This window comes from Peteryoungia aggregata LMG 23059 (assembly GCF_030814435.1).
In the GTDB taxonomy this organism is placed as follows: Bacteria; Pseudomonadota; Alphaproteobacteria; order Rhizobiales; family Rhizobiaceae; genus Allorhizobium; species Allorhizobium aggregatum.
Map to the genome: position 1 here is coordinate 1 of NZ_JAUSUW010000002.1, position 115343 is coordinate 115343.

102 protein-coding genes, 1 tRNA gene and 2 pseudogenes (1 of these 105 running past the window's edge) are annotated in these 115343 nt (G+C 61.7%); 41 read left to right on the top strand and 64 right to left on the bottom strand.

The annotated features are described in order from the left end of the window. On the top strand, positions 1-710 hold a 710-nt coding region (locus tag J2045_RS02960; protein ID WP_307369257.1), incomplete at its 5' end, for an IS110 family RNA-guided transposase. A gap of 317 nt (positions 711-1027) precedes the next feature. Here the strand turns inward: J2045_RS02960 and hisG are convergent. The 3 genes from hisG to J2045_RS02975 form a co-directional block, all read right to left on the bottom strand. Next, entirely contained in the window at positions 1028-1723 is a 696-nt protein-coding gene (hisG, locus tag J2045_RS02965) for an ATP phosphoribosyltransferase (RefSeq protein ID WP_307369259.1), read from the bottom strand. Then, on the bottom strand, positions 1723-2841 hold the full coding sequence (locus tag J2045_RS02970) for an ATP phosphoribosyltransferase regulatory subunit (RefSeq protein WP_307369261.1): 1119 nt from the start codon (positions 2839-2841) through the stop codon (positions 1723-1725). Before J2045_RS02970 ends, hisG begins: the two co-directional genes overlap by 1 nt. Positions 2842-3330: 489 nt before the next feature. Then, positions 3331-5034 (bottom strand): histidine--tRNA ligase, encoded by a 1704-nt coding sequence (locus J2045_RS02975; protein ID WP_307369262.1) that lies wholly within the window; start codon positions 5032-5034, stop codon positions 3331-3333. Between the two features lie 154 nt (positions 5035-5188). Here J2045_RS02975 and relB point away from each other — a divergent pair, with 154 nt between their 5' ends. Continuing rightward, the gene (relB, locus tag J2045_RS02980) at positions 5189-5422 is read left to right on the top strand and encodes a type II toxin-antitoxin system RelB family antitoxin (RefSeq protein WP_307369264.1); all 234 of its coding nucleotides are present in this window, start codon (positions 5189-5191) and stop codon (positions 5420-5422) included. A gap of 51 nt (positions 5423-5473) precedes the next feature. On the opposite strand, the gene J2045_RS02985 is transcribed toward relB, so the two are convergent. Beyond that, positions 5474-6687 (bottom strand): IS3 family transposase gene (locus J2045_RS02985; protein WP_307369266.1). Its coding sequence is split into 2 segments (ribosomal slippage): positions 5474-6351 and positions 6351-6687, totalling 1215 coding nucleotides; the frame shifts between segments, so codons are not numbered across the junction. Positions 6688-6774: 87 nt separating this feature from the next. Between J2045_RS02985 and J2045_RS02990 the strand changes: the two genes are divergently transcribed. From J2045_RS02990 to J2045_RS03010, 5 genes are all read left to right on the top strand, one after another. Continuing rightward, positions 6775-7017: a type II toxin-antitoxin system RelE family toxin gene (locus tag J2045_RS02990; RefSeq protein WP_307370075.1), complete on the top strand. Its 243-nt coding sequence runs from the start codon at positions 6775-6777 to the stop codon at positions 7015-7017. After that, positions 7014-7760 carry a hypothetical protein gene (locus J2045_RS02995; protein ID WP_307369268.1) on the top strand — a complete coding sequence of 249 codons (747 nt, stop codon included), beginning with the start codon at positions 7014-7016 and terminating at the stop codon, positions 7758-7760. The genes J2045_RS02990 and J2045_RS02995 overlap by 4 nt, the downstream gene beginning before the upstream one ends. Positions 7761-7813: 53 nt before the next feature. Continuing rightward, a complete protein-coding gene (locus J2045_RS03000) occupies positions 7814-8209 on the top strand; it encodes a hypothetical protein (RefSeq protein WP_307369270.1) in 396 nt (131 codons plus the stop codon). A 64-nt stretch (positions 8210-8273) separates the two neighbouring features. After that, positions 8274-8672: a CopM family metallochaperone gene (gene copM / locus J2045_RS03005; protein WP_370872967.1), complete on the top strand. Its 399-nt coding sequence runs from the start codon at positions 8274-8276 to the stop codon at positions 8670-8672. 97 nt (positions 8673-8769) lie between these two features. Beyond that, a complete protein-coding gene (locus J2045_RS03010) occupies positions 8770-9474 on the top strand; it encodes an HAD family hydrolase (protein ID WP_307369273.1) in 705 nt (234 codons plus the stop codon). Here the strand turns inward: J2045_RS03010 and J2045_RS03015 are convergent, their stop codons facing one another. Further along, a complete protein-coding gene (locus J2045_RS03015; protein WP_307370077.1) occupies positions 9475-10104 on the bottom strand; it encodes a DNA-3-methyladenine glycosylase I in 630 nt (209 codons plus the stop codon). 212 nt (positions 10105-10316) lie between these two features. On the opposite strand from J2045_RS03015, the gene J2045_RS03020 reads away from it, so the two are divergent. The 3 genes from J2045_RS03020 to J2045_RS03030 all read left to right on the top strand — a co-directional run bounded on the left by J2045_RS03020 (position 10317) and on the right by J2045_RS03030 (position 12727). Next, positions 10317-11135 (top strand): L,D-transpeptidase, encoded by an 819-nt coding sequence (locus J2045_RS03020; RefSeq protein ID WP_307369275.1) that lies wholly within the window; start codon positions 10317-10319, stop codon positions 11133-11135. 91 nt (positions 11136-11226) lie between these two features. Next, complete coding sequence (locus J2045_RS03025; RefSeq protein ID WP_307369278.1) at positions 11227-11913, top strand: L,D-transpeptidase; 687 nt, start codon at positions 11227-11229, stop codon at positions 11911-11913. A 151-nt stretch (positions 11914-12064) separates the two neighbouring features. Then, positions 12065-12727: an outer membrane protein gene (locus J2045_RS03030; protein ID WP_307369280.1), complete on the top strand. Its 663-nt coding sequence runs from the start codon at positions 12065-12067 to the stop codon at positions 12725-12727. A 3-nt stretch (positions 12728-12730) separates the two neighbouring features. Here J2045_RS03030 and J2045_RS03035 read toward each other — a convergent pair whose 3' ends face one another. From J2045_RS03035 to J2045_RS03055, 5 genes are all read right to left on the bottom strand, one after another. After that, positions 12731-13207, bottom strand: coding sequence for a hypothetical protein (locus J2045_RS03035; RefSeq protein WP_307369282.1), 477 nt, complete (start codon positions 13205-13207; stop codon positions 12731-12733). Positions 13208-13267: 60 nt separating this feature from the next. Next, on the bottom strand, positions 13268-14581 hold the full coding sequence (gene glcF / locus J2045_RS03040; protein ID WP_307369284.1) for a glycolate oxidase subunit GlcF: 1314 nt from the start codon (positions 14579-14581) through the stop codon (positions 13268-13270). Continuing rightward, positions 14464-15012 (bottom strand): DUF4870 family protein, encoded by a 549-nt coding sequence (locus J2045_RS03045; RefSeq protein ID WP_370872968.1) that lies wholly within the window; start codon positions 15010-15012, stop codon positions 14464-14466. Before J2045_RS03045 ends, glcF begins: the two co-directional genes overlap by 118 nt. Continuing rightward, positions 15009-16217, bottom strand: a complete 1209-nt coding sequence (gene glcE, locus J2045_RS03050) for a glycolate oxidase subunit GlcE (protein WP_307369286.1) — start codon at positions 16215-16217, stop codon at positions 15009-15011. Before glcE ends, J2045_RS03045 begins: the two co-directional genes overlap by 4 nt. Before the next feature lie 280 nt (positions 16218-16497). Continuing rightward, positions 16498-17931, bottom strand: coding sequence for an FAD-binding oxidoreductase (locus J2045_RS03055; protein WP_307369288.1), 1434 nt, complete (start codon positions 17929-17931; stop codon positions 16498-16500). Positions 17932-18069: 138 nt separating this feature from the next. Between J2045_RS03055 and J2045_RS03060 the strand changes: the two genes are divergently transcribed. Further along, positions 18070-18966: a LysR family transcriptional regulator gene (locus J2045_RS03060; protein WP_307369290.1), complete on the top strand. Its 897-nt coding sequence runs from the start codon at positions 18070-18072 to the stop codon at positions 18964-18966. On the opposite strand, the gene J2045_RS03065 is transcribed toward J2045_RS03060, so the two are convergent. Both J2045_RS03065 and J2045_RS03070 read right to left on the bottom strand, forming a co-directional pair. Further along, complete coding sequence (locus J2045_RS03065; RefSeq protein WP_307369292.1) at positions 18963-20381, bottom strand: DUF6880 family protein; 1419 nt, start codon at positions 20379-20381, stop codon at positions 18963-18965. The two genes, J2045_RS03060 and J2045_RS03065, sit on opposite strands and share 4 nt — an antisense overlap. A 66-nt stretch (positions 20382-20447) precedes the next feature. Beyond that, complete coding sequence (locus J2045_RS03070; protein ID WP_307369294.1) at positions 20448-21719, bottom strand: DUF3422 family protein; 1272 nt, start codon at positions 21717-21719, stop codon at positions 20448-20450. A 166-nt stretch (positions 21720-21885) separates the two neighbouring features. Here J2045_RS03070 and J2045_RS03075 point away from each other — a divergent pair, with 166 nt between their 5' ends. The 11 genes from J2045_RS03075 (at position 21886) to J2045_RS03125 (ending at position 33475) form a co-directional block, all read left to right on the top strand. Then, on the top strand, positions 21886-22722 hold the full coding sequence (locus J2045_RS03075; protein ID WP_307369295.1) for a FadR/GntR family transcriptional regulator: 837 nt from the start codon (positions 21886-21888) through the stop codon (positions 22720-22722). Beyond that, positions 22719-23492, top strand: a complete 774-nt coding sequence (locus tag J2045_RS03080) for a (Fe-S)-binding protein (RefSeq protein ID WP_307369297.1) — start codon at positions 22719-22721, stop codon at positions 23490-23492. Before J2045_RS03075 ends, J2045_RS03080 begins: the two co-directional genes overlap by 4 nt. A 24-nt stretch (positions 23493-23516) precedes the next feature. Beyond that, positions 23517-24941, top strand: coding sequence for a LutB/LldF family L-lactate oxidation iron-sulfur protein (locus J2045_RS03085; RefSeq protein ID WP_307369299.1), 1425 nt, complete (start codon positions 23517-23519; stop codon positions 24939-24941). Between the two features lie 3 nt (positions 24942-24944). Beyond that, positions 24945-25628 (top strand): LutC/YkgG family protein, encoded by a 684-nt coding sequence (locus J2045_RS03090; protein WP_307369301.1) that lies wholly within the window; start codon positions 24945-24947, stop codon positions 25626-25628. Between the two features lie 108 nt (positions 25629-25736). Continuing rightward, entirely contained in the window at positions 25737-27074 is a 1338-nt protein-coding gene (locus J2045_RS03095) for a glycosyltransferase family 4 protein (protein ID WP_307369304.1), read from the top strand. Continuing rightward, a complete protein-coding gene (locus tag J2045_RS03100; protein WP_307369306.1) occupies positions 27056-27820 on the top strand; it encodes an HAD-IIB family hydrolase in 765 nt (254 codons plus the stop codon). The genes J2045_RS03095 and J2045_RS03100 overlap by 19 nt, the downstream gene beginning before the upstream one ends. Before the next feature lie 184 nt (positions 27821-28004). Continuing rightward, entirely contained in the window at positions 28005-28517 is a 513-nt protein-coding gene (locus J2045_RS03105) for an NUDIX hydrolase (protein WP_307369308.1), read from the top strand. A gap of 167 nt (positions 28518-28684) precedes the next feature. Continuing rightward, entirely contained in the window at positions 28685-30190 is a 1506-nt protein-coding gene (locus tag J2045_RS03110; RefSeq protein WP_307369310.1) for an inorganic phosphate transporter, read from the top strand. A 19-nt stretch (positions 30191-30209) separates the two neighbouring features. Next, a complete protein-coding gene (locus J2045_RS03115; RefSeq protein WP_307369312.1) occupies positions 30210-30947 on the top strand; it encodes a 16S rRNA (uracil(1498)-N(3))-methyltransferase in 738 nt (245 codons plus the stop codon). A gap of 142 nt (positions 30948-31089) precedes the next feature. Then, entirely contained in the window at positions 31090-32463 is a 1374-nt protein-coding gene (locus J2045_RS03120) for a glutamate--cysteine ligase (RefSeq protein ID WP_307369314.1), read from the top strand. Positions 32464-32575: 112 nt separating this feature from the next. Further along, the gene (locus tag J2045_RS03125) at positions 32576-33475 is read left to right on the top strand and encodes a DUF937 domain-containing protein (RefSeq protein ID WP_307369316.1); all 900 of its coding nucleotides are present in this window, start codon (positions 32576-32578) and stop codon (positions 33473-33475) included. A 76-nt stretch (positions 33476-33551) separates the two neighbouring features. On the opposite strand, the gene J2045_RS03130 is transcribed toward J2045_RS03125, so the two are convergent. Both J2045_RS03130 and J2045_RS03135 read right to left on the bottom strand, forming a co-directional pair. Next, positions 33552-36050 carry a methyl-accepting chemotaxis protein gene (locus J2045_RS03130; protein ID WP_307369318.1) on the bottom strand — a complete coding sequence of 833 codons (2499 nt, stop codon included), beginning with the start codon at positions 36048-36050 and terminating at the stop codon, positions 33552-33554. A 207-nt stretch (positions 36051-36257) separates the two neighbouring features. Continuing rightward, positions 36258-36569 (bottom strand): YjiS-like domain-containing protein, encoded by a 312-nt coding sequence (locus J2045_RS03135; protein ID WP_307369320.1) that lies wholly within the window; start codon positions 36567-36569, stop codon positions 36258-36260. 192 nt (positions 36570-36761) lie between these two features. Here J2045_RS03135 and J2045_RS03140 point away from each other — a divergent pair, with 192 nt between their 5' ends. Then, positions 36762-37715: a LysR substrate-binding domain-containing protein gene (locus J2045_RS03140; protein ID WP_166601856.1), complete on the top strand. Its 954-nt coding sequence runs from the start codon at positions 36762-36764 to the stop codon at positions 37713-37715. Positions 37716-37720: 5 nt separating this feature from the next. Here J2045_RS03140 and J2045_RS03145 read toward each other — a convergent pair whose 3' ends face one another. Continuing rightward, positions 37721-38347: a TetR/AcrR family transcriptional regulator gene (locus tag J2045_RS03145; RefSeq protein ID WP_307369323.1), complete on the bottom strand. Its 627-nt coding sequence runs from the start codon at positions 38345-38347 to the stop codon at positions 37721-37723. Between the two features lie 128 nt (positions 38348-38475). Further along, a complete protein-coding gene (locus J2045_RS03150; RefSeq protein WP_307369324.1) occupies positions 38476-39624 on the bottom strand; it encodes a DUF3734 domain-containing protein in 1149 nt (382 codons plus the stop codon). A gap of 189 nt (positions 39625-39813) precedes the next feature. Between J2045_RS03150 and J2045_RS03155 the strand changes: the two genes are divergently transcribed. Then, a complete protein-coding gene (locus tag J2045_RS03155) occupies positions 39814-40269 on the top strand; it encodes a hypothetical protein (RefSeq protein WP_307369327.1) in 456 nt (151 codons plus the stop codon). 72 nt (positions 40270-40341) lie between these two features. Here the strand turns inward: J2045_RS03155 and adhP are convergent, their stop codons facing one another. From adhP to guaB, 5 genes are all read right to left on the bottom strand, one after another. Beyond that, positions 40342-41370 carry an alcohol dehydrogenase AdhP gene (gene adhP / locus J2045_RS03160; protein ID WP_307369329.1) on the bottom strand — a complete coding sequence of 343 codons (1029 nt, stop codon included), beginning with the start codon at positions 41368-41370 and terminating at the stop codon, positions 40342-40344. Between the two features lie 160 nt (positions 41371-41530). Next, on the bottom strand, positions 41531-42406 hold the full coding sequence (locus J2045_RS03165) for a dienelactone hydrolase family protein (RefSeq protein WP_307369331.1): 876 nt from the start codon (positions 42404-42406) through the stop codon (positions 41531-41533). 114 nt (positions 42407-42520) lie between these two features. Beyond that, positions 42521-43306, bottom strand: a complete 786-nt coding sequence (locus tag J2045_RS03170; protein ID WP_307369333.1) for a dioxygenase family protein — start codon at positions 43304-43306, stop codon at positions 42521-42523. A gap of 25 nt (positions 43307-43331) precedes the next feature. Next, a complete protein-coding gene (locus J2045_RS03175) occupies positions 43332-43841 on the bottom strand; it encodes a hypothetical protein (RefSeq protein ID WP_307369334.1) in 510 nt (169 codons plus the stop codon). Between the two features lie 56 nt (positions 43842-43897). Then, positions 43898-45388: an IMP dehydrogenase gene (gene guaB / locus J2045_RS03180; protein WP_307369336.1), complete on the bottom strand. Its 1491-nt coding sequence runs from the start codon at positions 45386-45388 to the stop codon at positions 43898-43900. A gap of 304 nt (positions 45389-45692) precedes the next feature. On the opposite strand from guaB, the gene J2045_RS03185 reads away from it, so the two are divergent. Then, the gene (locus tag J2045_RS03185; RefSeq protein WP_166601848.1) at positions 45693-46004 is read left to right on the top strand and encodes an ATPase inhibitor subunit zeta; all 312 of its coding nucleotides are present in this window, start codon (positions 45693-45695) and stop codon (positions 46002-46004) included. Positions 46005-46044: 40 nt separating this feature from the next. Here the strand turns inward: J2045_RS03185 and J2045_RS03190 are convergent, their stop codons facing one another. Further along, on the bottom strand, positions 46045-47034 hold the full coding sequence (locus J2045_RS03190) for an MBL fold metallo-hydrolase (protein ID WP_307369338.1): 990 nt from the start codon (positions 47032-47034) through the stop codon (positions 46045-46047). Between the two features lie 242 nt (positions 47035-47276). Between J2045_RS03190 and J2045_RS03195 the strand changes: the two genes are divergently transcribed. Continuing rightward, a complete protein-coding gene (locus tag J2045_RS03195) occupies positions 47277-48683 on the top strand; it encodes a DHA2 family efflux MFS transporter permease subunit (protein WP_307369340.1) in 1407 nt (468 codons plus the stop codon). On the opposite strand, the gene J2045_RS03200 is transcribed toward J2045_RS03195, so the two are convergent. From J2045_RS03200 to J2045_RS03210, 3 genes are read right to left on the bottom strand one after another with little or no spacing between them, the layout of a single operon-like run. Further along, positions 48684-49067 carry a VOC family protein gene (locus tag J2045_RS03200; protein ID WP_307369342.1) on the bottom strand — a complete coding sequence of 128 codons (384 nt, stop codon included), beginning with the start codon at positions 49065-49067 and terminating at the stop codon, positions 48684-48686. It lies immediately after the preceding gene. A 12-nt stretch (positions 49068-49079) separates the two neighbouring features. Continuing rightward, entirely contained in the window at positions 49080-49856 is a 777-nt protein-coding gene (locus tag J2045_RS03205) for an RlmE family RNA methyltransferase (RefSeq protein ID WP_166601844.1), read from the bottom strand. 2 nt (positions 49857-49858) lie between these two features. Then, on the bottom strand, positions 49859-51547 hold the full coding sequence (locus J2045_RS03210; protein ID WP_307369345.1) for a Ppx/GppA phosphatase family protein: 1689 nt from the start codon (positions 51545-51547) through the stop codon (positions 49859-49861). A gap of 287 nt (positions 51548-51834) precedes the next feature. On the opposite strand from J2045_RS03210, the gene J2045_RS03215 reads away from it, so the two are divergent. After that, a tRNA-Gln gene (locus tag J2045_RS03215) sits at positions 51835-51908 on the top strand. 265 nt (positions 51909-52173) lie between these two features. On the opposite strand, the gene J2045_RS03220 is transcribed toward J2045_RS03215, so the two are convergent. The 11 genes and pseudogenes from J2045_RS03220 to J2045_RS03270 form a co-directional block, all read right to left on the bottom strand. Then, complete coding sequence (locus J2045_RS03220; protein ID WP_307369347.1) at positions 52174-52707, bottom strand: hypothetical protein; 534 nt, start codon at positions 52705-52707, stop codon at positions 52174-52176. Between the two features lie 532 nt (positions 52708-53239). Next, positions 53240-54346 (bottom strand): annotated as a pseudogene (locus J2045_RS03225) (DEAD/DEAH box helicase); the annotation flags it as partial. 689 nt (positions 54347-55035) lie between these two features. Further along, on the bottom strand, positions 55036-56535 hold the full coding sequence (cysG, locus tag J2045_RS03230; protein ID WP_307369349.1) for a siroheme synthase CysG: 1500 nt from the start codon (positions 56533-56535) through the stop codon (positions 55036-55038). After that, the gene (locus tag J2045_RS03235) at positions 56507-59164 is read right to left on the bottom strand and encodes a nitrate reductase (RefSeq protein WP_307369351.1); all 2658 of its coding nucleotides are present in this window, start codon (positions 59162-59164) and stop codon (positions 56507-56509) included. The genes cysG and J2045_RS03235 overlap by 29 nt, the downstream gene beginning before the upstream one ends. Positions 59165-59194: 30 nt before the next feature. Beyond that, positions 59195-59530 carry a nitrite reductase small subunit NirD gene (nirD, locus tag J2045_RS03240; protein ID WP_307369353.1) on the bottom strand — a complete coding sequence of 112 codons (336 nt, stop codon included), beginning with the start codon at positions 59528-59530 and terminating at the stop codon, positions 59195-59197. A gap of 4 nt (positions 59531-59534) precedes the next feature. Continuing rightward, positions 59535-61982: a nitrite reductase large subunit NirB gene (gene nirB / locus J2045_RS03245; protein ID WP_307369355.1), complete on the bottom strand. Its 2448-nt coding sequence runs from the start codon at positions 61980-61982 to the stop codon at positions 59535-59537. 5 nt (positions 61983-61987) lie between these two features. Then, a complete protein-coding gene (locus J2045_RS03250) occupies positions 61988-62785 on the bottom strand; it encodes an ABC transporter ATP-binding protein (protein WP_307369357.1) in 798 nt (265 codons plus the stop codon). 11 nt (positions 62786-62796) lie between these two features. Then, on the bottom strand, positions 62797-63693 hold the full coding sequence (gene ntrB / locus J2045_RS03255) for a nitrate ABC transporter permease (protein ID WP_307369359.1): 897 nt from the start codon (positions 63691-63693) through the stop codon (positions 62797-62799). A 122-nt stretch (positions 63694-63815) separates the two neighbouring features. Further along, complete coding sequence (locus J2045_RS03260) at positions 63816-65114, bottom strand: CmpA/NrtA family ABC transporter substrate-binding protein (RefSeq protein ID WP_307369361.1); 1299 nt, start codon at positions 65112-65114, stop codon at positions 63816-63818. A gap of 353 nt (positions 65115-65467) precedes the next feature. Then, a complete protein-coding gene (locus tag J2045_RS03265; RefSeq protein WP_307370079.1) occupies positions 65468-66739 on the bottom strand; it encodes a CmpA/NrtA family ABC transporter substrate-binding protein in 1272 nt (423 codons plus the stop codon). Positions 66740-66773: 34 nt separating this feature from the next. Continuing rightward, complete coding sequence (locus J2045_RS03270; RefSeq protein WP_307369363.1) at positions 66774-67367, bottom strand: ANTAR domain-containing response regulator; 594 nt, start codon at positions 67365-67367, stop codon at positions 66774-66776. A 918-nt stretch (positions 67368-68285) separates the two neighbouring features. Between J2045_RS03270 and J2045_RS03275 the strand changes: the two genes are divergently transcribed. Together J2045_RS03275 and J2045_RS03280 are read left to right on the top strand one after the other, a co-directional pair. Then, on the top strand, positions 68286-69194 hold the full coding sequence (locus J2045_RS03275) for a tyrosine-type recombinase/integrase (protein ID WP_307369366.1): 909 nt from the start codon (positions 68286-68288) through the stop codon (positions 69192-69194). Positions 69195-69198: 4 nt separating this feature from the next. Next, a pseudogene (locus tag J2045_RS03280) lies at positions 69199-70392 on the top strand (IS91 family transposase). 401 nt (positions 70393-70793) lie between these two features. Here the strand turns inward: J2045_RS03280 and J2045_RS03285 are convergent. After that, positions 70794-71189: a YybH family protein gene (locus J2045_RS03285; protein WP_307369368.1), complete on the bottom strand. Its 396-nt coding sequence runs from the start codon at positions 71187-71189 to the stop codon at positions 70794-70796. Between the two features lie 28 nt (positions 71190-71217). After that, entirely contained in the window at positions 71218-71844 is a 627-nt protein-coding gene (locus J2045_RS03290; protein ID WP_307369370.1) for a TetR/AcrR family transcriptional regulator, read from the bottom strand. Between the two features lie 142 nt (positions 71845-71986). On the opposite strand from J2045_RS03290, the gene J2045_RS03295 reads away from it, so the two are divergent. The 5 genes from J2045_RS03295 to J2045_RS03320 all read left to right on the top strand — a co-directional run bounded on the left by J2045_RS03295 (position 71987) and on the right by J2045_RS03320 (position 76776). Then, positions 71987-73060, top strand: a complete 1074-nt coding sequence (locus J2045_RS03295) for an ABC transporter substrate-binding protein (protein ID WP_307369373.1) — start codon at positions 71987-71989, stop codon at positions 73058-73060. A 231-nt stretch (positions 73061-73291) separates the two neighbouring features. Beyond that, positions 73292-74155 (top strand): ABC transporter permease, encoded by an 864-nt coding sequence (locus tag J2045_RS03300; RefSeq protein ID WP_307369375.1) that lies wholly within the window; start codon positions 73292-73294, stop codon positions 74153-74155. Positions 74156-74157: 2 nt separating this feature from the next. Further along, complete coding sequence (locus J2045_RS03305; protein ID WP_307369377.1) at positions 74158-74946, top strand: ABC transporter permease; 789 nt, start codon at positions 74158-74160, stop codon at positions 74944-74946. Then, positions 74943-76028: an ABC transporter ATP-binding protein gene (locus tag J2045_RS23130; protein ID WP_370872970.1), complete on the top strand. Its 1086-nt coding sequence runs from the start codon at positions 74943-74945 to the stop codon at positions 76026-76028. Before J2045_RS03305 ends, J2045_RS23130 begins: the two co-directional genes overlap by 4 nt. A 10-nt stretch (positions 76029-76038) precedes the next feature. Beyond that, positions 76039-76776 (top strand): MBL fold metallo-hydrolase, encoded by a 738-nt coding sequence (locus tag J2045_RS03320; RefSeq protein ID WP_307369379.1) that lies wholly within the window; start codon positions 76039-76041, stop codon positions 76774-76776. Positions 76777-77193: 417 nt separating this feature from the next. Here J2045_RS03320 and J2045_RS03325 read toward each other — a convergent pair whose 3' ends face one another. The 13 genes from J2045_RS03325 to J2045_RS03385 all read right to left on the bottom strand — a co-directional run bounded on the left by J2045_RS03325 (position 77194) and on the right by J2045_RS03385 (position 90579). Then, positions 77194-78345 (bottom strand): AGE family epimerase/isomerase, encoded by a 1152-nt coding sequence (locus J2045_RS03325; protein ID WP_307369381.1) that lies wholly within the window; start codon positions 78343-78345, stop codon positions 77194-77196. 40 nt (positions 78346-78385) lie between these two features. Then, positions 78386-79699 (bottom strand): glycoside hydrolase family 130 protein, encoded by a 1314-nt coding sequence (locus tag J2045_RS03330; protein WP_307369383.1) that lies wholly within the window; start codon positions 79697-79699, stop codon positions 78386-78388. Positions 79700-79737: 38 nt separating this feature from the next. Next, a complete protein-coding gene (locus J2045_RS03335) occupies positions 79738-82017 on the bottom strand; it encodes a glycosyltransferase family 4 protein (protein WP_307369385.1) in 2280 nt (759 codons plus the stop codon). 97 nt (positions 82018-82114) lie between these two features. After that, a complete protein-coding gene (locus J2045_RS03340; RefSeq protein ID WP_102019249.1) occupies positions 82115-82318 on the bottom strand; it encodes a hypothetical protein in 204 nt (67 codons plus the stop codon). Between the two features lie 16 nt (positions 82319-82334). Beyond that, positions 82335-82613 carry a hypothetical protein gene (locus tag J2045_RS03345; protein ID WP_307369388.1) on the bottom strand — a complete coding sequence of 93 codons (279 nt, stop codon included), beginning with the start codon at positions 82611-82613 and terminating at the stop codon, positions 82335-82337. A gap of 246 nt (positions 82614-82859) precedes the next feature. Next, entirely contained in the window at positions 82860-83162 is a 303-nt protein-coding gene (locus J2045_RS03350; protein WP_307369390.1) for a hypothetical protein, read from the bottom strand. Between the two features lie 118 nt (positions 83163-83280). Beyond that, a complete protein-coding gene (locus tag J2045_RS03355) occupies positions 83281-83568 on the bottom strand; it encodes a DUF1488 family protein (RefSeq protein ID WP_307369392.1) in 288 nt (95 codons plus the stop codon). Further along, entirely contained in the window at positions 83565-83813 is a 249-nt protein-coding gene (locus J2045_RS03360; RefSeq protein ID WP_307369394.1) for a hypothetical protein, read from the bottom strand. Before J2045_RS03360 ends, J2045_RS03355 begins: the two co-directional genes overlap by 4 nt. 409 nt (positions 83814-84222) lie before the next feature. Continuing rightward, positions 84223-85026 (bottom strand): inositol monophosphatase family protein, encoded by an 804-nt coding sequence (locus tag J2045_RS03365; RefSeq protein WP_307369396.1) that lies wholly within the window; start codon positions 85024-85026, stop codon positions 84223-84225. Between the two features lie 32 nt (positions 85027-85058). Beyond that, complete coding sequence (locus J2045_RS03370) at positions 85059-86117, bottom strand: ABC transporter ATP-binding protein (RefSeq protein WP_307369398.1); 1059 nt, start codon at positions 86115-86117, stop codon at positions 85059-85061. After that, a complete protein-coding gene (locus J2045_RS03375; RefSeq protein ID WP_307369401.1) occupies positions 86114-88345 on the bottom strand; it encodes an ABC transporter permease in 2232 nt (743 codons plus the stop codon). Before J2045_RS03375 ends, J2045_RS03370 begins: the two co-directional genes overlap by 4 nt. Positions 88346-88422: 77 nt before the next feature. Then, on the bottom strand, positions 88423-89448 hold the full coding sequence (locus J2045_RS03380) for an ABC transporter substrate-binding protein (protein ID WP_307369404.1): 1026 nt from the start codon (positions 89446-89448) through the stop codon (positions 88423-88425). Positions 89449-89556: 108 nt separating this feature from the next. Next, positions 89557-90579 carry an ABC transporter substrate-binding protein gene (locus J2045_RS03385; RefSeq protein ID WP_370872973.1) on the bottom strand — a complete coding sequence of 341 codons (1023 nt, stop codon included), beginning with the start codon at positions 90577-90579 and terminating at the stop codon, positions 89557-89559. 213 nt (positions 90580-90792) lie between these two features. Between J2045_RS03385 and J2045_RS03390 the strand changes: the two genes are divergently transcribed. The 3 genes from J2045_RS03390 (at position 90793) to J2045_RS03400 (ending at position 96132) form a co-directional block, all read left to right on the top strand. Beyond that, a complete protein-coding gene (locus J2045_RS03390; RefSeq protein WP_307369406.1) occupies positions 90793-91533 on the top strand; it encodes a response regulator transcription factor in 741 nt (246 codons plus the stop codon). Next, positions 91530-93674 carry a sensor histidine kinase gene (locus tag J2045_RS03395; RefSeq protein ID WP_307369408.1) on the top strand — a complete coding sequence of 715 codons (2145 nt, stop codon included), beginning with the start codon at positions 91530-91532 and terminating at the stop codon, positions 93672-93674. The genes J2045_RS03390 and J2045_RS03395 overlap by 4 nt, the downstream gene beginning before the upstream one ends. A 541-nt stretch (positions 93675-94215) precedes the next feature. Continuing rightward, a complete protein-coding gene (locus tag J2045_RS03400) occupies positions 94216-96132 on the top strand; it encodes a putative bifunctional diguanylate cyclase/phosphodiesterase (protein WP_307369410.1) in 1917 nt (638 codons plus the stop codon). Between the two features lie 85 nt (positions 96133-96217). On the opposite strand, the gene J2045_RS03405 is transcribed toward J2045_RS03400, so the two are convergent. The 10 genes from J2045_RS03405 to J2045_RS03450 all read right to left on the bottom strand — a co-directional run bounded on the left by J2045_RS03405 (position 96218) and on the right by J2045_RS03450 (position 109598). Next, positions 96218-98053: a methyl-accepting chemotaxis protein gene (locus J2045_RS03405; protein ID WP_307369412.1), complete on the bottom strand. Its 1836-nt coding sequence runs from the start codon at positions 98051-98053 to the stop codon at positions 96218-96220. Between the two features lie 50 nt (positions 98054-98103). Continuing rightward, the gene (locus J2045_RS03410) at positions 98104-99753 is read right to left on the bottom strand and encodes a GMC family oxidoreductase (RefSeq protein WP_307369415.1); all 1650 of its coding nucleotides are present in this window, start codon (positions 99751-99753) and stop codon (positions 98104-98106) included. A 60-nt stretch (positions 99754-99813) separates the two neighbouring features. After that, the gene (locus J2045_RS03415; RefSeq protein WP_307369418.1) at positions 99814-101313 is read right to left on the bottom strand and encodes an FGGY-family carbohydrate kinase; all 1500 of its coding nucleotides are present in this window, start codon (positions 101311-101313) and stop codon (positions 99814-99816) included. Then, on the bottom strand, positions 101306-102148 hold the full coding sequence (locus J2045_RS03420) for a class I fructose-bisphosphate aldolase (protein WP_153763527.1): 843 nt from the start codon (positions 102146-102148) through the stop codon (positions 101306-101308). The genes J2045_RS03415 and J2045_RS03420 overlap by 8 nt, the downstream gene beginning before the upstream one ends. Beyond that, complete coding sequence (locus J2045_RS03425) at positions 102148-103875, bottom strand: glycerol-3-phosphate dehydrogenase/oxidase (protein ID WP_307369421.1); 1728 nt, start codon at positions 103873-103875, stop codon at positions 102148-102150. The genes J2045_RS03420 and J2045_RS03425 overlap by 1 nt, the downstream gene beginning before the upstream one ends. Before the next feature lie 61 nt (positions 103876-103936). Then, positions 103937-104935: an aldo/keto reductase gene (locus J2045_RS03430; RefSeq protein ID WP_307369423.1), complete on the bottom strand. Its 999-nt coding sequence runs from the start codon at positions 104933-104935 to the stop codon at positions 103937-103939. Between the two features lie 4 nt (positions 104936-104939). Beyond that, a complete protein-coding gene (locus tag J2045_RS03435; protein ID WP_307369425.1) occupies positions 104940-105905 on the bottom strand; it encodes a sugar-binding transcriptional regulator in 966 nt (321 codons plus the stop codon). A 32-nt stretch (positions 105906-105937) separates the two neighbouring features. Next, positions 105938-106939, bottom strand: a complete 1002-nt coding sequence (locus tag J2045_RS03440) for an ABC transporter permease (RefSeq protein ID WP_307369426.1) — start codon at positions 106937-106939, stop codon at positions 105938-105940. A gap of 13 nt (positions 106940-106952) precedes the next feature. Continuing rightward, complete coding sequence (locus J2045_RS03445; protein WP_307369429.1) at positions 106953-108509, bottom strand: sugar ABC transporter ATP-binding protein; 1557 nt, start codon at positions 108507-108509, stop codon at positions 106953-106955. A 75-nt stretch (positions 108510-108584) separates the two neighbouring features. Continuing rightward, on the bottom strand, positions 108585-109598 hold the full coding sequence (locus J2045_RS03450; RefSeq protein WP_307369431.1) for a substrate-binding domain-containing protein: 1014 nt from the start codon (positions 109596-109598) through the stop codon (positions 108585-108587). 177 nt (positions 109599-109775) lie between these two features. Here J2045_RS03450 and J2045_RS23135 point away from each other — a divergent pair, with 177 nt between their 5' ends. Next, positions 109776-110042: a putative quinol monooxygenase gene (locus J2045_RS23135; protein ID WP_370872975.1), complete on the top strand. Its 267-nt coding sequence runs from the start codon at positions 109776-109778 to the stop codon at positions 110040-110042. A gap of 178 nt (positions 110043-110220) precedes the next feature. Here J2045_RS23135 and phnE read toward each other — a convergent pair whose 3' ends face one another. The 3 genes from phnE to J2045_RS03470 form a co-directional block, all read right to left on the bottom strand. Next, positions 110221-111012, bottom strand: coding sequence for a phosphonate ABC transporter, permease protein PhnE (gene phnE / locus J2045_RS03460; RefSeq protein WP_307369436.1), 792 nt, complete (start codon positions 111010-111012; stop codon positions 110221-110223). Then, positions 111005-111751 (bottom strand): phosphonate ABC transporter ATP-binding protein, encoded by a 747-nt coding sequence (locus tag J2045_RS03465; RefSeq protein WP_307369438.1) that lies wholly within the window; start codon positions 111749-111751, stop codon positions 111005-111007. Before J2045_RS03465 ends, phnE begins: the two co-directional genes overlap by 8 nt. 78 nt (positions 111752-111829) lie before the next feature. Further along, positions 111830-112687, bottom strand: a complete 858-nt coding sequence (locus J2045_RS03470; protein WP_307369440.1) for a PhnD/SsuA/transferrin family substrate-binding protein — start codon at positions 112685-112687, stop codon at positions 111830-111832. Positions 112688-112805: 118 nt separating this feature from the next. Here J2045_RS03470 and J2045_RS03475 point away from each other — a divergent pair, with 118 nt between their 5' ends. The 3 genes in view from J2045_RS03475 to J2045_RS03485 are tightly spaced (at most 41 nt apart) and all read left to right on the top strand, a layout consistent with a single transcriptional unit that may run on beyond the window. Next, complete coding sequence (locus J2045_RS03475) at positions 112806-113972, top strand: alpha-D-ribose 1-methylphosphonate 5-triphosphate diphosphatase (RefSeq protein ID WP_307369442.1); 1167 nt, start codon at positions 112806-112808, stop codon at positions 113970-113972. 13 nt (positions 113973-113985) lie between these two features. Then, on the top strand, positions 113986-114759 hold the full coding sequence (gene phnF, locus J2045_RS03480; protein ID WP_307369444.1) for a phosphonate metabolism transcriptional regulator PhnF: 774 nt from the start codon (positions 113986-113988) through the stop codon (positions 114757-114759). A 41-nt stretch (positions 114760-114800) separates the two neighbouring features. After that, positions 114801-115343: the 5' portion of a phosphoethanolamine transferase gene (locus J2045_RS03485; protein ID WP_307369447.1), read on the top strand. The gene runs 1185 nt beyond the window's last position; 543 of the gene's 1728 nt are visible here — the first part of the coding sequence; its start codon is at positions 114801-114803; its stop codon lies off the right edge, out of view.

Consider the following 115343-nt stretch of genomic DNA (forward strand, 5'->3'; position numbering starts at 1 on the left):
TGGTCAATCCCGCCCAGGTGCGCGCCTATGCCAATGCGCTCGGCCGACGGGCCAAGACCGACGCCATCGATGCGGCGGTGATCGCCGCTTATGTGTTGGCGACCAGGCCTGAACTTCGGCCGCTCAAGGATGCCGAAACCCAGGCCCTCTCGGCGCTCGTTGCCCGCAGGCGGCAGATCGTCCAGATGATCGTGGCCGAGGAGAACCGGGAACGGATGGCCTTGGCGAAAGAGGCGCAGAAGAGCATCAAACGCCTGCTCGCGGCTCTGAGGCGCGAGCTCGAAAGCCTCGACAAGGACCTCGACGACCACATCCGCAAGTCGCCCGTCTGGCGGGTGCGCGAGACGCTACTGACATCGGTGCCCGGCGTTGGGCCGGCAACGGCGCGCACGCTTCTCGCCGAGATGCCGGAACTGGGCAGCCTCGACCGACGGCAGATCGCGTCCCTTGCGGGGCTTGCCCCTTGGACCCGGCAATCGGGCACGTGGAAAGGCAAGAGCTTCATCGGCGGAGGTCGGGGCAAGGTGCGCGCCGTGCTGTTCATGGCCGCTCTCGTTGCCAGCCGGCACAACCCTGTTCTCAAGGCCTTCCGTGACCGTCTCGTTGCCGCCGGCAAACCCAAGATCGTCGCCGTCGTCGCCACGATGCGCAAACTGCTCACCATCCTCAACGCAATCATCCGGGACGAAAAACCATGGCAAAACGCTTGACTGCCAAGACAGTCGCTCTCCCCAGCGGGGAGAAGGTGGCCCGCAGGGCCGGATGAGGGGGGCGCGAAGCGCTAAAGCTGTGCCGGGCAGCCCCCTCATCGCCTCGCATACGCTCGGCACTTCTCCCCGCTGGGGAGAAGAGGGAGCCCGGAACCGCCGCAGCTATCCATATGCGATAGCCCTGCCCACATGGGGGAGAGCAGAGGGTGTGCGCGGCACCCGCCCCGGATCGATCTCCCCCCTTATGGGGGAGATGCCCGCCCTTCGACAGCCTCAGGAGGGCAGAGGGGGGTACGGCACGACGACGAGTGTGCCCCTCAGAGGACGCCGCGCACGGCCTCGACGATCCGACCGATCATCGCATTGCCCTCATGCTCCGGCTTCCGCGCCCGCACAAGGCAGGCTTCCGAGCGCAGGATCACGCCATCCGAGAGCACCTTGAGATGATTGGCGCGTAGCGTCGAACCGGTCGAGGTGATGTCGACGATGATGTCGGCCTGGCCGGCAGCGGGGGCGCCTTCGGTGGCACCTAAGCTTTCCACGATGCGATAGAGCTGGATGCCGTGGCTCCCGGAAAAATGCTGTTGGGTCAGGCGCCAGTATTTGGTGGCAATCGCCAGGCGGCGGCCATGGCGGGTGCGGAATTCGGCAGCGACGTCGCCGAGATCAGCCATGGTGTCGACGTCGTACCAGACCTCGGGAACGGCAACGATGACATCGGCATGGCCGAAGCCGAGGCGGGCCGCGATCTCAACGCGGCTGTCTGCCTCTGCCAATCCCTCGCGGATCAGGTCTTCGCCAGTGACGCCGAAATCGACCGTGCCATTGCCGATCTCGCGCGAGATCTCGGAGGCCGAGAGATAGGCGATCTCGACATCGTCGAAACCTTCGACGCGGCCGCGATAGGAACGGTCATTGCCGACGGCAACGATCTTCATTCCAGCCTTCTCGAAGATGGCGGAGGCATCGTCCTTCATGCGGCCCTTGGAGGGCAGACCGATGGTGATGGTCATCAGGCTGTCCTCTCAGTTTCTATGCGGTCGAGCCAGAGCGAGAAGCCGACGGCCGGGATATGCGTCTCGGCACCAAGCAGCGTCAGCAGCCGGTCGAAACGACCGCCACCGGCAAGCACCGCAGGTTTGCCCTTCACCGCCACCTCAAACACGAGGCCGGTGTAATAATCCAGCGGACGACCGAAGGCGGCGCGGTAGGTGATCAGGTCGAGATCGACGCCGGTGCTGGCGAGCGCTGCGACGCGCTCGTCAAAGCGGGTCAGTGCCGGCCCGAGCTTGAGGCCTGCTGCATCGGCAAAGCCGGCGAGCGCGGCGGATGCGTCGCCAAGCGGCAGCTCGAGCGAGAGGAATTCGCGCAGCAGCAGCAGGGCCGCGCCATCGAGGCGGGTCTCGGAGAGCTCCAGCTTTTCCTTCAGGCGGCGGGCGATTTCGGCAGGCGTCCGGCTCGCATTGGTGAGATAGCCGGTTTCCTGCATGGTCGCGTCGATATGGGTGATCAGGGCCTTCTGGTCACCCCTGGCCAGAAGGGCAGAAACCTCCGGCGCAAGACCCGGCACCGGCGTCGGGGTCGCAAGCCGGCGCAACAACTGGTCGATCTGGGCGGAATTGCCGAAGGCCTGGATCAGGCGCTTCTGCCAGCCGGCGGGCAGGCCGAGCGCCTTGACGACGGCCTCAAAAACGGACTGATCGCCGAGGGTGACGCTCAGCGGTTTGGTCGGCAGCAGGCGGGTGAGGATGGCGACGCTGTCTGAAATGGCGCGGGCATCCGAGGCAGCGGTCGCGATGTCACCCAGGTCCTCGATCCCTGCCTGATAGAATTCCTGCGGACCTTCACGGCGCTGGCGGAAGACTTCGCCGAGATAGGCATAACGCTTCGGCGTGCCGGTCGCGGTTTCGATATGGCGCAGGCAGACGGGGATTGTGAATTCGGGGCGCAGGCAGAGGCTTTCGCCGCGCTCGTTCTCGGTGAGGAAGATGCGGCGGCGCAGGTCTTCGCCCGCCATGTCGAGGAAGGGGGCAGCCGGCTGGATCACGGGTGTATCGACGCGGGTCGTGCCGCGTGATGTGAATTCCTGCAGGATGGTGCCGGCGAAATCGGGCATGTCGGTCAGGGGCATGAGATTGAACCTGGAATTTGTGGATACCCCCCTCTGCCCTGCCGGGCATCTCCCCCACAAGGGGGGAGAGCGGATTGGGGCCGACGTCTCGCGCACCCCCCACTCTCCCCCCTTGTGGGGGAGATGTCACGCAGTGACAGAGGGGGGTAACCGCAAGCTCTGACATCAGATGCCGCAAACGGGATTCTCAGCATCAGCGACATGCGCCGACAGGCCCCCTCCCCCTTTTGGCAGGGCAATTGCATATGGATTTTGAGCGGCGCACGAGGCGGGGTCCCTCTTCTCCCCAGCGGGGAGAAGGTGGCCCGCAGGGCCGGATGAGGGGGGCGCGAAGCGCTAAAGTTGTGCCGGGCAGCCCCCTCATCGCCTCGCATACGCTCGGCACTTCTCCCCGCTGGGGAGAAGAGGGAGCCCGGAACCGCCGCAGCTATCCATATGCGATAGCCCTCCCCCTTGTGGGGAGGGTTGGGGAGGGGAAAATCCACCCGCTCAGATATCGGCATCGTCATACGGCTGCTGCTTGGGATCATACTGCGTACCCTTCGACCGACGGCGGTCTTCCGCCTGGGCGGCCAGGATCTCCTTCACCTTGGCGACCAGGTCCGTCTCGGCCACGACTTCCTGCGCCACCCGGGCCTCGCGCCATTCGGCATTGTCGGTGATCTCGCCGGAGAGACGCTTGCCCTCGATCAGGTCCTTGATCTGGACGACGCCTTGCGCGCGCTCGTCGCCGCCCTGGATGATGGCGATGGGAGCATTGCGGCGGTCGGCATATTTCAGCTGGTTGCCGAACTTCTTCCAGTTGCCCTGGTACATTTCGGCGCGAATGCCAGCGTTACGCAGGTCCTGCGTGAACTTCTGGTAGCGGCCCATGCTCTCGACATCGCCGTCCATGACGGTGACGAGGACCGGACCAAGCACGTCGTCCTGGCCGAGCTTGCCGAGGTTCTTCAGCGCCGTCATCAGGCGCGAGACGCCGATGGAGAAGCCCGTGGCCGGGACCGGCTGGCCCATGAAGCGCGAGACGAGACCATCGTAGCGACCACCGCCGCCAACCGAACCGAAGACGACCTTTTCACCCTTTTCGTTGGTGACGTCGAAGGTGAGTTCGGCTTCGAAGACGGGACCGGTGTAGTATTCGAGGCCGCGGACACACGACGGATCGATCTTGATGCGATCGGAACCGTAACCCGCACTCCTGACCATCCTGTGAATTTGAAAAACGCGGATGAGCGACAACAAGTCGACCCTTGTTTCATCGAGCGGACTTGCCAACAGAACGATAATCGGAAGCAGCCAATTCAGCTCGCCCGAACGAACTTCCTCTTCCGAGAAGACTGGTTCACCATCCTCTTTATACGCCGCATATAATTCCAGCTGGGTCTGTGAAAAGGTTACGACTTCTGGCCCAAAACTACATACCAGAGGTTCGTCCGGGGTACTCTGAATACTCGGTTCCACGAAGAGGCGGTATAGTTCTGCGGCACGTTCGGCAGGCAAGCCGACACCTGCGGTAACGTCACCGCTCTCGTCCTTACGTCCAGTGGTAAGCAGTCGGAAAACACCTTCCCAACCAAATTTGTCGAACTTGTCCAAGCTTCTGAGCACACCCAACTTCTGAGTGTCAGTCACCCCGCGAGCCGCTAGAATTGAGTCTAGAAGCGCACGGCTGTTAACCCGGATCACATAATCGCCGCGCTTGATGCCCAGCGCTTCCAGCGTATCGGCCATCATCATGCACATTTCGGCATCGGCCTGGACGCCCGGTGCGCCGACAGTGTCGGCATCGAACTGCATAAACTGGCGGAAGCGGCCCGGGCCCGGCTTCTCGTTGCGGAAGACGTAGCCTGCGCGATAGGTGCGGAACGGCAGCTGGATTTCCTGGAAATTCTCCGCGACATGACGGGCCATCGGCGCCGTCAGGTCATAGCGCAGCGACATCCACTGCTCGTCATCGTCCTGCAGCGAGAAGACGCCTTCGTTCGGGCGGTCCGAGTCCGGCAGGAACTTGCCGAGTGCATCGGTGTATTCGAAGAGCGGGGTTTCGATCGGGTCGAAGCCGTAGCGCTCATAGACCTCGCGGATGGTCTCCATCATCTGGTTGGCAGCCCTGATGTCAGCAGCCTCGCGATCGACGAAGCCGCGCGGCAGGCGGGCCTTCAGCTTACTTGGCTTCTTGTTCTTATCGCTCATGATGACAACCGGAATTTTCGTTTCAAAAAGGTGCCGGTGTCTTAGAGGATCAAGGATTTGGCGGCAAGGGCGAAGGCGGGCGGGGGAAAGGCCGGATGCTCGAAAATGGGTGTGTTCGGTGGTATGTTTGCACGCGAAACCAGAGGTTGGACCGATGAACAAGCGCGTCACGCTCGAGATGCCGGAGGAAATGCACCAGTTGGTGGTCAAGTATGCCGCAGAAGCCGGGGCAGAGCCGGATGCCTATTTGCTCGAAATGATAGAAGAGCAGTTGGAAGACGCGTATTTCCTGCGGCGTGCCCAGGAGGTTCTGGAAGCGCGGGAACGTGGTGAGAGCCGCACCTATACTTGGGCGGAAATGGAGCGCGAGCTTGGCGTGGACGATTGAGTTCGACGACACAGCCATCTGGAGTGCACCCCGTTTCACCGGACATGTCGGCTAGTTTGATTTAGCCCTGATGAACTGCCGAGGGGAAGCCATCTTGAGCGCGGAATGCGGATGGATTTCGTTGTAGTCTTCGATCCATCCGTCGATGAGCCTGAGCGCTGTTTCGGCGTCCGGTAGTGCTGAGATGCGGATATAATCCCGCTTCAGGGTTTTGACGAAGGCTTCCGACATGCCGTTCGATTGCGGACTGGCCACCGGCGTGAAGCAAGGCGTCAGATTGAGCGCCTGGGCAAATAACCTTGTGTCCCTCGCGGTGTAAGCCGAGCCATTGTCCGAGAGATGCTCGATTGCGTGCGGGGCTCGGGTCGCTGCGAAGCGCTTCTCGACCGCCTCCAGCATCATGTCGCGAACGTCAGAGCCGGAGATACCCGCGTTGGCGATCGCCGTCCAGGCGATGATCTCCCGGTCGAAGGCGTCGATGATGAAGGCGAGACGAATGACCTCGCCGTTCCAGCATGTGAACTCCAGACCGTCCGAGCACCAGCGCAGGTTCGAGCGCATGACCATCACCTTGCCGTCGTGGAGGCGGCCCTTGCGAACGGCCGTATGCTTCTCCAGCAGCATGGCGTGGTTGCCCATGATGCGATGAACCCGTTTGGCGTTGACGACAGGCTCATCGGCGGCTCGCCTCTCGCGATTGAGGAGCGCGGCGATCCGCCGATAGCCATAGGTGGGCCTTTGATCCACCAGCCTGCGGATGATGGGCAGCAACTCTGTATCCTCGGCCTTCCGATAGGGCCCGCGCGGCTTCGATCCGCCTCTCAGCCGCTCGACGAGGTTGGAACGGGAGACGCCCAGCGTGTCGGCGACGGTCTTCATCGGGAACCGTCCTTCGGCAACAAGATCGGTCGCGATATCCGTTTTTTTGAGTCTGCTTTGGACAGGGCTTCCCGGAGGATTTCGACTTCCATCGTCTTGCGACCGAGCATGCGCTCCAGCTCGCGGACACGATCCTCCAGCTTCTTCACTTCCGAATTGCCGACAACCGGCTCGTCAGAATCCACGGCTGCAGCACCTCCCTCACTCAAGAGCCTGCGCCACCGGTAAAGCAGATTGGGCGCAACGCCATGGCGGCGAGCGGTGGACGATACCGTCTCGCCTGGTTCGAAACTCTGCTCAATGATTGTCAGCTTCTGCTCGGTTGTCCACCGTCTACGGCGGACATCACCCGTCAGCAATTCAACGTGTCGATACTCGTTAGACATAAGCCTGTCCTCAAGCCTGTCCTCAAGCCTGTGCTTGAGCCTTTCTGCTTATGCCGACTGTCCGGTCGAAATGGGGGGCAGTTCACCATCAAACAGCTCAAGAAGCTGGGCGACACCGAGTCGCAACGCATCAGGAACTATCTCCACACTCGCATCAAACCTCTCGATAACCCGCGCCAAAAAGGCGCCGCCTTGCAGGGGCCAGAGTTCAACCGTCTCTGGCGTTACCGGGTTGGCGACTACCGCGTCATCTGCGATATCCAGGACGGAAAACTCATCGTGCTGGTGGTCGAGATCGGCCATCGCAGCTCGTCTATCGGTAACATATGATCCTCGAAGCCCTGAATTATGCCGCGACCTGGCCGCTGACCTCCGCTGGCCATCGTCCTTTCATTCGTTCCTCGGTCAGCCTTTGGGCGCGCGCCAATCGCTGTCGCGCCGCCTGGGCCGAGCATGAGCGGCGGACGAAGGCGGCGATCCTCGCTACGGCTGAAGGATGCCGGCAGCGGCGGACGGTGGTGGTGCTGGGATCGGGGCTGCTGCGCGATGTGCCGGTCATGGAGCTGTCGCGGCTCTTTGACACGGTGGTGCTGGTCGATCTCGTGCATCTCGCCAGCGTGCGCGGCTGGCTGACGATGAAAGGGCTGAAGAATGTGCGGCTGATCGAGCGGGATCTTTCCGGGCTCGATGCGCTGCTGGCCGGGCAGCCTTTGGAACCGCTCGCCTTCCTCCGGCAGGTGCCCTATCTCGATCTCGTCGTCTCGGCCAATCTGCTGTCGCAGATCGGCATCGGCGCCAGCCGCCGTCTCAACGGTCATGCGGAAGAAGAGACGTTTGTTCGTCAGGTGATCGCCGCGCATGCCGAGGGGCTGGCGCAGATTGCGGCCGAGACCTGCCTCGTCACCGATGTTGGCTATACGGTGATGGACCGCACCGGCGGACGGCACGAGACAGTCGACCTGATGCACGGCGTCGATCCGGGTTCTGCGCGGGAAAGCTGGGACTGGCCGGTCGTTCCCTTCGGCGAGGAGAGCCGCGACTACCAGGTCGTGCATCACGTGATTGCGCATTGAGCGGCGACACTGTCGGCCTTGCATTCGCCCCGATCGAGCATCATCTTCATCCCATGAGATCACTCGCCCGTCTCCTGCTGCTGATTGCGGCATTCGCCTATGGCACCATGCCGATGACCGGCATGGCGGTGGTGGCTATGCCCGTGGCACATGCGATGGATGCCGGCGATCCGCATGGGACGGTTTCCGCCCCCGCAGTTCAAACCATGGCCGATGTGGATTGTCCTCATTCGGGCAACCGCATGACGGTTGCCGATGCTGGCGGTGGCACGGAACAAAACCCCAAGCCAGTGAAGATCAGCTGGCATTGCTCAGCCTGTCTGACGCTGCCGGCCCTTCCCGTCGTTGCCGACAGCGGCAAACCGGCGCGTGCAGCCGAAGCGGTCACTCTTGCGCCGAGGCTCGTGTCGCAGACGACGGCACCGCTGACGCCCCCTCCCCGCGCCTGATCTGATGACACCGCGCAGGCTTCCGCCTGCGCTATTCCCTCATCGATCAGCACAGGAGATTTCAATGCTGAAGACCATTCTCGTTGCGGCGTCGCTTGCGACCGCGCTTTCCACGTCGACTGTCCTTGCGCAGGACAATACGACGCATCAGGGCCATGACATGTCCTCCATGGACCATAGCAGCATGGATCACGGCGCGACGGGCGACAGCCCGTCTTCCAAGGCCTTTGTCGAAGCCAATGCCAAAATGCACAAGGACATGGCCGTACCGCTCACCGGTAATGCCGATGTCGACTTCGTGCAGGGCATGATCCCGCACCATCAGGGCGCGATCGACATGGCGAAGATCGTTCTGGAGCACGGCAAGGATCCGGAGATCCGCAAGCTCGCCGAAGAGGTGATCGCTGCCCAAGAGGGTGAGATCGCCATGATGAAGGCCTGGCTGGCCAAGAACGGCCAGTAAGCATGGGCAAAACTTAAACTGTGATGGCGCCTTCGGGCGCCATTGCTTTGCCTTGCGGAGCGATTAGTCTGCCGCTCCTGATCGATAAGGAGGCGTCATGTCCAACCGCCCTGTCTCCGTGATCGGCTTTGATGCCGACGACACGCTCTGGCAGAACGAGCAGTATTACAAGCTGACGGAGCACCATTTTCGCAGCCTGCTCTCCGAGTTTGCCGAGCGGGAGCATGTGTCCGAGCGTTTGCTGGAGGCCGAGAAGCGCAATCTTGCCCATTACGGCTTCGGCATCAAAGGTTTTACCCTCTCGATGATCGAGACGGCGCTGGAGATTACCGAGGGTCGGGCACCCTCCTCCGTGATATCAGAGATCCTTGCCATCGGGCGCGATCTCTTGAGCCACCCGGTTGAATGCCTGCCACATGCCCGCGACGCGCTGGAGGCGCTTTCGGGCAAATATTTCCTGGTGCTGATCACCAAAGGCGACCTCTTCGACCAGGAGCGCAAGCTGGCGCAATCCGGGCTCGGCGACTATTTCGATGCGGTCGAGATCGTCTCCGACAAGACGGCCACCACCTATCGGCGGATCTTCGGCAAACATGGCGAAGGACCGGAGCGGTCCATGATGATCGGCAATTCGCTGAAATCCGACATCGTGCCGGCGATCGCCGCCGGTGCCTGGGGTGTCTTCGTGCCGCATGAGCTGACCTGGGTGCTCGAACATGTCGACAAGCCCGAGGAGGCGCCACGCTTCCGCGAGATCCCGGATCTCGGGCATGTGCCCGATCTCGTGATGAGCCTTGCCTGATCAGGGGCGCACGAGCCGGGATCGCTGTTCCTCGGTCGGTGCGCGACGGCAGCAGCCCTCGATATGGTCGTTGACCAGGCCCATGGCCTGCATGAAGGCATAGACGGTGGTCGGGCCGACAAAGGTCCAGCCGCGCTTCTTCAGATCCTTCGACAGGCGGATCGAGGTCGGCGAGGTCGGATTGGCCCTGAGTGTCGCATAGTCCATGCGCCGTGGGCGTTCCGAGACCTCGGGTTCGTAACTCCAGAAGTAACGAGAGAGCGAGCCGAATTCCGCCTGCAGGTCGATTGCGCGGCGGGCGTTGTTGATCGTCGAGACGATCTTGCCGCGATGGCGGATGATGCCGGCATCGGCTATGCATCGGGCAATATCCTCATCACCAAAGCACGCGACCTGATGGAAGTCAAAGCCGGCAAAGGCTGCGCGGAAGTTTTCGCGCTTCCTCAGGATCGTCAGCCAGGACAGGCCGGACTGGAAGCCTTCGAGACAGATCTTCTCGAAAAGCCTGACATCGTCCGTGACCGGGCGGCCCCACTCCTCGTCATGGTAGTGGCGATAGTCTTCAAGGCCGCCATGCCAGAAGCAACGGTCGAGACCGTCCTCTCCCCGGATCAGGCCTTCCGCGATCATGTCCATACGATTCTCTCCCGATGCGCAGAGGTGTTTACCATTTGTTCACGATTTTTCCAAACCGGACGCTAACCCTTCCGAAAGGTTTACGGCCTCGATCGCATTTTCATGAACGCCTCTTTACCAATTGGCGGGGCTGGCTCTGGCACGATCCGGGAGAAATGGCGGCAATGTATGCCGCCGCATCCGGTCCCAAGTTCATGAGTTGTCCGATGTCGAAACGATCCCTTCTGATGGCCGTTCTGGCCTGCCTGCCACTTGCCCTGCCCGCCCATGCCAATGATCGCTACCAGAGCCGTCCGCCGGTGATGGTGAGCCCCGATCTGCAGGCCTCCTGGGTGTTGCAGCTGGGTGGCGTTCCCGCGCAGACCCGCGGTTACGCCACGCAACCGGCCATGCGGCAGGCTGTTCCGGCGGGGCGCCAGCGCGTGATTCAACCGCAGCAGGTGCTTCGCCAGCAGCCGGTGCAGCAGCGGCGGCTCGTGCAGCAGCGGCGCGTGCTTTTCCCGCAGCAGCAGCAGCCGGCGGCGCAACAGGTCGCGATGCGGCCGGACAAGCCGGTTCGGACCCAGATCGATCCGCAGTTCCTGCCGCAGATGGTCGAATACCAGACCGAGCAGAAGCCGGGCACGATCGTCATCGATACGCGCGAGCGCTTCCTTTATCTCGTCATGGCAGACGGCATGGCCAAGCGTTATGGCGTGGGCGTCGGCAAGCCTGGCTTCGAATGGGCAGGCACCCACAAGGTCACATCGAAGCGGGAATGGCCGGACTGGCGCCCGCCGCAGGAGATGATCGCCCGCGAGGCGGCCAAGGGCCACTTCCTGCCCGCACATATGCCCGGCGGTCCGGAAAATCCGCTCGGCGCCCGCGCGCTCTATCTCGGCTCGACGCTCTACCGCATCCATGGAACGAACGCCCCCTGGTCGATCGGCAGCGGCGTTTCCTCCGGCTGCATCCGCATGCGCAACGAGGACGTCACCGATCTCTATGAGCGGGTGAAGGTCGGCACCAAGGTCATTGTGATCTGAGGCACTCATCAGATCACACAACCTTGATTAGCTCTTGCTTTGAAGGGCGAAGCGGCTAGGCTGGAAGCCCTGCAAATCAGGGGGATTGCCTATGTTCAACACGACTTTCAGCAAGGCGGCTGTGGCGATGATCGCGCTTACACTCGCCTTGCCGGCGCCCGCCAGCGCCATCAGCCTCAATCGCATCCAGACCACCAGCGACGTGACGTTCGTTGCGCAGCAGCGCAAGGAAGTGCCGGAGAAGTTCAAGCGCAAGGTCGTGCGCCTGACCACCGACGAAAAGCCGGGCACGATCATCATCGATACCAACAACAAGTTTCTCTACTATGTCGAGGGCAACAACCGCGCGACGCGTTACGGCGTCGGCGTCGGTCGTGAAGGCTTCGGCTGGTCGGGCGTGGTGAAGATCGGCCGTAAGGCGGAATGGCCGGAATGGCGCCCGCCGGCAGAGATGCGCCGCCGGGAAGCCGCCAAGGGCCATATCCTGCCCGTCGTGCAGGAAGGTGGTCCGGACAATCCGCTCGGCGCGCGCGCCATGTATCTCTACAAGGGCGGCCGCGACACGATTTTCCGCATCCATGGCACCAACCAGCCCTGGACGATCGGCCTCAACATGTCCTCCGGCTGCATCCGCATGATGAACAAGGATGTCGAGCATCTCTATGATCGCGCCGATATCGGCTCCAAGGTGATCGTGATCGGCCCGGGCAATCGCCAGGGCGACGTGTCCTTCGACGACAAGGGCGTGGATATCCTGCGCACGATCTTCGGCGGCTGAGCTCAGTCCCCTCTGGATGCAAGCAACGGTCGCGCTCACGAGGCGCGACCGTTTTTGTGTCATGAAACTGTTGTCTCGACGGTGCAGTCTCCACTGAAATCGGGGCTTGAGGCCCTGCGGCCGACATGCATCGATTATCGGGGACTTGTTGATGACCTATCGCTCGCTTGCGCTCGCACTCGCCGGTGCATGCTTCACCCTGCTTTCCACCGTGTCTGCCACCGCTGAAATGGGCCTATCCGTCTATGGCGGTTTTCAGACGGCTCCGCACAGCGATATCGAGGTTTCGGACGGCCCCGATTTCCGCGCAGGCTGGGAGGGCAAGTCGTTCCAGACACCTCCCTATTATGGGGTGCGCGGCACCTGGTGGATGACAAATCTGGGCAAGCCCAATCTCGGTCTCTCTGTCGATTTCACCCATGCCAAGGTCTATGCCGACAGCGAGACGCTCGCCTCTTCCGGATGGTCGCATTTCGAGTTTTCCGACGGCATCAATCTTCTCACGCTGAACGCGCTTTATCGCATGCCGATCGAGGGCACGAAGTTCGTCCCCTATGTCGGCGCCGGCGCCGGTATCAACGTGCCCCATGTGGAAGTGACGCGCGGCTCGGGCAAGACGTTCGAATATCAGCTGGGTGGTGCGACCGTGCAGGCACAAGCCGGTGTGGCCTATGATTTCAATGAGAACTGGTCGGCTTTCGTCGAGTACAAGGGCAACTATTCCTGGGTCGATGTCGACATCGATTCCGGTGCGTCGCTCAAGACCAACATCCTGACGAATGCCGTGAATGTCGGTGTCAGCTATCGATTCTGACGTTCAGCGCTGCTTGATGTCACAGAAGATCGCGGCCGTATGGGAGATGAGGATCTCGGCTCCCACCGTGCTGCCCATTTTGAGCTTTTCGACCTTCAGCTCGTAGCGCCCGTTGAACCGTGTGGCGGTGCTTGAACTGCGATCGGTGCGCATCGACATCGTCACGCGATAGACCGGCTGGCTTGGCGGCGTGAAGGCCTGGATGCTGAAACGCAGGTCGCGTTCATCGACCCAGTATTGCCGCAACATGTCCGAATTGATCTGGAAGCGCCTGAGTTCGCGCGGCGCCGCAGCATCCTTCACACCCGCCATCCCCCGGAAATGCACGAGCTTTTCCTGGTCCTTGCTGCTGAACCCGCTTTCGAGCGATATATCGACAATCTTGTCGGAGCTCGCGCAATAGATACGCTCCGTAGCCTGCACCCCGGAGGCCAGGGGACAGAGAAACAGCAATGTGATGAACAGGGTCTTCTTCGCCATGACGGCCTCCCGGATGCTCCATCCTGAGGCAATCATCGCAGAGACGGCTTAACAATTCGCTCAGGCTGCCGGGCGTCGGTCGAGGGCTTTCGGGCGCGGGCCGCCATAGGCCCAGTTCAACAGCTCGACCGTATGGACCACGGGGATCCCGGTCGCCGAGCCGATCTGGGTCATGCAGCCGATATTGCCGGCGGCGATGACATCCGGCTTGGTCGACTCGATATTCCTGACTTTACGGGCCTTCAGGCGTGCGGAGATCTCCGGCTGCATGATGTTATAGGTGCCGGCGGAGCCGCAGCAGAGATGACCTTCCGGCGGGTCCTTGACCGTGAAACCCGCCGACTTCAAGAGCAGTTTCGGCGCTACGGTCACCTTCTGGCCGTGCTGCAGGGAGCAGGCGGAGTGATAGGCGACCGTCAGGCCTTTGGTCTCGGCCAATGGCAGGTCGAGGGTCGACAGATATTCGGTCACGTCTTTCGCCAACGCCGAGACGCGCGCCGCCTTTTCCGCATAGGCGGGGTCGAGGCGCAGCATGTGGCCGTAATCCTTGATCGTCGTGCCGCAGCCCGAGGTCGTGACGATGATCGCGTCGAGACCGCCGTCTTCGATGGCACGCGTCCAGACGTCGACATTGCGCCGCGCGCTATCGAGTGCCTGTTCCTCGCGGCCCATGTGATGGACGAGCGCGCCACAGCAGCCCTCGCCCTGGGGCACGACGACCTCGACACCGAGACGGGTGAGGAGCGAGATCGCGGCTTCGTTGATACCGGGATCAAGCACGGGCTGTGCGCAGCCGGTGAGGATCGCGACACGGCCACGACGGGTGGCGGCTGCGGCATGGGTGGCGGGTTTGGCGAAGTCCGAGGGGGGCGCGACACTGGAGGGGGCGAGCCTCAGCATGGCGGCCATGGGCTTGAGCGACTTTACCTGATCGAAAAGGCCGGCGAAGGGACGGCCGAGGGCGGCGAGCTTCAACGCCAGGCGGAAACGGCCCGGATAGGGCAAGACCATGGCCAGCATGTTGCGCGTCAGCCGGTTCATCAGCGGGCGGCGATAGGTCTTTTCGATATGGGTGCGGGCATGGTCGACCAGATGCATGTAGTCGACGCCCGAGGGACAGGTCGTCGTGCAGGCGAGACAGGAGAGACAGCGGTCGATATGGGTTACGATCTGCTCATCCGCCGGGCGGCCATTTTCCAGCATGTCCTTGATCAGGTAGATGCGACCGCGCGGGCTGTCGAGCTCGTTGCCGAGCGTCACATAGGTGGGACAGGTGGCTGTGCAGAAGCCGCAATGCACGCATTTGCGTAGGATGCTTTCGGCTTCCGCGACATGGGGATCGGCGAGCTGCTCGGCGGTGAAATTGGTCTGCACGCGTTTCCTCCCGAGGAGCGGCCGGCAAGGCCGCCCCGTTCATTCGATTTCAGATCCACCAGCTGGTGGGACGGGCGATCGGCTCGCCGGCAGAGGCCTTCTGCAGACCGATAACGCAGCGGACAACGATCCAGATGGCGACGCCGAAGATCAGGATCACGCCGATAAAGGCGACCATCAGGATGCTTGCGCATCAGCGCATAAAGCAGGCCGATCCAGAAGGTTCTGATGGCATAGGTGTAGTGCGTATCGACCCAAGGCTCGCCCTTGCCGCGGTTCACATAAGCCATGATCAGGCCGACGATGCCGGTCAGGCCGACGACGAAGCTGACGAGATAGAGGCAGTAGACCACCTGGACATTCAGGCGACCGGGGGAAAACCAGCCCTCGCCGCCGGATGTCACGGGCGGCTGGTATTGCGGATCAGTCATGACAAAACTCCTTGCGTCATCAGACCGGGATTGAAGATCCCGTGTGGGTCGAGTTTTGCCCTGACTCGGGCCGAAAGCAAAGCGACGGCCGGCGATTGTGGCTCGAAGGTGGCGACTTCGGCGCGGATCTGGGGAGCGGCCCTGACAAGCGTCGCGTGACCGCCGCCAAGGGTGCGGATGCCATGGCGCAGAACCTCGGCCTCGGGGTCGGCCTCCATGCGCATCCAGACGAGGCCGCCCTGCCAGTCGTAATAGGCGTCAATACCAGCACGAAGCCTCAAGCCCGCGACCAGTTTCCAGGCTTGCGAGGGCGCCATTGAGACGCGCCAGAGTGGTCGGGCCGTGCCATCGGCATAGGGCAGGACATCGCGGACTTCGGTCCATAGGGCTTTCGTCTCGTCAGCGTCGAGACGACTGACCGGGCCGAAGCCAGCAACGGCCGCCATCAGCTTTTCGGCACGGACGGTAACGGAAGCTTCCAAGCCCTCCAAGCGCATGACGGTGGCAGCGCCTTCGGGGAGCTTGCCGCCGATGAAGCAACTACGCACGCTTTCCGGCAGATGGGCGGCACCGGAGACCTCCACGGAAAGCGACAGGGCGGCGGCGAGCGCCTTCATGGCCTGCTCGTCTTCCAGCCCGGAGACGATGATCGTGGCTGCCGTCTTCGGCACGGGCAGAACCTTGAAGGTGACTTCGGTGAGGAAGCCCAGCGTGCCATGGGAACCGGCGAGCAGCTTGACGAGATCGAGGCCGGTGACATTTTTCATCACCTTGCCGCCGGCCTTCACCACCTCGCCTGCGCCGTTGACGAAGCGGACGCCGAGCAGATGGTCACGGGCAGCACCTGCCGTGAAACGGCGCGGGCCAGAACTGTTGACGGCAAAGAGGCCGCCGATGGTCGGCATGCCCGAGGTGCCCATGGCGCCACGATGATCCATGGGTTCGAAGGCGATGGCTTGTCCGTTTTCGGCAAGCGCTGCCTCGATTTCGGCGACGGGGGTTCCGGCGCGGGCGGTGATGACCATTTCGGCGGGATTGTATTCGACGATGCCCGTGAGTGATGCGGAGGACAGGGTGGCGTCTGCGGAGACGGTGTTGCCGAAGCCCGCACGGGTGCCGCCGCCACGGATGTGGAGCGAGGCTTTGCGGGCGGTGTGATCGCGGATGATGTCGGCGGCTTCGGTTTCGGTCGAGGGGGTCAGCATGGGGTGGCTTTCGCGGTTACGGCGGCTTGCGGATGACTCGGCGCAAGCTCGCCCCCCTCTGCCCTGCCGGGCATCTCCCCCACGAGGGGGGAGAGTGGATGGGGCTGCCGCTCTGCCCTTCGGGTCCAATCCGACACAGGCTCATGAGAGGGCGCGAAACGGCGAGAGGCTTCACCGGGCGAATGCTTACCGAGCGCAGGGCGCTGGCGGGTTCCCACTCTCCCCCCTTGTGGGGGAGATGTCCGGCAGGACAGAGGGGGGTAACTCAGACACAAACGCATCATCCCCTCCCCTCCAGCGGAAACACCTTCGACGGGTTGAGGATCCAGTCCGCATCGAAGGCAGAGCGCACGGCCATCTGCTGATCGAGATCGACCTGGGTGAACTGGTGAAGCATCAGATCGCGTTTCTCGATGCCGACGCCGTGTTCGCCGGTGAGGCAGCCGCCGGCATCGACGCAGAGTTTGAGGATCTCCATGCCGGCGGCTTCCGCTTTGGCCGCATCATCAGGGTCATTGATGTTGTAGAGGATCAGCGGGTGCATGTTGCCGTCACCAGCGTGGAAGACGTTGGCGACGCGCAACCCGTAGCGGTCGATGATCTCGGAGGTCTTGCGCAGGACGTAAGCGAGCTGGCTGAGCGGCACCGTGCCGTCCATGCAGATATAGTCGGCGATGCGGCCGGTGGCGCCGAAGGCGGATTTGCGGCCTTTCCAGATGAGCGCCGCTTCCGTCGCCGATTGGCTTTCGCGCACGGTCTTCACGCCATGGCGCTTGGCGATCTCGACGATGGCGGCGAGCATGGCGTCCATCTCGGCGTCGGAACCCTCCACCTCGACGATCAGCAGAGCCTCCACGTCGAGCGGATAGCCAGCCTTGGCGAAGGCCTCGCAGATCTCGATGGCCGGCTTGTCCATGAATTCGATGGCAACCGGGATGATGCCGGCGCCGATGACATCGGCCACGCAGGAGCCGGCAGCCTCTGCGCTATCGAAGCCGAAGAGTACGGGGCGGGCGCCTTCCGGCTTGGCAAGCAGGCGGACGGTCGCTTCGGTGACGATGCCGAGCTGCCCCTCTGAGCCGCAGACGAGGCCGAGCAGGTCATAACCCTCGGCATCGAGATGCTTGCCGCCGAGATCAATGATCGTGCCATCGACGAGGACCAGCTTGACGCCGAGCAGGTTGTTTGTGGTGACGCCGTATTTAAGACAGTGGGCGCCGCCGGAATTCATGGCGATATTGCCGCCGATGGTGCAGGCGAGCTGCGAGCTCGGATCGGGGGCGTAGAAATAGCCGTCGGCACCGACCGCATCCGAGATGGCGAGGTTCGTGACGCCGGCTTGAACGGTTGCGCAGCGATTGGCGTAGTCCACCTCGAGGATGCGCGTCATGGCGGAGAGGCCGAGTACGACGGCATCTTCCTGCGGGATGGCTCCGCCTGAGAGCGAGGTGCCGGCGCCGCGCGGGACGACGGGAATGCCGTAGCGATGGCAGTATTTCATCACGGCTGCGACCTGCGCGGTCGTCTCGGGCAGGACAACGGCGAGCGGGCGGCGGCGATAGGCAATGAAACCATCGGTCTCGAAGGGCACCAGCGCATTCCGATCCTCGACGAGGCGGCCCGGTGGCACCAGTTCCTTCAAATCGGCGAGGATCTCGGCGCGGCGCGACAGGACCTCAGGCCTCGGCGGCAAAAAGGCGATGGCCTCGCTCATGACGGTCTCCTCCCCATTTGCGCCGATCCTAGCTGCAGGACGCCCACCACTCAACTGGTCTATTTTTCTTACCACTAGGACTTTCGCAGGGCAAATGCTATGCACTTATGACAAAAATGGAAAAAGTAGCATTCACTCATGACCAATCTCGGTGATCTCGAAGTTTTCGTCCGGGTGATCGCGGCCGGCAGCATGTCGACGGCGGCGCGCGACCTCGGCCTTTCGCCCGCCGTTGTCTCCAAGCGCATCAAGCGGCTGGAGGACAAGCTCGGCACGCGGCTTTTGCAGCGCACGACCCGGCAGATCTCGCTGACGGAAGCCGGCCAGGGATTTCACGAGCGGGTGCTGACCGTGCTGGGCGGGCTCGAAGAGGCGGAAGCCTTTGCCTCGGGCCGCTCGTCGGAGGTCAACGGCACGCTGAAGATCTCGGCATCGACCTCCTTCGGTCGCATGCATGTCGCGCCGCACTTAAAACCCTTCATGGAAGCACATCCGGATCTCGCCATTCATCTGGTGCTGTCCGACGAGTTCACCGACATTGTCGGCGGCGGCTTCGACCTCGCCATTCGGATTGCCGAGCTCAACGATTCCTCGCTGGTCGCGCGCCGGCTTGCTCCGGTGCGCCGCGTGCTCTGTGCGTCGCCTGACTATCTCGCCGAACACGGGACGCCATCGACACTGGATGATCTCAAGAAGCACCGCTGCCTGCCGGCCCATAACCATGAGTCCTGGCGGTTGGAAGGTCCGAACGGACCGGTGACCCTCAGACCGGAGGGCATGCTGATCACCAATTCCAGCGAGGTGATCCGCGAAGCTGTTATCGCCGGCCTCGGCATTGCGCTGCGCTCGACCTGGGACATCGGAGCGGAACTGAAGAGCGGCAAGCTGGTACAGGTGCTGCCGCAATATGAAAGCTCGCGCAACGTGGCGCTGTCGGCCGTCTATCCGAGCCGTCAGTTTTTGCCGGCCAAGGTTCGACTGTTCATCGACTATCTGGCGGAGCTGTATGGGTCGGTGCCTTATTGGGAGCGCTAGGACTGCGCCGCCAGCCCGCCCGGCACCGAGCTCCAGAAGCCGTATTTCTTCGAATGATTGCGCTTCAGCTCCGCGAGAAAGGCAGCGTGGGTCGAGAGGCCGTGGCCTTCGGGCAGGTTCGGCATGAGGCGTGCGAGTTCGCCGACGTAACGCCCGGCATGGGGATAGGCCATGCCGATGCCGCGCCGCAGGATATCTTCGACCAGCACACGGTAAAGCACCACAGCGGCCAGTGGCTCCTTTGCCGACAAAGCTTCGGCGGCGGGGGCGAGGTCGTCATAGTGACGGCCTTCCCAATCGTGGCTGTGGCGCAGCACATGGCCGGCGGCGAGATCTAGGCGCGGCCAGGCGAGGAAGAAATCGAGCGCGAGGTAGATGTCCTCATGCGCCTTAGCGAGCGCCAAGGCACGGTCGAGTTCGTCGAATTCGGCAAAATCGTCGAGCTTCGAGAGGTAGAGCTTCAGCACGGATGGATCGAGGGTTTCGGAAAACTCGCGCCAGCGCAGTTCCTGCGCATCCTCGCGGCGCTTGAGCTTTTCGAGGATTTCGGCTTCCAGCAGACGGCGCTCATGGGCGCCGTAGTCCGGGCCGACGGAGGCGAGCACGCCGTTGACCGGGATGAGGCGCATACCGCGCGGGCGCTCGCGCACCCATTCGAGCGCGTCCTCGAAACGGCCGGCCTGATGCAGCATATTGGCCACGGCCAGCGTGTCACGCCGGTTGTCGGGCTTCTGGCGTTCAAGCATCAGGAAATCATCGATGTCGCCCTGATGCAGGGCAAGCGACTGCAGGAGATCAAGGGCGCCGAGCTTCAAGGGTTCGGAGGGCAGGACTTCAGCCAGCGCCTTGCGCCAGGCCTTGGCGGCCGGTGCGGAGACGACGCCGGTGAGCGCCCGCAGAAAGCCGGTGTGTTCGCCGTAGCGATCCCGCAGGCGCAGACGCTCGATCTGCGGGACCAGGAGTGCTTGATCCTCTGCGCCCACTGTCTTGATCAGTTCAAGGGCGGCAAGCTCCGTGTCGTCAAAGACCTTCCACAGGCGGGCACTGTCGGCGACAAGACGTGCCGAGAGCGAAAACCGTAATCCGATGAAGCGCAGGATGCGTTCACCCGCTGCCTGCGGATCGACCGAGCCGAGTTCCGACAGGATGTTTCGCGCAAGAGCGGCAAACTCAACGGCCATGTCGCGAGCCCGCGCCTTGTTGATCCGCGTCGTCGCCTGGTCGATCGCATCGAGGCGCCTGTCGATCAGACGGGCCATTTCGTCCGGCCCCGTCTCGCCGGCCAGCGCCGTCTGCAGCCTTGCCTTCAACGCCTTGTTGGCGGCAGCCTCCTCCAGAAGGATATCGACGAGTTTCTCGAGCCCAAGGCCTGATAGCCCCTTCTTGTCGAGTTTCGCCTTGGTCTGCTTCGCCATTCTGCCCGTTACCTGCCGCTTTGCGCGATCTTATATCGATCGGCAGGGCGCGTCAGCAAGAGCTGATCATCCGTCCCGCTCGTGGCTCTTGCGGATGCGTCGCACGACCCACCAGACGCCGAGCACGGCAAGCGGGACCGACAGGCCCGTGATGATGGCCGGGTCGAAGGGCAGAGCCTCGTGCGGGATGGCTTTGACAGCATAGCCGACGAGACCGACGACATAATAGGAGATCGCCGCCACCGAGAGGCCTTCGACCGTCTGCTGCAGGCGCAGCTGCATTTCGGCGCGGCTGTTCATGGCGGTCAGAAGGTCGGAGTTCTGGCGTTCCAGCTCGACATCGATCCAGGACCGGACAAGGGCCGTGGCGCGCGACAACTTTCGCGACAGGTTCGCCTGGCGCTCTTCGATCGACTGACAGGTGCGCATGGCGGGCGCGAGGCGCCGTTCGAGGAAGGCGCCGAGCGTTTCGTGGCCGGGCACCTGGGTCTCATCAAGGGTCTTGACGCGTTCACGCACGATGCCGTCATAGGCGCGGCTTGCGCCGAAACGGTAGAGGCTCAGGGCCGCGTTGGCTTCAAGTTCGGCGGCAAGGCGCGTGAGCTCGGAGAGCATCTCGTCGGATTCGTCGCGCGCATGCGCCTTCATCCGCTGGGTCACGGCCGTCAGCCCGTCCTCGATCCGACGGATCTCGGGTGACAGCGTCTGGGCGAGCGGCAGGCCGAGCATGGCCATGGTGCGATAGGTCTCGATGTCGAGCAGGCGCTGGACGACGGCGCCTCGACCGGCCTCGGTCATGCCTCTGTCAATGACGAGGATCTGGGTCAGGCCGTGACCATCCTGGCGGAAATCGGTAAGCACCGCTGCCTGGCCATTCTTAAGCTCACTGTAACACAGGCTCGCCGGGTCGAAGGCGGCGCGCGCCTCGGCGATTTCAGGACCATCGGGGCGCAGTTCCAGACGAATGCCAGAGATCAGCGGGCCAGGCGCGATGAAACCGTCGCCGAAGGGATGGATCGGCACATCTCCGCCGAAGCTTTCGGGCAAAGGCCCGTCCCAGAACCAGGTCGAAAACTCGGTGTGACGCTCCCAGCGAAGCGTGCCCTGCCCCCAGGGAAGCGCGTGGTAGCGGCCCTGCTTCTCCGGTGGGGCAACGCCGCGCGCACGCGACAGTTCGGAAATGGCCGCATGATGGACCGCCGAGCCGCCATCCATCATGAAGGCAAGCTGGAAAATGACGCGGCCGGATTTCACCAGCGCATAGGGACGCGCATGGATTTCGCCGAGTGCCAGCGCCCGTTCCGGCGCCATTGGAAATGCAAAATCACCCTTTGCCACGCCGACAGTCTCCCTTGCCCTGCTCTCAAGCTACCAGCGGCATGGGTGAACCGCAAAGGCGCATTCGTCACAGCATGGCGGGACCGTGTGTCGCAGCGCGAGCAAGTGGACAAATTATTTGACCAATTCTCGACGGTCTTGTTAAGTGAGTGGGATGGAGGCCCCTATGCCCGATGACGACGACAAACTGTTTTCCGGTGTGAGCCACAGCCGAACTGCCGACGAGGTGGTGCAGCAGATCGAGCTTCTGATCCTCGACGGCGTGCTGCGCGACGGAGATCGGCTACCCGGCGAACGGGAGCTTTCGCAATCGCTGGAGGTCTCCCGCCCGATCCTGCGCGATGCGCTCAAGGAGCTGGAAAGCCGGGGATTACTGATCAGCCATCACGGCGGCGGCACCTTTGTTGCCGACATCATCGGCCAGGTCTTTTCCAAGCCGATCACCGACCTCATCTCGCGACATGCGCGGGCGACGCGCGACTATCTCGAATATCGCCGTGAACTGGAAGGGCTAACCGCAGAGCTTGCGGCACAACGGGCAACCGAGACGGACAAGGCGCTGCTCTCGCGGATCATCGAGGATATGCGGCGGGCGCATGGGAGCCAAGAGCCGGAAGACGAGCTGGCGGCTGACGTCGAATTTCACAACGCTGTCGGCGAAGCGGCCCACAACATCATCCTCCTGCACACGATGCGAGCCTGCTACCGGCTTTTGTCGGAAGGCATCTTCTTCAATCGCAAGGCCGTGTTCTCGCTGCCCAACGCGCGGGAGCGGCTGCTGGAACAGCATGTGGCGATCCATGAGGCGATCCAGGCCGGCGACCCGGCGGGCGCCAAGGCGGCCGCGCAGGCGCATATCGACTTTGTCATGCGGGCTGCGGACGAAAGCGCGCGGGCGGACGAATGGGGACGGGTCGCGAAACTCAGGCTGATCCGACGCGATGGCGGACAGACATCATCGCGACAGGCGCGCGGCAGCATCAAGACGGAGACCTCCCGATGAACGACGTGACCCTGCGGCCAAAGGTCGGCCTGTTTGCCACCTGTCTGGTTGATCTCTTCCGGCCCAGTGTCGGCTTCTCCGCCGCCAAGCTGATCGAGGAGACCGGTTGCGACGTGCATGTGCCAATCGCCCAGACCTGCTGCGGCCAGCCGGCCTATAATTCCGGCGACACGAAGGATACGCGCGATCTGGCAAAACAGGTGATCGAGCAGTTCGAAGGCTTCGACTATGTCGTCGTGCCCTCGGGTTCCTGCGGCGCCATGCTGAAGATGCACTATCCCGAACTGTTCAAGGGCGACGTCCTCTGGGAAGAGCGCTGTCGGCGCTTCTCGGACAAGGTGTTCGAGCTCGTTTCCTTCCTGACCGATATACGTGGCATGACGCAAGTACAGGCGCGTCTCGACAGAACCGTGACCTATCACGACAGCTGTTCGGGCTTGCGCGAGCTCGGCATCTCGAAACAGCCGCGCGCGCTGCTGTCGAGCGTCGAGGGGCTGGACCTCAAGGAAATGGCCGGGCCGGATGTCTGCTGCGGTTTCGGCGGAACCTTCTGCGTCAAATATCCCGATATCTCCGGCAAGATCGTCTCGAAGAAGACGGCGATGATTGCCGAGACCGGCGCCGAACTGCTGCTCGCGGGTGACATGGGCTGCCTGATGAACATGGCGGGCAAGCTCAAGCGCGAGGGCTCATCCATCGAGGTGCGGCATGTCGCGGAGGTGCTGGCCGGCATGACCGACGGGCGGCCGATTGCCGGCAGCAGCAAGTAACGGACACGAAGGGAGGAGGAAGGCATGCAATTCACCGCCCCGCAGTTCAAGGACAATGCCGCCAGAGCGCTGGCCGACGGACAGTTGCAGAAGGCGCTGACCAATGTCGAGAAGGGTTTCATCGCCAAACGCGCAGCCGCGGTGGCCGCCCTTCCCGAATTCGACGCCCTGCGCGACAAGGGCCGCGAGATCAAGAACCATACGCTCGCGCATCTCGACCTCTATCTCGAAGCCTATGAGCGCAAGGTGACGGCATCAGGTGGCCATGTGCATTGGGCGGAAAGTGCCGAGGATGCGCGCCGGCTGGTGCTCGACATCTGCCGGCGGGTCGGGGCAAAGACCGTGACCAAGGGCAAGTCGATGATCACCGAGGAGATCAACCTCAACGACTTCCTCTCCGGTCATGCGATCGAACCGATCGAGACCGATCTCGGCGAATATATCATCCAGCTTCGCGGCGAGCATCCGAGCCATATCATCGCGCCGGCGGTGCATCTCAACAAGGAACAGGTGGAAGAGGATTTCCGCCGGGTGCATACGCATCTCGACCCGAAGCGCGATCTGACCGCACCGGAAACGCTGCTGTCGGAAGCCCGCCAGGTGCTGCGCAAGCGTTACTTCCAGGCCGATGTCGGGATCACCGGCGCCAACTTCCTGATCGCCGAAACCGGCACTTCCGTCATCGTCACCAATGAGGGCAATGGCGATCTCACCCAATCGCTGCCGAAGGTGCATATCGTCGTCGCCTCGATCGAAAAGCTGGTGCCGACGCTGGAAGACTGTTCGCAGATCCTGCGGCTCCTCGCCCGCTCCGCGACGGGGCAGGACATCTCGGTCTACACGACCTTTTCCACCGGGCCCCGGCGGGCCGAAGATCCTGATGGGCCGGAGGAGTATCACGTCATCCTGCTCGACAATGGCCGCACCGCCATGCTCGGCAGCGAGTTCCAGGACATGCTCCGCTGCATCCGCTGCGGTGCCTGCATGAACCACTGTCCCGTCTATCACGCGGTCGGCGGCCACGCCTATGGCTCGGTCTATCCGGGGCCGATGGGCGCGGTACTCACACCCTCCCTCTTCGGCGTCGACATTTCAGGGCATCTGCCGAATGCCTCGACCTTTTGCGGGCGCTGCGAAAGCGTCTGTCCGATGCATATTCCGCTGCCGAAGATGATGCGGCACTGGCGCGAGCGCGAGTTCGAGAAACATCTGAACCCGGCCACGGCGCGCTACGGCCTTGGGGTCTGGGCCTTCTTCGCCAAGCGGCCGAAGCTCTACCGGCTAGCGACCTCAATCGGTGCCCGCATGCTGTACGTTCTCGGCGGCAGACGCGGGCGGATCACCGCCCTCCCCTTCGCCTCGGGCTGGACCAGCGTCCGCGATCTGCCGGCACCGGAGGGACAGACCTTTGCCCAGCAATGGGCCGCACGTCAGAAGCAGGGAGCCTGAACCATGGACAGCCGCCAGGCCATTCTTTCCCGCATCCGCACCTCGCTGAAGGTGAGCGCAGGCGACACTGATCGTGCCGCATCCGTCTCGACACGACTTGCCGAGCGTCCGCGCGGGACTATCCCGAAGCGCGGCCAGCTGCCGGCCGAGGAGCGGCTCGCGCTCTTCATCGCCATGGCCAAGAAATACAATGCGACCACGGAGCGCCTCGCATCGCGCCAGACCCTGCCGCAGGCGGTCGCCGAGTATCTGAAGCAGCGCAATCTGCCGGCGGCGATCCGGATCGGCGCTGATCTGCGTCTGTCGTCGCTATCCTGGCAGAGCGCCGGAGCGCTTGAGATCCTGAATGGCGCCTCGGATGGCAACGACCTTGTCGCCGTCAGCCATGCATTTGGCGGCATTGCCGAGACGGGGACGCTGTGTGTGTTCTCCGGCCCCGACAATCCGGTGACGCTGAATTTCCTGCCCGACCACCATATCGTCGTCGTCGCGGCGTCTGACATTGTCGGCGACATGGAGAGCCTCTGGGCCAATCTGCGTACCGCCGAGGGGGACGCGATGCCGCGCACGGTCAATATGATCACCGGGCCATCACGCTCGGCCGACATCGAGCAGACCCTGCTGCTCGGGGCGCATGGACCGCGTGCCCTGCACATCGTCATTGTCGGAGATGCCCGCGCAAACTGATTGCGCGGCGCACTCCAAACGGCGGCCTAGACCCGAGAATTGGAACAATCGTATCGCGGAGGCGTTCCTTACGCTCTTCTTGCGAACAAATCTTCCAGAGTGGGGATTATGGCTTTACCAACGGATCCGCCGGAAACGCCGCGTATCGCGCTCGTTTCCACGCATGGCTATGTGGCCGCCCAGCCGCCTCTCGGGGCTGCCGATACAGGCGGTCAGGTGGTCTATGTTCTCGAGCTTGCGAAGAAGCTCGCGCAGCTCGGACACAAGGTCGACATCTTTACGCGCCGCTTCGAGGAGCAGCCGGAGATCGACGAGGTGGACGAGAATGTGCGGGTTGTGCGCATTGCCTGCGGCGGCCGCGACTTCATCGCCAAGGAGTATCTCCACCGCCATCTGACCGAGTGGAACGAGAAGGCGCTGCGCTGGATCAAGCGCGAGGGTCTCTCCTATCTCTTCATCAACAGCCATTACTGGGACGCAGGCGTTGCCGGGCAGCGCCTGTCGGAAGCGCTTCGCGTGCCGCATATCCACACGCCGCATTCGCTCGGTATCTGGAAGAAGCGGCAGATGGAGACGGACTATCCCGAACGTGCCGACCGGTTCGAGCAGGAGTTCAACTTCAAGGAACGCATCCAGCACGAGCTGATCGTCTATCGCAGCTGCCAGCTGGTCGTGGCGACAACGCCGATCCAGCTCGACATGCTGACGGAAGATTATGGGCTGCCGCGCAATCATGTGCACATGATACCGCCGGGCTATGACGACAACCGCTTCTATCCGGTCTCGGAATCGTCGCGTCAGATGGTGCGGCAGCGCTTCGGCTTCGAGGGCAAGACGGTCCTCGCACTGGGACGGCTCGCGACCAACAAGGGCTATGACCTTCTGATAGACGGCTTTTCCGTGCTGGCTGAACGCGTGCCTGACGCCCGGCTGAGACTGGCGCTCGGCGGCGAGAACATGGATGCGCAGGAAGAGACGATCCTTGCCCAGCTCAAGCAGCAGGTTGCCGATCTCGGTTTGACGGAGAAGGTCGAATTCTCCGGCTTCATTCCGGACGACGACCTACCCGACATGTATCGCGCGGCCGATCTCTTCGTGTTGTCGAGCCGCTACGAACCCTTCGGCATGACGGCAATCGAGGCGATGGCGAGCGGCACGCCGACAATCGTCACCATCCATGGCGGGTTGTTCCGGGCGGTCAGCTACGGCCGTCACGCACTGTTTGCCGACCCGTTCGACAGATATGATCTCGGCATCACCATGATGAAGCCGTTCAAGCATCCGCGTCTTTACGGGCGGCTGTCGCGCATGGGTGCCCACAAGGCGCGTAGCCTGTTTACCTGGACCGGGATCGCACAACAGCTGGTGGCTCTTGTCGAAGGCCGTCCGGTGGCGCAAGCTCTGGAGGAAAGCGACTGGGCAGAGCCATGGAACGACGGGGACTGAAACGGGTACGCCTCTTTTCATCCGATCTCGACGGGACGCTCGCGGGCGACCGGGAGGCATCGAGGGAGTTTGCGCGGCTCTGGCAGGCGCTGCCGGACAGCGGGCGACCGCTGCTGGTCTACAATAGTGGCCGTCTGATCAATGACATTGTGGAGTTCACATCCGAGGAAGGCTTGCCGAAGGCTGACGTCCTGATCGGCGGTGTCGGCACTATGGTGCATTCGCACACCCATCCGCATCTCTCCGACCAGTACAGGCGCCTGATAGGTGACGGCTTCGACGTCGATCTGATCGAGGCCGAACTGGTGATGATGGAGCAGCTGAGGCGACAGCCAGCGCAGTACCAGCATGACTACAAGTCGAGCTGGTATCTGCATGACGCGACGCCGGAGGAAATTCGGGAACTGGAACGACTGCTCGAAGGTTCGGGTCACCGGACGCGAGTGGTTTATTCAAGCGATCGTGATCTCGACGTACTGCCCGAGATCGCCGACAAGGGTCAGGCGCTGGCCTGGCTCTGCCGGGAGCTGAAGATCGGACTGGACGAGGTGGTCGTGGCCGGCGACACGGGCAACGACCGGGCGATGTTCGAACTTCAAGGCGTGCGCGGGATCTTGCCCGGCAATGCGTTGCCCGAGCTCACCAGCCTCGCGCAGGCAAAGAGCGGCATGATATCCGCTCAAGGCATGGCCGCCTGCGGCGTGATCGACGGGCTCCGGGAATTTGGTGTGTTTGCGGCATCCTGACCCTTCACAATGTCGGGAAAAGGCGAAGTCCGGGCAGCGGATGTCGCATTGAAATGAACTCGGCCCGCTCACACCTGATAGGCAGCAATAACCATCGTGTGAAAAGCGCCCAGATTCGGCGCGGGCCTTCGTGCCTTGCGCGTATTTTGGCGTATGCTTAACAACGAATCGAGGTGCAAGTTCATTGGGTATCATCGGCCGCATCACATCCAACCTCAAACTCATGCTGCAGCGTCCGCCGCGGCAGCAATTCGCCGCGATCTGTTATCGACGCAAGAAGAAGACAGGCGAACTGGAGGTTCTCGTGATCACCAGCCGGGATACGGGCCGCTGGGTTATTCCCAAGGGCTGGCACATGCCGGGCAAGCAGCCGCACGCGATTGCCGAGCAGGAAGCCTATGAAGAGGCCGGCATCAAGGGCAAGGCCGGCCGCGCCCCTTTCGGCTACTACAGCTACATGAAGCGCATGCGGGGCGGGCATCAGGTGCTGACCCGCGTGCAGGTGCATGCGCTCGAGGTGAAGACCCTGCTCAAGGAATTTCCGGAAAAGGGAACCCGCAGGCTCGAATGGGTGAGCTGCGAGGAAGCTGCGATACGGGTCGACGAACCCGAACTCAAGGCGCTGTTTCTCGCCTTCAGCGGACAGGCTGGCCCGCAATCCGATACATCCGGCAAGATCACAGCCAACGTCGCTTGAATTTTATTGTCACGATACTGTCATATTGAACCTGGCCGTCTTTGCCATTAGGCCTTGATGCCGAAGCGAAGCGCGGCCTGATTTGGCATCGTCTTCGCTTCACATCATTCTGACATCATGACACCTATGAGGAACCGGAAGGGAACCTCTTCCGGAAGGCATTCGCCATGGGCAAGACGACGCCAAAGCTCGTAAAGCCGACCCTCGACAAGGATCTGGAGAAGATCGCCCATGTCGAAGAAGCCTCGCAGCATGTCTCGCGAGGGCTCGCTCCTTATGGCCTCGCCCTGATCTTCCTCATTCTGGCCGCCATCGTTGCCGCCGGTGCCGCGATGGACCGGCCTGGCACGACCATCGTCATGGCCGCCGCCGCCCTTGCCGCCTACATGGCGATGAACATCGGCGCCAACGACGTGACCAACAATGTCGGCCCCGCCGTCGGTGCCCGTGTCATCAGCATGGGGGCCGCGCTTGCCATGGCCGTCGCGTTCGAGATCGCTGGCGCGATGATCGCAGGCGATCAGGTGGTCGCGACGATTTCGCAAGGGATCATCGATCCATCCGTGACACCGACGGCCGGCGCCTATGTCTGGGCGATGATGGCGGCGCTGCTGTCTGCCGGGCTCTGGGTCAATTTTGCAACCTGGGTCAACGCGCCCGTTTCGACGACCCATTCGATCGTCGGCGGCGTGCTCGGTGCGGGCGTTGCCGCAGCAGGGATAGGCGCCCTCAACTGGGGTATCGTCGCCGGCATTACCGCCAGCTGGGTCGTCTCACCGCTTCTCGGCGGTGCGATCGCGGCCCTGGTTCTCGCCTTCATCAAGGAATTCATCGTCTACCGCGAGAACAAGATCGCCGCCGCTCAGCGCTGGGTTCCCGTTCTCATTGCGCTGATGACGACCACCTTCGTCACCTATCTGAGCGTCGAAGGCCTCAACCAGCTGACGCCGATCAGCCTGCCGACCGCGTTCCTGATCGGCATCGCTTGCGGTCTCATCGCCTGGCTCATCGTCAGGCCACTGATCCGCAGGCAGGCCGCAGGGCTCGAAAACCGTAACCAGTCGCTGCGCAAACTCTTCCGTCTTCCGCTGATCTTCGCGGCGGCCCTGCTCTCGTTCGCCCATGGCGCAAACGACGTGGCAAACGCCATCGGTCCGCTGACGGGTATCGTTGAGGCGACGCGGGCCGGCGGCACGGCGGAAGGCGGACAGCCGCAGCTTTGGGTCGTCCTGATTGGCGCGCTGGGCATCTCGCTCGGTATTCTGCTGTTCGGGCCGCGCCTCATCCGCATCGTCGGCGAGGAGATCACCAAGCTCAATCCGATGCGGGCCTATTGCGTCTCGCTGTCGACAGCAACGACTGTCATCCTCGCCTCCGCGCTCGGCCTTCCCGTCAGTTCGACCCATATCGCGGTCGGAGCCGTCTTCGGCGTCGGCTTTTTCCGCGAATGGTATACGCGCAACTCGAAACGCCGCGTCGAATACATGCGGGCCAAGGCGGAGCGCTGGGAGGTGGAACCGAAGCCCGAGCGCAATTCGGCAGAGGTGCGTCGGCGTTATCTGGTGCGCCGCTCACATTTCATGACGATCGTTGCGGCCTGGGTGATCACCGTTCCCGCCTCGGCCGGGCTTGCAGCCGCGCTCTATTGGGTTATGTCTCACCTCGTTCTTTGATCCCGGAGACGAGACTTCCATGCGTGCCAACTACCGGATGCAGCGGCTTTACGTGACCGCCGACCTTGCCCATAGCCAAGCCTTCGAGGCGACGGCAGTGCAATTCAACTACCTCGCCAACGTGCTGCGCTTCGAGGAAGGGGCAGAGCTGCTCGTCTTCAACGGGCGGGATGGCGAGTGGAAGGCGAGCGTCCAGTTTCCGACGCGCAAGAAGATCCTGTTCACCCCCGTCGAAGAGACGCGACCGCAGCCTGCGGATTGCGACCTGCATTTCCTGTTTGCTCCGCTCAAGGTCGGCCGCATGGACTATCTCGTCCAGAAGGCCGTGGAGATGGGCGCAGGCGTGCTGCAGCCCGTGATGACCCAGCATGTGCAGGGCAAGATCGGCAGCATCGACCGGCTGCAGGCCAATGCCGTCGAGGCTGCAGAGCAATGCGGAATCCTCGCCATTCCGAGAGTTGTCGAGCCGGTCAAGCTCAAAGACCTGCTCGAGCGCTGGCCGAACGACCGACGGATTGTCTATTGCGACGAGGACAGCGCGACGCAGAATCCGCTCCCGGCCCTGTCGCGGATCGCAGAAAAGTCGCTCGCCCTGCTTGTCGGGCCGGAGGGCGGTTTCTCGGAGGAGGAGCGTCTGTTGCTGCGCTCCCTGCCCTTTGTTACCGCCATTCCGCTCGGACCACGGATCCTGCGCGCAGACACCGCTGCCGTCGCGGCCCTGGCTGTCGTGCAAGCCGCCATCGGCGACTGGCGCTAGCCCTCTTTCCGTTTCTGTTCGTTCCAGATTTTTGAGCCGTGCATGAGAGATTTTCACTTGCACGGCACATAAATCCGGTTCAATCAGCCTCAGTAATGGGCCCGCTCGTGGCCCGCCGGCGACGCCCAGCAAGGTAGCTTTCATGGCCCGTGATACCACCGACCAGACCCCTCTCGGCACTCTCGACGACATGGCAGCCTATATGGCTGCAGGGTCGAAGCCGATCGAGCAGTGCCGGATCGGCACCGAGCATGAGAAATTCGCCTTTTTCCGCGCCGATAACAGTCCTGTCCCCTATTTCGGCGATGCGAGCATTTCGGCCCTGCTGAAGGGCATGCAGGAGAAGCTTGGCTGGGAGCCGATCCTGGACGGCGAGAACATCATCGGGCTTGGCGAACAGCATGGCATGGGTGCGATCTCGATCGAGCCGGGCGGCCAGTTCGAACTGTCGGGCGCGCCGCTGGAAACCCTGCACCAGACCTGCAAGGAATCGAACCAGCATCTGGCCGTGCTGCGCGAAGTCGCCGAGCCCATGGGCATCCGGTTCCTCGGCATCGGCGGCAGTCCGAAATGGACGCTGGCAGAGACGCCGCGCATGCCGAAGTCGCGCTACGACATCATGACCCGCTACATGCCGAAAGTCGGCAGCCAGGGTCTCGACATGATGTATCGGACCTGTACCATTCAGGTGAACCTCGACTTCTCGTCTGAAGCCGACATGCGCCAGAAGATGCGGGTTTCGATGAAGCTGCAGTCGCTCGCGACCGCGCTCTTTGCCTCTTCCCCATTCACCGAAGGCAAGCCCAACGGGCTTCTCTCCTGGCGTGGCGACATCTGGCGCGACACCGACAACCGCCGCGCCGGCGTGCTGCCCTTCACCTTCTCCAAGGACTTCTCCTTCGGTGACTACGTCGCCTGGGCGATCGATGCTCCGATGTATTTCATCGTGCGCGACGGACGCTATCACGACTGTACCCACATCACCTTCCGGCAGTTCATGGATGGCGCGCTGAAGGGCGAGATCGCCGAGTGGGAACCGCAGCAGGGCGACTGGACGAACCATCTCTCGACGCTTTTCCCGGATGTGCGGCTGAAGCGCTTCCTGGAAATGCGCGGTGCAGATGGCGGCCCGTGGCGGCGCATCTGTGCGCTGCCGGCATTCTGGGTAGGCCTGCTTTACGACGAAACGGCGCTTTCCGCCGCAGACGAGCTGACCGCGAACTGGACTGTCGAGGACGTGGTTGCCATGCGCGATGCCGTTCCGGCTCAAGGGCTCAAGGCGTCCGTTGCCGGTCGCCCGCTGATGGAGGTCGCCCGCGAGGTCGTCGAGCTTTCCCGCGCAGGGCTGAAGGCCCGTGCCCGCCTCAACGGTGATGGCCAGGACGAGAGCGTGTTCCTGAATACGCTGGACGAAGTGCTCGCCAAGCGTACGACTCTCGCCGACGACATGCTGGCGCTCTATCACGGGCGGTGGAACGGATCTGTCGAGCCGATCTTCGAGGAATATCAGTACTAAGTTTGAGGTTGTGGGGCGCGTCGCGTTTCAGCAAGACGGCAAAAACCGGTTTGCCTGAGAGCCTTTCCGGATATAGTGCGGAATCATCTGCACGCATCCGGGGAGATTCCACATGCTGCCACTGTTCGACATGATGCTGCAGGCGCAGAATGGCATGGCGATGGACGCCATGGCGAAACAGTACGGGCTTGCGCAGGAACAGGCAGCCAAGGCGGTTGCGGCGCTGATGCCGGCATTTGCGTCCGGCTTCAAGCGCAACACAACCAATCCCTACGACTTCTCCACCCTTCTCCAGGCGATGACCTCCGGGAACTACGCCAAATATTTCGAAGACATGAACTCGGCCTTCACTCCGCAGGGGATCGCCGACGGCAACCAGATCCTGCAGCAATTGTTCGGATCCAAGGAAGTCTCGCGGGCAATCGCGGCCCAGGCAGCGCAGCTGACGGGCATCGGTCAGGACATCCTGAAGCAGATGATGCCTGTGATGGCCGACACGCTGATGGGCGGGCTCTTCAAGCAGACGACAGGCCAGTTCCCGGGTGCCAACGCCTTTACCGCAACGCCGATGGGCGCGATGATGCAGCAGTGGCTGGAGAGCACCGGCCTGCAGCCCAAGCCGCAGCCGCAGGCAGCGACGATGTTCGACAATCCGTTCATGCGCGCCTTCCAGGACATGATGGGCGGCCAGAAGAAGGCACCGCAGGCGCCGGCCAATCCCTTCCTCGACAATCCCTTCACCAAGGCTTTCCAGGACATGGCTGCCGCCTATACCGCGCAGATGACGGGACAGCCCGCCGAAGCGCCGAAGCCCGCGCCGGAGCCGGCCAAGGCACCGGAAAAGGAAGCGCAGGAGAGCTTCGCCGCGATGATGAACACCATGTTCGACAGCGGGCTTGAGGTGCAGAAGAGCTACCAGAAGAGCATGGAGCAGATCTTCGACACCTATCTCTCAGCATCCCGCAAGGACGCTTCGACGCCAGCTGCTCCCGCCCCTGAAGACAAGGGCTGAAACAGCCTCAGTTCCAGCGGAAATGAAAAACGGCGCGGTTTCCCGCGCCGTTTGGCATTCTGGCGGCAGTCCAGCCTCAGAATTCTTCCCATTCGTTCTCGGACTTGCCGTCCTTGGCCTGATTGAGCTTGGCGCCAAGGCCGATCGAGATCTTGTCCATCAGCGAACGGGCCGGCGAGGCGACGGCGCGATTGCCCGCTTCGGCAGGAGCGACCTTGGGCTTGAGGAAGGACCGCGACGCGGGTTTGGCGGCACTCGATGCCGGCTGCGACGCGGCCGGCTGGGCCGGACGGCTGAAGCCTGTATCACGCTGGTCGGCGAAACGGTTCTGGAGGCTGGAGGCATTGGCCTCAAGCGTGAACTGCCCGACCAGACCAGAGAGCATTTCGGCATCCCGCGTCAGGCCCGACATTTCGGCATTGGTCTGTTCGGCAGCCCGCGCGTTCTGCTGGGTGACGTTTTCCATTCGGGCGACGGCGTCGTTGATCTCGTTGAGGCTCGCCGATTGCTGCTTTGCCGTGGAAGCGATCGAATGAATGTGGTCGCCAATCTGCACAACCTGGCCGGCAATGGAGGAAAGCACCGTTCCAGTCTCACGCACCAGGCCGACGCCGCTGGCGACCTCCTCACCGGACTTGGTGATCAGCGCCTTGATATCCTTAGCGGCCGTTGCGGAACGCTGGGCCAGTTCACGGACCTCCTGGGCAACAACCGCGAAGCCCTTGCCGGCTTCGCCGGCGCGGGCCGCCTCAACGCCGGCATTCAAGGCCAGCAGGTTGGTCTGGAAGGCGATCTCGTCGATGACATTGATGATCTTGGAGATCTCGCTTGAAGCATTTTCGATGCGCTGCATGGCGTCGACGGCACCGCCGACGATCTCGCCGGAGCGATCGGAATTGGCGCGAGCCTCGCGGGCGAGACGGGACGCGTTTTCGGCGCGCTCCGAGGAATGACGGATCGCTTCCATGATCTGGCGGATCGCGGTCGAGGTTTCGACGAGGGCCGCTGCCTGCTGTTCGGTGCGCTGGCTGAGATCGGCGGTGGCCGAGCTCACGGTGCCACTCTTGCGATTGATCTCGGTGACATTGCCATGCACGGCGGAAACGGTGCCGGAGAGGCGTTCGAGGGAGGCGTTGAAATCGAGGCGAAGCCGATCAAGATTGCCGGCCAGCGGCTTGCGGATCGTGCCGGTCAGATCACCGTTTGCCAGACGCTGCAGGCCAGAGCCCAGCACTTCGATGGCTTCGGTGAGCTCCGCCTGGGCTGCGGCCCGTTCCGCCTCACGCTGATGGCGTTCGCTTTCGGTGGCCGAGCGACGGCTTTCGTTTTCTGCTTCCAGCTCGCGCTTGTCGATTTCGGCCTGACGGAAGACCGCGACCGAACGGACCATGTCGCCGATCTCGTCGGAGCGGTCGACACCCTTGAGATCGATGTCGGTATTGCCGTCGGCGAGCCGGCCCATCGAGGTGACGAGCTCGGAGATCGGCCGGGTCAGGGTACGCGAGAAGACGAAACCGACGAGCGAACCGACAAGCACCAGCACGGCGCCGATGCCGACTGATTTCAATCCGGCCGAGACGAGCTGCTGAAATACCTCGTCTTCACCAATCAGAGCGACGACAGACCAGCGCACATCACCGAACTCCAGCGGGACCACTGCGGCATGGCTCGTGATACCGCGATACCCTTCGATGTCGCCGCTTGCATCCTGGCCACCCATCGAAGACGTGAGCAGCGGCGAGTTTATGCCGACCTTGAGGCTGTCGGCATCAGTCGTTCTGGGGCTGTCGGAAACCAGCATGCCCGACTTGTCGACAAGGAGGGTCTCTCCGGAGTCGCCGAGACCGCGGGTATTCGCAAAGATGCTATTCAGCTGGTCGTTCGGCAGCTGATAGGCCAGAACGCCGAGCTTCCGGTCGTTCATGATGATCGGAACGGCAACGAAGGCAGCCGGTGCGCCGCCAGAGGGTTCGTAGGCCTCGAAGTCGGAATTGGCGAAAGTCTCGGGATCGTCGCTCTCAATGGCCTTCTTAAAGACCTGGGCGAGACCGGTGTCCTTGTAAGGTCCGGTCAGCAGATTGGTGCCGAAATCGCGCTCTTTCATCACGGTGTAGACGATGTTGCCGTCCGCATCGATCAGGAAGATGTCGTAGTAGCCCTGTGCCTTCAGATGCTTGAGGAAGGTGGCGTGACCCTGACGGTGGGCGCGGTCGTAGCTGTCCTTCTTCGCACTGTCGAGATTGTACTTCTCGCCGACCGGATTGGGGTTGTCGTCGATGTAGCGTTTTTGCAGTTCGATGGCCGGGTTGTCGCCGAGCTTCGGCCAGGCCCCGGTGATGCCGAATAGCGATTGTTGCGTCATCATGTCGGCAGCGGTGCCTCGGGCATCAAGCCTGATGGCTTCGAGGAAGCGTCGCGTTTCGTTGCGACGGCCGTCGGCGGTCGCCTCCAGCTTCTGGTAGACCTGTTCGTCAAGGATCCGGTTCTGCTGAACCAGGCCAATCGCCACGGAAGCGCTCAGGATCACGAGGGCGAAAAGAGTTGCCGCCAAAGGCAACTTTGTCGAAATACGCATGAAGGGTCTCCGCAACAGGTAGCACGTCAGGCGTTTCCATCGCTGACATATGGCCGTTAGCAACAGGTTACTTCCGGTCGCTTTTCCCTTCGAATTTCACAACAGGCCTCGTTATTTTAGCGTTTACAAAAAAGCCCGGCCCAAAACAATCGGGACCGGGCAAGAGGCAGGGCTATTGGCTATCACCCTGCGGGGATGGAAGGCGAATCACTCGGCCTTGTGACCGCGAAGGGACCTTTCGGCGCGGCGGCGGGCGAGACGGGTCAGTTGCAGCGAAGGATCGTCAGCATAGCCGTGCCGGCGCAGCACATCCCGGACCTCGCCTTGGCTCAAGCCGAGATCATTCAGGAGGCGCTCGTCGAGATCGGCGAGGCTGTTCGCGGCAAGACGATTGCGCACAGCAACGCGAAGGGATCCGAGCCAGCCATTCAAGCCAGCGAGACGCGCAGCAAGCGTCCGGGCCGGTTTTTCAACGGCAAGGTCGAGGTCGAAATCGAGGATCCGATCGTTCGTGCGCATGGCTATCTTCCTTTCAGCGGGCACGAGAAAACTGTCCCGTCTGCGAACGCAGACAGGTGACGGGGTTTGAGGTGAAGGCTTGGCCGGGAACCGGTCGGTGAGAATTACACCGCTGAAGATGCCGAAAGGATATTGATCAGTCCAACGAATGTTTCTAATGATAACCATCAACACTTCTGATGGACCATTCCCATGTCGGCTCCCCTCGATATCGATCAGTTGCAGACCTTCATCGCCATCGTCGACACCGGCAGCTTCACCAAGGCGGCCGGGCGCGTGTTCAAAACACAGTCGGCGGTTTCCATGCAGATGCGCAGGCTCGAGGAGCGCGTCGGGAAACAGCTCTTCATCAAGGACGGTCGCGGCAACAGGTTGACGGCCGATGGCGACAAGCTTTTGAACTACGCGCGGCGCATCATCCGTCTCAATTCGGAGGCGATCGCTGCCTTCGACGACAACCGTCTCGAGGGCACGCTGAGGATCGGAACGCCGGACGATTATGCCGACCGCTACATGCCCGAAATTATCGGGCGCTTTGCCAAGACCCACCCGAATGTCGAGCTCTACATCGTCTGTGAACCCTCCGTGGATCTTGCCGAGAAGATGGCAAAGGGGGAGCTCGACATAGCACTCGTGACCCACAATCCCCTGCTGCGGCAGTCTGATGTGGTGCGGACTGAGCCGCTTTGCTGGGTCGGTTCAGCCAATCACCCGCTGAAGGACGATGCACCCGTACCACTTGCCGTGGGACGCCGCGATTGCCAGTGGCGCCAGCTCGCATGTTCGGCTCTGGACGCGGATGGACGCAACTATCAGATCCTGTTCACCAGTTGGTCCTCGACCGTCGTCGCTGCTGCCGTTCTGGCCGGCATGGCGGTTTCCATCCTGCCGGAGTCTGCCCTGCGCACCGGCATGAAGGTACTGACATCCCATGACGGTTTTCCACCGCTACCGCCGGTGCAGATCGGTCTGATGAAGCGGCCGGGGCTTTCGACGTCGCTTCTCAACGCGATCACCGATCACATCACCGCCTGCCTCGACAACATCACGCCGGCCCAGGTCGAAGACGAGATGGACGGCGAGCCCAAGACCTATGCGCGCTACTATCCGCGCCTTCGTGCGGGCCACATGATCCCCGGCTGGTGAGCGCCTCAGTAGGCGAAGACATTGGCGCGGATGAACCGCCGCCAATGGTCGAGATGAGCGCGGGCAACGTCATCGCTTTCGCGGCAGGCAAAGCGAATGACTTCGGCCGTCGACAGGATCATCAGCTTCATGTGAATCCGAAAGCGCTCGAAATCCGGCGCCGGCACGAGATGAGACAGGTCCTTGTGGAAGGTCTGGATCAGCTGATCGTGAAAGTCAGCGACCAGTCTTGAAAGACCATTGTCGGTCGCGACGACCTGCCAGAGGCTGATATAGATCGGCTCCTTGCGAAACCGCGCATAGATGTCGAGCAGACAATCGGCTGCGCGCTCGGCCGCATGGTCGAGCGATTCCACATCGGCGAAGATGTTGCGGAAGAGGTTCTCCATGTGGCCTGCCAAACGGTCGTGCAACGCCTTGACCACTGCAGCTTTCTGCGGGAAGAACTGGTAGAGGGAACCGATCGGGATCGCGGCCCGCTGGGCAATCTCGCTCATGGTGACATCACCAACCCCCTTTTCGAGGATCAGGGTTTCGGCCGCCTCCATGATCGCTTCGAGCCGCTGGATACTGCGTTCCTGCCGGGGCTGCTTGCGGAGCTGCAACCGGCCATCCACCATGTGTTCGTCCATCACCCATTCCCTGTCTGAAGCCCGTTCGCTCCCCGACCTCCTTCATGGAGATAGGTCCCCCATCTGGCGAAAACGTTAACAGGAGACAACAGTACCATGTTTGATCGAGCCTATCCAAAAAAGGTCGGTCATGTCGCCGGGCCACCAACCCTCAGATGACGCTCCCGTGCCAGGTCGAAGATCTGGATGCCATCCTTCGGGCGGCCGCGCCGACGCCATTTCGGGTGTTTCAGGGTGTAGCTCGCGTCGTCATAGCCCGCCTTCCAGTGTTCGTCGATCGAGCGGCGGGAGAATTCGGCATCCATCGCATGGGTGGCATGGCTGGCCCGGCGGTGGATGAGATGAACGATGGTCACGTCATATTCGTGGCCGATTGAGCGCAGAACTTGGGCATCCTCGTCATTCTGGAACTCCGGCGGGAGCTTCTCGAGCAGGCGCTTGGCGGCGCGGCGAACGACCTGACGGCGGGCGAAGTCGTCGGTATTCATGCGGGTTCGGCTCGAATAGCGGATTTCCTTGACCCGGCTTTCGACCTCGAACTGATCACGCGGCATGTCGCCCCGCGCGTTGAACAGGTCGACCTGGAAGATCTCCAGATCCCGCGACGCGTCGTTCACATTGAGAACGTGCTGAAGCGGCGTGTTTGAGACGAGACCACCGTCCCAGTAATAGCGACCGTCAATCTCAATCGGCGGGAAGCCGGGGGGCAGAGCGCCAGAGGCCGCGATATGGCGCGAATCCAGCCGACACATGCGATTGTCGAAGTAGGCGAAGTTGCCCGAACGGATCTCGACGGCGCCAAGGCTCAGCCGAGTCTGGCAATCATTGAGGAGATCGAAGTCGATCAACCGGTCGAGTGTCTTCATCAGCGGTTCGGTATCGTAGAAGCTGACATGCAGGTCCGGATTGGCGAACACCTGCATCGGCGTCATCAGCCGCGGCGAGAAGAAGCCGGGAACGCCGAACACTGCCCCTGCCATGGCCGCCGCGTCGTTCTGGATGCGGCGCAAAGTGTTGTCTTGGGCAGACCAGCCGAAGTCGAGCGTCGATGAGACCGTGTGCCAAAAGTCCCGCAGATTGGCAATGCGCTGTTCGCGGGGGCTGCCTGCGATGATCGCCGCATTGATCGCGCCGATGGAAATGCCCGCCAGCCAGTCCGGCTCGACATCGTTCTGATGCAGCGCCTCATAGGCGCCCGCCTGGTATGCGCCGAGAGCTCCCCCACCCTGGAAAACGAAGATGCGGTCGGTTGTGGCGTTGCTCTCTGCCTGGGTCATGTCGTGTTCCGTCACTTGCTGCAGTGCACAACATATAGCGACCAGTCACGCGGCCGACCAGTGCCGCCCCTTTCATGCAACGTTCACATTTGCAGCGATCTATTGCAGGTCCCTCCAAAAGTGATGCGATGTGTCGTCGCGGATCTGGATTATGAAGGAGGATATCGATTGTCCGGGGACCGACATCACATGATCCGATCAACTGCCCTTCTTTTCTGCGCAGCCCTTGCCGCAGCGACCTTCGCAACCAGTTCGGCAAGGTCTGACGAAGCATCCGTCGACCAGCAGATAGAGTCCCTTCTAGGGGACGCTGCGGACTACAAGGAACTGTTTTACGCTTTCAAGGTGGCGCTCGAGGAGGGCAAGTCCGATATCGTTGTGAGCCTCGTGAGTTATCCGCTGACCGCCAATATCGATGGTGAAGAGACGACCTACGCCTCCGAGCAGGAACTGCTCGACGCCTATGATTCCGTCTTCACAGAGACGATCGTCGAGGCGGTCTCCAACCAGGAGTATGGCGACCTCTTCGTCAATTCCGAAGGCGTGATGATCGGCAATGGGGAAGTGTGGATCTCGGGCATCTGCGAGGACAGCGCCTGCACCAGCGCTCAGCCCCGCATCGCCGTCATCCAGTCAGGCAACTGAGCCGTGCGGCCTCACCTGAACGCGAAGGAGGCGGCATCAAGATGCCGCCTCCTTGCAATTTGAGCCAACGCGTCAGGCGGCGAGATCGAGCACGATGCGGCCGTCGATCTTGCCCTGTTCCATGCGATGGAAGATCGCGTTGATGTTCTCAAGCTTGTCCCAGCTGAAATGCGAGGCGACCTTGCCTTCACCAGCGAATTGCAGGCTCTCTTCCAGATCCTGACGCGTGCCGACGATCGAGCCGCGCACGGTGATGCGCTTCAGGACTGTCTCGAAGACTGGCAACGAGATGAAGCCGGGCGGCAGGCCGACGAGCGACATGGTGCCCTTGGAGCGCAGGAAGCCATAGGCCTGCTCCATGGCCTTGGGCGAGACAGCCGTGACCAGTGCGCCATGCACGCCGCCGGTTGCCTTCTGCACCTGCTCGATGGCATCAGCCGCCGTGCCGTTCACCACCATGTCAGCGCCGAGGTCGGTTGCGAGCTTCAGCTTCTCGTCGAAGATGTCGGCGGCCACCACATGCATGCCCATCGCCTTGGCATATTGCACGGCCATATGGCCGAGGCCGCCGATGCCGGAAATGACGACCCATTCGCCGGGGCGAACTTCGGTTTCCTTGAGGCCCTTATAGACTGTCACCCCGGCGCAGAGGATCGGTGCGGCCGCACCGAATTCGAGATTGTCCGGCAGGCGGCCGACATAGTCCGGATCGGCGAGGCCATACTGGGCGAAGGTGCCATTGACCGAATAACCGGTATTCTGCTGGCTGCCGCAGAGCGTTTCCCAGCCGGTGCGGCAGGGCGAGCAGCAGCCGCAGGCGGTGTGCAGCCACGGTACGCCGATCCGGTCGCCTTCCTTGATGCGGGAGACGCCGGAACCGAGCTTCGCAACATAGCCGACACCTTCATGGCCGGGAATGAAGGGCGGGCTGGGCTTCACCGGCCAGTCGCCGTTGGCGGCATGCAGGTCGGTGTGGCAGACACCGGTGGCCTCGTATTTCACCAGGATCTGGCCCGGACCGGGTTCCGGGATCGCCATTTCCTCGATCACCAGCGGCTTGCCGAATTCGCGGACCACTGCAGCCTTCATCATCGATGCCATGTCAAGCTCCCGTCGGTTTCTCGTGTCATTTCCCCCGGCGCTCGACCGGCGGGTATGGCGGGAGGTTATCCGCGGGATGGATGCGATCGGTTGATCGGTGTCAAACGGGCAAATATTTCATCAGTTTGTCATGTTTGGGGAGCCAAGGGCTCCCCAATGGTCAGGCGAGGTTCTTCTTGAGGAACTCGACCGTGCGTGACCAGGCGAGATCGGCGGCGGCCTTGTCGTAACGGGCGGCCGAAGTGTCGTTGTTGAAAGCGTGGTTCACGCCCTCGTACATATGAAGCTCGTAAGTCTTGCCGTTGGCGTCCAAGGCTGCCTTGTAAGCGTCGATACCCGCATTGATGCGGTCGTCGAGGCTCGCATAGTGGAGCATCAGCGGCGCCTTGATTGACGGCACCTGATCGGCCGGCATCTGCAAGCCATAATAGGCGACACCGGCGCCGAGTTCGGGAGAGGCGACCGCCATCCGGTTGACCATGCCGCCGCCCCAGCAGAAGCCGATCGCACCGATCTTGCCATTGGTCTTCTGGTGGCCGGCCAGGAAGACGCGTGTGGCCTCGCCATTCGCCGTGGCGGCGGCCATGTCCAGCGACTGGAACATCGAGCGGGCCTCGTCCTCATTGGCCGGCGTGCCGCCGATGGGCGACAGGAAATCGGGTGCCAGCGCGACGAAGCCCTCGAGCGCCATACGGCGGGCGACATCTCGGATATGCGGGTTGAGGCCGCGGTTTTCGTGGATGACGATCACGGCCGGCAGCGGGCCGGCGGCATCCTTCGGAAAGGCCAGATAGCCCTTCATCTCGCCCGAGGCGCCGGGATAGGTCACATCCTGCGCATCCAGACGCGGATCGCCCTCCTCGACGAGGGTCGCATTCGCCTGGCTGGCCGCCAGCATCGGCATGATCGCAGCGGCAGCGGCACCGGAGCCCGCGAGACGGGTCAGCTTCTCCATGAAACCGCGACGGTCGAGCGTCAGGTGGGTGTATTCGTCATAGGCGTCGATCATCGCCTGCGTGATGCCGGTCTTTTCCATGATATCCTCCTTTGCCGTATTACTCCGGTGCAACTTAGCGCCTGGGCATGACAGTCCCAGCCTGCGGCCCGTCATGGGGCAACACAGTTGCGTGATCCTTCAGGCAATCCGGGGTCAGCAGCGATCTTGCGCGAGGCCGATGGTGAAGCTCCCCTGCAGAACCCCGGCATCGAGCTTCTCGACGTCGAAGATGTAGTCGGCGACCTCGTTCTTGGAGAAGATGCCGTCGTTGTCGTTGCGGACCCGCCGCTCGCCGCGACCGGCATAGTCGGGATGGTCGGCATAGATGACGTCGCTCAGGCTGTCGTCGAACAGCAGTTGCGACACCAGCAGTTCCTGGCCGTCGACGACAACGCGCAGGTGAATGTGTACCGTACGGGTGCGATACCAGCCGGGGTAGACAGTGAGGAAATCCACCCGACCGTCGGAATCCGTCACCTGCAGTCCCCTGGCGAAGTCTGCGGCCTTGGCCTGCGGATCGTCGGGGTTGCACATGTTCGCAGCGTCTCCGGAATAAATCCCGCCGGCATTCGTGTGCCAGAGCTCGACGTTGGCGCCTGCGATCGGCCGGCAATCGGGCATCGAGACAAGCCTTATGGAGAGCCGCGTCGGCAGACCCGGGATGCCGGCGGAAATATCCTTGCGTAGCGGGCTTTCGACATGACAAGGGCCGAGCGTGCGCGCACAGGTCGCGACGCAATTGGGACTTGCCCGGAATACCGGCTCCGGCAGATCGGCCGGTATGGTCCGCGTGCCGCCCGCGAGAAAATCGCTTCCCTTCCAGTCATAGCTGCGCGTCGAAACACCGACGGCTGCCCGCGGAAAGCCGACATAGCCGGCAGAAGCCACGGCCAGAGCGGTTGCCGTTCCGCCGCCGATGATCAGGGTTCGTCTTTGCATTCCACCATCCTGCGCCAGAACGAAGTCAGGAATCGCCTATCGGTTTCGGTCCGAATGCGAGCCTGAGAACCACAATGCCCGAGACGACGAGAAAGACAAATTTCAATTGCGTGAGCCAGCTGATCACCTCGGCCATCCATACCGCCGCACCCGATGCCGGCACTGATGGCGGGAACAGCATAATGCACAGGATGTTTTCTGCGTAATCGATACCGGCATAGGCGACCGGGACTGCGAGCAGGAAGGGCAAGAGACGCTCGGCCGGGCGGCCGTAAAGGCTGGCACCACGCGCAAGCCGCTGCAGGAGAAGCGCGATGAAAAGCCCCAGCGAGGCCGGCAGTAGAAGATCCGGTCCGAGATGCATGCCACGCAGAAGTCCGGCCGCCTCCTGGCGATCTTCCAGCACAGTTCTCAATTCGAGCAGCCTCAGCGCGGTGCTCCCGATGTCGAGATCCGGCATCGGCCGATTGCCGGCAAGCTCTCTGAAGGGCAAGGCAAAGCCGAGATTCATCCAGAGAAGCAAGGCGACCGACAAGACGCCGCTCCCCCAGAGGAGCGGCGCCTTGGTCGGTCCGGGCAATTGCCCCAAAATCACGCAGCGCCCGGATAGTTCGGGCTTTCGCGGGTGATGGTTACGCCATGCGGATGGCTTTCACGCAGGCCCGCACCGGAAATGCGCACGAAGGTCGCCTTTTCCTGGAAGTCCTTGATGTCCTTGCCACCGACATAACCCATGGCGGCCTTGAGGCCACCGGCGAGCTGGTGCAGGACGGCCGAGACCGGGCCCTTGTAAGGCACCTGGCCCTCGATGCCTTCAGGCACGAGCTTCAGCGTGTCACGCACTTCCGCCTGGAAGTAGCGATCGGCCGAACCGCGGGCCATGGCACCAACGGAGCCCATGCCGCGATAGGCTTTGAAGGAGCGGCCCTGGTAGAGATAGACCTCGCCCGGGCTTTCGTCCGTGCCGGCGAGCAGCGAGCCGACCATGACGGCCGAGGCGCCAGCGGCGATTGCCTTGGCGACGTCGCCGGAGAACTTCAGGCCACCATCGGCGATAACGGGAATGTCGAGCTTGTTGGCTTCCTCGACGGCGGCCATGACGGCTGCGAGCTGGGGAACGCCGACGCCGGCGACGACGCGGGTGGTGCAGATGGAGCCCGGGCCGATGCCGACCTTGACGCAGTCAGCGCCTGCATCGATCAGCGCGCGGGTGCCCTCGCCCGTTGCCACATTGCCGGCGATGATGCGGATGGCGTTCGACATCTTCTTCACATGGGCGACGGCATCCAGCACCTTCTGGCTATGGCCGTGGGCGGTGTCGACGACGATCACATCGCAGCCGGCGTCGATCAGGCGCTCGGCGCGCTCGACACCGTCATCACCGGTGGAGATGGCGGCGGCGACGCGCAGACGACCCTGGGCGTCCTTGGCGGCATGCGGGTTGAGCTGTGACTTCTCGATGTCCTTGACGGTGATCAGGCCAACGCAGCGGCCTTCATTGTCGATGACGAGGAGCTTCTCGATGCGGTGCGAATGCAACAGGCGCTTGGCTTCCTGCTGGTCGACGCCGTCCTTGACCGTCACGAGGTTCTCGCGGGTCATCAGCTCGTAGATTTTCTGGTTGGGATCGGAAGCAAAACGGACGTCACGGTTGGTCAGGATGCCGACGAGACGACCGGGGCGGTTTGCACCCTCGACGACCGGAATACCGGAAATACCATGCGCGCCCATCAGCGCCTTGGCCTCGGCGAGCGTTGCCTCGGGGCCGATGGTCACCGGATTGACGACCATGCCGCTTTCGAACTTCTTCACCTGGCGAACCTCTTCGGCCTGCTCGGTGGGGGTCAGGTTGCGGTGGATGACGCCGATGCCGCCGGCCTGGGCCATGGCGATCGCAAGCCGGCTTTCGGTCACGGTGTCCATGGCTGAAGAGAGGATCGGCAGCGAAAGATCGATGTCCCGGGCAATCCGCGTCGCGATGTTGGTCTGCCCCGGCATCACTTCGGAGTGTCCCGGCTGCAGGAGGACGTCGTCAAAGGTGAGCGCTTCTGCGCCTGTTGCCGACATTACGATGCGTGCCATTGCCAATTCCTTCGTTTGAATAGGCAGAATCCGCCCGGAAAACGGGAAATCCCGTTCGGTCGCTTCTGCATGAAATGCTTGGAAGTTGGCGAGGGCTGGTAACACGTTCATGACAGGAAGGGAATAGCAAAACGCCGGTCTCATCCTTCGCTTGCCGCCGACATGATGGCTCATCCAACAAAATCGACAATCATTAGAATTTTAAACAGCGCCTACACGGTCTTTGAAGTCATCGCTTATATAAGGGATCTGCTCTCGGGGCTGGGGGCACAACAAAGAACAAGAAGACGAGGGGACTTTCATCATGACAGCATTGAAGAAGCGCGCACAGGCACTGGAAAACCAGTTTGCCCGCCAGGCCGAAGTCGAGTTCAAGGCCAAGGTGCGCGGCAGCAAGATGATCGGCCGCTGGGCCGCCTATACGATGGGTCTCGACGATGTCGAAGCCTATGCGCGGACTGTCGCCATCAAGCAGGTCGTCGAACCGCACCGCCTGCTGGAACTGCTACGCCAGGACTTTTCCACGGCAGGCGTCGAAGTCAGCCAGGCCGATATCGACAGCCGCATGCATGACTTTGTCGAGCAGGCCACCGCAGAGATCTACGCCGGCCGATAAGGCCTGCAGGGGCCGCACCTGAAGCGCGGCCCCCAAACCGTCAGATATCGAACTGATAGGCCTTGGGCACAAAGCGATAGCCCTGATCGACCTTCTCGACAAAACCCACGGCCGGAAACGGCATGTGGTAGCCGAGAAAGGCGAGCTTGTCCGTCGCCAGCATGTCAAAGACCCTGGTGCGGGTCGCTGCGGCTGCGGCCTTGTCCATGTCGAAGCGGACTTCCCAATCCGGCCGCTGGAGCGACAGCACGAAGTGGTTGGCCGTATCGGCGGTCAGGACCAGCTGACGGCCTTCCGACTCGAGCCTGTAGATCATGTGACCGGGCGAGTGACCGAAGGCGGCCATGCCGGTGATGCCGGAGACGACCTCGCCGCCGTCGCCGATGAAGGTCATCTTCTCGGCCATCGGCTTCACATTGGCGAGCACGCCCTTCTGGCCGTTCTCGGCCGGGGTGCCGACGCGCGCCGGATCGACCCAGAAATCATATTCCGCCTGGCCCGTGACATAGCGGGCATTCGGGAAAGCCGGCTGGCCGCCTTCCATCAGGCCACCGATATGGTCGCCATGCATGTGGGTGATGACAACGGTGGTGACATCCTCACGCTTGTAACCGGCAGCCGTCAGGCCCTCGACGAGGCGGCCGAGACCGTTCTGCCGACCACCTTCTCCGAGACCGGTGTCGAAGAGGATGACATTCGAGCCGGTGTTGACGAGGACAGGCGCGAAGCTGTTGACGAACTTGTCCGCCGGCAGGAAGTTCGCCTCCAGCAGCGCGCCGACCGTTTCGGGCGACTGATTGGTGCCGAAGGTTTCCTGCGGCTTTTCGGAGGTTCGCGAGCCATCCTTCACCACGACGACTTCGAACTTGCCTACATTGAAGCGATGGGTATCGGGCGGCATGGTCGTTGCGGCGCTCATCGGGGTCTCTGCAGTCGCCTGCTGCGCGAAAGCAGCACGGGTCATGATCATCGGTGCGGCCAGAGCTACACCGGCACTTCCGAGCAGCATACGTCTTTTCATCGAAATCATCGCAATCTCCTCAATCAAATCGCCTCGCCCCGAACGGGCTCACCTCGACATAGGGGAAAGGCCGGTTGTGGGTAGCGCTCTCACACCATCGTGATGCCGTGTACTGGAAACGAGGGGAGCCGCCCCCCGCCCTCCCCCTCTGTATTGTCGCGATCGAACTTGAGCGGCAAGGTTTCAAGCGCGCCGAGATTGCGCTATGAGAACCGGTCTCAACCGCGCCTGCGGTCCCGCCCGGAACTTCGATGAATCGCGTCACACCCCTCATTCTTGCCGTTGCGCTCTTCATGGAGCAGATGGATTCGACCGTCATCGCCACGGCGCTGCCGACGATCGCCACCGATCTCGGTGTCGGGCCGATCACGCTGAAGCTCGCGCTGACCTCCTACATGGTGGCGCTCGCGATCTTCATTCCCATCAGCGGCTGGATGGCCGACCGATACGGTGCCAAACGGGTGTTTCGCGCAGCGATCCTCGTCTTCATGCTGGGCTCCATCTTCTGCGCGATCTCCGATTCGCTGCTCACCTTCGTTGCAGCCCGTTTCCTGCAGGGCATGGGTGGAGCGATGATGACGCCGGTCGGACGTCTCGTGCTGTTGCGCACGACGAAGAAGAGTGAGCTGGTCTCCGCCATGGCGCTGCTCACCATTCCCGGGCTGCTCGGACCGATCACCGGGCCGCCGGTCGGCGGTTTCATCACCACCTTCTTCAGCTGGCACTGGATCTTTCTCATCAACATCCCGATCGGGCTCCTCGGCCTCTGGCTGTCCAGCATCTACCTGCCGGAGATCGAACCGATCGAGACAGCGCCGATCGACTGGAAAGGGTTCGTTCTGAGTTCGGCAGCCGCATCCGGGCTGGTCTTCGGGCTATCGGTCATGAGCCTGCCGGCGCTTCCCGTCTGGGTGGGGGCTGCGGCGACCGTGGTCGGGGTTCTGTCGATGGTGCTCTATGTGTTCCACGCCCGGCGGCACCCAGCCCCGCTGCTTGACCTGACGCTGTTTGCCAACAGGAGCTTCCGTGCCTCGATCATCGGCGGCACGCTGTTTCGCATCGCGGCCGGCGCCACGCCCTTCCTGTTGCCGCTGATGTTGCAACTCGGCTTCGGCATGACCGCCTTTGAATCCGGCATGACCACCTTCATCGCCGCCGTTGGGGCCATCTCGACCAAATTCATCGCGCGGCGCGCATTCGCTGCGGCAGGCTTTCGCAACGTGCTGATCCTGGCCGGCCTTTTCGGGGCATTGACCACGGCGGTGAACGCGTTCTTTACCCCGGCGACGCCGGTCGTCCTGCTGATGGCAGTCCTGCTCGTCGGCGGCTTCTGCCGCTCGTTCTTCTTTACGGGCGTGAACACCCTTGGCTATGCGGAGATCGAAGACCGGGATGCGTCGCAGGCAACCTCGCTCACATCCGTTCTGCAGCAGGTGAGCCTCGCACTCGGCGTCGCAGCTGCCGCCTCGATCCTCGAAGCCAGCACCCGGATCACGGGAGAAACGCTGTCGCTTGGTGATTTCCACCTCGCCTTTGCCGTTGTCGCCGGCCTCTCGCTGTTTGCGGTCGTGCCCTTCCTCGGGCTGCCGCGCGATGTCGGGTCTGCTGTCTCCGGATACCGACAGGCGAGCGAAGACGAGACGATGTCGGTGAAGTGACTATTCCGGCCGTTCGCAGAGCGCCGACAGCTTGTTGCCATCGGGATCGCGGACGTAGCAGGCATAGAAGTTCGGGTGGTGCGAACGAATGCCCGGCGCGCCCTCATCCGTGCCACCATTGGCAAGTGCAGCCGTCCAGAAGGCATCGACCGCTGCACGCGTGGTCGCCTCAAAGCAGGGCATCGAGCCATTGCCGACAGTCGAGGGGCTGCCATCGTAGGGGCGGGTTACCCAGAGACGGCAACGGCTATCGCCGGGTACGCCATAACCGACCTCGTCGGCCTCAGTCGCGCCCCTGATGAAGCCGAGTGTCGCCATGACCGGGTCATAGAAGCGCGCCGCGCGCTCCACATCGTCAGTGCCGAGAGTGATATAGGTGAACATGCCGCCCGCACCTCAATCCTGATCTTCGTCGGCGGGCATGTCCTCACGCGGATCGCGGGCAAAGCCCTCCTCGTCGAGTTCGACGATCGCCGGTCCATTGCGGCCCTTGAAGCCCTTGGCGAGCAGAAACATCTCGACCGATTCCTGGCGCGAGGAGGCCGGCTTGATGTGCAGCACCTGGCGGAAATTCTGCTTCAGCATGTTGAGCAGATCCTTTTCCGTGCCGCCCTGGAAGGTCTTGGCGAGGAAATGGCCGCCTTCGGACAGGACTTCGACGGCAAAATGCGCCGCCACCTCGCACAGATGCATAGTGCGGATATGGTCGGTCTTCTGGTGGCCGGTGGTGGGGGCCGCCATGTCCGACAGGACGAGGTTCGGCGTGCCGCCAACGGCCTCGATCAGCTGGCGCGGGGCATCCGGATCGAGGAAGTCGAGCTGCAGGATTTTTACGCCCGGGATTTGCGCCATTTCCAGGAAGTCGATCGCTGCGACGCGGATGTCCTCGTCAGTCGAATCGGTGACCTTGGCGGCGATCTGCGACCAGCTACCCGGTGCTGCGCCCAAGTCGATGATGCGCTTGGCACCTTTCAGGATCTGATGCTTCTCGTCGATTTCCAGCAGTTTGAAGGCGGCGCGCGCACGATAGCCCTCGAGCTTCGCCCGCTGGACATAGGGGTCATTGATGTGGCGCTCGATCCAGCGCCTCGACGACGCCTTCAGCTTGCCCTTCTTGACCTTCTGGCCGAGCTTGCGGCCGGTTCTGTTCCCGCCGATGGGTGGCTTTGCCATGGTCAGCGCTCCTTTACGGTCTGCGGCCGGCGACTGCGGCCACGTCGCCACACGCCGTCATCGGCCATCATGTCGGTCAATAGTCCCTCGCGCAGGCCACGGTCGGCGACACGCATGCGGCTGGCCGGCCAGCGGCGGCGAATGGCTTCGAGGATGGCACAGCCGGCCAGAACGAGATCGGCGCGGTCCGGGCCGATGCAGGGATTGCCGGCACGACCGGCATAGTCCCAGGAGAGAAGCTTGGCCTGCATGGCGGTCACCTCGGCATCGGAGAGCCAGAGGCCATCAACCTTCCGGCGGTCATAGCGCGGCAGGTCGAGATGGACACCGGCAAGTGTCGTGACCGTGCCGGACGTTCCAATCAGGTGGAAATCCTCGGGGAAGCCGTCCGGACCCGCCGGCAGTTCGGGGCAGTCGAAGCGTTCGAGCATGCCCTCGACCTCGCGGGTCATGGCCTCGAAGATATCAGGGGTCACGTCGCGACCGCCATGGCGCTCGGACAGCGTCACCACGCCGACTGGCAGAGAGGTCCAATGGGTGATGTGATTGGCAAGCCGGCTGGAGCGATTGTCGCCGATCTTGATCACGGCGATTTCCGACGAGCCGCCGCCGATGTCGAAGAGCACCACGGACCGAGCCTCGCGACCGACCAGCGAGGAACAGCCGGACACAGCAAGCCGAGCCTCGGTCTCGCGGTTGATGATCTCGAGGCTCAGGCCGGTCTCGACCGTCACGCGCTCCAGGAAGACTTCCCCGTTTTCGGCCGCGCGGCAGGCTTCGGTCGCGATCAGCCGCATGCGCCTGATATCGCGCGCGCCGAGCTTCGATGCACAGATGCGCAAGGCCTCCACCGCCCGATCCATGGCATCCTGCGACAGGCGACCGGTGGCGGCCAGGCCCTCCCCCAGACGCACGATGCGCGAAAAGGCATCAACCACACGAAACTGACCGGGTCGGGTCGGCTGGGCGATCAGCAGTCGGCAGTTGTTGGTTCCGAGATCGAGCGCGGCATAGAGATCGTCGGCGACACCATCCGCCGCCAAGCGCAGGCGACCGGCAGTCTGGATCCCGCCGTGTTGCTGCGGCAGGCGCGACGACGTCACCGGAGCACTCTGCGGCTCCGGTCCGCGCACCTTGGCGGCGGTCACCGAAGGCGGTTGCGAGCCGGCCAGCGGGCGAACATGGCCCGGTTTCTGCGCCACGGCATGGCGGCTTCGATTGCGCTTGCGCTTGCGACCGGCGCGATGCGCTGCCGGGTCGGACAGGTTTTCGGAGCTGTTCTGGCCGTTTTGCGACGACTGGCGATGGCCAACGGCGTTGCCTGCCTGCATTCCCGGGCGATCCGACGCTGTGAGGGGGCCTTTCGGCGCAGCAACTGCGGCGTGGATATCGTGTGTGACCGGGCTCGCGGCAGCGTTGCGGTTGCCACCAGGCTGTTCGGATGGCGCAGCACCGCCCTTGCCGCGCCGACGGCGCTTGCGCTTGCGGATGGGACCATCCGCAAAGACTGATTCGGAACGTCGCTCGGCAACCGGCGTGGCTGCCGATCCTGCCGAGGCAGAAGCATCGTGACCGTTCCTGAGCGGCCCCGTCTTCTTGCCCTTGCCGCGCCGGCGAGGAGACCCGCCCTTGCGCTTGCCTGTCGACGCCCCCTCGCTGTTCGGCTGTCCGCCGCGATTGGGGTCTGTCACTGAAGTTATCCACTGCACCGCGCAACGCGCCAAGTCCGACGCATGCCGCTGGTGTCATCATTCGTTTCGTTGGACAAAGCATACCAGCGCCCGCCCCTGGCGCCAAACGGTTTTTCAGAAGCGCTTCAAGGGGCAATATGAGCCACGCTGCTCCGGCTTTTTTCCTCTCGAATACGCCTGCGCGGGGGCCGCATTTGCGCTCCTGTCATTTTTTTGAAATTCGGTCTTTGCAATGCCGGATGTTTTGGCTATAAGCCCGCTCACCGGTCGCTGCGGCGGCACCCTGGTGGGGAATAGTTCAACGGTAGAACGACGGACTCTGACTCCGTTAATCTTGGTTCGAATCCAGGTTCCCCAGCCAATTCTCCCAAAAAGCCTTGATTCTCACGTTTTTCCGTCGTGCCGGATCCCGTTTTGGCGTCATCGGCGACCTGATGCCCAAAACTGATGCCCAAAGGTGGTACCCAAGCCGAAATCGGCACGGGTGATCTTCGGGCCTGATACAGGGTGTCTTCGTCATGGCAGTGCGCCACGGGGTCGAAAATCTTATCCGCCGGGGAAACATCTTCTACTGGCGGCCACGCATTCCAGCAGCCTTCATTCACTGCCAACCCGGCAGCCGACTTTCACTGACCCTTCATTGTTCGGATCATAGGAACGCACAGATGATCGGCCGCAAACTCAACACGCGGCTCGCCGAATTGAAGATGCACTCGAAGGAAGCAATGTCCAAGCAGCGGCTCCAGAAGCTCTTTGAACATGAGCGCGACAAGGAACTCGAGCGACTGGGAGAGATCAGCGAAGCCGCAAAGATCTTCGGGCGCGCGGGTGATGTCGTTGACATGGAGCTCGATCTTGAAGCGGGCTGGGCCTACCAACTGCTTGCCAAGTTCGGAACCCGTGTGGAACTCTCCCTGGAGGGAGACTGCATCGGCCTTAGCTATCTCTTGAAGAATGGCGTACCAGTCTCTCACGTCGATGCCATCCGCATCAACTATCGTGCTGAGCGCACGACAGCCGTGAGCGCAAGTTTTGAAGCCGGCATCAGCAGGCTGATGTACCACTTCGAAATTGAAGACACCGCGATCAATCGCCAGCGAGCAGCGTCGAAGATCTTCGAGGGTCGCGCAGCAGCCCTCCTCGAGATCGATGAGCGCCACGAACTGGTCGATAAAACCTTAAGCGAGTTCACTGGCGGCGGCAGACCAGCCAGTCCCGCACCGCGGATCCCAGCAGTCGAAGTCGCCGCTCCGGTTTTAGACCAAACGCCTTCCATTCCTGCAGAGGCGGAGGCCCTACCTCCACCCCTGGCCCCGGCCCCGCCCTCGGAAGAAGCAAAGCCTGCCTATCTCGACCTTACTCCGCGCCCGGCAGAGCCCAGCAAAGCCAGTGTGACACCGAAGTCGGGGGCACAGCGGGTCGTCCCCGTTCCTGACTTCGAGCAGGAATGTGAGAAGCTGATCGCCAATATGGGTAACGAGTGGGAGCCAGCGACCGGGCGAGATGCCATGGCGTTGGTTCGAATTTTCAAGTCCGTTCTCATCGAGCACGGCGTCGAGCATTCCGGCCAGATCGAGCAGTATCACATCGGCCAACTCCGTCAGCACTTCAACCATATCCCCACAGACTGGGGACGAAGCAGCAGAATGCGTGTGATGTCAGCCCCGGAATTGCGTGCTGAAGGTGACCGATTGAAACGCCTGCCCGCGCCATGCCTTGCACTTGATCAGCCATCAACGCGACTAGCGGGGAGATCACCACCGTCAGCGCGCCGGTCTTGTCGAACTTCGAGAGGGCGGGGATCTGATAGCAGACCGATTTGCCGGTGCCGGTCGGTAGAATGCCGAGAACACTTGCCCCGCGCATCGTCTCATCGACGATCCGCTCCTGCAGGGGGCGTCCCATGTCATCTACTGGCTCGGCGCGGAAAGCATCGAACCCGAACCAGCGTGAGAGCGCACGCACCGGGTCGTTCCTCTCGCTACACCAGGCGCAATCCGGACCATTGCAATTAGCGTCGCGCAGGTGCCGCACGATCAGTGCGGCCTCGCGGAACTGCGCCCGCACCCAGGGCGGCATGACGGAATCTCCGCCCGCGACCAATATCCAGGACAAAGCATAGGCCATCGGCCAACCGAGCTGCGGGTTGGAAAGGCGATTCAGCGTCTGCTCGAGCCGCCTCTCGCAGGCGCGCCCTGCCATAAGCCGGGCAATCGCCTTTTGTGCCGCAAGAGGATCGGGCGCGGGAACTCCGCGAACCTCCCGAAACGCCGCGTCGAACCCAACTGAATTCTCCATCCTCGTAGCAAGGAAATGAAAGGCTGTAACGGCATCAGGTTGGTCGGCGTTCTGCTGCCTCAGAGCCGCCAATTGATTGCGCAGCACCTGAAACACCAGTCGCGCATCCAGTTCAGGATTGTTGACGTGACCCGCTTGCAGACGCCCGTCATGGTAATGCTTGACCAGGTGATGGTAGGGATTACGCGGAAATGCGAGGGGATTGAGCCATAGAGTATCTATCGGTGATCGCAGAACATTCGCCAGCCCAGGCCGCATCGCGAACAGATGAGGCAAGTCATGCCGAAGTATGTTGTGGCCGAGCAGATGCACGCCATCGGTTGCTTCTGCTTCCAGACGGTCGAGCGCTATCACGAGATCGCGCTTTTTTGCCAAGATCGGGGGGCGAGCATCGTCGTGCACCGCAGCAAAAGCAAAGATGCTTGCGGCTGCGGGATCAACTTCCAGGTCGATCGAAACGCAACGCTGAAGAAAGAGTTGGAAGGGCTCGGCCAGATGCATCAATTTTTCATTCACGTGACGACACGAAGAGCGATCATGGTCGTGCGTGTAGGGAAAGGTCAACGTTCAACTTATGCCACACAACAACTTTGCCGGATTGCGACGTATGCAGCTCTGTTTCCTAATGAGACCCTAAACCCTGCGGCCCAGGGCACACAGTACTTCGATACCAGAAGGTGCCGCGGAGAGTTGAGGAACCAAGGCTGATTTGCATCCATAGGCTCGGGTGGGCTGCCGCTCTTGGTGCGTCAGGGGCCATGGCTCAAAGTCTGCGTTGAACGCCCGAAAGCACCCGTCTTGGTAAGGCCGCCTGACCACAATCGTTAGGTCGGAAATCGGAAATAATTGCCGCTCTCCCGCCATGTTGACGTCGGCCCAAAGCCAGGGCACAAAGATGGCATCCACGGTCGCTCGCGGCAGGAAAACAGAGGAAAATCAAAGGCGATTTTGCTAAGCCTTTGAAATCATGTGAGAATCCAGGTTCTCCAGGCGGTCCATTTTAGGTCGGTTTTCCGCTGCAAATCGGCGACTATTTCTCACAGAAAAAAGCGACGCCTTCTCAACAACTTGAGCAACCGTGGCTGCTGTTCTTCAGGCCATCCATCGTGCTTGGTCGGGTCTCGTAGAACTGGCTGGGGACCCTCTAGAACGCCAGCTCTGCCCCCCAAACCGACAACAGCGCTAGTAGATCACAGAAGTGTTCGTTCACGTTGGTCAAATGCCCCGAAACTCTGTTCCTGAGAAAGGGAATGGTGGTTTGGGAGCGCAGCCTCGGTTCGCCGGCCGAAAACCGCGCCGACACCGATCAGAACAGGTTCGTCGACGCCGATTGTCCGCATGGCATCTGGCAGGCCTCCAAGGGGCCCGGCCCAGCGGTGTTCCTGCGTGCGGCTGACAGCGGACACGACGACCACAGGTGTGTCGGACGTCATGCCGTTCTCGCTCAGCCGTTGCTCGATCTGCCCTGCCATCCGCCCACCCATGTAGAAGACGGATGTCTGGTTGGCTTTGGCGAGCGAGGGCCAGTCCAGGGTTCGCGGCAATTCGGCGTTCCGGGAATGGCCGGTGATGAGACGAACCTGCTGGGCGTGGTCGCGGTGGGTGAGCGAGGTCTTTAGCGACGCCGCCATGGCAGAAGCCGCGGTGATGCCCGGCACGACGTCGACGGCAATCCCCTCGCTTTCCAGTCTTGCAATTTCTTCGCCCGCGCGACCGAAGATCATCGGGTCCCCCGATTTGAGGCGGACGACACGTTTGCCGGCCTTTGCGAAACGCACCATCATGTCGTTGATGTCGTCCTGGCGGCAGCTTTCCCGACCGCCTCTCTTGCCAACGAGGAAGCGTTTCGCCTCTCGTCTCGCCAGTTCCAGAACCTCGGGCGATACGAGGTCGTCGAAAAGGATGATGTCGGCCGCCTGCAATGCCCGCATGGCCTTCAGCGTCAGAAGTTCGGCATCACCGGGCCCTGCCCCAACCAGTGTCACCGATCCCGAGCCCGGAGCGGACGCGATCTGCTCCGCCGTCACCAGCAATGCGTCCGCAGTCTCTTCCGTCGGCGGTTCATTCGTCATCAGGCTTTGCGCAACGAACCGCTCCCAAAAGAGCCGCCTTGGCCCACCGGGCGCAAGCCGGCGATTGACTGCTTCTCTGAGTCGATGCGCAAGGCTTGCCCATTGCTTCAAGGACGGCGGCAGCAGGGTTTCGATCCGCTGGCGGATGGCCTGGGCGAGGATGGGGGCAGCCCCATCCGTCGAGATCGACACGATCACCGGCGAGCGATTGACGATCGAGCCGAACTGGAACTGGCAGTATGCCGGTTTGTCGATCACGTTGACAGGGACGCCCGCCGCACGCGCCGCGCAGAAGAAGGCGCGGGCCTCGTCCTCGGTTTCGCAGTCAGCGAGCGCAAGTGATGCTCCGGTGAAGATGCCGCAATGCCACGGGTGTGCGTGGTGGATCAGAGAAGTCCGCTCGATCAGCGCCGCCATGGTCTCGCCGAGATCATCTGTTTCGCAATAGAGCTCTACCTTGGCTCCGCAGGCCTGCAAAAGCTCGGCCTTCCAGGCGGCGCCATCTGATCCGCCGGCGATGACCGTCCGCTTGCCTTGAAGGTTCCAGAACACTGGAAGCTTGGCGAGCGGCGAAATACGTTCCTGTCTGTCACTCGGCGGCAATGGGTTGCGTGGCATCCAGGATTCTCCTGATTTCGGGGCGGCACGAGCCGCAATTCGTTCCAGCACTCAAGGCAGCACCGATTGCTTCCACCGACCGGCAGCCGCCTCGTGCAGCAGTGTTGATCTGGTTGATGCCAACCGAAAAGCAGGAGCAGAGGATCGCCCCCTTGTCCGGCCGGCCGGCAGCCGGTCGACCGGCAATCACCATCGAGCGCGCACTGCGATCCGGATGGCTTTCCTTGAGTTGATCGACCGCCCATTGGCGCGAGACCGAGACAGGGGCAGACGAGACGAAGAGCGCCGCTTGAAGCTTATCTCCCTCGAAGGCGAGCAGGCGGTTGTCACCGGCTCGCTGGTCGATGTAACCAGAGAACTCATGATGATCCTCAAGCTGCAGGCTACGCCGCAGCCAGGTCTCCCAACCCTCGGCATGCGGGTCACCTGCAAATTCCAGCCGGTAGCCGCCTTCCGCTTTCGCAATCGCCCAATAGGCAAACGGGAGATCAACAGGACGGCTCGCGGATACGAGAAAGCCGTGGGCCTTCGCCGCGTGGCGGTTTACGGACGCGCGGGACATCTTCAACGCCGGTTGGCCGGAGATCGGATCGACGCGGGAGGAGACCAGCGTATCGACCCGGGCACTGGGTGCTGTCTCGCCCGTCCAATGCATCGGCACGAAGATCGAGCCTCGCCTCTGGCGTCCGGTCAGCAGGGCCCGCACGATGATCGATCTGCCGTTAGCACCCTCGACATTCACCAAATCGGCTTCGCCGATACCGGCTTCATCCGCGTCTGCCGGATGGATCTCGCAGTAGGGTTCGGCGATATGTGCGGAGAGCCGGGCGCTCTTTCCCGTCCGCGTCATCGTGTGCCAGTGATCGCGGATCCGGCCCGTGTTCAGGGTGAAGGGATGGCATTCATCGGCCTCTTCAGGCGCTGGTGCAGTTACAGGCACAAAGCGCGCCTTCCGGTCCGCAGTGAAGAACCCACCGTCGGCGAAGAAGCGGGCAGTCGATGATCCGTCTTGCCGCAAAGGCCATTGGAACGGCAGAAGGGCGTCATACTCTTCCACGTTGATCTCGGCATGGGCACCAATGTCGAAATCCCGTTCGCCGTCGTTCTCGAAAGCGGAGAGCGCCGCATGCTCGGCATAGATATCGGCCGGACCGCGATAGTCGAAACCAGGATCGAAGCCTAAGCGTTTGCCGACCTCTGCCAACTGCCACCAGTCAGCGCGGGCCTCGCCTGGAACGGACAGGAATGGCCTCTGCCGGGAGATCCGCCTTTCGGAGTTCGTGACCGTTCCCGATTTTTCGCCCCAGCCGCTGGCCGGAAGCAGGACATGGGCGAGACGGGCCGTGTCGGTATCCTTTTGGATATCCGAGACCACCACGAAAGGACAGGCCTCAAGCGCTGCCTTGACCGCATTGGCATCGGGCATGGAGACCACAGGATTGGTCGACATGATCCAGATCGCCTTGATCCGCCCATCGGCGACTGCCTCGAACATGTCGACGGCCTTCAGGCCAGCGTGCCCCGCGATGACCGGCGACTTCCAGAAGCGTTGCACGCGCTCGCGGTGCTCTGGGTTCTCGATTGCCATATGGGCCGCGAGCATGTTGGCGAGCCCGCCGACCTCGCGTCCGCCCATTGCATTCGGCTGGCCGGTCAGTGACAGCGGCCCCATACCGCGTCGACCGATCCGCCCTGTCGCCAAGTGACAGTTGAGAATGGCGTTGACCTTGTCGGTCCCGACCGACGACTGGTTCACACCCTGGCTGTAGCAGGTGACAACCTTTTCAGTCTGCGCGAACAGGCGGAAGAACTGGCGCAGCAGCATGCCGGAGACGCCGGTCGCCTCGGAGAGATCCGCCATCCTTACATGCGAGGCTGCGAGCAGCGCTTCGCCAAAACCGGAGGTGTGCCTTCCGACATAGTTTTCATCGATCACGCCTGTCTCGGCCAGATGGGCAAGCAGGCCGTTGAACAGGGCGATGTCACCGTCAGCATGGACCGCGAGATGTAGGTCGGCAATGTCGCTGGTCGCGGTTCGTCGGGGGTCGATCACGACCACCTTCATGGCAGGACGGGCAGCCCTGGCCGCCGCCAGGCGCTGGTAAAGGACCGGGTGGCACCAGGCCATGTTGGAGCCGACCAGGACGACAAGGTCGGAGAGCTCCAGGTCCTCGTAACAGGCGGGCACAGTATCGGCGCCGAAGGCACGGCGATGTCCAGCAACCGAGGATGCCATGCACAGGCGCGAATTGGTGTCGATATTGGCAGAGCCGATGAACCCCTTCATCAGCTTGTTGGCGACGTAGTAGTCCTCCGTCAGCAACTGCCCGGAGACGTAAAACGCGACGGAATCGGGTCCATGATCGGCGATCGTCCGCTGGAAGGTCGAGGCGACGAGATCGAGCGCCTCGTCCCAGCCGGCGCGTTGGCCTTGGATTTCCGGATAAAGCGCGCGACCTTCGAGGTCGAGCGTTTCGGCGAGCGCCGACCCCTTGGAGCAAAGACGACCGTAATTGGCCGGATGGTCCGGATCGCCCCGCACGCTGACCTTCCCCTTGTCGTCAACTGCGGCGATCACGCCGCAGCCGACGCCGCAATAGGGGCAGGTCGTCTTGGTTTCACAAGCCATGTCTGCGGCTCCGCGTGTTTATCATCCCAGTTACTCGGCCGCGACCAGCATGCTGTCGAGCATGATGGAGAGATGACCGTCGATGTTGCGGACTGGAATGGTCTTGACCTCGCCTTCATCTGCCCCGAGTGCCTGGCCGGTTTCGAGCGAGATGACCCAGTTGTGCAATGGGCAGGTCACCGCCTTTCCATGGACGATGCCTTGCGTCAGCGGACCGCCCTTGTGGGGGCAGTGATCCTCGATGGCGAAGACTTCGTTTTCGGCTGTCCGGAACACCCCGATCTTGCCTTGGGGGGTCTTCACGCAGCGCGCGCCACGTAGCGGAATGTCGTCAATGGTGCCGATTGCGATCCAGTTTCCGTTCATCGCCTCACTCCGCAGCATGATTGTATTGGATGGTCGCCATAGGCTTGAACTCATGCTTGTCCTTGCCGGAGACGCGCTCGGACCAGGGGTCGACCTGGGCAAATTTCTGGCTTAAGACGAAGCGGTCGTAGTAGGAACGGCGCTTGTCGGCATCCTCGATGATCTGCCGGCGGATCTCGTCATGACCAATGCGTTTTGCCCATTTGTAGATGCGCTCGAGATAGCGCCCCTGCTCGCGATACATCTGGGTGAGTGCCACGATATGCTCCAGCGCCTCGTCCTCGGTCTTGACGAGGCCCAGGACATCGGTGCCCTTGATATCGAGGCCGGCGGCACCAGCGAAGTGGATCTCAAAGCCTGAATCGACGCAGATCACGCCGATATCCTTGCAGGTGGCTTCGGCGCAGTTGCGCGGACACCCGGATACGGCAAGCTTCAGCTTGGCCGGTGTCCACGAACCCCACATGAATTTCTCGATGCGGATGCCAAGCCCCGTCGAATCCTGCGTGCCGAAGCGGCACCAGTCGGAACCGACACAGGTCTTCACGGTTCTGAGACCCTTTGCGTAAGCCTGACCTGACACAAAGCCTGCCTTGCCGAGATCGGCCCACACAGCGGGCAGGTCTTCCTTCTCGATACCGAGCAAGTCGATGCGCTGGCCGCCAGTCACCTTCACCATCGGGATCTCGAACTTGTCGACGACATCAGCGATGGCACGAAGCTCGGCAGCATTGGTGACACCACCCCACATGCGAGGCACGACGGAATAGGTGCCGTCCTTCTGGATGTTGGCGTGGACGCGCTCGTTGATGTAGCGCGACTGATAATCGTCGGCATATTCGTCCGGCCAATCCGAGACGAGATAGTAGTTGAGCGCCGGGCGGCATTTGGCGCAGCCGCAAGAGGTCTTCCATTCCAGTTCCTGCATGACGGCGGGAATGGTCTTCAGCCCCTTGGCCTTGATCAGACGGCGTACATCGTCATGGCCAAGTTCGGTGCAGGAGCACATCGGCGTGACAGCGGCGGGATTGTAGCCGTCGCCCAGCGTCAGGGCCATCAACTGTTCGACAAGTCCTGTGCAGGAGCCGCAGGAGGCGGATGCCTTGGTATGGGCGCGCACGTCATCGAGCGAGGTCAGGCCCTTGGAGGAGATCGTCGTCGTGATCTTCCCCTTGCAGACGCCGTTGCAGCCGCAGATTTCTGCATCATCCGGCAAGGCTGCAACGGCCGCCATAGGGTCCAGCGGAGTGCCCCCCTGATAGGACTGGCCGAAGATCAGGGTGTCGCGCATCTCAGAGATATCGGTTCCACGCTTCATCAGGTCGAAGAACCAGGAGCCATCTCCCGTTTCGCCATAGAGCACGGCGCCAAGGATCTTGTTGTCTTTCAGCACAAGGCGCTTGTAGATGCCAGCCGCGGCATCGCGCAGCACGATTTCCTCACGGTCAGGCCCTTCTGCAAAGTCGCCAGCGGAGAACAGATTGATGCCGGTGACCTTAAGTTTCGTATTGACGACCGAGCCATGATATTCGCTGGTGCCGCCGGTTAGCCGGTCGGCGAGGACCCGGGCGGCTTCATAGAGCGGTGCGACGAGGCCGTAACAGGTTCCGCGATGTTCGGCGCATTCGCCAAGCGCAAAGACATGGGGGTCCGAGGTCATCATGCCATCGTCGACGACGATGCCGCGGTTGACGGCGATGCCAGCTTCCTTGGCGAGGCTCGATGCCGGGCGAATGCCGACCGCCATGATCACCATGTCGCCTGCAATCACGCGGCCATCTTCCAGCTCGATGCCCTCTACCTTTTCGGTGCCAAGGATCTGCTTGGTATTGGCCTTGGTGATGATGTCGATGCCGCGTTCGGTGAGCGCCTTTTCGAGAAGATAGGCGGCGGCCGGGTCGAGCTGGCGTTCCATGATCGTCGGCATCAGGTGGATGACCGTGACATCCATACCCTGCTGCTTCAGTCCATAAGCGGCTTCCAGACCCAGAAGGCCGGCGCCGATGACGATCGCCCTCCCCTTGCCTTCAGCGATCCTCAGCATGGCGTCGACGTCGTCGAGATCACGATACGGCAACACGCCGGGCAGTTGATGGCCAGGCACCGGGATGATGAAAGGCAGCGAGCCTGTCGCAATGACAAGCTTGTCGTAAGCGACGCTGATGCCGTTCGCCGAGGTGACCGTCTTCGCATGGCGGTCAATCTCTGTGACCCTGGCGCCCTTGTAGAGGGTCACCCCATGTGCGGCATACCAGTCGTCATTGTGGATGACGATGTCTTCATATGCCTTTTCGCCTGACAGCACCGGCGACAGCATGATGCGGTCGTAGTTGACGCGCGGTTCGGCGTTGAAGATCGTCACGTCGAAATGGCCGGGGGCCTTTTCGAACAGTTCTTCCAGCATGCGCCCTGGGGCCATGCCATTGCCGATGATGACGAGTTTTTCAGCCATCGATCTTACTCCGCAGCTTCGACGAAGCGGTGGCGTTCGTAGAGGAACTTCAACACGGCTTCGCGGGATTTGAGGTAAGTACGGTCAGCGGCGAGCGCGATACGGTCGCGCACCCGCGGGATCGGGACATCCAGGATTTCCCCGATTCTGGCGGCCGGTCCATTGGTCATCATCACGATGCGGTCGGACAACAGCACCGCCTCGTCGACGTCATGGGTGATCATGATCATCGTGTTGCCGAGGCGGGCATGGATCTCCATCACCGCATCCTGCAAATGGGCGCGGGTAAGCGCATCGAGCGCGCCGAAGGGCTCGTCAAGCAGCAGGATCTTCGGCTCCATGGCGAGCGCCCGGGCAATGCCGACACGCTGCTTCATGCCACCGGAGATTTCCGCCGGACGCTTGTCCTTGGCATGCGCCATCTGCACGAGATCGAGATTGCGCATGACCCATTCATGCTTCTCCGCCCGTGTCTTCTTGCCGACAAAGACCTTGGAAACGGCCAAATTGACGTTTTCGTAGACGGTCAGCCAGGGCAGCAGCGAGTGGTTCTGGAAGACGACGGCGCGTTCCGGACCCGGCTCGTTGACCTCGACATTTTCGAGGAGGACAGCGCCGGCGGAGACCCGCGTCAGCCCGGCGATGAGGTTCAGCAGCGTGGACTTGCCGCAGCCGGAATGGCCGATGATCGAGACGAATTCACCCTTGTCGATGGTGAGGCTGACATCCTTCAGGACCTCGGTCCTCGTGCCGCCGCGTTCGAAGCTTTTGTCGATATGGTCGATCTTGAGATAGGCGTTCATGGTCGCTCTCCTCAGTTCTTCGCGGTGCCGCGGGTGATGACGTTGCCGATGAATGCGACCAGCTTGTCGAGGACAAAGCCGGTCACGCCGATATAGGCGAGCGCCACGATGATGTCGGAGAGACGCGAGGAATTCCACGCATCCCAGATAAAGAAGCCGATGCCAACGCCGCCGGTCAGCATTTCCGCGGCAACGATGGCAAGCCAGGACAGGCCGATTCCGATGCGAAGGCCGGTGAAGATATAAGGGGCGGCAGCCGGCACCATGATGCGGATGAAGAATTCCATCGGGTTTAGGCGCAGCACGCGGGCGATGTTGCGATAGTCGTCCGGAATGTTGCGCACGCCGACGGCGGTGTTGATGATCACGGGCCAGATCGAGGTGATGAAAATGACGAAGATCGCCGACGGGTTTGAATTCTGGAAAGCCGCGAGCGACAGTGGCAGCCAGGCAAGCGGCGGCACCGTGCGCAGGATCTGGAAGATCGGGTCGAGACCGCGCATGGCCCAGACCGACTGACCGACGACCGCGCCAAGAAACACTCCGACGATGGCCGCGAGGCCAAAGCCGATTGCGACGCGCTCGAGCGAGACGAGAACGCGCCAGGCAAGCCCGATATCCTGCGAGCCAAAGTCAAAGAAAGGATAGGCGATGAGGTCATAGCTGTCAGCCCAGACCTGGGTCGGCGACGGCAGGGTGGCACCGGGCTGGGAACAGGCGAGCTGCCATATGGCAAGCAACGCGAAGAGCACCACCAACGGCGGCAGGATGTTGCGACAGACAAGTGCCAGCATTTTGCGCATATCGATCCCGCGAGCAGGACGTTGCGCCATCACGACGACGGTGCCGGTCCTGTTCACAGACGAGGCCGTCGCCTCTGTGTGGGCCTTGCGGGCGGTTGCGGTCATGGTTTGATCCTCTTGGGCGGTTGGTGTGTAGCCAGCGATGAGGGGAGGCAAATGCGCCGAGCGTCGCTCCCCTCATCCGGCCATGCGTGGCCACAGCCTCCCCCGCGGGGGAGACTGTAAAATCAGGCTCCGGCCTTGATTTCGAGGCTGTCGAGATAGGCCTTCGGGTTTTCCGGATCGAAGACTTTGCCGTCGAAGAAGGTTTCTGGACCGCGCGAGCTCGATGCCGGGATATCGGCGGCAGCAATGCCGAGATCAGCGGCTGCCGCGCGCCAGATGTCCTCGCGGTTGACCTTGTCGACCAACGCCTTGATGTCGGTGTCGGGTGCGAACTTGCCCCAGCGGATATTCTCGGTGAGGAACCAGGCATCGTGGCTCTTGAAGGGATAGGAAGCGTGGTCCTTCCAGAACTTCATCTCGAGCCCGGTGTTTTCGGCGAGACGGCCATTGCCGTAGTTAATGGTGCCCTTGAGGCGACCCGCGACATCCTTCGGAGGCACATTGAACCACTGGCGCTTGCCAAGGATCGCCGACATCTCTTCCTTGTTGTCCATGCTGTCGGCCCAGATCTGGGCTTCCATGACGGCCATCATCAACGCCTTTGCGGCGTTTGGATTCTTTTCGATCCATTCGGTGCGCAGGCCGAGCGCCTTTTCCGGATGGCCCTTCCACAGCTCGCCGGTGGTGCAGGCGGTAAAGCCGATGCCCTGATTGACGAGTTGCTCGTTCCAGGGTTCGCCGACACAGAAGGCATCCATGTTGCCGACCTTCATGTTGGCGACCATCTGCGGCGGCGGCACGACGATGGTGGAGACATCCTTGTCCGGATCGATGCCGCCGGCGGCCAGCCAGTAGCGGATCCAGAGGTCATGGGTGCCGCCCGGGAAGGTCATCGCGACCTTGATCTCATTGCCGGCTGCTTTCTTGACGGCAAAGGCGTCCTTCAGCTTGGAGGCATCGAGCTGAACGCCGGTCTCGGCATATTCCTTGGCAACGGAGATGCCTTGGCTGTCGAGGTTTAATCGGGCGATAATCGACATCGGCACGGGAACGTTGTTCTGCGTCACCTTGCCGGTTTCCATCAGATAGGGCATCGGGGTCAGAATATGCGCACCGTCGACACCGTTCGCTTCGCCACCGAGCACGAGGTTGTCGCGGGTAGCGCCCCAGGAAGCCTGCTTCAGCACTTCGACATCGGCCATGCCGTATTTTTCGAAGAAGCCCTTTTCCTTGGCGATGATCAGCGGGGCGGCATCGGTGAGTGCGATGAAGCCAAGCTTCACGCCCGTTACTTCAGGCCCGGCGGTTGCGGCGAAGGCGCCCGACGGAAATGCAAGGCGGGCAGCACTTGCCAGTGCTGCCGCAGAGCCGATCTTGAGAATCTGACGCCGGCTGATGCTCGTTGCTGTGGTCTTGGTCATAGCTGTTTGCCCCTCTTTGTCTGATGACGGAGATCCGGAAAAACGAAAAAACGCCGCATGCTATCTTGCGAGGTCCTGGCGGGAGGAGCCGGACAGCAAGAACCCTGCGACGTCATTGTCTGATGGTTATCTGCGCCTTTAAGGCGCTCATCCGTCCCGCGATCGCCGTTGACCGTGGACATCGATAGCAAAGCAAGGGCCGTGCCAGTTTCACCTGGCGATGGTTAAGCCTGTGAAAAACAATCGCTGTTTACAGGTCCGGAGGCGCAGCGGTCACCTGCCGGAGTGAAGACCTGCTCGTTCGAAAGCCTGACATTGCGTGCAAATGCCTTAGGTTTGTGCAGTGCAGCGCATTAGCCATCGGTCGCCTCCCCGCCGGCCGACGAGGCCGATCGGACCGGAAATCGCTCGACATAAGCCTCCACATCATCTGGATCGAAGAGCTTGCCATCCATGAAGCCATCATAGCCACCGGACGCCTTTTCGCTCGCCGCATCCGGCAGGGCGGCATCCTGCCCCAACGCTGTGATGTAGAGGTCAGGCCGGAAAGCGCTCCGCGCATGCGTCATGCCTTCATCACTGAAGTCTGCCTGACCCCAGCGAAGCATCTGGCTATAAATCCAGCTTGCCTGATCTGGCCGCGGATGGTTGGCGGCTCCGCGGTGGAAGAGGAAATAATCCGGGACGACCCGTTTTGTCCCCTGCGCATCGAGACTGAACTCGCCATTCAATACGCGGCGAATGATGCCCGTGGGCGCTGCAATGTATTCCGGCGCGCTCAGGATCTCGGCAAGCTCGTTGTGGTGACCGGGGTCATCGCACCAGCGCGCCGCCCGATCGAGCGCGACGATCAGACGGGAGACCGTGTCGGCATTGGCATCGGCCCAGTCGGGGCGCATGCCGAGCACCTTTTCAGGTGCCAGAGGCCAGATATCCTGCTTGGCAGCCACGATGCGCCCCGTCCCTCGTTCCGACGCAATCATGTTCCAGGGTGCCCCCACGCAAAAACCATCGATCGCACCGGCCTCAAGCGCATCCGAAGTCAGCGGTGGTGGCACGACCACCAGCTTCACGTCCCGGTCCGGATCAATGCCGCCCGCCGCCAGCCAGTAACGGAACTCATAATTGTGCGAGGAGAAGGGATAGGTCATCCCCAGTGTTGGCACCGGCTCGCCCCGCGCGCGCATGTCGGCGAGCAAGGCCGCCAGTGCCTTTGCATTGGCCAGGGCATCCGCATCGTCTGCCAGCCCGGTCAAAGACTTCATCCGTTCGAAGATGCGTGCCGAAAGAGTAATGGCATTGCCACCACGACCGAGGAAAAAGGGCGCGATGGTCGGTGAGGGATTGGATCCAAGCCCAAGCATGGATGCGACGGGCATCGGCGAAAGCATATGCGCAATGTCGAACTGGCGGAAGGCAAGCCGATCGCGAACATTGGCCCAGGTCACATCCCTGACCAGTTCGAGGCGCAATCCCTCCCTTTCAGCGAAGCCAAGCTCCGCCGCGACGATCAGGATCGAGGCATCCATCAGCGGGATGTAGCCTGCCCTAAGTGTCCTCTGCTCCTTGCCACGCACAGACGCTGGCGCATGGATGGCAGTGTCGCCGGATTGGGTTGAAACCATATCGCTCACCAGCATTCTCCGATCCATGCCGCGCTCACAGCAGCAGTCCTGCAGCCGTCACGACGCTCTGGGCGATGTCGGCCAGCTTCTTCTTCTCATTCATGGCGGTCTGTCGAAGCAGAGCGAAAGCCTGCTCCTCGCTCAAGCCCCGCATTTTCATCAGGATGCCCTTGGCGCGTTCGATGACCTTGCGCTCCTCAAGCGCATTGCGCGCCTCAAACAGTTCGCGCTGGAGGCGGCTGAAGGCATTGAAGCGGCTGACCGCCATGTCAAGGATAGGCTTGATCCGCTCTTTCTTCAGCCCATCAACCACATAGGCCGACACGCCGGCATCGACGGCAGCCTCGATTGCGGCGGTGTCCGAGCGATCAACGAACATCGCAATCGGCCGCGAGATCATGCGGGTAAGCTGGAACATATGCTCCATCATGTCACGATTGGGGTTCTCGATGTCGATGATGATGACATCAGGATCCATCGTCTCGATCAGCCGCGCGACACCCTGCATCTCATGGATCACCCTTACATTCAGATGCCCGGCTTCGTTCAGACCCTCTTCGATGATCGAGGCCCGAATTGCATTTTCGTCGATGACGAGGATCGTTAGATCAGTTGAATTTTTTGACATGCTCACGCCAAGGCCGCCACAGACAACCACGAGAGCCGCGTGATGCGCAGACATCTCCCTGGATCCACTGCTTCGTCCAAAACGCGCCGTGGCTTCCTCGCAACTGCATGAGTGCTAGTGTGTACGGACAATGCGGTCTCCCACTTACATCTCCCATCATTAAGCAATTTTCACGCCAGATTTTTCGCTCAATATCAGTGGATGGGATGACAAAGCTGAACTGTTCGGAAGGCGGAGGAGTATTCCAGATGGTGAAGCAATTCCCGATGCCACCGAGAGGATAAGGCGAGAGACATCATATTCACTTTGCACTCGTCTTTCCGAGGCCCGGCGAATTCTGCATCAAGTAACGTGCGCTATGGGGCAACGGTGTGTTCTCGCTCCATGGTCGGAACGAGCGCGCAAAGCGACCACGCGAAAACGATCGCTTGACCTTCTGCTTGAGCGCTGCTGAGCGGAAATAATTGCCGCTCTCCCGCCATGTTGACGTCAGCCCAAAGCCAGGGCACAAAGATGACCTCCACGGTCGCTCGCGACAGGAAAACATAGAAGAATCAAAGGCTATTTTATTAAGCCCTTGAAATCATGTGAGAATCCAGGTTCTCCAGGCGGGCCATTTTAGGTCGGTTTTCCGCGTAGATTTGGCGGCTGTTTCTCACAGAAAAATGCGACGTCTTCTCAACAACTTGAGCACTTTCGACATCTTTTTTTCAGGTCATCCGTCGTGCTTAAACGTGTCGCGCTAGCTTGGTAGGGGGCCCAAGAGAGACGACCTCTTTGGGGCCGGCAGAACGAACCCGTTGCGCGGGAGGGCGTTCTCGGTTGAGGTAGCGGGCGCAGGCTGGAGACAGCGCCTGGATTGAACGTCGTCCGGCAAGGGCAGAGCATGACGAGCTTCTTCAACAAAGGAGCCTGATCATGCCATACCCCTCTCTCGACACACCTATCAGCCCACTGCGCCAGCGGTTGATCGACGATATGAACATGCGGCGTTTCTCACGCGAAACGCAGCGAAACTATCTTCGCGATATTGGACGCCTGGCGTCCTTTCTCGGGCGGTCCCCAGACACGGCGACCGCCGACGATCTGCGACGGTTCCAGATCGAGCAGCAGAACGATGGCGTGCCCGTTCCGACAATGAACAGTATCGTGTCGGCGTTACGCTTCCTCTTCACCCAGACGCTTGACCGTCCGGACCTGGCGCGCAGACTTGTCCGGCTAGCGCATCCTCGGAACCTGCCTGTGGTACTGAGCCGCGACGAGGTTGCCCGGTTGCTCAATGCCACCACCTGTCTCAAACATCAGGCCGCATTGTCAGTCGCCTATGGCGCCGGCCTGCGTGTCGCTGAGGTCTCCATGCTGAAGGTCACCGACGTCGACAGTGAGCGGATGCTCCTGCGGGTCGAGCGTGGCAAGGGCGGGCGCTATCGCAATGCCATGCTTTCTGAGGATCTGCTCACCTTGCTGCGCGAGTGGTGGAAGGTAGGGCGGCAGCAGGGTGTGATGCATCGCGACGGCTGGTTATTCCCAGGCCAACACGCGATGAAGCCGATCAGCACACGGCAGCTCTATCGGGTTGTCGTGGAAGCGGCCCGGGCCGCCGACATTGCCAAGCGGGTCGGGCCGCATACGTTGCGCCATAGCTTCGCCACCCACCTGCTGGAGGACGGCACAGACATCAGGATCATCCATGTCCTTCTCGGACACGCAAAGCTCAACAACACCGCCCTCTACACCAAGGTGGCGACCAAGACTGTCCGCATGGTGACGAGTCCGCTCGACAAGCTCGGCCTGTTCAAGCCGGAAGAAGCCTCCCCCGACGGTTGAGCCAGTGCGTGCCTCGATCGAGGTCGCCGACATCTTCCGTGCGGCCGGGGCGGCGTACCGACGCGCGCATGCAGGACATTTGAGCTTGCCGCAACTGAAGGTGATGTCGGCGGTTGAGAACTGCCGCACTGCTGCCCTTGGCGGTCACGTCGAGGCCTGTGAGGATTGTGGCCAGTGGCGGATCGCCCACAACTCCTGCCGCAATCGGCACTGCCCAAAATGCCAGGGTGCCGCCGCGCGGACATGGCTTGCCGAACGCGAGGCCGATCTGCTTCCGGTCGGATACTTCCACGTCGTGTTCACGCTGCCGGCCGAGGTTGCCGATCTTGCCTGCCAGAACAAAGCGCTCGTTTATGACCTGCTGTTCAAGGCGGCGTCGGAGACGATGCTGACCATCGCGGCCGATCGCAAGCATCTCGGCGCGCGTATCGGCATCACCGCCGTGCTCCACACATGGGGATCCGCGATGACCCATCACCCGCATGTCCACATGATCGTTCCGGGCGGCGGCATCACGCCAGACGGAAGCAGATGGATATCATCGCGCCCGGCTTTCCTGCTTCCCGTACGGGTACTCGGCAAACTGTTCCGACGGTTGTTCCTTGCCCGGCTGGTCGCTCTGCACGATGCCGGGCAGCTTGGCTTCTTCAGTGCTCTTGCCCATCTCGCCGAGCGGCATGCCTTCTTGCGACATCTATCGCCAGTTCGGAAAAAGCGCTGGGTGGTCTATGCCAAGGCGCCCTTCGCAGGACCGGAAGCAGTGCTTGCCTACCTGTCACGCTACACCCATCGGGTCGCAATCTCGAACCGCTGACTGATCGCCTTTGACGAAACTGGCGTCACCTTCCGCTACAAGGACTACCGTCGCGACGGCTGCGATCGGCAGCAGGTCATGACGCTCGCCGTCGATGAGTTCATCCGCCGCTTCCTGCTCCATGTCTTGCCGCGCGGCTTCCACCGGATCCGGCACTACGGCCTTCTCGCAGACTCTGCCCGAAAGACCAGCCTTGTGCTTGCGCGCGAACTCCTGCACGTCGCCGCACCGGTCGATGACACCGCTCCTGGCGAACCAGATGACTTCCGCCCGCCATGCTCCTGCTGCGGAGGACGCATGATTGTCGTCGAGGTCTTTGCACGCTGGAAGCAGCCGCGAGGACCACCAGAGGCGACAGCAACGACCCGGGAGGCAGCTTTATGACCCGGCACGGAATGGCCAAAACTCCAGCCGCAGGCTTCACGCCTCCGGCAACCGACCCGCATGCGCCCGAGGAGATCACCGGCGTCGATATGCTTCCAACGAGCCGGGCGCCGAGCTGTCAAAGCCGCACGGGTGCGAAACAAAGCGGCCTTTCCGTAGCCATCGATCCACTTTCTGGCTGCGGGCTCCCCACCCCGCGAATCAGCCGTAAATCGAAATCTCCATAGCATCAGCCTGTGGTCCGCGGGTTCCTTCCTCGGGGACTTTCGTACGTCTGCCGGCGCCCGAAACTCTTCACGCCAAGAGACCGTCCGTTACTGTCGGACGGGCGGCGGAAGCGGATGCACCAATTTCAAACGCAGTCGGCCAACGCACCGGCCTCGGCAAGCTCAAGTCTGCCGTCAGCGGGGTAGCTGGGAGAGATGTTCGTGCACTGCCAGCCAACGGCCATCCGGCTGCTGGGCAAACACGATCGTTTCCCGCTCGTGGTTGGTCAGGTCCTCTCCAGAGATGGTGAGATCTGTTTCGACAGTGTGCATGAAAATAGCGACCTTACCTACGACCTGCAGATTGCGGTTCGTCGAGCGGCACGCGTTAATATGGAAGCCGTCACGGCTCTCCCAGAGAGCCCACTCCGCCTGGTAAGCTGCGCGATCCATCAAAGTGTGATCGAGATTGTAGAAAATGAACGTCGCTGCTGGAGCAAAGGCATCGAAATAAGCATTTGCATCATGACGGCCAAACGCTGCCACCAGGGCATCGGCTGCGGAAAGTACGGCGCTCGTCTGATCTGTCATTTCTGTCATTTTCTAGGTTTCGAGACCGTCAGACGTGCTTCACTCTGCTGATCAATTCGGCGACCGGGCGGTTCTGCGCTGCGACTCGGGCCTTGAGTTCAGCAAGTGACATGCTTTCGTTCTTGCAGAACTCAACGAACATCATGTTGAGGTTGTTGAAGAAGACCTCTCCGAGCGCGCGAGCATCGACACCCGCGATGACGACGCCACGGCGCTGGAGCGTCTCAATGAGCTGAACAACCTGGGCACAGAGACGCGCGTCGAGTTCGGTATAGCGCTTCGAGAGCGGCGTCTCTGGCTGCTGGATCGCAGAGGCCATGGCAGTTCGCCACATCTCCTTGCTAAGATAGACGAGCGAGTGATCGTAATATTGGTTGATCAGAGTACCGAGCGCCTCGATCACGTTGAGCGGCGGGTTGGCAACGATGCGTTCGCCGGCCTCGAGCACCTCGGTTACTTCCATCGAAACGGTCGTGACCAGGATGTCTCCCTTGTTCTGATAGTAGTTGTATAGCGTGCCGACCGAGACCTCCGCCATCTCGGCAATGTCTTCGATGCGCGCGCTGTCATAGCCCTGCTCCCGAAACAGGGTCGTGGCCGATTCCAGGATGCGGCGATTCCTGTCGGCCTTCTGTCGGGCGCGCAATCCGGTCATGACTAGCTCCGTCTGAATCTCCTCAAAATTGAGATTGACTTAAAAAATGAATTCATTCAATCTTTTTCTCAAGGCGCCGAGACGAGCGCCAAATCGATCAACGCGAGGGTCCGCCCTGGGCCTTCGACAAGAGGGTGAACTCATGGAAAAGACCATATCCGGCGGGCTCTCCCGCCGCCTGCTTCTTGCGACCGTTGCCATCTCCGCCTTGACCGGCGTAGCTCATGCCCAGGAGGAGCTGAACGCCCTCGTCTGGTGCGACCACACCGATCCGGCACTGATCGAGCCCTTCGAAAAGGCAAACAACGTCAAGGTCAATCTGAAGGAATACGAAGGAACAGGAGCAGGCCTTTCGATCGTCGAGCAGTCGCGTCCGGGTGACTGGGATGTGTTCGTGATCGACGGCGTCGACGTCCCGCGCGCTATCGAGCTGGATCTCCTCGCCGAGATCCCGGCCGACAAACTGCCAATGGCCGACACCTTCCCGGAAGTCCGCATGGAGGCCAACAACACCAAGGATGGCAAGATCTACGCCGTTACCGAGAAGTTCGGTTACAACACGATTTCCTTCGACAAGTCCAAGGTCGACCCAAAGGACATGGAAGACCTATCGATCATCTGGTCCGAGAAGTACAAGGGCCGCATCGCCGTCTATGACTACTACCTACCGCTGATCGGCTTGACGGGCCTCGCGATTGGCAAAAACACGGCCGACCTGACGGAAGCCGATCTCCCGGCAATCAAGGAAAAACTCTTCGAAATGAAGAAGGTCTCGCGCCAGGTGAGCGATGTTGTTGCCTCGCAAACGGCGCTTGTGAGCGGCGAAGTCGACATCATCCTCGGCGGTGGCGAATGGGTAACTGCGGGTCTTACGGCCGAGAAGCCGAACCTCGACTGGACCGTGCCGAAGCAGGGCGCCCTGCGCTGGGCCCAGTCGATCGGCGTGTTCAAGGATTCGACCAAGCAGGACCTCGCCATCAAGTTCGTGCAGTATATCCTAAGCCCCGAAGGCCAGGCTCGTCTGGCGACGTCATCCTGCTACTGGGGCATGCCGGCAAATTCCAAGGCCGGTGATCAGCTCACCGACCAGCAGAAGACAGCACTGCGCTGGGACAAGCAGCCAGAATATCTGAAGAACACCCAGATCTACCCTGTCGCAGATGCCGATTTCGATGCGGCCATGCAGGATGTCTGGACTGAAATGCTGCAGCAGTAGGCGTTTCCTATTGGGGCGCGGCAGCGATGTACGTCCGCGTCCAAAGCCTTTCCCTCAAGCCGTTGGTTCATCGCGAGCATCGCCGCACATCTGAAGCGCGTGCTATGATGCAGACCTGCGTGCGCTGGATGGAACCGGCGTCCCTGAAGATTTGTGGTCGCCTCGAAGATCGGCCACCATGCGAACCTTACAGTCGAGCCGCCTGCCCTGCACGAACGGAGTAACCCGTCCATGACCGCCACCGCGCTTGAGCGCAGAGAACGCCGCAAGGCCTGGGGATTTGCCCTGCCCGCTGTCCTTTGGACTGCGGCCTTCTTTCTCGTGCCCTTTCTCTATATGGCGGCGATCAGCTTCTGGAAGCGCGAGGGCCGTGAGATTGTCGCCACCTGGACGCTCGACAACTATGCAGCCTTCTTCGGCAAGCCGCATCTTCTGAAAGCGCTCGTCAATTCGCTTGAAGTGACGCTGACCGTCACGATCGTCTCGATCCTGCTCGCCTATCCGCTGGCCTGGATCATCGCCGAGCGCGTGCCACGCCGCTGGCAGCGCTTTGCCCTGATCATGGCGATTCTGCCGTTCTGGACCTCCTATGTCGTGCGCTCCTATTCGTGGCTACTGGTCCTGTCCAAGGGCGGCGTCGTCAACCAGTCCCTGATGTGGATGGGTCTGATAGCAGAGCCGCTTGAGCTATCTGCAAACCGGACCGGCACGGTGATCGGCTTCGTGCATTTCTTCGTCATGTTGCTGACGCTGACGATCTACGCCAACCTCGTCCAGCTTTCACCAAACTACCGCCGCGCGGCGGCCGATCTTGGCGCAAACGCTTTCCAGACCTTCTGGCATGTGATCCTACCACTCACTCTTCCCGGCATCATGGTCGGTGCCTTCCTCACATTTGTACTGTGCATCGGCGACTACATCACCCCGCAGATTCTCGGCGGCAACAATGAGCTCGTTCTGCCGCAGGTCATCATGCTGCAACTGGGCCGCCGCGCCGATTTCCCGATGGCAGCGGCCCTATCGCTGGTACTGATGGTAGTCGTGACGATCGCCTACATCGCCTGCGCCCGCTGGCTAAAGATGGAGAGGACCTGACCATGCGGCACCTCAACACGGCGCTAGCGATCCTTTACGCCGGTGGTCTCTATGTTTTCATTTTCCTGCCGGTCGCGGTCCTCGTGATTTTCTCCTTCCAGGACGGCACCCTGCCGGTACCGCCGCTGCATGGCCTGACCTGGAAATGGTATGGCGAGATCTTCGCTGATGAAAAGCTGATGTCGGCGCTGTTCAACTCGCTGATCGTCGCGATCATCTCATCTGCGATCTCCTGCCTGCTCGGCTTCCTCGCGGCCTATGCGTTTGCTCGCTACACTCTTCCCGCATCCGGCCTGCAACGTGCCCTGATCGTCGCGCCGATGACGGTCAGCACGCTGATCATCGGGCTTGGCCTTCTGTCGCTCCTGTCACGGCTCAATATAACGCTGTCGCTCTGGACCGTTGGCATCGGTCACGTGGTGATCAATCTGCCGCTCTGCTTCGCGATCATCTATGCGTCCATGGGCGGCCATCAGGTGAACATCGAGCGCGCGGCCCGCGATCTCGGCGCCAAGGACTGGCAGGTCATGACTCTTGTCACCGCGCCGATGCTGACGCCCTCGATCCTCGCCGCCTTCTTTCTCTCTGTCACCTTCAGTTGGGACGAGTTCATCATCGCCTTCCTATTGTCACGCTTCGACGTGACCCTGCCCGTCGAGATCTGGAGCATGCTCCGCTCGGGCCTCGACCCCAAGACAAATGCGATCGGCAGTGTCGTCTTCCTCATCTCGGTCGCGTTCCTCGTCGTTCTCGAACTCGCCGTCTTCAGAAAATCCGGAAAAACCCAATGACCGCAGACGTCTCGATCCGAAACGCCACGAAAGTCTTCGGCGCCTTCCGCGCGCTCGACGATGTCTCGCTCGACATTGTGGCCGGGGAATTCATCGTGCTGCTTGGTCCGTCCGGCTGCGGCAAGACGACCTTGCTTTCGATTCTCGGCGGCTTCATCGAGCCAAGCGCTGGAACCATCGCGATTGGGGGCAAGGATATGACGCATGTGGAGCCGGCACGACGACCGACCACGACCATGTTCCAGGACTATGCCCTCTTCCCGCACATGAAGCTCATCGACAATGTTGGCTTTGGCCTGCGAATGCGCGGCATGGGCAAAGCCCAACGCAACGACAAGGCGCTCGCCATGCTCGATCTGGTCGGGCTCAGAGCCTCCGCAACAAGAAAGCCGCACGAGCTTTCCGGCGGCCAGCGTCAGCGAGTGGCGGTTGCCCGTGCGCTTGCCGTCGATCCCGATGTTCTGCTGCTCGACGAGCCGCTCGGCGCTCTGGACCTGAAGCTTCGCCGCCAGATGCAGGACGAGCTGAAGGCCATCCAAAAGCGTGTCGGCACTACCTTCATCCATGTCACGCATGACCAGGAAGAAGCCATGGCTATCGCTGACCGGATCGTAGTGATGAACCACGGCCGGATCGAGGATGTCGGCAAACCTTCGGACATCTACATGCGGCCGCGCTCACTGTTTGCCGCAGGTTTCATGGGCGAAGCCAACTTCCTGCCCGGTCGGGTGATCTCGATTGCGGAGGGCGAAGCGCAGGTGGAAACGGCCCTTGGCAGCGCCCCTATTCCGATCACCGCGTTCACCGCCGGCAGGCCCCAGACGAACAGCAAGGTCACCCTCTGCATCCGCCCCGAGCATTTCAGGTCTGCGACCGAAGACGGTGCAGCCGTTGCACTTGCCCGCGCGAGGATCACCGACAGTGCCTTCTTTGGTGCGCATCACCGGTGTCACCTTAAGCCAGAGAGCGGCGCAGATATCGTCATCACCGCGAATCTGCCGCAAACGGCGCACCCGAAGCCGGGTGACATGCTGGATCTGTCCGTGAAGGCGGACACTATCGTTGCGCTGATCGAAGCCTAGGAGACAGACGATGAAGCCGCGCATGCATCCCGAGAACTGGTACAGCGTCCGCCGTCTCGACGATGACGTAACCTACATCTGCGAACCGCATATCCAGGAGTTCTATCGCTGCAATATCTGGCATGTGCGCGGCCGCGATCGCGACATGCTTATCGACAGCGGCATGGGGGTTGTTTCGCTGCGCGAATGGGTGCCGCTTGTCACCGAGCGCGACCTGATCGCGGTGGCAAGCCACACCCATTTCGATCACATCGGCTGCCACCACGAATTCGAGTGCCGTGCGGTCCATTCGGCGGAGGCAGATCTGCTCGCCAATCCGACACGGGAAAACACGCTGGCTGAGCCTTACGTAAGCGACGACATATTCGACGCCCTGCCGCCTGAGCCCTATTGCTCGAAATGCTACTCGGTGAAGCGGGCACCAGCCACACGACTGCTTGAGGGAGGCGATATCATCGACCTCGGTGATCGGCAGTTCGAGGTCATCCACACACCCGGCCATTCACCCGGAGGCATCGCGCTCTACGAGAAGGCCACGGAAATCCTGTTTTCCGGAGACCTTCTTTATGACGGTCCGCTGATCGAGGACGCCTACCATTCCAACGCCAGTGACTATTACGCATCGATGGAGAGCTTGCTGCGGCTGAAGGTACGGCTGGTGCATGGCGGCCATTATCCGAGCTTCAGCGGCGAACGATATCGGGAGCTGATCACCGATTGGCTCAAAGCAAAGCAAAAGACAAAGTGACGTGATCGATGCATACCCGACATGTGCAAACTCTACATCAACAGCGCGTAGGTCGAGCCGATCAGTTATGACCGAATGAAAGGCGCAAAGCTGTCACGCAGAATGCTCGCCTCACCTCCGGCTTCGCGCTCCTGAGCGGAAATAATTGCCGCTCTCCCGCCATGTTGACGTCGGCCCAAAGCCAGGGCACAAAGATGGCATCCACGGTCGCTCGCGGCAGGAAAACAGAGGAAAATCAAAGGCGATTTTGCTAAGCCTTTGAAATCATGTGATAATCCAGGTTCCCCAGCCAAACTCTAGTTTCTATTCTTTCTCAGACACTTAGACGACCGGCGCCAAAGGCAGCCGGATCAGTTTTCCGCACCACCTTCCCGGATCACGACTGCAAACAAGGAGCGTTGTTTCCCGCGATCATGCTCAACAGCTGTGAGTCTCCCGCATGGAGCCGGCTGGTCTGACATCCGCGACAGCCGTCCACAAGTGATACAGCGAGCTGGCCGGAATCGTGTGGGCCGTTGGCACCTCGTTCAGGTCAAGACAGTCATGCCAGCAGCCATGTGGCACGCGCGTCATGTAGGCGGAAAGGATTGCGGAGGCCACGTCGTCGGCCTCTGTGCAATATCCCGGAAGACCAAGTCGCTCATGCAGCGTCATGAATGCCTTGAGCATCTCTACTTGCGGCCACAGCCGCCGTGATGGGCTGATTGCCTTGTGTGCCGAAACGGCGTCGAGCAGGAAGGGCGAGCCCTGCATGCGCCCGACCGCCAGCGCGGTTGAAAACAGATCCAGGCATATCTTGGTGTTATCGCTGTGAGTGAGAAGATCGTGACGGGTTGTCAGCCAGACCCACTCGCACATATGGCCTGGCTCCAGCCGATCGGATCCGTATCGGTCGGCGAGCTCCCATCGGGGACCGAATAATTCGTGAAGCGGCCCATCCGGTCCGACGAGAAAATGTGAGCGCAAGAGTGCGAAGGTCTTGCCTTCCGACCTCATATGCATGGAGGTCCGGTTGTTTTCACACAAGGCCAGCGTGGCTTCGAGATAATGCATGTGCGGGTTCTGGCGGCGAGGCAGGGTGCCGTCGCTGTCTTCGGCCCAGCCACCAAAGGGGTCTGTCAGGGTCCGATCGACCGCGAGGATCGTCTGGTCGATCTGGTGCCGATAGGCATCCTTGGCCGTGGCCGTCAGCAGCCAGGAAAGCGCGAGCAGCACGCAGGCATTGTCGTAGAGATCGCGAACCGGATCGGTGACGAGCTCGGTATGGCGGTTGAAGCTTCTCACATAGCCGCCCCGCTTCCCGCCGACCCAGGCGATGCGGTGCAGGTTTGCGAAGGCCTGCTCTGCCATGGCGAGCGAACCGGAGGGGGCAACGCCGAGATGGGCCGCATGGGCATGAACATAGATCTGGCGCGCCACGGTTCGGGTCCGTACCTCACCTGCTTTCTGGGAGGATCCATCCAGTTCCAGGTATTCGACGAATTGGCCGCAGGTCTCGTCGAAGCCGGATTTGCTCCAGGTGGGCAGGATTTCATCGAGGAAGACGCGTTTCAGTTGCTGGACGCTCATGGCCGATCGCCTGGTGGGGCGGCCCACCTAGCCTCCGCATTCACAACGCTGTCCCGATGGGACGCATCGTTTCCAGAAGCCTGCTGATCTTGATCGTGGTGAAGTTGGAATAGGTATCAGAGACGGCATAAGGCAGGGCGATCAGGTCACCGTGGCGCATGGCACCGCAGGAATAGACGACGTTCGGGACATAGCCTTCCCGCTCCGTCGGTTCCGGCTGCAGAAGCGGTTCGACCGTGCGCGACAGGATGATGCTCGGGTCGTGTTTGTCGAGCAGCGTCACGCCGATCGCGTAGCGCCGCATCGGCCCAACACCATGGGTGAACAAGAGCCAACCTTCGTCGATTTCGACCGGTGAACCGCAATTGCCGATCTGAACGAACTGCCAGGCGAATTCCGGCTTCATCAAGAGCCGTCCCTCGTCCCAGTGATGCAGATCGTCCGAATAGAGCAGGAACAGGTTCTCGCTGTCTTGCCTGGCAATCATTGCATAATGCCCGTCGATGCGCCGAGGGAAGAGCGCCATGCCCTTGTTGCGGGCGGCCGGACCATGGAGCGGCGTCAGGGTAAAGTTCAGGAAATCCCTAGTCTCGAGAAGCTCCGAGCGGATCGAGGACCCGCTATAGGCGGTATAGGTCGCGAAATAGATCGTCTTGCCGTGGTCATCGAAGGCCACAAAACGGGCATCCTCGATGCCGTTGGATTGTGCCTCGGTAACCGGGAAGATGACCCGCTCGCTGAGTTCGCTTTCGCTCTTGAAGGCAAGCCCGATGCAGCCGGCGGGCGCCAGGCCGTCGCTTGCATGGATATCGGGCAGGACAGCCAGCCGCGTCGGTGCGTCTATCGTCACCGCCCCCTTCCTATCGATGACGCCGGAGCGGAAAGTCAGGGACGAGATATGTCCCTCGCCGACAGCCCTCAGACTGATGATCACCCGCGTGCTGCCATCCGCAATGCCGGACTGATCCGGATGGGGCACGATGCTCGGGTTGAACAGAGCTGATGACTCAAACGAATACTCGTTCATGAAATAGGCGCCGACCAGTTGCCTTTCCTGCTGGCTGAACTGCTGGTGATGCTGGAAGGCATCTTCCATGGCATCGGCCCGCAGCTCGAACTGGCGCAGCAGATTGCGATGCCGGCCATCAAAATTGGCAAGGATGTCGCGCAACTGGTTTGCCGTGGCCGTCGGGTCCAGGGACAAGACGCGATCGACGATTTCGTTCGCCCGCGTTTTGTCGCGTGGATTGAGATGCCGCGGCTCGGTCGAGGGCTTGAAGGGACGGACGATAACCCGTGTTGGGTCAGGCCTCAGATAGAGGGCCTGCCGATTGAGAAGGCTGGACTGGGGCAATGCTGGACTTTCGGAGTTTTTGCTGCGGGTTGGGCGGCTCATGACAATTGCCTGACGCCGATCCTCGGAAGCACGGGGCGCAGCATCTGGTTGGCGCGGCCGATCTCGATGCAGGAGATCAGGTAGCAGAGGACGGATTCCGCTCCCCGGTTCTCGTTGGGGCGATCGGCATGCAGACCGTCGCGGCAACTGCCCGTCTCGGGATCGACGAGCGAGATGCCATGATCATTGCTGCCGGTGAACCAGTCGAAGGCCTTGTTGGCAGCCTCGATCCAGGTCTTGTCGGAGGTCGCTTCATAGGCGGCCAGACAGGCCGATACGGTGGCCGTCGCCTCGACCGGCTGCTGATCGAACAGTTTCGGGGCCTGCCCGATCTCGAAAAATCCATCCGTGCCGACAGCGCGAAACTGGCCTGCCTCCCCTGTCTGTTGGGTCATCAGCCATTGCAGGGTCGCAACACCGGTCTCGACGAAGGCCGAAACCTTGGTCGCCGCACCCGTGATGATCAAGGCCTGGCTCAGGCGGGCATTTTCATAGGACAGCCCCTCCTCGAACCAGCGTCGCTCGCCTTTCGACACCCGGCGTTCCAGGTCCATCAGGCTTTCCGCGTGCCGGACGCGCAGCATACGGGCATGGGCATCTTGCGGGTTGGCGGTGCAGTAGTCATTGAGGCCGAGCAGGGTGAAGGCCCAGGCGCGCGGGGAGCGGAAGTCGAGCGTGGCGGTCATGGCCCTTGCAAACAGCGCACTCGCCCAGCGGCGGCGGGGAGCATCGGTGTCGAAGAGAGTGCAGGCGCCGAGCGCCCAGAGCGTGCGCCCATGGCTGTCTTCGGACCCTTCGTCTTCGAGCCAACGGCGATCGAAGCTCATGAAGTTGCGGAAACGGCCGGTATCCGGATTGAAGGCGTGTTCGACGAAGGAGGCGAAGGAGGCCGTCATCCGGTCCGCTATGCCGGTCTCGCCGACGGCGGAGAGCAACGAAGACAAAAGCAGGGCCCGGGCATTGTCGTCGACGCAGTAGCCGTGGGAGCGGTCCGGGACCGAGAACACGGCATGCTGGAAGATGCCGGTATCGTCGCACATGGTGTGCAGATGGCCGAGCTTCAGGGCCGTCTGCTGTGGCGGCCGCTTGATCCGCAGGGAGATCAGATCGCTGACCAGCTTCGGTCGATAGGCAGCGCGGGCTTTCGCCATGCTCTCGAGATAGAGTGTGGCAACATGCGACCAAATCATCGATCGGCCAGCGTCATAGGCCTGCTTTCGCATGGCCGTCCTTGCAACATCATCACCGAGCAGCGAGGCGATTGCCTCGCCGGTGGCGGATGAATCGCCGAAGGGCACAAGGATTCCTCGGCCGTCCGCCAGCAGGTCGCATGCGTGCCAATAGGGCGTCGATACGACCGCACTGCCCATGCCGAAGCTATAGGCGAGCGTGCCCGAGGTCATCTGCGCCTCATCCAGATAAGGCGTCACATAGACATCGCACATCGCAATAAAGTCGAGAAGCGTCGGCAGGTCGACGAAGCGATTGAGGAACTGGACGGCGTGATCGACGCCGAGCCGTTCGGTGCGTTGGCGCAGGCCGTCGCGATAGCTGTCGCCCTGCGTGCGCAGAAGGGTCGGGTGGGTCGCGCCGAGCACGACATACACTGCGTCGGGGCTCTGCTTCAGGATCGCCGGCATGGCGTCGATGACCACCTCGATGCCCTTGTTCGGGGAGAGCAGGCCGAATGTCAGGATGACGGGGCGACCCGCATAACCGCGCTCGACCTTGGCAATATCAGGATCATGGAAGGGGCGATCGGGAATGCCATGGGCAATGACGTCGATCTTCTGGGGTGCGACGCCATAGATTTCCGTCAGCAGGGTGCGTCCCTTCTCGGCCATGACGACGACACGGCTGGAGTGAGCGGCGACCTTCTGCAAGACGCGGTGTTGAGAGGGCGTGGGTTCGGCGAGGATGGTGTGGCAGGTGGTGACGACCGGGATCCGCAGATTGTCCAGGAGCGCGAGGATGAATTCGCCATCGGCGCCGCCGAAGATGCCGAACTCATGCTGGAGGGAGATCGCATCGAAGCGACTTTCGTTGAGCACACGTGCGGCCGTCACGTAGTCTTCGATCTCGTCTTCACGGATCTCGAAGATCACTTCCTCCGGATAGGCATAGCTCTGCTTGGGGTCCGTCACGGCGACAATGCTCGTGCGGATTGGCTCGGCCGCATCGGCCATGGCCTGGGACAGATCGCAGGTGAATGTCGCGATCCCGCATTGGCGCGGAAGGGAATTGCCGATGAAGGCGATACGTGTCGGTTTTGTCATCTGCGTTCCCTTCAGAACTTGGTGGCGAGATCTCGCCGAAAATTGCCGGGGCGCAACGCGCGTCCAGATCGTGGATACATGCGCCGCAGCTGAGGGATCAGAGCGATCCGACGGCCTCGAGATCCCGCTCCAGGGCGACGCGTCCCTGATGCAGTTCGGCATTCCAGAGTCGGTATTGCGGGCTGTTCTGGTATGCCGGCATGGGGGCTTCGATCGTGTAGGTGACTGCGGCAGCCGGCGAGAGGCCCTTGGTGGTGACCAGGCGAACCATTTGGCCGACGGTAAAACGATGAGAGGGCATGATCTTTCTCCAGTTATCAGTGGGTTTTATTCGGACTCTCCTGGCCGGACAGGGCCCTGTCCATTTCCAGAGCGGCATCCAGCTCCGACGGATTTATGTCGATCAGGCTCGTCGTTTTACCGGCAACGACTTCGATTGCGGTTGCCACGCGCCTATAGGCGAGCCAGGAAATCCCGGTGATCTGTTCCTCGTCGTCCTGCACCTGGTAGTCGCCAGCGGGATGGGGGCCATCCAGACCTTTGAGGGTGAAGGGGGCATCAAAATGCACGGTCCTTGTCTTTGTTCGCGTAAACATGAGAAACTCCTTGGCTCGGACTGGTGTCACTTCGGGGTGGGTCGGGTGTCGGACCAGTTGGCAATCTGAGCGTTGATCAGGCCTGCTTTGGCGGCACGGCGGGCATGGCCCTGAATGGATGGATGCTGCAATCCGGCCGCTTTCCGGCACCTGACCTGATCTCGAAGACGTTCGGCCGGCAAGTCGCCGAAGCGATCCGCTTCTTTCGAATGTCCGCCAGTATGATCACCTTGCCTGAAGTCCCCATCAGCCGCTTCGCCTCCCGGTCGTGCCGACCTGATCGCGACCACATGGACTTCCGCCTTCATCTTCCCAGCGCAAGAGAGCTGCGGCCTCACTGAACCCGACATTCTCCCAGAGGGCCGGTTGCATGTCGGCCATCACCATTCCGTTGCGCAGGCGATTGATGACAACGACCTCTCTTGCATAGTTGCGGCCTGACTGCGCCCGGAGATCCGCGCTCGAGTAGTTGGAGCGATGGAGCAGCGCACGCAGCAGCATTTGGTCAGCCAGTTTCCGCTCACCCTCCGGTGAGTTTTTCTTCAGCATGGTGGGAGGCCAAATGTCTGCCCGAGACGGTCGTCATGGAAGATCACTGCAGTGGATTGCTTACGATCGGCCATGTTTTATCCTTTTCCGAGTTCACGGAGCACTCTGATTGCCTTCGTCAAGTCGCCGACTGGAGGGACGACCCGAATGCACTGAGATCGAGTTCGATAGTATGCCGTCGCCGAGACTGATAGGCTTGCCTGGCTGTCGTCAGGATGCGGTCCCGCAGGCGATCGAATGCCAGGAGATAGTCGCGTTCCTTCCGACGGTTTGTCGCCCCCTCACGGTCAAAGAGTGCGACAGGCAACAGAAACAGAATCTGGTTCAGACCGTCATGCCCGACGAAACGGATGAGACCTCGTGTCTCGTCATAGGCGCGGGTCGGATTGGGGAAAGAAAGGGTCACAGGCTCGACACCTGAACGCTGCGCTTTCGCCTCGCGATGACGGCCTTGTCTGCCCAGAGGTTGACGGCGGGAACTAAATCGCCGGGTCTACGCAAACCCTTCTGGTAAAGGGTGATCGCATGGCGCGCTGCGCCGCGATCCAGCTCGCACAATGGTTCCTCATAACGAAACCCGGAATGCCGAAGCGCGTTTCTGATGATGCTGATGTCGAAGCTGCCGATAGGCTGATGAAGGTCGGAAGACATGACGTCCTCCTTTATTGGGGCCAGGGTGAGTGCCGCCCAGAAAGTGGCAGTGCCCGTTCAATGGCTGCCACTCCCATGAATATGGGGCCGCTTATCAGAACTTGCAAGACCCCTCGAAAAACATCCATAGGGCGTGACTGGAAACAGCATCCTCACGGGGCGCTTACGGGGCGAGATGGCGTAGATCAGCGCAAGAGCAACAAGTTTGCATTTCTTTGACGCGAATGACGTTCGTCTCGACTGATGTTGTGAGGATAAATGTTCAGCGGGGCCATCTCCGGCCCCGCTCGACACTGCGGCATTGCAAACTCATTTTATCACAGGGCTGGCGCCTCCGACTGCAATTCGACAGCAGGAGGCCCCTATCCGATCCCGTCATTGAACGTCATGACGTGGTTCCGATGCAACCTCAGAGATTGCTCACGTGGAGGTCCAGCAGTTCATCGTAGCAAGACCGGTTCGCGGCAAGGACCGGATGCCCCTCGAGGAACGCCTCCCCACTTCCAGGGAAGGCCAGGTTCATTCCCCCGGCTTCACGCACGAGGCAGAAGCCGGCCATGCAGTCCCAAGCGCGCATATGCGGCTCGTAATATCCGACCAGCCTGCCGGCTGCGACATAGGCCAGCATCAGCGCACCGGACCCGTTGCGGATGAAATTGCCGCCGCGCTGCATCAGGCCTGCGATGATCGCGCCGACACGTTCGGGCGTAACATAGTTGTTGCAACCAATGCCGGTCATCGCGTTCTGCAGGTTGCGGGAGGGATTGAGGCGCAGCGGCTTGTCATTCAGCGTGGCGCCGAAACCGTGGGCTGCGGCATAGAGCTCGTCCGAGCAGGGGACGTGGATAACGCCGACCACCGGCTCGCCGCCACGCACAATCGCCACAGAAACGCACCAGGTCGGCATGCCATTGACGAAAGGCGCGGTGCCGTCGATCGGATCGACAACCCAGGTGAAGCCAGAGGTGCCTTCGTCATGGCCGAACTCCTCGCCTAGGAAGCCGTCATTGGCGTAGATTTCGGCCACACGCTCCTTGAGGAAGGTCTCGACGTTGCGGTCAGCGATGGAGACCACATCCTGAAGGTCTCGTTTCGTTTCGATCACCAGCGTGTCGCGCCGGTTGAAATAGTCGAGCGCCATGGCTCCCGCTTCCGCTGCCAGCGTCTTGGCCAGGGCAAAACGTGCTGCGAGCGCCGTATCATTCACTGTCATTCTCTTCTTCCTTGATCTTTCTGAAATAACTGTCAGCCGCTGATGACGGCAATGCCACGGTTCTTGAACGCCAGTGTGACGTCGCTGGTGGCGGCATGGGCATGGTCCACGTCGTGATCGATGACGAAGAGCGTGCCGACATCGGTCTCGACCTCGTATTCGACATGACCGCCGAGATAGGCAGAGTGAAGGACGCGACCCCTCAGGCCCTCTGCGCCCACAGCACCGATGCGGATGGCGCCGGGTCGGACTGCGAGCTTGGCAGGGCCTCGGCCCGCCTTGGACTGCAGGCGATGCTCGAGATTGCTGACACGCACCAGGACTTCCCGGCCATCGGATTGCATGACCTCGCAGGGCAGTACATTCGCCTCCCCCATGAAATCGGCAATAAAGGGCGAGGCCGGCGCTTCGTAGAGTTCGCGCGGAGCACCCGACTGGGCGATCTCGCCATCCTTCATCACGATGATCCGGTCAGAGACGGCAAGCGCCTCGTCCTGGTCATGAGTGACATAGACGGCTGTGAAGCCAAGGCGTTGCTGGAGATCGCGGATCTCCGTGCGGACGCGGCGGCGCAGACGTGCATCGAGGTTGGAGAGCGGCTCGTCGAGCAACAGGACCTGAGGTTCGAGAACCAAAGCACGAGCGACGGCCACGCGCTGCTGCTGCCCGCCCGACAATTCTGCTGGAAGGCGATGCCCCATGCCGGCAAGGCCAACGAGTTTGAGGCCTTCCTCGGCCTTCTCACGCGCCTCCTTCTTGCCCAATCCTGATGACTGAAGGCCGTAGGCGACGTTTTCCAGCGATGTCATATGCGGAAAGAGCGCATAGGACTGGAAGACCATCGAGACGTCGCGCTCGTTGGCAGGCAGCATGGTCACATCCTTGCCGCCGATCAGGATCTTGCCGGAGGTCGGATGCTCCAGGCCCGCCAGCATGCGCAGCGTCGTCGTCTTGCCGCAACCGGAGGGGCCAAGCAGGGTCACCAAAGTGCCGGGCTCGATGGTGAGTGAAAGATCGTGGATGGCGGTGAAGGCGCCGAAGGTCTTGCGGACATTCTGGAATGTAACGGATCCGGCTTTGACGGTGATCATGCAGTTTTCTCCTGACCGAGAGGAACGGGACTGTTGTTGCCGAGGCCGGCAACACGATTTTCGCGGCGCAGCTTGCGTTCGCCGACGAGCAGCTGGAAGCCGGTGATGACGGTGATCATCACGACGATCAGCATCGAGGAATAGGCGATCGCCACGCCGTATTCGCCATTCTCGACAAGGCCGACGATGTAGGAGGTCGCCATGTTATGTTCGGCGCTGACGAGGAAGATGACCGCGCTGATCGAGGTGATGGCCCGCACGAAGGAGTAGACGAGTGCGGCTGTGATCGCCGGGCGCAAAAGCGGCAGGATGATCTTGCGCACGGTACGAAAGCTATCAGCCCGAAGCGTCAGCGAAGCCTCATCCAGGCTCTTGTCGAGCTGGCTCATCGCCGCAATCCCACCGCGCACGCCGACCGGCATGTTGCGGAAGACGAAGCAGGCAATCAGGATCAGGGCAGAGCCCGTCATTTCCAGCGGTGGCAGGTTGAAGGCCATGATGTAGCTGACGCCGATGACCGTTCCCGGAATGGCAAAGCTCATCATCAGGGCGAACTCGAAGAGGTTCCGGCCGGCGAATTTCTGACGGACGATGATGTAGGCGGTCAGAAGTCCGACGGCTGCGGTCAACGGCGCGGAGATCAGCGAGATCTCCATGGTCGTCCAGAAGGAGTTCCAGGCAACGCCCGTCCAGGCGATCGAGCCGTTCTGGATGCTGACGGAAAAGGCTCGGGCGTAATGTTCGAGGGTCAGCGTATTGTCGAGGCCCCAGGTGGTCACGAAGCCGCCAACGAGGATCATGCCGTAGACGACGACGGTGAAGATCATCCACGGAATGACAATGGCATGCACGCCGATCGAGATGCCACGCGGCAGGGCAATATGGGCGCCACTGTCTCCCTTGCCGGTGACGGTCGCGAAGTTCTTGCCGGACAGCCAGAGGCGCTGGGCGAGAAAGGCCGACAGCGTGAAGAAAAGGAGCACCAGCGCCAGGACGGCGGCGCGCGACGGATCGTTCTGCGAACCGACCACGGCGAAGAAGATTTCGGTCGAGAGTACGCCATTGCTGCCGCCCAGCACCAGCGGATTGCCGAAGTCGGCCATGCTTTCAATGAAGCCGATCAGGAAGGCATTGGCGAGGCCGGGCTTCATCAGAGGCAGGGATACCCGCCAGAAGGTGCGCAAACGGTCGGCGCGCAGCGTCTGCGAGGCCTCCTCCATCGATGGGCTGACGCCCTCGACGACGCCGATCAGGACGAGGAAGGAGATGGGGGTGAAGGACAGGACCTGTGCGATCCAGATGCCGGTCAGGCCATAAAGCCAGCGGCCAGGCTCGATACCGAACAGGCTGGATAGGGTTTCGGTGACCACGCCGGCGCGGCCGAAGAGCAGCACGAGCGCGAGGCCAATGACGAAGGGCGGCGTGATGATCGGCAGCACCGTCAGAAGGCGCAGACCCTTCTTGAACGGAAAGCGGGTGCGGGTCGCGACCAGAGCAAAGGCGAGGCCAAGCAATGTGGAGGCGGACGCCGTCATGATGGCGAGCGTGAAGGTGCGCCAGGCGACGCCACAGCGTCCGTCGCCGATCAGGCAGCTCAGGCTCCAGATGCCCGGATCCTGCAGGTTGCGGATGAAATCGTCCGGCTTGAAGGAGCCGTCGAAATCCTGAACGGCCGCCACGAGCATGCTTCCGATCGGATAGAAAACGAAGACGAAGACGAGGAAGACAAGAAGCGAGATCGACCCGACGACAAAGGCGTCACCCTTCATCACGCCGCGTTCGACCAGACCGAAGGCGAACATGAGGACGAAGACGATGGACATGGTCACGGCGCCCGCCCCCATCGATGGCTGTCCATCGGAGAGCGTTCCGAAAAGAGCTTCGCTGATCCCCCAGGTCCAGCCGGAGAAGCCGACCGCAAGTCCCTGGAGGCAGAGGTAGACTAGGCCTGCTGCACCTGCTGCCGCAAAGAACGCACCACGGCGCATCGGATCGACAATAAAACGTGCCGCGAAACCCAGACCGAAGAAGAGTACGACACCGAGAAGCCAAAGGCGACCGTGAACCAACAACTGCAGAACGCCTGGTGCAGCGCTCTCCGTGAAGGGAAAGTCACCGAGCCAATCAAGGCCGAAGAAGCCGGACTCCAGCCTGTACCAGGGAAGCAGAATGAAGGATGCGGCTCCAAAGGCCAGCAACAGGTCCAGTCTGCGGTTGCCATGTCTCATGGTCGACCTCATCAATAGATTCGCGGGAAGAGAAATGGGCCGGCGGTCCAGAGACCGCCGGCGGATAGGGTCAGGCGTCAGTTTGCGACAGCGCCGATCTCACGATCCCAGCGCTCGAGCAGAGCCTTGCGCTTTTCCGGATCGCCATAGGTCTTGAAGTCATAGTCGATGAGCTTGATGTCCTCGAAGCGCGGGGCTTGCTTGGGGATTTCGGCGCTCTTGTTCGATGGAAGCTGGAAGGACTTGGCGTCCTTCATCCGGGACTGGACATCAGGCTTCAGCGACCAGTCGTACCAGACCTTGGCATTCTCCATGTTGCGGGCGCCCTTGACGATCGACATGGAGCCAATCTCGTAACCGGTGCCTTCGCAAGGTGCGATCGACTTGACGGGGAAGCCCTCGGCCGTCTGGGCCACCGCATCATGCATGAAGACGATACCGAGGCCGGTCTCGCCACGGGCAGCAGCCTTGACCGGCGCGGAGCCGGATTTGGTGTATTGCGAGATGTTGGCGTTCAGCGCCTTCAGGTATTCGAAGGCCTTGTCTTCACCCATGATCTGCACGAGCGAGGCAAGCGCTGTGTAAGCCGTTCCCGACGAATTGGGATTGGCCACCTGGATCTCGCCCTTCAGCTCGGGAGCCAGCAGGTCGGCCCAGCAGACCGGTTCCTTGTAGCCCTTCTGCTTGAAGATCTCGGTGTTGTAACCCCAGCCAAGCGCGCCGGCATAGACGCCGACGGTCTTGAAGCCCGAGCTTTCGGCCTGGTTCTTCGCCCAATCCTGCAACTGATCGAACATCGGCGACTTGTATTCTTCCGTCAGCCCCTCGGACGCGGCTTGCAGATGGGGGTCGCCGGTACCGGCCCACCAGAGGTCGGTCTTCGGGTTACGCGCCTCGGCACGGATCTTGGCATAGGCCTCGCCCGAGGACATGCGCACCATGTTGACCTTGATGTCATGGGCCTTTTCAAAATCGCCCTGCATCTGTTCGCAGATGACGACGTCGGCCGCGCAAATGAGGTTGAGCTCACCGGCTGCCAGAGCCGAGCCGGCAGACAAGCTCGTGCCGGCGAAGAGTAGTGTGGAGAGCAGTGTCAGTCGCATGGGTATCCTCCTGTTGCTTGCGTCTGATGGAAGTCGAGAAAAATGGACAAGCCTTCGGCGGCAGCGCCTTGAAAGGCACCGTGTCTGGGATCGTCCGGTCGTGGAAAATCAGTTGGTCGGATTGATCTCGCTATCGAAGCGGCTCAGCAGCCGACTTCGCTGTTCGGGCGAGCCGAAGGTGGCAAAATCATAGTCCACCATCTTGATCATCGAGATGTCGGGAGCGGCCGGCGGCAGCACGGCCTTGGCATTGGATGGCACCTGGTTCTGGTCTGCGGCAGCGCCGGTTGCCTGTCCTTCGGGGCTCAGCGCAAAATCGACGAAGTGCCGCGCTTCCTCCAGATGGCGGCTGCCCTTGACGATGCTGACCGCTCCGATTTCGTAGCCGGTGCCCTCGCAGGGCGCGACGATGACGAGGGGAGCGCCGGCTTCCTTCTGCGTCACGGCGTCATGCATGAAGGAGATGCCAATCATGATCTCCCCCCTGCCCGACGCCTTGACCGGCTCGGCACCGGCCTTGGTGTATTCGGTGATATTCCGGTCGAGTTCACGCATATAGGCAAACGCATCGTCCTCGCCGAGCAACTGCACCAGCGTGACGAGCGTGGTGAAGGCAGTGCCCGAGGAATGCGGGTTTCCGGACAGGATCTGGCCGCGATAGATCGGCTTGGCGAGATCCTTCCAGCAGTTGGGCGCCGGTAATCCTGCCGCAGAAAGAAGGTCAGCGTTGTAGGCAAACCCGAGCGCACCGGCATAGAGGCCGACGGATGTGCCGCCGGATAGGGAAAAGAAGTTGCGGGCCCAGGGCAAGAGGTCGGCTTCCTGCTGCGGGCGGTAGGGTTCAAGAAGCCCCTCATAGGCCGCCTGCAGGTGTGTAACCCCGGTGCCTCCCCACCAGACGTCAACTGAGGGCTGATCTTTCTCGGACCGAACATGATCGAGTATCTCGCCGGTGCTCATCCGCGTCATGTTGACGTGAAGGCCGGTCTTTGCCTCGTAGGTCTTCTGCATGACGGCGCACCAGACCTCGTCAACGCCACAGAGGATATTCAGTGTCTCGGCAACCCGAGCACTCGTGGCCGTGGCGACGGTTACAAGCACCACAGCGCCGATGGCGGTCAATGAATTCACGTCGTCCTCCCTTGGAACCTCCCCGTTCCAATGCATGAAGCATGTCCGTATCGATGCGGGCTGGCAACCGGAGAATGGTTACCGATCTTTCACCGCGCCATCGTCACCCGTTGCAGAAATTTCAAATGTTACAATTGTGACGCTCGCCGATAACCAGCAAGTCTTTGGCGTTTTCGTCCCACAGGGTTATGATCACCGTGGGAGGACTGCAACGTGTTGAACCAGAAGGTGAAAATTCTGATCGTCGAGGACGATCCGGATATGGCGGAGCTTATCTGTGACCTGGTGGAGGCAGAGGGGTGGATACCGGTGACGGCACCATCTGCGGAAGCGGCACAGGAGCGCCTGCAGCATGAGACAGTTCAGTTGGTTCTGGTCGACCACAACCTTCCGGGCCTCTCCGGGCGGGCCTTCGCCCAACGTTTGAGGGCCCAGACCGATGTCGGCATCGTCATGGTGACGGCAGCAGGCAGCGCGACCGACAGAGTGCTCGGCCTTGAAACTGCGGCAGACGACTATGTGGTGAAACCGTTCGAGCCGATCGAACTCACCGCACGGATCAAGGCGGTTCTCAGACGCACCCACCCGCAATTGCGCCACGACAGAGAGGGCGACCGCGACCACACCTCGGCAGCGCTCAGGCTCGGAGAATGGGCTGTCGATCTCGCTCAGCGCCGAGCCGTTTGCTTTGCCGATCCGACGAAGACGCTGACGGCAGCGGAATTCGCCTTGCTGGAAATCCTCGCCGAAACCCCGAACACACCCGTCAGCCGCGCCCAGATTCTCGACCGGATGGGGACCGACTCGGATCGTTTCGTCGATCGAAACGTCGATGTCCTGGTACTGCGCCTCAGGCGCAAGATCGAGCGCAACCCCGACCTGCCCCGCCATATACAGACGCGACGCGGCAAGGGCTATGTCCTGCACACTGACGACGCCGGATCATCGCCTTGATCAACCGCGCTTTCCTCTCTTCCATCGCCTTTCGGTTGCCCTTTGCAATCATCTTCATCTGCATTTCCGTCCTGCTCCTGTCCGCCGTCGCGATTTACGGTCTGCAAAGGGCACGCAACGAAATGTCGGCCTATAGTGTGCAGGCCTTTTCGAGCCTCGCCAAGGCATCGCTCGTATCGAGACAGGTCTCCGACCTTGTTTCGAGCGCGCCATTCCTGATGAATGCCACGTCTCCCTATCGCGTTTCGAGCGAAAGCCGCGCCGTGGTCGCTCAGGTGGAAACGCTGATCGAGACCATGTCTCCGGATCAGCCCGGCACGGCCATGCAAGGTGCCGGAGCGCGCCGGATCATCGAACTCCTCAAGAGTATCGAGGCCCAGACGCTGGCCCTTGCGGCAAATGCAGATGCCGCCCAGGGACACAAGGCCGAAGCGGCCGTCGCACTCGGCGAGATCGCAACCGCTCGCGTCATCGAGGATCAGGATCTCAGGCTGCGTCTGAATGGCATCGCACAATCTGCCTCGACGTCGGACAGCCTCTTCCAGCTTGGTGAACTTCAACGACGGTTCGTGGCCGAGACATCCGCCCGGATGCTGACACCGGGGCCCAATCTGCGGGTCTCGCCTGAACAACTTGAACCCTATCGAAGGATCTTCGAGGCACAGACACGCTACCTCCTGGAAATGTTCACGATCCGCGCATCCATCTCTCGCCTGCACACCGTCTCGCGTGATCTCTCGCACGCGACGGAAACCCAGAGCGCGCTGGTGGCCAACGCGCTTAACCAGAACCTCGAATCCACATCCAGTGCCTTGCGTCAGTTGCTCGTCATGATCGTGATCGCGTCCTTCGCAGTCGTTATCCTGGCGATCCTCTCCATCCGCTCGGTCATGCGTGTTTCACACGGGATCGGTGACCTCTCGCGCGGCATGAATGCGCTGGCAAGAGGAGAAGAAAATGTGGGACCGCCTGTTTATGCGGGGACGGAAACGGAATTGATCCGGTTGCTCGACGCCTTCCGTGCCTTCAAGGAGAGCGTGGATCGCGTGTCCCGTCTGAGACGCACGGCGGAAGCGGCTGCAAGGACAATCCGTTCAACCTTCCGGACAATGAACGAAGGCATTGCCCTTTTCGATCCGACAGGCCGACCGATCACCATGAACCGCCGGATCATTGAACTGATGCGGCAGACAGGGTCGTCTCGAAAAATGCCACTGCGCCGCTTTGTTGGGACGGTTGACGAAATTGATCCGCTGCTGATGCCGGCAGAAAGCGAAAGCGGCTCACTCGTCGAGCGACGCATGCTCCGGCACCGGTTCGTCGACGATCAGGTCGTGGAGATCTCCGCCTCTCGGCAACCGGACGGAGGCGTGGTCCTGCTTGCCCGTGACGTTACGGCCATGGATCGGCAAGAGGTGGAGGCGGCTCGAGCCCAGCGCCTCGATGTGGTGATGCGGATGACACATCAGGTCAGCCACGAGGTCGGCAACATGATCGGCATCATCACCGGGAGCCTTGGCCTTCTCGAGCGAGAACCCGGCTTCACCGAACGCCAGAAGCGCCACCTCGGGCGCATACGAAAGGCAGCGGAACGAGGACGCGCACTCGCATCCAGCATGTTGTCCGTCGGCAGCCAGCAGCAGATACGTCCAGCCTCGATCGATGTTGCCACAATCCTCCACGGCATGGCCGACGTGCTGGAAATGGCAATCGGTTCGCGTAATCAGCTGGAGCTGGACCTTGCGGCCAACCTGCCAACTCTCAGCCTCGATCCTGCCCTGCTGGAGCAATCGATCCTGAACCTGTGTCTCAACGCATCGGTGGCCATGCCGGGTGGTGGGGCAATCAGAGTGGAAGCGCGAAGGGAGATGGAAACCGTGATCATCGCCGTTATCGATGAAGGTGTCGGCATGTCGCCGGAAGTTCTCGACCAGGCGTTGGAGCCCTACTTCACAACGCGCTCCAAAACCGGTGGCTCCGGACTTGGGCTGGCGATGGTCTACGGGTTTGTCCGCCAGTCGGGCGGTGATGTCAGGATTAGCTCTCGCCTGGGAGACGGCACACGCGTGGAGCTGTGCTTTCCTTCCGTCAATGCAGGATTTGACGCTATCGCAGAGGGAACACGCTTGAATCTGAGCTAGCCGTTGGAGGCCTGTGGCCCTCGCCACCCAGCACAGCACGACCATAAACTTGACCGCGTTTCCAAGCCACGAAAAGGGTTCGCGTTTCCGGGGCATGCTCATCTTTGCGCATTTTCACTCTATAGCCAGCGACCATCTCCCTCGCGGAAACGCGACATCATCTTGGAAAGATGAGCTACCACGGCGCAAGTCGTTCAAGCGGCTTGGCCTGTCTAGCGCAAGCGAGGATCGACCAGACACATGGACTGGCGACCGGCGGCAAGGGCCGCCTTGGGGACGGTCGTAAACTCTCCTTCAAAGTCCCGCATGGCCAGGCAGCAAACCTGCTGAGCAGGGGCCAAACCCGAAAGCCACGCTCCAAACCGGGATTGCCGTAAACCTGTTTTAAATCTCGCTGATATATATCCCGATGGCTGACATTGGTCGTGCCGCACAGCCATTGCACGCCATGCTGGCACATGAAGAAACGGGACAAATCTATGCGTTTGCCTCCACCAGAGCACCGACCATACGGATCAGGCGAAGACAAAAAACTCTCTCCATGAAAATCGCCAAGCTGCTCAATCAATTCAGGATATCAAACGACCCGGCACGACAGCAGGCGATGGTGGATGCCTATATCCCGATCCTGCGGCCTATCCTGATCCCCGCCTGCGGCTACTACCTCTTCGTCACCTGGGAGCACTGGCAGACGCAGAGCGGCCTGATGCTGGCCGTATTCTCCTTCATCAGCACGACGACAGCTCTCAGTTTCTATCTGTTTCACAAGCTTCTGACGAACAACCAGACCATGTCGCTGGCCAGGCTCGAATTTCATAATCTGGCCATGCAACTTTTCATGTACCTCAACCTCCTGAGTTACCTTCTCGTCTACAATGTCGAGACGCGTTACATATACTTCGTGTTGCTGGCCTTCATTTTCGCGATCACCGGCGCCACAACGCGCACGGTCATGATCAGCGTTCCGCTAACATTGGCGACGCTTTACTGGTTTTCCACCTCTCTTCCTGCCGATCTCTACGCGGAGTATGTCTCCATTGTCGTTGCGACAGCTTTCGCGTCGGTCAGTATGACGGGGCTGCTCAGGCATGCGATCATTCGACAGATCGACGCGCGATTGCTTGCCGATGAACTAACAGCAAAGGCGCGGGCCCTTGCCGACGCCGACATGCTGACCGGGATCCCCAACAGGCGCGCCATCTTCGAGAAGATCGACACTCTGATCGAGCAAGGCACGCCGTTCTGGCTGGGAATATTCGATCTCGATGGCTTCAAGGGCATCAATGATGTGTACGGTCATTCGATGGGCGACCGCCTGTTGCGCGCCTCCGTCGCGCGGGCCATGGACCTGCATCTCGAGGGGGCCATGATTGGCCGGATCGGTGGTGACGAGTTTGCCGTCGTTTTGACCGGAGACGTCTCCGAACCTCGGGTAAGGGAGCTTGCCGGCAGTTGGATCAAGGCGATCACCGCCCCCTATATGATTGAAAACCAGGAACTCTCGGTGGGCGCTTCGGCGGGCATCTCGCATTTTCCGAGCATGGGAACCGACAGCACCCAGCTCTATGAGCAGGCCGACTTCGCCCTCTATAAGGCAAAGGCCCGGTTCCGCGGACAATGCATCCTTTTCGAAACCACCGACAGCAAGGAAATGGAAAACGCGACCGCCATCGAGCGGGAGTTGCGCGAAGGCAACCTCGAACAGGAACTCTTCCTTCTTTTTCAGCCGCAGTATTCGCCGGGCGAGGCGCGCGTCGTTAGCTTCGAAGCACTGGCCCGCTGGCAAAACCCAAGGCTCGGGCTTGTCAGCCCCGACGCTTTCATTCGCGTCGCCGAACGCTCCGGCTTCATCCAGAAAGTCACCGCCATTCTGTTTCGCAAAGGGTTGGCGGAACTCAAGAAATGGCCCGACGATATCAGTCTGTCCTTCAACCTTTCAGCACGAGACATTTCAGACCAGACCTTTGTACTCTCGCTGCTCGGCCAGATCATGGAGGAGCAAGTTTCGCCGAGCCGTTTGGAATTCGAGATTACCGAGACAGCGGTGATGTCTGACCTGACAACATCCAGCACCGTTCTTGACAGATTGAGAAGCCGCGGCTGCAGGGTCGCACTGGATGATTTTGGTTCTGGCTATTCGAGTTTCGAGTATCTCGACCAGCTGCCGCTCGACAAGGTCAAGATCGACAGGAGTTTCATCCGCAAGGTTCCCCACAGCATCACATCGCGTGAAATCGTGGCTGCCATCATCGCCCTATGCTCCAAGCTCAACTTGCGGTGCGTGCTCGAAGGCGTCGAGACCCAAGAGGAGATGGCTGTTCTAGCGCCTCTCCAGCCGGATCTGATCCAGGGATACCTGTTTGGCCGCCCCATGAGCGGCAAGGATGCCGGCCAACTCATCGCGGATCAGCAGCAGGCCAGTACCGATCCAACGGAATTGAAGGCCCAGTCCGCCTAGAGGATGACGGTCTGACGTCGTCACCGAACTTGGCATTGTGCTCATCCTGCCTCAGCGTTGGAGACGAAGTGCTGTGTGATTTTGCTCAGGCTGCGCCCTGTCCGTAACGCATCGCGGGATGCTCATCGGTGACGAGCCGGAACTGATCGATGAGGCCACGAAGCCTGTCGGCCTCATCAACGAGTTCCTTCGTGGCGCCGCTGCTCGCCTCAACCATCATGGTGTTCTTCTGGGTCGCCTCATCGATCTGGACAATCGCCGTATTGACCTCGCGTAGACTGCTGGATTGCTCCAGTGCGGTCCGGGCCAGGGCGTCGAGTTCCTGGTTGATGAGAAGCACCTGGGCGCTGATGGCTTGAAGTGACTGTCCTGCGACACCGACGTGCCGCACCCCGAGCCTGATCTCACCGACCGACGTCTCGATCAGTTGCTTGATGTCGCTGGCGGCCAGGCTCGATCGCTGCGCAAGCTCGCGGATCTCATGGGCGACAACGGCAAAACCCTTGCCACTGTCGCCCGCCCTGGCAGCTTCAACGCCGGCGTTCAAGGCCAAGAGGTTCGTCTGGTAGGCGATGTCATCGATGACGCCGACAATGTTGGCAATCTCGTTGGATGATTTCTCGATCTGCCCGATAGAGTGCATCGCAATGCGCACGACTTCGTTCGACTGTTGAGCCGCCGCGCTGGAGTGGGTGGCAAAGCGCCTCGCTTCCTCGGTTCTGGCGGCAGATTGCTGCACATTGGCGGTCAGGTCCCGCAGAGAGGACGCACTTTCTTCCAGCGAGGCAGCCTGTCTTTCAGAGCGCGACGACAGTTCGGCGGCCCCCGCACCGAGTTCCCGGACGCGTCTCTCGATGAGGTCAACCGCCGCCGTAATCTGCCCCACCGTCGAGCGAAGATTGTCGATCGTCGCGTTGAAATCCTGACGAACCGGTTCGAAGGTCTCGGCAAAGGCCGTGTCGATCGTGAAGGTCAGGTCGCCGGCAGCGAGGTGTCTCAGACCTTCGGCGAGGCCACGCGTCGCGTCCTGCATCTGCTGCGTGACGATCGCCTCGCGACGGCGCGCACCCTCCTGTTCGGCCGCGGTCCGGGTCCGGCTTTCTGCCGCCTGCGCTTCAAGTTCGGAAGCCTTGATCCCGGTTTCCTTGAAGACCTGCACGGCCCGCGCCATGTGCCCCAGCTCGTCGCCCCGGTCGAGGCCTGAAACCATGATGCCCAAATCGCCGTGTACGAGGCGGTCCATATCAGCACACAGCTTCCCCACCGGTCGAACAACCCAGATCCGGACGAGAAACAGGCTTCCCACAAGCGCGCCGATCAGGCTCAAAACGGCGAATACGAGTGTCTGCAAGGCAACCTTGCCGGCATTCTGTTCGAGCACCTGGCCGGTCCTCTCGACCGTATCGGCAACCTCGGCGGTGAGCGCCGAAAGGCGAGGCCCGAGCGCGTTGATCCTTGGCTGGCACTCCTTGAGGAACAAGGCCTGGCTGCCCGCCGCATTCGCCTCGCTGTTCGACGTCAGTGCAATTTCGACAACGTGATTGCACGCCGCGTCCAGGGTCGACTGCACATCGCCCTTGATCGCCGCCAGGTCTGCCTGGCGTTCCGGCAAGAGCTGTCCGGCCTGCTCGATCGCCGCACCAAACGCAGCCTGGGCCTTGGCGAGTTCATCGCTGGCCAGCGTATTCATGTCGCTGGTTCGCGACATCATGATATCTGCGGTCGCTGAGCGGATCTCCTGAAGTGCGTGATTGGCCTTCGCGAGCTGAAGCGCGCCCCCGGCATCAGACTTCAGCATCGTGTTGTAGGTTCTCGCCAGAGAGTGAAGGTGGGCCGCCGTGTAGCCAATCTGGATCAGTGTGCACACACCGAACATCCCCATCATCAGCAGGAACTTACGGGAGATAGAGACATTCCGCATCGCATTTTCTCCGTATGGGCGCCGGATCGGCCAACCCAGTTTGATCCATGTCAGGGAAGGCTGGCAGGGCTGGTCTGCCGGGAGGCCAGGCGCGCCTGGCGGATCAGATCTGCCGCCTTTTCGGCGATCATGACCACGGGTGAAGCGGTGTTGCCCGAGACGATGCTGGGCATGATGGAGGCGTCGACGACGCGCAGGCCCTGAAGGCCTCTCACGCGCAATGCGGGGTCCACGACGGCGTCGGGGTCCGGCCCCATCCGGCAGGTTCCGACGGGGTGAAAGATGGTGGTGGCGATGTCGCCGGCCTTTTGCAGCAGGGCTTCGTCGTCCTGGAATTCCCGACCGGGCAGGATCTCCTCGGGCTGGAAGGGACGCAGGGCTGCAGCCGACATCACCTGTCTTGCCTGGCGGATGGCGGCAATCGCGACGGAACGGTCCTGGTCGGTCGAGAGGTAGTTCGGACGGATGTCCGGCTGCAGGGCCGGATCAGCCGACGTTATGTGGCAGGTACCGGCGCTGGTCGGGCGCAACTGGCAGACCGAGACGGTGATCGCCGGGAACGGGTGCAGAGGGTCGCCCAGCTTGTCGGTGGAGAGCGGCTGGATGTGATATTCGATGTCGGGCCGGTCTTCTTCCGGGCCTGACCGGGTGAACATGCCGAACTGGCTGGGTGCCATCGACATGGGGCCAGAGCGGAAGAGCGCATATTCGGCAGCGATCTTCATCTTGCCGCGCCAGGAATTGGCGAGCTCGTTCAGCGTCACCGTGTTCTTCACCTTGAAGACCGTGCGGATCTGCAGATGATCTTGCAGGTTTGCGCCGACGGCCGGCTTTGCGAGATTGACGTCGATGCCAAGCGACCAGAGGCGGGTGGGGTCGCCAATACCGGAGAGTTCCAGGAGCTTCGGCGAGTTGATGGCGCCGGCGGCGAGGATCACTTCGCCTGACGCTTTCGCGGAGAACGCGCCTCCCGGCGTGCGGTAGTGGACGCCGGTCACGCGTTTGCCTTCGAAGGTCAGGCGTTCAACCAGGGCATGCTGGACCAGGCGTAGATTGGGGCGTTTCAGGACGGGCCGCAGGAAGCCGCGGGCCGTGTTCCAGCGGACGCCGTTGTGCTGGTTGACGTCAAAGAAGCCGGATCCTTCATTGTCGCCGTCGTTGAAGTCGGCGCGCGGTTCGATGCCGAACTCGCGGGCGCCTTCCTGGACGGCCTCGAGGATGTCCCATTTCAGGCGCTGGCGGCTGACCTTCCAGGGGCCACCGGTCGCATGCATTTTTCCCGACGGCCCGTGATAGTCCTCGGACTTGCGGAAATAGGGCAGCACATCCGACCAGCCCCAGCCGGGATTGCCGAGGTCACGCCAGCCGTCGTAATCGGCCGCCTGGCCGCGCATATAGATCATGCCGTTGACCGAGGTGCAGCCGCCGAGCACCTTGCCGCGCGGATAGGCAAGGCTGCGGCCGTTGAGACCGGGTTCGGATGCGGTGCGCATCATCCAGTCGGTGCGCGGATTGCCGATGCAGTAGAGATAGCCGACGGGGATCTGCACCCAGTGATAGCGGTCCGAGCCTCCGGCTTCCAGGAGCAGCACGCGGGTCTTCGGATCCTCCGTCAGGCGGGCGGCGAGAACGCAGCCTGCGGTCCCTGCCCCGACGATGACATAGTCATAGTCGCCATCGAGCCGTGTCGTGTCCGGCATGGTCTGTCCTTTCGTTGGCGATCAGGATCGCCTCTGTTCGTCTGTGGTCTTCGCCCGCGCTTACGGCTTCAGGCGGAGCGCGCTCCAGAAGTCCCGCATCTGGTCGGTCAGGGCCGTGTAGAACCCGTATCGCCTGCAAAAATGCTCCGTCCGTTCCGTATTCGGCTGGAAGTCTCTGGCTGACCGGGTCATCGCAGCCACGGCCTCTTCATAAGAAGCATAGAGGCCGATCGCGACCGTAGCGCCGATTGCAGCTCCGAGAGCACCGGTCTCCCGGGCCTCGGCAACGGTGAGCGGGATCTCCAGGACATCGGCCATCATCTGCGGCCAATGCGGGCTGCGCGAGCCACCGCCGGACATGACTGCGCGGTCGACGGCAAGCCCGGCATTGCGCAGTACTTCGATGTGCCGTCGATGTTCGAAACAGACGCCTTCGAAGAGCGCCCTGATCATATGGCCTTCGCCATGCCACCCGGCGAGACCGTAGAAACCGCCGCGAAACTCGGCGCCGAGGCGCGAGCCGAAGATGAAGGGATGGAAGAAGGGGTCGTCGGCGCGGGGTACGACCTTGCCGACTTCATCGTTGCAGCGATCGAAAGCCTCGCCGCCATGGTCGCCGCGCATGCGGTGCACATACCATTCGAGATTGGCGGCCGATGTCGCGCTGGATTCGATGTTGACGTATCGCCCCTGCCCGAAGGTGGTGACCATGAAGACATCGGGACTGATGACGGGCTCATCGGCAAAGACCTGGTTGATGCTCCAGGTCCCCGCGATGACCGAGGCTTCACCGGCATGGATCACGCCTGAACCCATGGCGCTTGAGACTACGTCGAAATAGCCACCGATGACGGGCGTGCCTTGCGCCAGACCCGTTGCTTTGGCGGCCGCTGCGGTTACCCGGCCGACAATATCTGCGGACTGCACGCGTTCGGGGAAGAACGGCAAGGCATCCTCAAGGTGATAGAGGCCAAGCAAATCAGCGTCGAGTACGCCCTCCGGCATGGCGAGGAGGCCTGCACCGCTCAGGTCCGAGATATCGTTGGCCAACCGTTCCGTCAGCCGGAAGTTGATGTAGTCCTTGCAGAACAGGACAGCGCCGATCTTGGCATAGGTCTCCGGCGCATGGCGCTTGACCCAGGCGAGCAGGCTCGGGGTCTGCGATGGCCAGGGGCGCTGGAGGCAGCGTGCCTGCAGGGCGTCCCCGTGTTCACGATCGAGTTCTGCGGCAATGTCAGCCGCACGGCTGTCCAGCGACTGGATGCCTTTCAACGGCTGAAAGGCCCGATCAAGCAGGTACAGGCCGTTGCCATGGCCGGCACATCCGATCCCCAGAATCCGGGTCGGATCGACGCCGGACCTCGCGATGACCTCGCGGATCGCCGCGCAGCCGTTCTGCCAGAGCTCGGAGAGATCACGCTCGACATGGCCTGGCTCGGGGAAGCTCGACTGGCCGTCGATGGCGCAGTGCGCGATCTGGTGGCCCTCCGTGTCGAAGAGCACGGCCTTTATGACCGTGTTTCCGACATCGACGCCCAAAATGTAGTTCTTCTCAGCCACGGTTATAAATATCCCATGCTTCTTCGCCGCTGGCGCGCTGGTGGATGATTGCCATCAGCGCCTTCACGACAGCCTTCGGATTGTCATGCTGATAGATGTTGCGTCCATAGACCATCCCGTTTGCGCCTTGAGCCATCAGGGCCGCTGATTTGGCGAGCACGACGCGCAGGTCTTCGCGGCCGCCGCCGCGGACCAGAACCGGGCAGCGCGCCGCCTCGATGACCTTGTGGAAGTCCTCGGGATCGCTGGTCGGATCGGCCTTGATGATATCGGCGCCCATTTCGGAGGCCAGGCGGACCAGCGTGACGATCTTCTCGGCATCGCCGTCCACCTGATAGCCGCCCCTGATATCATTGGGCAGCATCACCAAGGGCTCGATCATCAGCGGCATGCCATAACGGTGGCAATCGGCGCGCACGCGGGAAATGTTCTCGACGCATTGGCGGAAGAGCTCCGGCTCGTCCGGCAGCATGAAGAGATTGACGACGACACAGGCCGCATCCATTTCGAGCGCGCCGATGATCGGTTCGTCATGGTTCTGCAGTTGCGACCACATGCTGCGGTGGCGCGTGGAATTGTAGGGATTGCCCATGTCGATCCGCATGACGAGCGCCGGCTTGTCGCGCTCGGGTCTTGCCTGCAGCAGGTCTGCCTGGCCATAGGCCATCTGGATGGCATCAGGACCTGCTTCGACGAGCTTGTCCACCACGCCTGCCATGTCCTCCAGGCCGATCAGGAAGCTCGGCTCGTTGCAGACACCGTGATCGATGGCGACGTCGAGGCAGCCGCCCTGACGAAACAGCCTGTTCATGCGTGCCTTCTTGGATATTCGCATCATGACGCCTTGTCCTTTTCCTTGCATCTGTCCTGAAGCATTGCGACCGAGACCCCGTAATAGGTCCCGAGTTCATCGATGAGTTGCCGCCGCTCCGCCAACATCTGCTCGCCCGACCAGGCGAGCTCGCGGGCCATGACGGTCAGCAGGGTATCGAGAATTTCGAGATCGATCTGGCCGGTGATCGCAAGGCTCGTGCGGCGGAGCACGATGTCGGCCAGGTGCTGAACGTCTTCGCCTCTCATGAGCCAGAGGATTTCGGCGAGCGTCATCACACTTGTGGAGGACAAGGGAACGTCGTCCGGGTGTGCGTCGCAGAAGGCCATGAGATCGAAGGCGCGCGATCCATAGGTGGATGCCAGGTGATCGGCGCGGGCCTTGCCGATCGGAAACTCGCGGGAGAGCAGAGCCGACAACCGCTCGCCATCCGCCGGGTAGTTCCGGCCGCCACCGATGGGACGGTCGGCGGTTGTCGCGATCCGGGGGCGACCGAGGAAGGCGAGCACCTCGTCGGTCACCTGTTCGCCGAAGGCGCGGAAGGTCGTCCACTTGCCGCCGACCATGCAGAGCTGGGGCGGATCGCTCTCGACCCGGTGAATGACATGGCTGCGCGAGATCTTGCCTGTGAATTCCGCATCGCTGCGCGGCAGCGGACGGATGCCGCTGAAGCTGAAGACGATATCGGAGGCAGCGATGGCGAGATCCGGAAAGACGGTGCGGATGGCCGCGAGGATGTAGTCGCGTTCTTCCGGCTCGCAGCGCGTCCGGCCCGGCTTGTCGACCTTGATATCCGTCGACCCGGCCAGCACGCGGCCGAGATAGGGAAAGAGGATACAGACCCTGTTGTCGGTGTTTTCGAAGAAAATCATGTGGCCGTTCAGAGCCTGATACAGGGCGTCATTCGCGAGGATGAGATGTGAGCCCTTGGTGCCGGTGACCGTCTTCTCGGCAGGTGCTCCGCCGTCGCTGAGTGCCGTGATGGTCTGGTCGATCCATGCACCTGTGGCATTGACGATCATGCGGGGACGCACGACGATGAGTTCGTTCGAACCTTCCGCCGAGAGCTGGTAGCTGTCGCCGATCCGCAGGAGTTTCGTGTAGTTCAGCGCGATCGCCTGGGGCGCGTCGCTTCGCGTGTCGAGGACGAGTTCGAGCGCCAGGCGTTCCGGCTGGCTGATCCAGGCATCGTAATAGGTCGCGGAATAGCGGACTTGAGACGTCAAGGCCGGCCAGAGGGCCCGGGTGCTGCGGGCATTGCGGAACTGGTGGCGCGGGAGAAGCCGGTTCTTGCGGGTGACGAGATCATAGAGCGAGAGGCCGGCCTTGATCGCGAGCGCCCCACGGCTCGATGGTTTACCGACTGAGCCGAAGAAGGTGGCCGCCGCGTTGAAGAAGCCGCTGAAGATCGAGTGGATCGGGATCGTCGTCGCCAGGGGGTGAACCATGTGGGGTGCGAGCCTGAGCAGTGCATCGCGCTCGGCCAGGGATTCCCGGACGAGATTGAATTCCCCGTTTTCGAGATAACGCAGGCCGCCATGGATCATGCGCGAGGGGGCGGCGCTGCAGCCCGAGGCGAAGTCGTCCCGCTCGACCAGAAGCACGCGCAATCCCTGCAGCGCCAGATCGCGATAGGCGGCAATGCCATTGATGCCGCCGCCGACCACGACGGCATCAAAATCGCCGTCCTGTCGAATTCGCCTGAGCGCGTCCTCGCGGAATGTGGACATGGAAGTACCGTTCGCTGGTTTTGACGCCAACGTCCCAATTCTCTGTTGTGGTCTGTGATGGTTACCGGTCGAGTTCGACCAGATGGTCTCTTATGCCGGCCGTGATGGCCGACACTTCATGTTCCGTCAGGCGCAAGCGCGCCGCGCCAGCATTCTCTATCGCCTGGGTGGGGTCGCGCGCACCGCATAGCGAGAAGGTGATGCCCGGCTGGGCGAGCGTCCAGGCGATGACCACCTGGGCGACCGATGCCTGGTGCTGGTCGGCGATCGGGCGGATCACATCCATCAGTCGAGCGACCTTCTTCCTGTTGCCGAGGCTGAAGCGCGGATTGCCATGCCGCTGGTCGTCATCAGCAAAGACGCGGTCGGGACCGATCTTGCCCGAGAGCAGGCCGAGCGCCAGCGACGAATAGCTGAGAATGGAAACCCCGTTGTCGAGACAGGTCGGAACGAAGCTCGTCTCGATATCGCGTTTTACCATGGAGTATTCCTCCTGGATCGCATCGAGTGCCCCCGTCGCGAGATAGGCTCCCAGATCTGCCTCAGACACATTGCTCGCACCGATCGAGCGGATCTTGCCCTCGTCCTTCAGGCGAAGCAGTTCCCCGACCGTCTCGGCAATCGGCGTCGTTCCATCCTGCCAGTGGGTGACATAGTGGTCGATATAGTCGGTGCCCAAACGGCGAAGGCTTTGTTCGACTTCGTAGCGGATGGAGGACGGCCCCAGGTAGCGATGAACCGGCTTGCCGGCCTGCTCGAAGAAGTAGGTGCCCTCGCCGACATGCCAGACCAAGCCGCATTTGGAGACGAGCACGACCTTGTCGCGTTGGCCTGCAATCGCCTTGCCGACGATCGTTTCGGCCAGGCCCATGCCATAGGCGGGTGCGGTATCGATGAGCGAGATGCCGGCATCCACCGAGGCTCTGATGGCGTCGATCGATTGTTTCTCGTCGGTGCCGCCCCACATCCAGCCGCCGATGGCCCAGGTGCCGAGCCCGACGGCGGATGCCTTGATGCCGCTTCGGCCGATGGGCCTGTTGAGTATGCCTTGGTCCGTCACCGGATCATCCTTCCCCATGTGTATCGAGTGCCCGGGCGATTTCTTCGTCCACCACGAGCGAGGTCAAAAACCGCCCGGCAAGGGTCGCTGCCACCGGGCCTGCCTTCAGACTGCCTGCTGCCACGCCGATGATGGTCGGACAGTTGGCAAGGTCTGCCGGATCGAGTGCGACGACCCGCGAATTGAGATCGATCTCGGCGAGCGAACCGTCCGCCTTGATCAGATGCGCCAGAAATTCTCCGGCAATGCCCGCGTCAACAAGCGCCTGGCCACCGCGTGCCGGATCCGGCAAAAGGTCGTAGTAGCCGGAACCCGGCGCCTGGACCGAGCCGATACCGACAAGGGCCACGGTTGCCTTGCGCGCGAGATCGAAGACCTCCCGGATCGAGGCGACATTCATCAGCAGGTCGCGCTGCTTATCGTCCTCGGCAAACAGCGGGGCATGGACGAGCTGCGCCGTGCCTCCAAGCTTGTCGGCCAGTTGCGTCGCCAGGTGGTTGACGTCGGTATAATGCTTGCCCTGCACGCCGCCGGTGAGTGGCACGACCCTGATATCGAAACGGCGCTCGGCCTCAAGGTTTTCGACCACGGCACTCACCGCCTTGCCGCCGGTGATGGCGATGACGTCGCCGTCGCGAAGCGTTTCGAGAAGATGGTTGGCCGCGACCCGTCCGACCATCTGCAGCGTCGTCTCGGGATTATCCGATACGGTGGGCGTGACCACAGACTGCTTCAGACCGAAGCGCTGGCTGACATCGTTTTCCATATCGACCAGCCGCTGATAGGGACTGGAGATGCTGATCTTGACCATGCCTGCCTTGCGACCAGCGGCAATCATGCGGTTGACCTTCGTATGCGAGAGGTTGAGCTTCTCGGCGATCTCCGACTGCTTCACCCCCTCGATGAAATGCAGGACGAGGACCGAATACATCTGGCGCTGCTGATCGAATTCATCCCTGTTGTCCACCATGACGCGTCGTCTCCTCGTTGCTTCCCGGCTGCTCAGCGGCGGCGCTTGACCAGGTAGTGGTCGAACAGCACGGCGGTGAGCAGAATGCTTCCCTTGATGATGTCCTGCCAGTAAACCGACACATTGAGCAAGGCGAGCGAGCTGGAAACCACCGAAAGCAGGACCGCGCCGAGGATCGCACCGAAGATGGTGCCGGCACCGCCCGAGAGGCTGGCGCCACCGATGACGGCTGCGGCGATCACGTTCAACTCCATGCCGACGCCGAAGCTGGGCTGGGCGGAGCCGAAGCGGGCCATGTAGATGACGCCGGCCACGCCGCAGAGCATGGAGCAAAGCGTGGTGGTGGCGAAGACGACGCGGCCGACGCGGATGCCGGAATAGGCGGCCGCCTTGGGATTGCTGCCGGTATAGAAGACCTTGCGGAAGGCCGTCGTCCGGCGCAGCAGGAAGTCGAAGGACACCACGACGACCACGAAGATGATGATGACGAGCGGGATGCCGTAGACAGCGCCCTGGCCGATGAACTTGAACTCCGGCGGCAGGGAAAAGAGCCCGAGCGGCCGGCCACCCGTTGCCAGCAGGCAGACGCCGCGGGCAATCACCATCACGCCGAGCGAGACGATGAAGTGATGCAGGCCGACGACCGTCGTCAGGAAGCCCATGAACATGCCGATGCAGGTGGTGACCGCGATGGCGAAGGCCGCCGCCGCCCAGGGATCGATCCCGTTCAGGAACAGCCAGCCGGCGACCACCATGGCCAGCGCCGTGACCGAGCCGACCGACAGGTCGATGCCGCCCGAGATGAGGAGGATCGTCATGCCGACCACCACAATGCTCTCCACCGCAAAGGCCATGGCCATCGCGCGGAGATTGTCGACCGTGAGGAAGTAGGGCGAGATGAAGGACATCACCGTGAACAGCGTCAGGATGATGACGATCAGGCCCGTCTCGCGCGCCTTGATCGCGGGTGTCCACCATTGGACCCGTCGCTCGGCGGCCGAGCCTGCGTGCGGCTGTGTGTCGATCGCTACCATTTTTCCCACTCCCTCATGCTTTGCCCTGGGACGCGGTAACGTCCACGGGCGAAGTATCGCCCTGGGTCAACTGACTGCTGATCGATGCAAGCTGCATGATCCGTTCTTCGGTCATCTCGGCACCGGTGACCTCTCCCGTGATGCGCCCCTCGCGCACCACCAGCACCCGGTCGCTCACCCCGATCAGTTCGGGGAGTTCCGAGGATATGACGATGACACCGACGCCCTCATTGGCGAGATCGCGGATCTGGCGATGGATCTCGGCCTTTGCCCCGACATCGACACCACGGGTCGGTTCGTCGAGAAAGACGACCTCAGGCTCGACCGACAGCATCTTTGCGAGCGCGACCTTCTGCTGATTGCCACCGCTCAGCGTATTGACGGCGTCGCCCACCCCGTTGGAGCGCAGTTTCAGCCGTGTCCCGTAGTGCTCGGCGCGTGTGGTTTCCTGGCGGCGGCTGATCAGGCCGAAGGGATTGGCCACGCGCTTGAGATCAAGCGCCGAGACATTGCTTGCAATCGACATGTTGAGAAACAGGCCGTCACCCTTGCGATCCTCGGAAACATAGACCAGCCCCTCGCGAATGCTGTCGCGATAATCGCGGAGAGAAAGTTTCCGGCCCTTCAGCACGACCTCGCCCTCGGCCTTGCCTTCCAGCCGGCAGATGGTACGGACGATCTCGCTGCGCCCAGCACCGATCAGGCCGGCCAGGCCGAGGATCTCGCCCTTGCGTAAGTCGAAGCTGACGTTGGAGACCCTTCGCCCTTCGGTCAGATTGCGCACCGAGAGGATGACATCGTCCGACTTGGCGTCCGGCGCCTGCTTGGGCGGATAGAGCTTGTCGAGCACGCGCCCGACCATGCTGTTGACGACATCTTCCGGGGTGATCGCCGCGACGTCCGCCGTCTTGATGTGGCAGCCGTCGCGCATGATGGTGATCCGGTCGCAATGCTGGAAGATCTCCGCCATGCGGTGGGAAATATAGATGATCGCGATGCCGCGATCGGCGAGGCGACGCATGATCTTGAACAGCGTCTGCGCTTCGGTTTCGGTGAGGGCTGCGGTCGGCTCGTCGAGGATCAGGATGCGGCAGTCGAGCGTCAGGGCCTTGGCGATCTCGACGATCTGTTGCTGCGATATCGAGAGATCGCCGGCACGGCGCCTCGGATCGATATCGCCGATTTCCTTGAGGATCTCTGCGGCGCGGACGACCAGCGCGCGGTAGTCCATCAACAGGGTACGGCTGCGGCCGGTTTCGGCCATGAACATGTTTTCGGCGACGGAGATCTCCGGGCAGAGGGCGATTTCCTGGTGCACGAAGCCGATGCCGAGCCGGTTGGCGGCATTCGGCGAGGCGATGCGAACGGGAGCGCCGTCGAGACGGATCTCGCCACGATCGGGCTGCAGGATGCCGTCGATGATATGCATCAGCGTCGACTTGCCCGCACCATTTTCGCCCGCCAGCGCGTGGATCTCGCCGCGGCGCAGTTCGAACTCGGCGCCGCGCAGGGCCTGGACCGGTCCGAACGACTTGTGCACATCCGTTAAGCTGAGGACGACCTCGGCCATGACACCCCTCCCCTTCCATCACTTCGACTTCCCCGGCGCCGCAAGAGGCGCCGCCGGGGTCACGTCGGGTCGCGCTCAGCGGCCCTTCATGTATTCGTTGAGGTCGAAGGATGCGGCGTTGGCCTTGGTGATGACCGCAAAGCCATTGTCCATCGACGGGATCTGCATCGGGTTGAAGCCGGAGACCTTGTAGTCGTTGAACGGATCGATCAGCTCCGGATGAGCGCCAAGGAAGGTGTTCATGAAGCCCATGAAGCCCTGGATGCCCTGGTTGGGGTTGATCGACATGTGGATGTTGCCCTGCTTGATGTGCTCAAGCGTCGTGGGCGTGATGTCCGCATGGAGGATCAGGACCTTCTTCTTGGCTTCGAGCACGGAGGCAACCGCGCCTTCTGCCGAACCGGCTTCGGGGATCCAGAGCGCGCCGAGGTTCGGATTGGCCTGCAGCATGGCGGAGACCGCCTGATAGGCCGCGTTGGAATCCTGGTTCGTCGCCTGGCGTCCGACCAGTTTCATCTCCGGATGGGTGCGCTCCATGTAGTCGATGAGCGCCGTGACCCGAAGATCATGGTTGCTCTGGCCCGGGTTCTCGAGCACCGCATATTCACCCTTGCCGCCGAGCGCCTTGACGATCTCCTCGGCTGCAAACTTCGCCTCGGCGACATTGTCGGAGGTGATATAGGCAGTGCGCTTCGACTTCGGTGAGTCTGCCGCAAATGTCGTGACCGAGATGCCGGAGTCGATGGCCCGGTTGATCGGCTCGATGAAGGGATCCGACTGCATCGGATGCAGCAGGATGCCCTTCGGCTTCTTTACCACTTCCTGCTCGAAAGACGCGATCTGCTTGGTGATGTCGTATTCCGGCGTGCCGGTAAAGGCGGCCTCACAGCCGAGCGACTTTGCAGCCTGCTTGAAGCCTTCGAAGACCGGGACCCAATAGGGATGGCCGGAGACCATGACGTTCATGACATAGGTTTCGCCCGGTTCGCAGGCGAACTTGCCTTCGGCATTGGCCGGCGCGACGGCCCCGGCAATGGCGGCGGCGGCAATCAGGCCGATGGCGGTGGCGGCCTTCAGAGACTTCAGCATTTTTCCCCTCCCAGAGAGATTGAACGATTGCAATAAAATTCTATGAACGGAATTTATTGCATGGCGCGATCAATATCGTGACTGCAGGGTTGCGTCAATCACCTTTGCATAATATTTTTCTCCTCGAAATTTATTGCAAGCGAGGATCTCACGAACTGGAAGCAGTCATCGATTGGAGTGTATTTACGGATCCGGTGCGAGGAGGCGGAGGCTGAAAGCCTCCTCAGCGCGCTCAGGGGTCTTCAGCATTCGAGCCGCCAAGAGCCCGGAAACCTGACCTTCGACATTCTGCGATCCCGCGACCAGCCAAGTGATTTTCTGCTGGTCGAAGAGTTTGTAGACGAGGCGGCCGTCGCGGCTCACCGGGCATCCAGCCACTTTCGGAGTTTTAAAGAGGCCACGGCATCGCTGAGGTTGGCGCTCGAGCGCTATGCTGCAATCTGAGGAACGGTGGTGTAGCTTCGGCAATCGCCGTGCCTTCCGGACAGTGCCGGGAGTGGGTCAGCTTGCGGCTGGCAGGCTGATAAGTGGATCATCGCTCATCGTGGCGATGGCCTCAAGTGTCATGTATCGGGATCGCTGAACGGCCCGCAAGACGGTCTCAGGGCCGCGCGGCTGAGGTTCACTGCGCCCTCTGGCGCAAACGGTCGGTCGCCAGTTCCATCACAAGCACGATGACGAAGATTACCAGGATAATGGTCGAGGCGTTGCGGTACTGGAAAAGGTCGAAGGCGACTTTCAGTTCCTGGCCGATGCCACCGGCGCCTACGAGGCCGAGTACGACCGACGAGCGGACCGCCTTTTCCAGCGCGAACTGCGAGGTGTTGATCAAGGACGGCATGATATCCGGGATGACCGCGCCGGAGAGCACGGAAAAACGCCCGGCGCCGGCCGAAAACAGGGCCTCCTGTGGCTCCTTGTCGGCATCCTCGATCGCTTCGGCGAAGAAGCGTCCGCAGAAACCGATCGTGTCGATAATGATGGTCATGGTGCCGGCAACGGCGCCAAGGCCGATGGAGGCGACGAAGAGCAGCGCCCAGACCATGTCTGGCACGGTGCGGAACAGCGAGATCATCACCTTGAAGACGTGTCGAAAAGGGCCGATCGGCGAGAGCGTGCGCGAGGCAAGCCAGGCGATCGGCAGGCTCAGCAGAACACCGATGACGGTGCCGACGAAAGCGATCTGCAAGGTCTCGATCGTGCGCCAGGTGACGCGCATCAGGAAGCCGGGTTCCAGGCTCGGCGGCAGCATGCGCTCGATCAGGTTTGCCATTCGAGGGGCGCCGTTGATCAACTGGTTCGGTGTCGGCGCGACCTGCGTGGCTGAGACGATCAAGACCGCGCCAAGAGCGACCAGAATGGCAAAGGCAAAGGGCGAGGCACGGAAGAAGCGGTCGGGCACAGCATCACGCATGGAAGACACCATCCAGGCGCTCTCGGTCGACGTCTGCCACCGGAAGGTCGAAATGTATACGGCCTGCCTTCAACGCGATGATCCGGTCGGCAAAGCTCAAGGCATGCTCCATGTCATGGGTCGTATAGACCAGCGTGATGCCTTTTTCGCGGACGAGGTCGGAGAACAGCGCCATGACGTCGCGGCCCGCCGTCGGATCGAGGCTGGCCGCCGGCTCGTCGGCAATCATCAGCCTGGGCTTGCGCACCAGGGCGCGGGCAATGGCGACGCGCTGCGCCTGACCGCCCGAAAGTTCGTCGGCGCGTGCCGTCGCCTTGTGGGAAAGCTTCACCTGGTCGAGCGCATCCATCGCCTCTTCGCGACTTTCACGCTCGGCGATCGCCTGATGCCAGGCGCGCCAGGTGCCGGGAAGGCCAAGCTTGCCATGAACGACATTGGTTAGCACCGACTGCCGGCGGACGAGACCGTGATGCTGGAACACGAAGCCGATCTGCTGGCGCATCCGCTTCAGTTGCGACCCGTTCGGCGCCTTGCGGAAAGCCTCGCCAAGCGTCGAGACCTCGCCATCGCAGAACGGGGTGTGGCCGATCAGGCACTTGAGCAGCGTCGACTTGCCCACTCCGTTGGCTCCGACCAGCGCGACGCGCTCGCCGCCCCGGATGCGGATATCGACGCCGGAAAACACCGGCTTACCGTTGGCATAGCCCTTCTTCAGGCCCTGCGTGCTGACAACGTCCATGGGGGTCTTCTTTCTGCGGATATGGCAAGGGGCCGGCGCTGATGACGCCGACCCGTTAGCAGGCTCGGGGAAATCCGTTCAGTTGACGAAGTCGTTGAAGGTGTCGACGCCGATCGTGCGATACATCGAGCGGACGTAATCGTAGTCGCTGTCGTTCACGTCGGTTAGGAAGAAGCCACCCTTGAACTTCTGATTGTCTTCGCCCTGGAGAACAGCAGCCATGATGTCGGTGCCCTTTTCGCTGAAGGCCGTGCGGATCTTTGCGACGGTCTCCTCGGCCAGGTCCTTGCGGGCAACGAGAATGTCGTTCGGCAGGTCACGGCCACGGGCGACCACGGCAAAGGCGACATCCGGGAAGGCCTCGCGGACGGAGGCAAGGTGGCCGAAGTTAAGGCCGATGGCGGCGATGTCGCCACGGATCAGCGCTTCTGCGGCAACGTTGCGGGCGAGGATGACGGGTTCGTAGTCCTCATTGTACTTGAGGCCGTAGTCGGTGAGCGTCTGGGCCGGACCAAGATGCTGCGAGGTGGATCCAACAGAGCCGAAGGATACCTTCTTGCCCTTGAGATCCTCGACCGAACGGATCGGACCATTGGCCAAGACGGCGATCTGGGCAAAGTAGTCCGGACGCTGCCAGGCGACGACGATCTGCGGCTGCGCAAGTTCCTTCATGACGACGTATTCGGCCGGGCCGGTGAGGACGAGATCAACCTGTCCGGAATTCATCGCCTCGACCGCCGAGGTGCGCGAGCTGACCGGGAAGAGATCGATTTCCAGGCCGGTGGCCTGCTCGAGGGCCTTTTCAAAGCCGCCGAATTCCTGCTGCAGGGCTTCCAGGCCCTCGATGTCGGTGACGGCGAATTTGACACTCTCGGCCGCGGCCGGCGCGAGAGAGACCAGAGAGATTGCACAGGCTGCGAGAAGGGAGCGGATCATGATATCTTCCTTTGCTGTATAGACAGGAGCATCTTCTGCGATTATCCCTAGCGACCAGACGTGACGGGCACGTGACAGTTTTCCGGCCCCGGGGCGAAAAACGAAACGGAGAGACGCGATGAACTGGACCATCCGCAACGGCACCGTTCTGGGCACCGAGAGACTCGAACACACTGACCTCTTCGTCGAGTGCGGCATGCTGTCGGACAGGGGCAATGGCGGGCGCGAGATCGACGCCGCAGGCCTGCTCGTCCTGCCGGGCATCGTCGATATCCATGGTGACGGCTTCGAGCGGCAGATCATGCCGCGACCGGGCGTGCGCTTCGATGTCGGTCTGGCACTGCGCGACACCGACCGACAACTGGTGACCAACGGCATCACCACCGCCTTTCACGGCGTGACGGTGTCCTGGGAGCCCGGCCTTCGTTCGCTGCAGGCCGCTGGCGACTTCGTCACCGCACTTGCCGCTGCACGCCCGCATCTGGCCTGCGATACCCGCCTGCACCTGCGCTGGGAAACCTTCGCGCTGGATGCACTGTCGCAGGTGATCGAATGGCTGTCGCTCGACCCGAAGCCGCTCGTGGCCCTGAACGACCATACGACGGGTTCGGTGCTGAAGGGGACGATCGTCCGCAAGATCGGCCAGATGGCCGAGCGCTCCGGCCTGTCACGCGACGACTATATGGCGCTGCTCGACGACGTCTGGGCCCGCCGCGGCGAGGTAGCAGGCGCCATCGAACAACTGGCGGCAGCAGCACGCGACAACGGCAACGTGCTCCTCGCCCATGACGAGGCGTCTCCCGAAGAGCGCCGACATTTCCGGGCACTGGGGGCCGTGTCGTCTGAGTTTCCGCTGACGCTGGAGACGGCTGCCGAAGCCCGCGCCGCCGGCGAACATGTCATTCTTGGCGCCCCCAACGTCGTGCGCGGTGGCAGCCACAATGGCGCGCTCGACGCAAAGACAGCGGTCCGCGACGGGCTCTGCAGCGTGCTCGCCTCCGACTACCACTACCCGTCCCCACTGCACGCGGTCTTCCGGCTGGCATCCCCTGAGGATGCTAACTTCGCCAAGGTCTGGCACCTCGTGTCAGCCAATGCCGCCGCCGCCGCCGGACTTGAGGATCGGGGGCGACTCGAGGAAGGAAAACGCGCCGACGTCATCCTCGTTGACGCGAAGGACATCCACCACCCGAAGGTGGTGGCAACCTTCGTCGGCGGTCGGCTCGTCTATTCGGCACACACTCTGATAGAGACCGAATCCGCGATTGCCTCAGCCGCCGCCTGAACCGGAAACCATCATGCTCGACACGCCCGAAATCCCTCTCGCCACCTTCAACGGCCTGGTCTTTGGACCACGCAGCGACATGCCGATATGGCAGCAGATCCGCGACCATATCCTTGGCCTGATCGAAGGCGGAGCCTTGAGGCCAGGCAGCCAATTGCCCGGAGAAACGCATCTGGCGGCAAGCCTCGGCGTCACCCGCATCACGCTGCGCCAGGCGCTGCAGCAGTTGCAGAACGAGGGGCATCTGACGGCGCGCAAAGGGGTGGGCATCTTCGTGCGCAGCCCGCCAGCGATTTTCTCCGTCCGCGATGGCCATCCGTTCCGCGAGAATATCGAGACCCACAGCGCGCCCATCACCACGGACACACGTTTCGTGCGACGCGAGGCGGCAAACGCAGACCTGGCGGAGCGGCTGCGGATCGCCGAGGGCGCAGGGATCGTGCACCTGCGCCGTGTGAGACTGCTGGCTGACCAGCCCGTCTACGTGAACGACAAATACTTCCCGGCCGAGCGGTTTCCGGATTTCGAAACGGTTTACGCCGACCGGCAATCGGTTACCGATGTCTTTCGGGCCCATGGCATCGCCGCCTTCCGGCGGGTGGAAACACGGATCAGCGGCGGCTTTTCAACGGTCGAAGAAGCGGAGAACCTGCGGTTGACGCCGGGAACACCTGTCTTCCACCTCAATGCCCGCAACGAGGACGGCAACGGCACGACGATTGAATGGACCTCCGGCTGCTGGCCGCTGACCTCGGTCGAGTTTGTCTTCGGCGCGGCTCCGAAATAGCGCTTCTCCCCAGCGTGACAGGCAAAGGTCGCGCAAGTCTCATGCCGGGTTTTCCTGACGCGTTCAGGTCTCTGTCAGCTTCCCCCTTCACTGCATCGGATCTTTCCATCCATGCACGAAAGGAAGCGGGCTTGTTCAAGACGCTTTTGAACTTCAGGCCAAGGATGCGCAGCGAGTGGCTGAGCGTGCTGACCGCAGTCTATCTCCTGCTTTTCATGAACGGGACGTTCTGGGCCAAATCATCCGTCTATCTCAAGGGCGATGGCTTGACCCTGTTTGCCCTCGGGATCGGATTGCTGGCCGCCTTTATCGCGCTCATCGTGACGTTTTCGGCCAAATACCTCATCAAGCCGGCCCTGATCCTCCTGATCTTCGCGGGTGTTGCCGGGGCCTGGTTCATGGACCGGTTCGGCATCATCATCGACGGTGAAATGATCCGCAATGCCATGGAGACCAACCAGGCGGAGGCCGGACATCTGATCACATCCGCCTTCATCCTGCACATGGTTCTGTTCGGTATTCTGCCCTCGCTCTTCATCGCGGCAGTGGACATCGAGCACCGCCCGATCCTGAAGAAGGTGGCG

Coding starts and splice junctions, on each gene's coding strand:
- hisG (WP_307369259.1), bottom strand. CDS start 1,723: ATGACCATCACCATCGGTCTGCCCTCCAAGGGCCGCATGAAGGACGAT.
- J2045_RS02970 (WP_307369261.1), bottom strand. CDS start 2,841: ATGCCCCTGACCGACATGCCCGATTTCGCCGGCACCATCCTGCAGGAA.
- J2045_RS02975 (WP_307369262.1), bottom strand. CDS start 5,034: ATGAGCGATAAGAACAAGAAGCCAAGTAAGCTGAAGGCCCGCCTGCCG.
- relB (WP_307369264.1), top strand. CDS start 5,189: ATGAACAAGCGCGTCACGCTCGAGATGCCGGAGGAAATGCACCAGTTG.
- J2045_RS02995 (WP_307369268.1), top strand. CDS start 7,014: ATGATCCTCGAAGCCCTGAATTATGCCGCGACCTGGCCGCTGACCTCC.
- J2045_RS03000 (WP_307369270.1), top strand. CDS start 7,814: ATGAGATCACTCGCCCGTCTCCTGCTGCTGATTGCGGCATTCGCCTAT.
- copM (WP_370872967.1), top strand. CDS start 8,274: ATGCTGAAGACCATTCTCGTTGCGGCGTCGCTTGCGACCGCGCTTTCC.
- J2045_RS03010 (WP_307369273.1), top strand. CDS start 8,770: ATGTCCAACCGCCCTGTCTCCGTGATCGGCTTTGATGCCGACGACACG.
- J2045_RS03015 (WP_307370077.1), bottom strand. CDS start 10,104: ATGATCGCGGAAGGCCTGATCCGGGGAGAGGACGGTCTCGACCGTTGC.
- J2045_RS03020 (WP_307369275.1), top strand. CDS start 10,317: ATGTCGAAACGATCCCTTCTGATGGCCGTTCTGGCCTGCCTGCCACTT.
- J2045_RS03025 (WP_307369278.1), top strand. CDS start 11,227: ATGTTCAACACGACTTTCAGCAAGGCGGCTGTGGCGATGATCGCGCTT.
- J2045_RS03030 (WP_307369280.1), top strand. CDS start 12,065: ATGACCTATCGCTCGCTTGCGCTCGCACTCGCCGGTGCATGCTTCACC.
- J2045_RS03035 (WP_307369282.1), bottom strand. CDS start 13,207: ATGGCGAAGAAGACCCTGTTCATCACATTGCTGTTTCTCTGTCCCCTG.
- J2045_RS03045 (WP_370872968.1), bottom strand. CDS start 15,012: ATGACTGATCCGCAATACCAGCCGCCCGTGACATCCGGCGGCGAGGGC.
- glcE (WP_307369286.1), bottom strand. CDS start 16,217: ATGCTGACCCCCTCGACCGAAACCGAAGCCGCCGACATCATCCGCGAT.
- J2045_RS03055 (WP_307369288.1), bottom strand. CDS start 17,931: ATGAGCGAGGCCATCGCCTTTTTGCCGCCGAGGCCTGAGGTCCTGTCG.
- J2045_RS03060 (WP_307369290.1), top strand. CDS start 18,070: ATGACCAATCTCGGTGATCTCGAAGTTTTCGTCCGGGTGATCGCGGCC.
- J2045_RS03065 (WP_307369292.1), bottom strand. CDS start 20,381: ATGGCGAAGCAGACCAAGGCGAAACTCGACAAGAAGGGGCTATCAGGC.
- J2045_RS03075 (WP_307369295.1), top strand. CDS start 21,886: ATGCCCGATGACGACGACAAACTGTTTTCCGGTGTGAGCCACAGCCGA.
- J2045_RS03080 (WP_307369297.1), top strand. CDS start 22,719: ATGAACGACGTGACCCTGCGGCCAAAGGTCGGCCTGTTTGCCACCTGT.
- J2045_RS03085 (WP_307369299.1), top strand. CDS start 23,517: ATGCAATTCACCGCCCCGCAGTTCAAGGACAATGCCGCCAGAGCGCTG.
- J2045_RS03090 (WP_307369301.1), top strand. CDS start 24,945: ATGGACAGCCGCCAGGCCATTCTTTCCCGCATCCGCACCTCGCTGAAG.
- J2045_RS03095 (WP_307369304.1), top strand. CDS start 25,737: ATGGCTTTACCAACGGATCCGCCGGAAACGCCGCGTATCGCGCTCGTT.
- J2045_RS03100 (WP_307369306.1), top strand. CDS start 27,056: ATGGAACGACGGGGACTGAAACGGGTACGCCTCTTTTCATCCGATCTC.
- J2045_RS03110 (WP_307369310.1), top strand. CDS start 28,685: ATGGGCAAGACGACGCCAAAGCTCGTAAAGCCGACCCTCGACAAGGAT.
- J2045_RS03115 (WP_307369312.1), top strand. CDS start 30,210: ATGCGTGCCAACTACCGGATGCAGCGGCTTTACGTGACCGCCGACCTT.
- J2045_RS03120 (WP_307369314.1), top strand. CDS start 31,090: ATGGCCCGTGATACCACCGACCAGACCCCTCTCGGCACTCTCGACGAC.
- J2045_RS03125 (WP_307369316.1), top strand. CDS start 32,576: ATGCTGCCACTGTTCGACATGATGCTGCAGGCGCAGAATGGCATGGCG.
- J2045_RS03130 (WP_307369318.1), bottom strand. CDS start 36,050: ATGCGTATTTCGACAAAGTTGCCTTTGGCGGCAACTCTTTTCGCCCTC.
- J2045_RS03135 (WP_307369320.1), bottom strand. CDS start 36,569: ATGCGCACGAACGATCGGATCCTCGATTTCGACCTCGACCTTGCCGTT.
- J2045_RS03140 (WP_166601856.1), top strand. CDS start 36,762: ATGTCGGCTCCCCTCGATATCGATCAGTTGCAGACCTTCATCGCCATC.
- J2045_RS03145 (WP_307369323.1), bottom strand. CDS start 38,347: ATGGACGAACACATGGTGGATGGCCGGTTGCAGCTCCGCAAGCAGCCC.
- J2045_RS03150 (WP_307369324.1), bottom strand. CDS start 39,624: ATGACCCAGGCAGAGAGCAACGCCACAACCGACCGCATCTTCGTTTTC.
- J2045_RS03155 (WP_307369327.1), top strand. CDS start 39,814: ATGATCCGATCAACTGCCCTTCTTTTCTGCGCAGCCCTTGCCGCAGCG.
- adhP (WP_307369329.1), bottom strand. CDS start 41,370: ATGGCATCGATGATGAAGGCTGCAGTGGTCCGCGAATTCGGCAAGCCG.
- J2045_RS03165 (WP_307369331.1), bottom strand. CDS start 42,406: ATGGAAAAGACCGGCATCACGCAGGCGATGATCGACGCCTATGACGAA.
- J2045_RS03170 (WP_307369333.1), bottom strand. CDS start 43,306: ATGCAAAGACGAACCCTGATCATCGGCGGCGGAACGGCAACCGCTCTG.
- guaB (WP_307369336.1), bottom strand. CDS start 45,388: ATGGCACGCATCGTAATGTCGGCAACAGGCGCAGAAGCGCTCACCTTT.
- J2045_RS03185 (WP_166601848.1), top strand. CDS start 45,693: ATGACAGCATTGAAGAAGCGCGCACAGGCACTGGAAAACCAGTTTGCC.
- J2045_RS03190 (WP_307369338.1), bottom strand. CDS start 47,034: ATGATTTCGATGAAAAGACGTATGCTGCTCGGAAGTGCCGGTGTAGCT.
- J2045_RS03195 (WP_307369340.1), top strand. CDS start 47,277: ATGAATCGCGTCACACCCCTCATTCTTGCCGTTGCGCTCTTCATGGAG.
- J2045_RS03200 (WP_307369342.1), bottom strand. CDS start 49,067: ATGTTCACCTATATCACTCTCGGCACTGACGATGTGGAGCGCGCGGCG.
- J2045_RS03205 (WP_166601844.1), bottom strand. CDS start 49,856: ATGGCAAAGCCACCCATCGGCGGGAACAGAACCGGCCGCAAGCTCGGC.
- cysG (WP_307369349.1), bottom strand. CDS start 56,535: ATGCCACGCAACCCATTGCCGCCGAGTGACAGACAGGAACGTATTTCG.
- J2045_RS03235 (WP_307369351.1), bottom strand. CDS start 59,164: ATGGCTTGTGAAACCAAGACGACCTGCCCCTATTGCGGCGTCGGCTGC.
- nirD (WP_307369353.1), bottom strand. CDS start 59,530: ATGAACGGAAACTGGATCGCAATCGGCACCATTGACGACATTCCGCTA.
- nirB (WP_307369355.1), bottom strand. CDS start 61,982: ATGGCTGAAAAACTCGTCATCATCGGCAATGGCATGGCCCCAGGGCGC.
- J2045_RS03250 (WP_307369357.1), bottom strand. CDS start 62,785: ATGAACGCCTATCTCAAGATCGACCATATCGACAAAAGCTTCGAACGC.
- ntrB (WP_307369359.1), bottom strand. CDS start 63,693: ATGACCGCAACCGCCCGCAAGGCCCACACAGAGGCGACGGCCTCGTCT.
- J2045_RS03260 (WP_307369361.1), bottom strand. CDS start 65,114: ATGACCAAGACCACAGCAACGAGCATCAGCCGGCGTCAGATTCTCAAG.
- J2045_RS03265 (WP_307370079.1), bottom strand. CDS start 66,739: ATGGTTTCAACCCAATCCGGCGACACTGCCATCCATGCGCCAGCGTCT.
- J2045_RS03270 (WP_307369363.1), bottom strand. CDS start 67,367: ATGTCAAAAAATTCAACTGATCTAACGATCCTCGTCATCGACGAAAAT.
- J2045_RS03275 (WP_307369366.1), top strand. CDS start 68,286: ATGCCATACCCCTCTCTCGACACACCTATCAGCCCACTGCGCCAGCGG.
- J2045_RS03285 (WP_307369368.1), bottom strand. CDS start 71,189: ATGACAGATCAGACGAGCGCCGTACTTTCCGCAGCCGATGCCCTGGTG.
- J2045_RS03290 (WP_307369370.1), bottom strand. CDS start 71,844: ATGACCGGATTGCGCGCCCGACAGAAGGCCGACAGGAATCGCCGCATC.
- J2045_RS03295 (WP_307369373.1), top strand. CDS start 71,987: ATGGAAAAGACCATATCCGGCGGGCTCTCCCGCCGCCTGCTTCTTGCG.
- J2045_RS03300 (WP_307369375.1), top strand. CDS start 73,292: ATGACCGCCACCGCGCTTGAGCGCAGAGAACGCCGCAAGGCCTGGGGA.
- J2045_RS03305 (WP_307369377.1), top strand. CDS start 74,158: ATGCGGCACCTCAACACGGCGCTAGCGATCCTTTACGCCGGTGGTCTC.
- J2045_RS23130 (WP_370872970.1), top strand. CDS start 74,943: ATGACCGCAGACGTCTCGATCCGAAACGCCACGAAAGTCTTCGGCGCC.
- J2045_RS03320 (WP_307369379.1), top strand. CDS start 76,039: ATGAAGCCGCGCATGCATCCCGAGAACTGGTACAGCGTCCGCCGTCTC.
- J2045_RS03325 (WP_307369381.1), bottom strand. CDS start 78,345: ATGAGCGTCCAGCAACTGAAACGCGTCTTCCTCGATGAAATCCTGCCC.
- J2045_RS03335 (WP_307369385.1), bottom strand. CDS start 82,017: ATGACAAAACCGACACGTATCGCCTTCATCGGCAATTCCCTTCCGCGC.
- J2045_RS03340 (WP_102019249.1), bottom strand. CDS start 82,318: ATGCCCTCTCATCGTTTTACCGTCGGCCAAATGGTTCGCCTGGTCACC.
- J2045_RS03345 (WP_307369388.1), bottom strand. CDS start 82,613: ATGTTTACGCGAACAAAGACAAGGACCGTGCATTTTGATGCCCCCTTC.
- J2045_RS03350 (WP_307369390.1), bottom strand. CDS start 83,162: ATGCTGAAGAAAAACTCACCGGAGGGTGAGCGGAAACTGGCTGACCAA.
- J2045_RS03360 (WP_307369394.1), bottom strand. CDS start 83,813: ATGTCTTCCGACCTTCATCAGCCTATCGGCAGCTTCGACATCAGCATC.
- J2045_RS03365 (WP_307369396.1), bottom strand. CDS start 85,026: ATGACAGTGAATGATACGGCGCTCGCAGCACGTTTTGCCCTGGCCAAG.
- J2045_RS03370 (WP_307369398.1), bottom strand. CDS start 86,117: ATGATCACCGTCAAAGCCGGATCCGTTACATTCCAGAATGTCCGCAAG.
- J2045_RS03375 (WP_307369401.1), bottom strand. CDS start 88,345: ATGAGACATGGCAACCGCAGACTGGACCTGTTGCTGGCCTTTGGAGCC.
- J2045_RS03380 (WP_307369404.1), bottom strand. CDS start 89,448: ATGCGACTGACACTGCTCTCCACACTACTCTTCGCCGGCACGAGCTTG.
- J2045_RS03400 (WP_307369410.1), top strand. CDS start 94,216: ATGAAAATCGCCAAGCTGCTCAATCAATTCAGGATATCAAACGACCCG.
- J2045_RS03405 (WP_307369412.1), bottom strand. CDS start 98,053: ATGCGGAATGTCTCTATCTCCCGTAAGTTCCTGCTGATGATGGGGATG.
- J2045_RS03410 (WP_307369415.1), bottom strand. CDS start 99,753: ATGCCGGACACGACACGGCTCGATGGCGACTATGACTATGTCATCGTC.
- J2045_RS03420 (WP_153763527.1), bottom strand. CDS start 102,148: ATGCGAATATCCAAGAAGGCACGCATGAACAGGCTGTTTCGTCAGGGC.
- J2045_RS03425 (WP_307369421.1), bottom strand. CDS start 103,875: ATGTCCACATTCCGCGAGGACGCGCTCAGGCGAATTCGACAGGACGGC.
- J2045_RS03435 (WP_307369425.1), bottom strand. CDS start 105,905: ATGGTGGACAACAGGGATGAATTCGATCAGCAGCGCCAGATGTATTCG.
- J2045_RS03440 (WP_307369426.1), bottom strand. CDS start 106,939: ATGGTAGCGATCGACACACAGCCGCACGCAGGCTCGGCCGCCGAGCGA.
- J2045_RS03445 (WP_307369429.1), bottom strand. CDS start 108,509: ATGGCCGAGGTCGTCCTCAGCTTAACGGATGTGCACAAGTCGTTCGGA.
- J2045_RS03450 (WP_307369431.1), bottom strand. CDS start 109,598: ATGCTGAAGTCTCTGAAGGCCGCCACCGCCATCGGCCTGATTGCCGCC.
- phnE (WP_307369436.1), bottom strand. CDS start 111,012: ATGCGTGATGCTGTGCCCGACCGCTTCTTCCGTGCCTCGCCCTTTGCC.
- J2045_RS03465 (WP_307369438.1), bottom strand. CDS start 111,751: ATGGACGTTGTCAGCACGCAGGGCCTGAAGAAGGGCTATGCCAACGGT.
- J2045_RS03470 (WP_307369440.1), bottom strand. CDS start 112,687: ATGATCCGCTCCCTTCTCGCAGCCTGTGCAATCTCTCTGGTCTCTCTC.
- J2045_RS03475 (WP_307369442.1), top strand. CDS start 112,806: ATGAACTGGACCATCCGCAACGGCACCGTTCTGGGCACCGAGAGACTC.
- phnF (WP_307369444.1), top strand. CDS start 113,986: ATGCTCGACACGCCCGAAATCCCTCTCGCCACCTTCAACGGCCTGGTC.